Annotated in this window: 123 protein-coding genes and 2 pseudogenes; 65 read left to right on the forward strand and 60 right to left on the reverse strand. The window is 66.5% G+C overall.

The features are described 5' to 3' along the window. Positions 1-169 precede the first annotated feature (169 nt). Positions 170-361 (reverse strand): annotated as a pseudogene (locus tag MF270_RS15115) (TIGR02466 family protein); the annotation flags it as partial. Positions 362-555: 194 nt separating this feature from the next. Between MF270_RS15115 and MF270_RS15120 the strand changes: the two are divergent. After that, complete coding sequence (locus MF270_RS15120; RefSeq protein WP_272490774.1) at positions 556-711, forward strand: integrase core domain-containing protein; 156 nt, start codon at positions 556-558, stop codon at positions 709-711. 142 nt (positions 712-853) lie between these two features. On the opposite strand, the gene MF270_RS15125 is transcribed toward MF270_RS15120, so the two are convergent. The 6 genes from MF270_RS15125 to MF270_RS15150 form a co-directional block, all read right to left on the reverse strand. Next, positions 854-1,579, reverse strand: coding sequence for a FadR/GntR family transcriptional regulator (locus tag MF270_RS15125; protein WP_238366741.1), 726 nt, complete (start codon positions 1,577-1,579; stop codon positions 854-856). Beyond that, positions 1,576-2,568 carry a galactofuranose ABC transporter, permease protein YjfF gene (gene yjfF, locus MF270_RS15130; protein WP_238366742.1) on the reverse strand — a complete coding sequence of 331 codons (993 nt, stop codon included), beginning with the start codon at positions 2,566-2,568 and terminating at the stop codon, positions 1,576-1,578. The genes MF270_RS15125 and yjfF overlap by 4 nt, the downstream gene beginning before the upstream one ends. After that, positions 2,565-3,614: an ABC transporter permease gene (locus tag MF270_RS15135; protein WP_238366743.1), complete on the reverse strand. Its 1,050-nt coding sequence runs from the start codon at positions 3,612-3,614 to the stop codon at positions 2,565-2,567. The genes yjfF and MF270_RS15135 overlap by 4 nt, the downstream gene beginning before the upstream one ends. Beyond that, positions 3,614-5,128, reverse strand: coding sequence for a sugar ABC transporter ATP-binding protein (locus MF270_RS15140; protein WP_238366744.1), 1,515 nt, complete (start codon positions 5,126-5,128; stop codon positions 3,614-3,616). Before MF270_RS15140 ends, MF270_RS15135 begins: the two co-directional genes overlap by 1 nt. Before the next feature lie 133 nt (positions 5,129-5,261). After that, a complete protein-coding gene (ytfQ, locus tag MF270_RS15145; protein WP_238366745.1) occupies positions 5,262-6,215 on the reverse strand; it encodes a galactofuranose ABC transporter, galactofuranose-binding protein YtfQ in 954 nt (317 codons plus the stop codon). Positions 6,216-6,376: 161 nt separating this feature from the next. Further along, complete coding sequence (locus MF270_RS15150; RefSeq protein WP_238366746.1) at positions 6,377-8,422, reverse strand: NADH:flavin oxidoreductase; 2,046 nt, start codon at positions 8,420-8,422, stop codon at positions 6,377-6,379. 116 nt (positions 8,423-8,538) lie between these two features. On the opposite strand from MF270_RS15150, the gene MF270_RS15155 reads away from it, so the two are divergent. After that, positions 8,539-9,174 carry a TetR/AcrR family transcriptional regulator gene (locus MF270_RS15155; RefSeq protein WP_238366747.1) on the forward strand — a complete coding sequence of 212 codons (636 nt, stop codon included), beginning with the start codon at positions 8,539-8,541 and terminating at the stop codon, positions 9,172-9,174. 359 nt (positions 9,175-9,533) lie between these two features. Here the strand turns inward: MF270_RS15155 and MF270_RS15160 are convergent, their stop codons facing one another. The 8 genes from MF270_RS15160 to MF270_RS15195 all read right to left on the reverse strand — a co-directional run bounded on the left by MF270_RS15160 (position 9,534) and on the right by MF270_RS15195 (position 20,030). Then, complete coding sequence (locus tag MF270_RS15160) at positions 9,534-11,192, reverse strand: ABC transporter ATP-binding protein (protein ID WP_238366748.1); 1,659 nt, start codon at positions 11,190-11,192, stop codon at positions 9,534-9,536. 5 nt (positions 11,193-11,197) lie between these two features. Then, positions 11,198-12,259: an ABC transporter permease gene (locus MF270_RS15165; RefSeq protein WP_238366749.1), complete on the reverse strand. Its 1,062-nt coding sequence runs from the start codon at positions 12,257-12,259 to the stop codon at positions 11,198-11,200. Positions 12,260-12,271: 12 nt separating this feature from the next. Then, complete coding sequence (locus tag MF270_RS15170) at positions 12,272-13,228, reverse strand: ABC transporter permease (RefSeq protein ID WP_238366750.1); 957 nt, start codon at positions 13,226-13,228, stop codon at positions 12,272-12,274. A gap of 122 nt (positions 13,229-13,350) precedes the next feature. Further along, a complete protein-coding gene (locus tag MF270_RS15175; RefSeq protein WP_238366751.1) occupies positions 13,351-14,958 on the reverse strand; it encodes an ABC transporter substrate-binding protein in 1,608 nt (535 codons plus the stop codon). 325 nt (positions 14,959-15,283) lie between these two features. Beyond that, positions 15,284-16,369, reverse strand: coding sequence for an FAD-binding oxidoreductase (locus MF270_RS15180; RefSeq protein WP_238366752.1), 1,086 nt, complete (start codon positions 16,367-16,369; stop codon positions 15,284-15,286). Between the two features lie 22 nt (positions 16,370-16,391). After that, positions 16,392-17,633 (reverse strand): aromatic ring-hydroxylating oxygenase subunit alpha, encoded by a 1,242-nt coding sequence (locus tag MF270_RS15185; RefSeq protein WP_238366753.1) that lies wholly within the window; start codon positions 17,631-17,633, stop codon positions 16,392-16,394. A 269-nt stretch (positions 17,634-17,902) separates the two neighbouring features. Further along, positions 17,903-19,483: a GMC family oxidoreductase gene (locus tag MF270_RS15190; protein ID WP_238366754.1), complete on the reverse strand. Its 1,581-nt coding sequence runs from the start codon at positions 19,481-19,483 to the stop codon at positions 17,903-17,905. An 88-nt stretch (positions 19,484-19,571) separates the two neighbouring features. Beyond that, on the reverse strand, positions 19,572-20,030 hold the full coding sequence (locus MF270_RS15195; protein ID WP_238366755.1) for an Lrp/AsnC family transcriptional regulator: 459 nt from the start codon (positions 20,028-20,030) through the stop codon (positions 19,572-19,574). 137 nt (positions 20,031-20,167) lie between these two features. On the opposite strand from MF270_RS15195, the gene ald reads away from it, so the two are divergent. After that, positions 20,168-21,286: an alanine dehydrogenase gene (gene ald / locus MF270_RS15200; protein ID WP_238366756.1), complete on the forward strand. Its 1,119-nt coding sequence runs from the start codon at positions 20,168-20,170 to the stop codon at positions 21,284-21,286. A gap of 31 nt (positions 21,287-21,317) precedes the next feature. Here the strand turns inward: ald and MF270_RS15205 are convergent, their stop codons facing one another. From MF270_RS15205 to MF270_RS15235, 7 genes are all read right to left on the reverse strand, one after another. Next, the gene (locus MF270_RS15205; protein ID WP_238366757.1) at positions 21,318-22,160 is read right to left on the reverse strand and encodes an N-acetylmuramidase domain-containing protein; all 843 of its coding nucleotides are present in this window, start codon (positions 22,158-22,160) and stop codon (positions 21,318-21,320) included. Between the two features lie 210 nt (positions 22,161-22,370). After that, on the reverse strand, positions 22,371-22,931 hold the full coding sequence (locus MF270_RS15210) for a F0F1 ATP synthase subunit B (RefSeq protein ID WP_238366758.1): 561 nt from the start codon (positions 22,929-22,931) through the stop codon (positions 22,371-22,373). Between the two features lie 4 nt (positions 22,932-22,935). After that, complete coding sequence (locus MF270_RS15215) at positions 22,936-23,517, reverse strand: F0F1 ATP synthase subunit B' (protein ID WP_238366759.1); 582 nt, start codon at positions 23,515-23,517, stop codon at positions 22,936-22,938. Between the two features lie 87 nt (positions 23,518-23,604). Beyond that, positions 23,605-23,841, reverse strand: coding sequence for a F0F1 ATP synthase subunit C (locus MF270_RS15220; RefSeq protein ID WP_238366760.1), 237 nt, complete (start codon positions 23,839-23,841; stop codon positions 23,605-23,607). A gap of 56 nt (positions 23,842-23,897) precedes the next feature. Beyond that, the gene (locus MF270_RS15225; protein WP_238366933.1) at positions 23,898-24,623 is read right to left on the reverse strand and encodes a F0F1 ATP synthase subunit A; all 726 of its coding nucleotides are present in this window, start codon (positions 24,621-24,623) and stop codon (positions 23,898-23,900) included. Between the two features lie 54 nt (positions 24,624-24,677). Next, positions 24,678-25,016: an AtpZ/AtpI family protein gene (locus MF270_RS15230; RefSeq protein WP_238366761.1), complete on the reverse strand. Its 339-nt coding sequence runs from the start codon at positions 25,014-25,016 to the stop codon at positions 24,678-24,680. A 223-nt stretch (positions 25,017-25,239) separates the two neighbouring features. Next, the gene (locus MF270_RS15235) at positions 25,240-25,752 is read right to left on the reverse strand and encodes an OmpA family protein (RefSeq protein ID WP_238366762.1); all 513 of its coding nucleotides are present in this window, start codon (positions 25,750-25,752) and stop codon (positions 25,240-25,242) included. 209 nt (positions 25,753-25,961) lie between these two features. Here MF270_RS15235 and MF270_RS15240 point away from each other — a divergent pair, with 209 nt between their 5' ends. After that, a complete protein-coding gene (locus MF270_RS15240) occupies positions 25,962-26,294 on the forward strand; it encodes an ArsR/SmtB family transcription factor (RefSeq protein WP_238366763.1) in 333 nt (110 codons plus the stop codon). A gap of 195 nt (positions 26,295-26,489) precedes the next feature. Here MF270_RS15240 and MF270_RS15245 read toward each other — a convergent pair whose 3' ends face one another. Next, positions 26,490-27,884, reverse strand: a complete 1,395-nt coding sequence (locus tag MF270_RS15245; protein WP_238366764.1) for an aspartate aminotransferase family protein — start codon at positions 27,882-27,884, stop codon at positions 26,490-26,492. A 67-nt stretch (positions 27,885-27,951) separates the two neighbouring features. Further along, positions 27,952-28,620 (reverse strand): GntR family transcriptional regulator, encoded by a 669-nt coding sequence (locus MF270_RS15250; protein WP_238366765.1) that lies wholly within the window; start codon positions 28,618-28,620, stop codon positions 27,952-27,954. Positions 28,621-28,768: 148 nt separating this feature from the next. On the opposite strand from MF270_RS15250, the gene MF270_RS15255 reads away from it, so the two are divergent. From MF270_RS15255 to MF270_RS15275, 5 genes are all read left to right on the forward strand, one after another. Further along, the gene (locus MF270_RS15255) at positions 28,769-29,854 is read left to right on the forward strand and encodes a polyamine ABC transporter substrate-binding protein (protein WP_238366766.1); all 1,086 of its coding nucleotides are present in this window, start codon (positions 28,769-28,771) and stop codon (positions 29,852-29,854) included. A gap of 68 nt (positions 29,855-29,922) precedes the next feature. Then, entirely contained in the window at positions 29,923-31,056 is a 1,134-nt protein-coding gene (locus tag MF270_RS15260) for an ABC transporter ATP-binding protein (RefSeq protein WP_238366767.1), read from the forward strand. A 3-nt stretch (positions 31,057-31,059) separates the two neighbouring features. Next, the gene (locus MF270_RS15265; RefSeq protein WP_238366768.1) at positions 31,060-31,950 is read left to right on the forward strand and encodes an ABC transporter permease subunit; all 891 of its coding nucleotides are present in this window, start codon (positions 31,060-31,062) and stop codon (positions 31,948-31,950) included. 244 nt (positions 31,951-32,194) lie between these two features. Then, positions 32,195-33,013, forward strand: coding sequence for an ABC transporter permease (locus MF270_RS15270; RefSeq protein ID WP_238366769.1), 819 nt, complete (start codon positions 32,195-32,197; stop codon positions 33,011-33,013). Next, positions 33,010-34,335 (forward strand): NAD(P)/FAD-dependent oxidoreductase, encoded by a 1,326-nt coding sequence (locus tag MF270_RS15275; protein ID WP_238366770.1) that lies wholly within the window; start codon positions 33,010-33,012, stop codon positions 34,333-34,335. The genes MF270_RS15270 and MF270_RS15275 overlap by 4 nt, the downstream gene beginning before the upstream one ends. Here the strand turns inward: MF270_RS15275 and MF270_RS15280 are convergent. After that, the gene (locus MF270_RS15280; RefSeq protein ID WP_238366771.1) at positions 34,332-35,501 is read right to left on the reverse strand and encodes a lytic murein transglycosylase; all 1,170 of its coding nucleotides are present in this window, start codon (positions 35,499-35,501) and stop codon (positions 34,332-34,334) included. The two genes, MF270_RS15275 and MF270_RS15280, sit on opposite strands and share 4 nt — an antisense overlap. Before the next feature lie 192 nt (positions 35,502-35,693). Here MF270_RS15280 and MF270_RS15285 point away from each other — a divergent pair, with 192 nt between their 5' ends. Further along, positions 35,694-36,077: a response regulator gene (locus tag MF270_RS15285; RefSeq protein ID WP_238366772.1), complete on the forward strand. Its 384-nt coding sequence runs from the start codon at positions 35,694-35,696 to the stop codon at positions 36,075-36,077. Here the strand turns inward: MF270_RS15285 and MF270_RS15290 are convergent, their stop codons facing one another. Beyond that, positions 36,078-37,052, reverse strand: coding sequence for a glutathione S-transferase family protein (locus MF270_RS15290; RefSeq protein ID WP_238366773.1), 975 nt, complete (start codon positions 37,050-37,052; stop codon positions 36,078-36,080). A 198-nt stretch (positions 37,053-37,250) separates the two neighbouring features. Here MF270_RS15290 and MF270_RS15295 point away from each other — a divergent pair, with 198 nt between their 5' ends. After that, positions 37,251-37,622, forward strand: coding sequence for a hypothetical protein (locus tag MF270_RS15295; RefSeq protein ID WP_238366774.1), 372 nt, complete (start codon positions 37,251-37,253; stop codon positions 37,620-37,622). On the opposite strand, the gene MF270_RS15300 is transcribed toward MF270_RS15295, so the two are convergent. The 18 genes from MF270_RS15300 to trpS all read right to left on the reverse strand — a co-directional run bounded on the left by MF270_RS15300 (position 37,605) and on the right by trpS (position 53,027). Then, complete coding sequence (locus MF270_RS15300) at positions 37,605-38,042, reverse strand: acyl-CoA thioesterase (protein WP_238366775.1); 438 nt, start codon at positions 38,040-38,042, stop codon at positions 37,605-37,607. The genes MF270_RS15295 and MF270_RS15300 overlap by 18 nt on opposite strands. 3 nt (positions 38,043-38,045) lie before the next feature. Continuing rightward, on the reverse strand, positions 38,046-38,813 hold the full coding sequence (locus MF270_RS15305; RefSeq protein WP_238366776.1) for a TIGR02186 family protein: 768 nt from the start codon (positions 38,811-38,813) through the stop codon (positions 38,046-38,048). Then, a complete protein-coding gene (locus MF270_RS15310; protein WP_238366777.1) occupies positions 38,810-39,727 on the reverse strand; it encodes a sulfite exporter TauE/SafE family protein in 918 nt (305 codons plus the stop codon). Before MF270_RS15310 ends, MF270_RS15305 begins: the two co-directional genes overlap by 4 nt. A gap of 450 nt (positions 39,728-40,177) precedes the next feature. Next, positions 40,178-40,978 (reverse strand): purine-nucleoside phosphorylase, encoded by an 801-nt coding sequence (locus tag MF270_RS15315; RefSeq protein WP_238366778.1) that lies wholly within the window; start codon positions 40,976-40,978, stop codon positions 40,178-40,180. Further along, positions 40,962-41,927, reverse strand: a complete 966-nt coding sequence (locus tag MF270_RS15320; RefSeq protein ID WP_238366779.1) for an ABC transporter permease — start codon at positions 41,925-41,927, stop codon at positions 40,962-40,964. Before MF270_RS15320 ends, MF270_RS15315 begins: the two co-directional genes overlap by 17 nt. Position 41,928: 1 nt before the next feature. Next, positions 41,929-43,023: an ABC transporter permease gene (locus MF270_RS15325; protein WP_238366780.1), complete on the reverse strand. Its 1,095-nt coding sequence runs from the start codon at positions 43,021-43,023 to the stop codon at positions 41,929-41,931. 42 nt (positions 43,024-43,065) lie between these two features. Continuing rightward, positions 43,066-43,353, reverse strand: a complete 288-nt coding sequence (locus MF270_RS15330) for a type VI secretion system-associated protein TagO (protein WP_238366934.1) — start codon at positions 43,351-43,353, stop codon at positions 43,066-43,068. After that, positions 43,260-43,895 (reverse strand): hypothetical protein, encoded by a 636-nt coding sequence (locus MF270_RS28365; RefSeq protein ID WP_238366781.1) that lies wholly within the window; start codon positions 43,893-43,895, stop codon positions 43,260-43,262. Before MF270_RS28365 ends, MF270_RS15330 begins: the two co-directional genes overlap by 94 nt. Then, positions 43,888-45,489 carry an ABC transporter ATP-binding protein gene (locus MF270_RS15340; RefSeq protein WP_238366782.1) on the reverse strand — a complete coding sequence of 534 codons (1,602 nt, stop codon included), beginning with the start codon at positions 45,487-45,489 and terminating at the stop codon, positions 43,888-43,890. Before MF270_RS15340 ends, MF270_RS28365 begins: the two co-directional genes overlap by 8 nt. A gap of 84 nt (positions 45,490-45,573) precedes the next feature. Further along, entirely contained in the window at positions 45,574-46,569 is a 996-nt protein-coding gene (locus MF270_RS15345; protein WP_238366783.1) for a BMP family lipoprotein, read from the reverse strand. A 224-nt stretch (positions 46,570-46,793) separates the two neighbouring features. Continuing rightward, the gene (locus MF270_RS15350; RefSeq protein ID WP_238366784.1) at positions 46,794-47,207 is read right to left on the reverse strand and encodes a GNAT family N-acetyltransferase; all 414 of its coding nucleotides are present in this window, start codon (positions 47,205-47,207) and stop codon (positions 46,794-46,796) included. Further along, the gene (tsaB, locus tag MF270_RS15355) at positions 47,200-47,790 is read right to left on the reverse strand and encodes a tRNA (adenosine(37)-N6)-threonylcarbamoyltransferase complex dimerization subunit type 1 TsaB (RefSeq protein ID WP_238366785.1); all 591 of its coding nucleotides are present in this window, start codon (positions 47,788-47,790) and stop codon (positions 47,200-47,202) included. The genes MF270_RS15350 and tsaB overlap by 8 nt, the downstream gene beginning before the upstream one ends. A 98-nt stretch (positions 47,791-47,888) precedes the next feature. Further along, entirely contained in the window at positions 47,889-48,446 is a 558-nt protein-coding gene (locus tag MF270_RS15360) for a NifU family protein (protein WP_238366786.1), read from the reverse strand. A 98-nt stretch (positions 48,447-48,544) separates the two neighbouring features. Then, a complete protein-coding gene (locus MF270_RS15365) occupies positions 48,545-49,000 on the reverse strand; it encodes a DUF2267 domain-containing protein (RefSeq protein WP_238366787.1) in 456 nt (151 codons plus the stop codon). A 12-nt stretch (positions 49,001-49,012) separates the two neighbouring features. Then, the gene (locus tag MF270_RS15370) at positions 49,013-49,468 is read right to left on the reverse strand and encodes a universal stress protein (RefSeq protein ID WP_238366788.1); all 456 of its coding nucleotides are present in this window, start codon (positions 49,466-49,468) and stop codon (positions 49,013-49,015) included. A gap of 67 nt (positions 49,469-49,535) precedes the next feature. Further along, a complete protein-coding gene (locus tag MF270_RS15375; protein ID WP_238366789.1) occupies positions 49,536-50,726 on the reverse strand; it encodes a hypothetical protein in 1,191 nt (396 codons plus the stop codon). 4 nt (positions 50,727-50,730) lie between these two features. Continuing rightward, positions 50,731-51,594, reverse strand: coding sequence for a branched-chain amino acid aminotransferase (locus tag MF270_RS15380; protein WP_238366790.1), 864 nt, complete (start codon positions 51,592-51,594; stop codon positions 50,731-50,733). Between the two features lie 389 nt (positions 51,595-51,983). After that, entirely contained in the window at positions 51,984-53,027 is a 1,044-nt protein-coding gene (gene trpS / locus MF270_RS15385; RefSeq protein WP_238366791.1) for a tryptophan--tRNA ligase, read from the reverse strand. A gap of 71 nt (positions 53,028-53,098) precedes the next feature. Here trpS and MF270_RS15390 point away from each other — a divergent pair, with 71 nt between their 5' ends. Then, positions 53,099-53,785: a rhomboid family intramembrane serine protease gene (locus MF270_RS15390; RefSeq protein WP_238366792.1), complete on the forward strand. Its 687-nt coding sequence runs from the start codon at positions 53,099-53,101 to the stop codon at positions 53,783-53,785. A 148-nt stretch (positions 53,786-53,933) separates the two neighbouring features. Here MF270_RS15390 and MF270_RS15395 read toward each other — a convergent pair whose 3' ends face one another. Then, positions 53,934-55,106: a MalY/PatB family protein gene (locus tag MF270_RS15395; protein WP_238366793.1), complete on the reverse strand. Its 1,173-nt coding sequence runs from the start codon at positions 55,104-55,106 to the stop codon at positions 53,934-53,936. Positions 55,107-55,206: 100 nt separating this feature from the next. Between MF270_RS15395 and def (MF270_RS15400) the strand changes: the two genes are divergently transcribed. From def (MF270_RS15400) to MF270_RS15430, 7 genes are all read left to right on the forward strand, one after another. After that, positions 55,207-55,725 (forward strand): peptide deformylase, encoded by a 519-nt coding sequence (gene def / locus MF270_RS15400; protein WP_238366794.1) that lies wholly within the window; start codon positions 55,207-55,209, stop codon positions 55,723-55,725. After that, positions 55,725-56,225: a peptide deformylase gene (gene def / locus MF270_RS15405; protein ID WP_238366795.1), complete on the forward strand. Its 501-nt coding sequence runs from the start codon at positions 55,725-55,727 to the stop codon at positions 56,223-56,225. Before def (MF270_RS15400) ends, def (MF270_RS15405) begins: the two co-directional genes overlap by 1 nt. Beyond that, a complete protein-coding gene (gene def, locus MF270_RS15410) occupies positions 56,222-56,722 on the forward strand; it encodes a peptide deformylase (protein ID WP_238366796.1) in 501 nt (166 codons plus the stop codon). Before def (MF270_RS15405) ends, def (MF270_RS15410) begins: the two co-directional genes overlap by 4 nt. 78 nt (positions 56,723-56,800) lie before the next feature. After that, positions 56,801-57,715: a methionyl-tRNA formyltransferase gene (gene fmt / locus MF270_RS15415; protein WP_238366797.1), complete on the forward strand. Its 915-nt coding sequence runs from the start codon at positions 56,801-56,803 to the stop codon at positions 57,713-57,715. Next, a complete protein-coding gene (locus MF270_RS15420) occupies positions 57,715-57,951 on the forward strand; it encodes a hypothetical protein (protein WP_238366798.1) in 237 nt (78 codons plus the stop codon). Before fmt ends, MF270_RS15420 begins: the two co-directional genes overlap by 1 nt. Positions 57,952-57,954: 3 nt before the next feature. After that, the gene (locus tag MF270_RS15425) at positions 57,955-58,191 is read left to right on the forward strand and encodes a GlsB/YeaQ/YmgE family stress response membrane protein (RefSeq protein ID WP_238366799.1); all 237 of its coding nucleotides are present in this window, start codon (positions 57,955-57,957) and stop codon (positions 58,189-58,191) included. A 127-nt stretch (positions 58,192-58,318) separates the two neighbouring features. Next, a complete protein-coding gene (locus tag MF270_RS15430) occupies positions 58,319-58,540 on the forward strand; it encodes a hypothetical protein (protein WP_238366800.1) in 222 nt (73 codons plus the stop codon). A 76-nt stretch (positions 58,541-58,616) separates the two neighbouring features. Here MF270_RS15430 and rnhA read toward each other — a convergent pair whose 3' ends face one another. The 5 genes from rnhA to MF270_RS15455 are packed head-to-tail and all read right to left on the reverse strand — an operon-like array spanning position 58,617 to position 61,693. Next, entirely contained in the window at positions 58,617-59,072 is a 456-nt protein-coding gene (rnhA, locus tag MF270_RS15435) for a ribonuclease HI (protein WP_238366801.1), read from the reverse strand. After that, positions 59,065-59,655: a methyltransferase domain-containing protein gene (locus MF270_RS15440; protein ID WP_238366802.1), complete on the reverse strand. Its 591-nt coding sequence runs from the start codon at positions 59,653-59,655 to the stop codon at positions 59,065-59,067. The genes rnhA and MF270_RS15440 overlap by 8 nt, the downstream gene beginning before the upstream one ends. Further along, positions 59,652-60,098, reverse strand: coding sequence for a DUF3429 domain-containing protein (locus MF270_RS15445; RefSeq protein WP_238366803.1), 447 nt, complete (start codon positions 60,096-60,098; stop codon positions 59,652-59,654). Before MF270_RS15445 ends, MF270_RS15440 begins: the two co-directional genes overlap by 4 nt. Then, positions 60,095-61,045: a 4-hydroxy-3-methylbut-2-enyl diphosphate reductase gene (gene ispH / locus MF270_RS15450; protein WP_238366804.1), complete on the reverse strand. Its 951-nt coding sequence runs from the start codon at positions 61,043-61,045 to the stop codon at positions 60,095-60,097. The genes MF270_RS15445 and ispH overlap by 4 nt, the downstream gene beginning before the upstream one ends. Before the next feature lie 24 nt (positions 61,046-61,069). Further along, positions 61,070-61,693: a TetR/AcrR family transcriptional regulator gene (locus tag MF270_RS15455; protein WP_238366805.1), complete on the reverse strand. Its 624-nt coding sequence runs from the start codon at positions 61,691-61,693 to the stop codon at positions 61,070-61,072. Positions 61,694-61,803: 110 nt separating this feature from the next. Between MF270_RS15455 and MF270_RS15460 the strand changes: the two genes are divergently transcribed. Further along, entirely contained in the window at positions 61,804-62,325 is a 522-nt protein-coding gene (locus MF270_RS15460) for an anthrone oxygenase family protein (RefSeq protein WP_238366806.1), read from the forward strand. 96 nt (positions 62,326-62,421) lie between these two features. On the opposite strand, the gene MF270_RS15465 is transcribed toward MF270_RS15460, so the two are convergent. After that, positions 62,422-63,003, reverse strand: a complete 582-nt coding sequence (locus tag MF270_RS15465; protein WP_238366807.1) for a LabA-like NYN domain-containing protein — start codon at positions 63,001-63,003, stop codon at positions 62,422-62,424. A 131-nt stretch (positions 63,004-63,134) separates the two neighbouring features. Between MF270_RS15465 and folK the strand changes: the two genes are divergently transcribed. The 15 genes from folK to MF270_RS15540 all read left to right on the forward strand — a co-directional run bounded on the left by folK (position 63,135) and on the right by MF270_RS15540 (position 74,339). Then, positions 63,135-63,704, forward strand: a complete 570-nt coding sequence (folK, locus tag MF270_RS15470; RefSeq protein WP_336246023.1) for a 2-amino-4-hydroxy-6-hydroxymethyldihydropteridine diphosphokinase — start codon at positions 63,135-63,137, stop codon at positions 63,702-63,704. A gap of 89 nt (positions 63,705-63,793) precedes the next feature. Further along, positions 63,794-64,147, forward strand: a complete 354-nt coding sequence (rpoZ, locus tag MF270_RS15475) for a DNA-directed RNA polymerase subunit omega (protein ID WP_238366808.1) — start codon at positions 63,794-63,796, stop codon at positions 64,145-64,147. 36 nt (positions 64,148-64,183) lie between these two features. Further along, positions 64,184-66,316 carry a RelA/SpoT family protein gene (locus MF270_RS15480; protein ID WP_238366809.1) on the forward strand — a complete coding sequence of 711 codons (2,133 nt, stop codon included), beginning with the start codon at positions 64,184-64,186 and terminating at the stop codon, positions 66,314-66,316. Between the two features lie 51 nt (positions 66,317-66,367). Beyond that, positions 66,368-67,027: a DUF2062 domain-containing protein gene (locus tag MF270_RS15485; RefSeq protein ID WP_238366810.1), complete on the forward strand. Its 660-nt coding sequence runs from the start codon at positions 66,368-66,370 to the stop codon at positions 67,025-67,027. A 64-nt stretch (positions 67,028-67,091) separates the two neighbouring features. Next, positions 67,092-67,844, forward strand: a complete 753-nt coding sequence (locus tag MF270_RS15490; protein ID WP_238366811.1) for a pyridoxine 5'-phosphate synthase — start codon at positions 67,092-67,094, stop codon at positions 67,842-67,844. Positions 67,845-67,869: 25 nt separating this feature from the next. Then, entirely contained in the window at positions 67,870-68,301 is a 432-nt protein-coding gene (locus tag MF270_RS15495; protein ID WP_238366812.1) for an ABZJ_00895 family protein, read from the forward strand. Beyond that, positions 68,298-68,735, forward strand: coding sequence for a hypothetical protein (locus tag MF270_RS15500; RefSeq protein WP_238366813.1), 438 nt, complete (start codon positions 68,298-68,300; stop codon positions 68,733-68,735). The genes MF270_RS15495 and MF270_RS15500 overlap by 4 nt, the downstream gene beginning before the upstream one ends. Continuing rightward, entirely contained in the window at positions 68,732-69,136 is a 405-nt protein-coding gene (acpS, locus tag MF270_RS15505; protein ID WP_238366814.1) for a holo-ACP synthase, read from the forward strand. The genes MF270_RS15500 and acpS overlap by 4 nt, the downstream gene beginning before the upstream one ends. Before the next feature lie 81 nt (positions 69,137-69,217). Further along, entirely contained in the window at positions 69,218-70,078 is an 861-nt protein-coding gene (gene lepB / locus MF270_RS15510) for a signal peptidase I (RefSeq protein ID WP_238366815.1), read from the forward strand. A 1-nt stretch (position 70,079) separates the two neighbouring features. Further along, entirely contained in the window at positions 70,080-70,757 is a 678-nt protein-coding gene (gene rnc / locus MF270_RS15515; protein ID WP_238366816.1) for a ribonuclease III, read from the forward strand. Further along, the gene (locus tag MF270_RS15520; RefSeq protein ID WP_238366817.1) at positions 70,754-71,026 is read left to right on the forward strand and encodes a hypothetical protein; all 273 of its coding nucleotides are present in this window, start codon (positions 70,754-70,756) and stop codon (positions 71,024-71,026) included. The genes rnc and MF270_RS15520 overlap by 4 nt, the downstream gene beginning before the upstream one ends. Then, complete coding sequence (locus MF270_RS15525; RefSeq protein ID WP_238366818.1) at positions 71,023-71,949, forward strand: DMT family transporter; 927 nt, start codon at positions 71,023-71,025, stop codon at positions 71,947-71,949. The genes MF270_RS15520 and MF270_RS15525 overlap by 4 nt, the downstream gene beginning before the upstream one ends. Positions 71,950-71,952: 3 nt before the next feature. After that, entirely contained in the window at positions 71,953-72,861 is a 909-nt protein-coding gene (locus MF270_RS15530; protein ID WP_238366819.1) for a DMT family transporter, read from the forward strand. 28 nt (positions 72,862-72,889) lie between these two features. Continuing rightward, complete coding sequence (era, locus tag MF270_RS15535; RefSeq protein WP_238366820.1) at positions 72,890-73,801, forward strand: GTPase Era; 912 nt, start codon at positions 72,890-72,892, stop codon at positions 73,799-73,801. Between the two features lie 208 nt (positions 73,802-74,009). Then, positions 74,010-74,339: a DUF1491 family protein gene (locus MF270_RS15540; protein WP_238366821.1), complete on the forward strand. Its 330-nt coding sequence runs from the start codon at positions 74,010-74,012 to the stop codon at positions 74,337-74,339. On the opposite strand, the gene MF270_RS15545 is transcribed toward MF270_RS15540, so the two are convergent. Then, the gene (locus MF270_RS15545) at positions 74,336-74,932 is read right to left on the reverse strand and encodes a Pr6Pr family membrane protein (protein WP_238366822.1); all 597 of its coding nucleotides are present in this window, start codon (positions 74,930-74,932) and stop codon (positions 74,336-74,338) included. The genes MF270_RS15540 and MF270_RS15545 overlap by 4 nt on opposite strands. A gap of 75 nt (positions 74,933-75,007) precedes the next feature. On the opposite strand from MF270_RS15545, the gene recO reads away from it, so the two are divergent. Next, positions 75,008-75,739: a DNA repair protein RecO gene (gene recO, locus MF270_RS15550; protein ID WP_238366823.1), complete on the forward strand. Its 732-nt coding sequence runs from the start codon at positions 75,008-75,010 to the stop codon at positions 75,737-75,739. On the opposite strand, the gene MF270_RS15555 is transcribed toward recO, so the two are convergent. Next, entirely contained in the window at positions 75,736-76,272 is a 537-nt protein-coding gene (locus MF270_RS15555; protein ID WP_238366824.1) for a TetR/AcrR family transcriptional regulator, read from the reverse strand. The two genes, recO and MF270_RS15555, sit on opposite strands and share 4 nt — an antisense overlap. Before the next feature lie 242 nt (positions 76,273-76,514). On the opposite strand from MF270_RS15555, the gene MF270_RS15560 reads away from it, so the two are divergent. Continuing rightward, positions 76,515-77,252 (forward strand): hypothetical protein, encoded by a 738-nt coding sequence (locus MF270_RS15560; RefSeq protein ID WP_238366825.1) that lies wholly within the window; start codon positions 76,515-76,517, stop codon positions 77,250-77,252. A 4-nt stretch (positions 77,253-77,256) separates the two neighbouring features. Here MF270_RS15560 and MF270_RS15565 read toward each other — a convergent pair whose 3' ends face one another. Beyond that, a complete protein-coding gene (locus tag MF270_RS15565) occupies positions 77,257-78,945 on the reverse strand; it encodes an acyl-CoA dehydrogenase family protein (protein WP_238366826.1) in 1,689 nt (562 codons plus the stop codon). A 133-nt stretch (positions 78,946-79,078) separates the two neighbouring features. Between MF270_RS15565 and MF270_RS15570 the strand changes: the two genes are divergently transcribed. Beyond that, positions 79,079-79,849, forward strand: a complete 771-nt coding sequence (locus tag MF270_RS15570) for a sulfite exporter TauE/SafE family protein (RefSeq protein WP_238366827.1) — start codon at positions 79,079-79,081, stop codon at positions 79,847-79,849. Positions 79,850-80,050: 201 nt separating this feature from the next. On the opposite strand, the gene MF270_RS15575 is transcribed toward MF270_RS15570, so the two are convergent. After that, on the reverse strand, positions 80,051-80,395 hold the full coding sequence (locus MF270_RS15575; RefSeq protein ID WP_238366828.1) for a helix-turn-helix domain-containing protein: 345 nt from the start codon (positions 80,393-80,395) through the stop codon (positions 80,051-80,053). 225 nt (positions 80,396-80,620) lie between these two features. Here MF270_RS15575 and MF270_RS15580 point away from each other — a divergent pair, with 225 nt between their 5' ends. Together MF270_RS15580 and MF270_RS15585 are read left to right on the forward strand one after the other, a co-directional pair. Further along, entirely contained in the window at positions 80,621-81,493 is an 873-nt protein-coding gene (locus tag MF270_RS15580; RefSeq protein ID WP_238366829.1) for a LysR family transcriptional regulator, read from the forward strand. A gap of 180 nt (positions 81,494-81,673) precedes the next feature. Continuing rightward, positions 81,674-82,306, forward strand: a complete 633-nt coding sequence (locus MF270_RS15585) for a hypothetical protein (RefSeq protein ID WP_238366830.1) — start codon at positions 81,674-81,676, stop codon at positions 82,304-82,306. A 65-nt stretch (positions 82,307-82,371) separates the two neighbouring features. Here the strand turns inward: MF270_RS15585 and MF270_RS15590 are convergent, their stop codons facing one another. Then, complete coding sequence (locus MF270_RS15590; protein WP_238366831.1) at positions 82,372-82,911, reverse strand: DUF3859 domain-containing protein; 540 nt, start codon at positions 82,909-82,911, stop codon at positions 82,372-82,374. Next, positions 82,911-84,509, reverse strand: coding sequence for a phosphoenolpyruvate carboxykinase (locus MF270_RS15595; protein WP_238366832.1), 1,599 nt, complete (start codon positions 84,507-84,509; stop codon positions 82,911-82,913). Before MF270_RS15595 ends, MF270_RS15590 begins: the two co-directional genes overlap by 1 nt. A 362-nt stretch (positions 84,510-84,871) precedes the next feature. On the opposite strand from MF270_RS15595, the gene MF270_RS15600 reads away from it, so the two are divergent. The 12 genes from MF270_RS15600 (at position 84,872) to MF270_RS15655 (ending at position 95,236) form a co-directional block, all read left to right on the forward strand. Further along, the gene (locus tag MF270_RS15600; RefSeq protein WP_238366833.1) at positions 84,872-85,573 is read left to right on the forward strand and encodes a response regulator transcription factor; all 702 of its coding nucleotides are present in this window, start codon (positions 84,872-84,874) and stop codon (positions 85,571-85,573) included. A gap of 1 nt (position 85,574) precedes the next feature. Then, complete coding sequence (locus tag MF270_RS15605; protein WP_238366834.1) at positions 85,575-87,302, forward strand: sensor histidine kinase; 1,728 nt, start codon at positions 85,575-85,577, stop codon at positions 87,300-87,302. 4 nt (positions 87,303-87,306) lie between these two features. After that, the gene (locus tag MF270_RS15610; RefSeq protein ID WP_336246024.1) at positions 87,307-87,741 is read left to right on the forward strand and encodes an HPr kinase/phosphorylase; all 435 of its coding nucleotides are present in this window, start codon (positions 87,307-87,309) and stop codon (positions 87,739-87,741) included. Between the two features lie 16 nt (positions 87,742-87,757). Beyond that, the gene (rapZ, locus tag MF270_RS15615; protein WP_238366835.1) at positions 87,758-88,705 is read left to right on the forward strand and encodes an RNase adapter RapZ; all 948 of its coding nucleotides are present in this window, start codon (positions 87,758-87,760) and stop codon (positions 88,703-88,705) included. Continuing rightward, a complete protein-coding gene (locus tag MF270_RS15620) occupies positions 88,702-89,094 on the forward strand; it encodes a PTS sugar transporter subunit IIA (RefSeq protein ID WP_238366836.1) in 393 nt (130 codons plus the stop codon). The genes rapZ and MF270_RS15620 overlap by 4 nt, the downstream gene beginning before the upstream one ends. A 7-nt stretch (positions 89,095-89,101) precedes the next feature. Then, the gene (locus MF270_RS15625) at positions 89,102-89,380 is read left to right on the forward strand and encodes an HPr family phosphocarrier protein (RefSeq protein WP_238366837.1); all 279 of its coding nucleotides are present in this window, start codon (positions 89,102-89,104) and stop codon (positions 89,378-89,380) included. A gap of 45 nt (positions 89,381-89,425) precedes the next feature. Then, complete coding sequence (locus MF270_RS15630; protein WP_238366838.1) at positions 89,426-90,364, forward strand: lysophospholipid acyltransferase family protein; 939 nt, start codon at positions 89,426-89,428, stop codon at positions 90,362-90,364. A gap of 10 nt (positions 90,365-90,374) precedes the next feature. Beyond that, positions 90,375-91,340 carry an N-acetyl-D-Glu racemase DgcA gene (gene dgcA / locus MF270_RS15635; protein ID WP_238366839.1) on the forward strand — a complete coding sequence of 322 codons (966 nt, stop codon included), beginning with the start codon at positions 90,375-90,377 and terminating at the stop codon, positions 91,338-91,340. After that, entirely contained in the window at positions 91,337-92,074 is a 738-nt protein-coding gene (locus MF270_RS15640; protein ID WP_238366840.1) for a metallophosphoesterase family protein, read from the forward strand. Before dgcA ends, MF270_RS15640 begins: the two co-directional genes overlap by 4 nt. 54 nt (positions 92,075-92,128) lie before the next feature. Further along, positions 92,129-92,950, forward strand: coding sequence for a hypothetical protein (locus MF270_RS15645; RefSeq protein ID WP_238366841.1), 822 nt, complete (start codon positions 92,129-92,131; stop codon positions 92,948-92,950). A 67-nt stretch (positions 92,951-93,017) separates the two neighbouring features. Then, positions 93,018-93,875, forward strand: coding sequence for a D-amino-acid transaminase (locus MF270_RS15650; RefSeq protein ID WP_238366842.1), 858 nt, complete (start codon positions 93,018-93,020; stop codon positions 93,873-93,875). A gap of 167 nt (positions 93,876-94,042) precedes the next feature. Then, positions 94,043-95,236, forward strand: coding sequence for an AI-2E family transporter (locus MF270_RS15655; RefSeq protein ID WP_238366843.1), 1,194 nt, complete (start codon positions 94,043-94,045; stop codon positions 95,234-95,236). 18 nt (positions 95,237-95,254) lie between these two features. Here the strand turns inward: MF270_RS15655 and MF270_RS15660 are convergent, their stop codons facing one another. Both MF270_RS15660 and MF270_RS15665 read right to left on the reverse strand, forming a co-directional pair. Next, positions 95,255-95,569: a DUF1244 domain-containing protein gene (locus tag MF270_RS15660; protein WP_238366844.1), complete on the reverse strand. Its 315-nt coding sequence runs from the start codon at positions 95,567-95,569 to the stop codon at positions 95,255-95,257. Positions 95,570-95,639: 70 nt separating this feature from the next. Continuing rightward, positions 95,640-96,380 carry an N-formylglutamate amidohydrolase gene (locus tag MF270_RS15665; RefSeq protein WP_238366845.1) on the reverse strand — a complete coding sequence of 247 codons (741 nt, stop codon included), beginning with the start codon at positions 96,378-96,380 and terminating at the stop codon, positions 95,640-95,642. 140 nt (positions 96,381-96,520) lie between these two features. Between MF270_RS15665 and pyk the strand changes: the two genes are divergently transcribed. The 8 genes from pyk (at position 96,521) to MF270_RS15705 (ending at position 102,536) form a co-directional block, all read left to right on the forward strand. Continuing rightward, positions 96,521-97,966 carry a pyruvate kinase gene (gene pyk / locus MF270_RS15670; RefSeq protein WP_238366846.1) on the forward strand — a complete coding sequence of 482 codons (1,446 nt, stop codon included), beginning with the start codon at positions 96,521-96,523 and terminating at the stop codon, positions 97,964-97,966. Between the two features lie 37 nt (positions 97,967-98,003). Continuing rightward, positions 98,004-98,228: a hypothetical protein gene (locus MF270_RS15675; RefSeq protein ID WP_238366847.1), complete on the forward strand. Its 225-nt coding sequence runs from the start codon at positions 98,004-98,006 to the stop codon at positions 98,226-98,228. A 121-nt stretch (positions 98,229-98,349) separates the two neighbouring features. Continuing rightward, positions 98,350-98,550, forward strand: a complete 201-nt coding sequence (gene rpmI, locus MF270_RS15680; protein WP_085877532.1) for a 50S ribosomal protein L35 — start codon at positions 98,350-98,352, stop codon at positions 98,548-98,550. Positions 98,551-98,562: 12 nt separating this feature from the next. Then, on the forward strand, positions 98,563-98,928 hold the full coding sequence (gene rplT, locus MF270_RS15685; protein ID WP_238366848.1) for a 50S ribosomal protein L20: 366 nt from the start codon (positions 98,563-98,565) through the stop codon (positions 98,926-98,928). An 82-nt stretch (positions 98,929-99,010) separates the two neighbouring features. Next, positions 99,011-100,426, forward strand: coding sequence for a TrkH family potassium uptake protein (locus MF270_RS15690; protein ID WP_238366849.1), 1,416 nt, complete (start codon positions 99,011-99,013; stop codon positions 100,424-100,426). Between the two features lie 91 nt (positions 100,427-100,517). Beyond that, positions 100,518-101,588, forward strand: a complete 1,071-nt coding sequence (gene pheS / locus MF270_RS15695; protein ID WP_238366850.1) for a phenylalanine--tRNA ligase subunit alpha — start codon at positions 100,518-100,520, stop codon at positions 101,586-101,588. Further along, the gene (locus MF270_RS15700) at positions 101,585-101,938 is read left to right on the forward strand and encodes a DUF2513 domain-containing protein (protein WP_238366851.1); all 354 of its coding nucleotides are present in this window, start codon (positions 101,585-101,587) and stop codon (positions 101,936-101,938) included. The genes pheS and MF270_RS15700 overlap by 4 nt, the downstream gene beginning before the upstream one ends. A 316-nt stretch (positions 101,939-102,254) precedes the next feature. Beyond that, positions 102,255-102,536: a YrhK family protein gene (locus MF270_RS15705; RefSeq protein WP_238366852.1), complete on the forward strand. Its 282-nt coding sequence runs from the start codon at positions 102,255-102,257 to the stop codon at positions 102,534-102,536. Between the two features lie 87 nt (positions 102,537-102,623). Here MF270_RS15705 and MF270_RS28425 read toward each other — a convergent pair. Then, positions 102,624-102,926: pseudogene (locus MF270_RS28425) on the reverse strand (IS66 family transposase); the annotation flags it as partial. 564 nt (positions 102,927-103,490) lie between these two features. On the opposite strand from MF270_RS28425, the gene MF270_RS15715 reads away from it, so the two are divergent. The 5 genes from MF270_RS15715 to MF270_RS15735 all read left to right on the forward strand — a co-directional run bounded on the left by MF270_RS15715 (position 103,491) and on the right by MF270_RS15735 (position 108,981). Next, positions 103,491-104,804 carry a Rieske 2Fe-2S domain-containing protein gene (locus MF270_RS15715; protein WP_238366854.1) on the forward strand — a complete coding sequence of 438 codons (1,314 nt, stop codon included), beginning with the start codon at positions 103,491-103,493 and terminating at the stop codon, positions 104,802-104,804. Positions 104,805-104,835: 31 nt separating this feature from the next. After that, on the forward strand, positions 104,836-105,768 hold the full coding sequence (locus tag MF270_RS15720; protein ID WP_238366855.1) for a PDR/VanB family oxidoreductase: 933 nt from the start codon (positions 104,836-104,838) through the stop codon (positions 105,766-105,768). Further along, positions 105,768-106,553 (forward strand): SDR family NAD(P)-dependent oxidoreductase, encoded by a 786-nt coding sequence (locus MF270_RS15725; RefSeq protein ID WP_238366856.1) that lies wholly within the window; start codon positions 105,768-105,770, stop codon positions 106,551-106,553. Before MF270_RS15720 ends, MF270_RS15725 begins: the two co-directional genes overlap by 1 nt. Before the next feature lie 33 nt (positions 106,554-106,586). Beyond that, the gene (locus MF270_RS15730) at positions 106,587-107,810 is read left to right on the forward strand and encodes a LysR family transcriptional regulator (RefSeq protein WP_238366857.1); all 1,224 of its coding nucleotides are present in this window, start codon (positions 106,587-106,589) and stop codon (positions 107,808-107,810) included. Positions 107,811-107,937: 127 nt separating this feature from the next. Then, positions 107,938-108,981 (forward strand): aromatic ring-hydroxylating dioxygenase subunit alpha, encoded by a 1,044-nt coding sequence (locus MF270_RS15735; RefSeq protein WP_238366858.1) that lies wholly within the window; start codon positions 107,938-107,940, stop codon positions 108,979-108,981. Positions 108,982-109,028 lie beyond the last annotated feature (47 nt).

The following is a 109,028-nucleotide window of genomic DNA, read 5'->3' on the forward strand; positions in this document are numbered from 1 at the left end:
TGCTGTCGCCCGTTGACTTCGAAATCAGGCAGCAGAAACTGAACGAGGCAGGTGTCTAGGAAACTAGGGGCACCTCAGATCGACTGGCCCGCGCCCGAGGTCCCGATCACCATGATGCGCCGCGCGCGGCAGCGGCCCGCGCACCGCGGCCACACACAGAGCCGGCGCCTCACTCCCACTTGTAGTTGAAGCTGACCGAGATCCGCTCGTCCTCGGCCATGTTCATCGGCACCTCGTGCCGCAGCCAGCTCTCCCACAGCAGCACATCGCCAACCTCCGGCTTGGCGTAGACGAACGTCTTCAGCTCTGCACGCGCATCCTTGCGGCGCGCAGGAGCGGCCATCATCCGGGAACTTCGGGGGTGTCGGCGGGGTCTGAAACCGCCAGTGTCGCAGGGATCATTCCGCTCTCGGCATCGACAACACAGATGCTGGTCATCCCGAGTAAGACGTTGAGGCCCGCATACAATACTCTGGTCACAGCCGTACTCCCGATCATGGACTTACCGGGCAGAGACGACCGGCGAAACCGGGGACTGAGCCCCGATGACGCCATCTGAACGGAACCCTGTTCCAATCGCTGACGGAGGCCCGCGACAGGATCGAAGCATGGAAGACCGACCACAGTCGACACAGACCATACTCATCCCTCGGCCATCTCACGCCGCTGGAATTTGCATTGAAATCGAGGCTGGATGCCAAGGCCGCATGAGGCCGGAAATCAACCGACGGATTCTCCCGAAGGCCCGAGGGAAGTCGGGTCTCAGGTCTCCCCTCTTGCCGCAGGGGCGCCAGGTGCCAAGCCCTGCGCGCGGCTCGATATCCCGGGCCGGGACCCATCCGTACCGGCGAGATCAGGACACGGCAGGCGCGGCCACGGTATTCCGGTATCCGTCGTCGATCACCCGGCACATGGCCGCCCGCGCCTCGGTCGCGGTGCCCGAGGCGATGGCCTGGGCCACCAGCCGGTGGCGATGGGCAACAGTCTCGCGCCGTTCGGGGAAGGTCTCGGCGCTTTCGGACATGAAGAGGGAATAGAGCGCGGTCTGCACAAGGTCCCCCAGGGATTGCAGGAACCGATTGCCCGACAGCCGCAGCACATGCTTGTGGAACTCGTAATCGGCCAGCGCGAAATCGGCCCGGCTTTCGGCCGTGGCCAGCGCATCACAGAGCGTGAAGAGATGCTCGCAATCCACCTGGTTCACCCGCGTTGCCGCCTGCGCCGCAGCCGCCGGTTCAAAGATCATGCGGATCTCGAACAGCTCTTCGTAATAGCGCTTGGGGTTCTTGACCGAGGCATGCCAGCGCATCACGTCCTGGTCGAACATGTTCCAGTTGTCGGCGGCGCGCACATGGGTGCCGACCTTGGCCTTGGACTGGATCAGCCCCTTGGCGATCAGCGTCTTCTTGGCCTCGCGCACGACGGTGCGCGACACGCCGAACATCTCGCAGAGGTCTGGGTCGAGGGGGATCATCGTCTCGGCGGGGTATTCCCCCGCGACGATGGCAAGGCCCAGCTGATCCACGACAAAGCTCGTGTGATTGCTCGCGCGGTCGGCCCCGCCATGGACCAGCGTCATGAGGCTGCGGCGGAGCCAGTCGCTGTTCGTCGTCTTGCCTGTGTCGCCCACGTCAGCCCTTTCTGAAGCACGATGAAGGCAAACAGCAGACCGCCGATCACGATCTTGGTCCACCAGCTCGACAATGTGCCGTCAAAGACGATGTATGTCTGGATCAGCCCCATGATCAATATGCCGAAAAAGGTGCCGGCGACAAAGCCATAGCCGCCGGTCAGCAGCGTTCCTCCGATCACCACGGCGGCGATGGCATCGAGCTCCACCCCCACGGTGGCCAGCGAATACCCGGCCGAGGTGTAAAGCGAGAAGACGATGCCCGACAGGCCGGCAAGCCCGCCCGAGATGGCGTAGATCCGGATCGTGGTCGAGGCAAGCGGCAGGCCCATCAGCTTGGCGGTCTGCCCGCCGCCGCCCAGGGCATAGACGTTCTGGCCGAACCGGGTGCGGTGCGCGACCAGGATGCCGACGAGGAAGGTCAGCACCATGATCCCGCCGATCAGCCGGAACCGCCCGCCCGAAGGGTCCTTCCAGTAGAGGCCCTGCAGCACGTCGTAGAATTCATGCGTGATCGGCACGGATTCCGTCGACAGCACATAGGCCGCCCCGCGCGCCAGGAACATGCCGGCGAGGGTGACGATGAAGGGCGGCATCTCGAGGTAATGGATCAGCGCCCCCATGGCCGCGCCGAAGGCGGTGGTCAGGATCAGCACCAGCATGAAGGCGGCCAGCGGGTGGATCGAGGTATCGCGCAGGATCACGGCCAGGAAGACGCCGGTGAAGGCGATGACCGAGCCGATGGACAGGTCGATCCCGCCCGACAGGATGACAAAGGTCATGCCGACCGCCGCGATGCCTAGGAATGCGTTGTCCGTCAGCAGGTTGGCCACCACGCGGGTCGACAGCATCGACGGGTAGTCGTAGGCGCAAAGCGCATAGGCCAGCACGAAGGTGCCCAGCGTGACCAGCAGGGGCAGGTGGGTGGAACGGATCATCGCGCCTCTTCCTTTCGGGCCTTGGGCATCGGGGGCCGGTCGGGCTGCGGCTGCGGGCCCGAGGCGCGCAGCATGTACATCAGGTAGGTGATCCGCGGCGACTGGATCACGAGGATGGCGAGGATCAGCAGCGCCTTGATCACCAGGTTGAACTCGGGCGGCATGCCCGACAGCAGGATGACCGAGTTGACCGACTGGATGATCAGCGCGCCGATCAGCGAGGCGAGGATCGAGAAGCGCCCGCCCAGCAGCGAATTGCCCCCGATCACCACGGCGAGGATCGCGTCAAGTTCCAGCCAGAGCCCCGCGTTGTTCGCATCCGCGCCCTTGATGTCGGCCGCCACGATGACCCCGGCCAACGCGGCACAGAGCCCCGAGACGAGGTAGACGCAGACCAGCAGCACGCGGCTGTTGATGCCCGCGAGGCGGGAGGAGCGTTCGTTGATCCCGATCGCCTCGATCAACATGCCAAGCGCGGTGCGGCGCACGACCCAGATCACGGCGGCACCCAGTGCCATCCAGATCAGGATCGGCGTCGGCACGCCTAGGATGGTGCCGGCGCCAAGGTGGATCAGCCCTTCGTTGGAAAAGGTCAGGATCTTGCCCTCGGTGATCAGCTGCGCGATGCCGCGCCCGGCGACCATCAGCACCAGCGTGGCGACGATGGGCTGGATCTTGAGCAGCGCGACCAGCACGCCGTTCCAGAGCCCGCAGAGCGCCCCGGCGGCCAGCGCGGCCAGCAGCGCGGTGCCCCAGCCATAGCCATCCGTGACGACCGAGGCGGCGGTCGCCCCGGCGATGGCCATGACCGCCCCGACCGACAGGTCAATGCCGCGCGTGGCGATGACCAACGTCATGCCGATGCAGAGCAGCGCCACCGGCGCGCCCCGGTTCAGCACGTCGATCACGTTGCCGAAGAGCCGCCCGTTGCGGAAATCGACATGGAAGAAATCCGGGAAGACCAGCACGTTGAGCAGCAGCGCCGCGCCGAGGATCACCAGCTGCGGCATGATCCGCCTGAGCACGGAAGACTTGGGTCCGGCCATCACGCTACCTCTCGTCCGTCGTCATCCGCGATGGCGCGGACGATGTTGTCGGGGGTGATCTCGGCGCCGGTCAGCTCGCGCACCTGGCGGCGGTCACGCAGGACGATGACGCGGGTGGAATAGGCCACCAGCTCTTCGAGTTCCGACGAGGCGACCAGCAGCGCCATGCCATCGGCGCGCAACTGCTCGATCAGGGCGATGATCTCGGCATGGGCGCCGACGTCGATGCCGCGCGTGGGCTCGTCTAGGATCAGGAAATCGGGGTTGGTCGCCAGCCAGCGCGCCAGCAGCGCCTTTTGCTGGTTGCCGCCCGACAGCAGGCGGATCGGCATGTCGAGGCTGGCCAGCCGGATGTCGAGCGCGCGGACGTAGCGTTCGGCGATCTCGTTCACCTCGGCGCGCGGAATGGGCCGCACCCAGCCCTGCGCCGCCTGCCGGGCGAGGATGATGTTGTCGCGCACCGACAGGTCTCCGACGATGCCCTCGGTCTTGCGGTCTTCGGGGCACAGGGCAAAGCGATGACGCACCGCCTCGCGCGGATTTCCGACCGTGATCTCGCGGCCGCGCAGCAACATGCGGCCCTGGTCGGCCTGCACCGCGCCGAAAATGAGGTTCGCCGTCTCGGTCCGGCCCGACCCCAACAGGCCCGCAAGGCCCACGACCTCGCCCTCGCGCAGGGCCAGCGACAGCGGTTCGAGCATGCCGCGTTTGCCAAGGCCGTCGATCTCGATCAGCTTGGCACCGGCGGAGGCCGCCTTGCGCTCATGCACCTGCGCCTCGAGCTGCCGGCCCAGCATCAGCGTGACCACGTCCTTCTGGCTGACCTCGGACAACAGCCGCGTGCCGACCACGCGGCCGTTGCGCAGCACCGTGGCGCGGTCGGAAATCTCGAACACCTGGTCGAGGAAATGGGTGATGAAGACGACGGCCAGCCCGCGCGCCTTCAGCTGGCGGATGACGCCGAACAGCAGCTGCACCTCGTCGCGGTCGAGGCTCGCCGTCGGCTCGTCGAGGATCAGCACCTTGCCCGACATCTCGACCGCGCGGGCGATGGCGACGACCTGCTGGATCGCGACGGAATAGGCGGTCAGCGGCTCGGCCGGGTCGATGTCGAGCCCGTAGCCGGCGAGCGCGTCGCGCGCCATCGCGTTCATGCGGCGCCGGTCGACAAGGCCCCAGCGCATCGGCTGGCGGCCCAGGTAGAGGTTTTCGGCCACCGTCAGGTTGGGCAGCAGGTTCACCTCCTGGTAGACGGTGCCGATGCCCAGTTTCTGGCTTTCGGCCGTGGATTGCGGAGCGACCTCATGGCCACTCAGCCGGATCGTGCCGCCGTCGCGCTGGTAGGCGCCGGTCAGGCACTTGATCAGCGTCGACTTGCCCGCGCCGTTCTCGCCGAGCAGGGCATGGACCTCGCCGGCCTCCAGCCGCAGCTCGACATCGTCCAGCGCGATGGTGCCGGGGAAGAACTTGGAGATGCCCGTGGCGTGCAGCACGGGTGGAATGTCATGTGCCATGTGCAACCATTCTTGACGGACGCCCGAAAGGAAACCCCGTTTCGGGCGTCCGCCATCGGGACCAGGGCGGGGAAGAGACCGACCGGGCAGGGGAGAGGAGATCGGCCCCCGCCCGGGCAGGCCCCGGTCCGGATCAGTATCCGAGGTCTTTCTTCTGCTCGTAGATCGCCTGGTTGTCGTCGGCCGAGGTGAAGAGCCGCGATTCCGTCTGGATCCACTTCGGCGGCACGGTGCCGTTGGCTAGGTACGCCTCAAGCGCGTCAAGCGCGGGGCCGGCCATGTTCGGCGTCAGCTCGATCGTGGCGTTCATCTCGCCGTTGGCGATGGCCAGGTGCGCGTCGGGCACGGCGTCGATGGCGACGATCTTGATGTCCTCGCCCGGCTTCAGCCCGGCTTCCTTGATCGCCTGGATCGCGCCGACGGCCATGTCGTCGTTATGGGCGTAAAGCGCGCAGATGTTCTCTCCGCCCTCAGCCTTGAGGAAGCTTTCCATCACGACCTTGCCCTGGCTGCGGGTAAAGTCGCCGGTCTGGCTGCGCACGATCTCGAGGTTGTCGTTGCCCGCAATGCCCTGCTCGAAGCCGGTCTTGCGGTCGATGGCGGGGGAGGAGCCGGTGGTGCCCTGAAGCTCCACGATGCGGCATTTGTCGTCGCCCACGGCGCCGGCCAGCCATTCGCCGGCCACCTTGCCCTCGTGCACGAGGTCCGAGGTGACGGCGGTCAGGTAGAGGTCATCCGGCGCGTCCACGGTGCGGTCCAGCAGGACCACGGGGATCTCGGCGTCCTGTGCCTCTTCCAGCACCTCGTCCCAGCCGGTCGCGACGACGGGGGCCAGCAGGATCGCGTCGACGCCCTGCGCGATGAAGCTGCGGATCGCCTTGATCTGGTTTTCCTGTTTCTGCTGCGCATCGGCGAACTTGAGGTCGATGCCGCGGCGTTCGGCCTCTTGCTTGGTCACGGTCGTCTCTGCCGCGCGCCAGCCGGATTCGGATCCGATCTGGGAAAAGCCGATGGTCAGGTCGGCGGCAAAGGCGGTCAGCGGCGCAAAGGCGATCGCACCCGCAAGCAGGGTTGTCTTGAGTTTCATGATGTCCTCCCTTCATGGCGCCTTGTGGCGCGCATGAGGGGATTAAGTATTACTTTAACATTTTTGTAAACCCGTTTTGCGCGAGGTCCGTAAACGATTACAGCCTGCCTCCGCAGCGCGGGGCAGGCAAGGTGTTGAAATCGTGGGATGGGCGCAGGCGGTCAGACCGCCCGCAGCAAGCGCAGCGCGTCGTAGATCGCGGCATGGGTGTCCCGCGAACTGACCGCATCCCCGATTCGGAACAGCTGGAAGCGGCCGTCCGCGTTGCGGGTCAGGTCCTGCGGCCGGCCGTCGATCAGCGCGCCCTGGTCCACCGCGCCGCCGTTGCGCGACAGGGGACGCAGGTCGAAATAAAGGTCATCCAGCGGGCGGGTGCCGTAGTTGACCACCACCTGGTCGTAGGTCTTTTCGATCACGTGGTCGCTGTAATCGGTGCCGATCACGGCTTTCAGCCGGTTGCCGTCACGGGTGACGTCCTTGAGGCGCCGGGCGACGGTGAAGGTGACGTCCTGTTTCTGCAATGCCTCGAGGTAGGGCGACAGGGTCATGCCCATGATCTCGGGCGCGAAGGTGCGGTCGGGGGTCATGACCTCGACCGCCGCGCCCGCATTGGCCGCGACCTCGGCCGCCATCAGGCCCGGATGATCGCCGCTTTCGTCGTAGACCAGCACGGATGCGCCCGGTTTCACATCGCCGGCGATCAGGTCCCAGGTGGTGGTCACCAGCTCCTGCTCGCCCCGCGTCTCGAACAGCTCGGTGTTGGGCAGCCCGCCGGTGGCGATGATGACCACGTCGGGGTTCAGGGCGGTGACATCCTCGGCCTCGGCCCAGGTGTTGAAGAGGAATTCGACGTCGCGGGCGGCGCATTGGGACATGCGCCAGTCGATGATGCCGATCATCTCGCGCCGCCTTGGGGCCTGCGCGGTCAGGCGGATCTGGCCGCCGGGATGCGGCTGCGCCTCGAACACGGTCACGTCATGGCCACGTTCGGCGGCAACGCGGGCGGCCTCGAGCCCGCCGGGGCCGGCGCCGACGATCACCACCTTTTTGCGCGTCTCGGCCGGGGCGATTTCGTGCGGCTGCGTCAGCTCGCGCCCGGTGGAGGGGTTGTGGATGCACAAAGCCTCGCCCGCGCCGTAGATCCGGTCGAGGCAATAGGTGGCGCCGACGCAGGGGCGGATATCGTCCTCGCGCCCCGCCTGGATCTTGCGGACGATATGCGGGTCGGCCATGTGGGCGCGGGTCATGCCGACCATGTCCAGAAGGCCCGCCGAGACCGCGTGCCGCGCCGTCGCCACGTCGGGGATGCGCGCGGCGTGGAAGGTGGGCACGCCGGTCGCGCGGCGGACTTCTCCAGCGAAATCGATATGCGGGGCGCTTTTCATCCCCTGCACAGGGATGACCTTGGTCAGCGCCGGATCGGTGTGGATGCGGCCGCGGATCACGTTCAGGAAATCGACATGGCCGCTGCCCGCCAGCCGCTTCGAGATCTCGATCCCCTCATCGGGCGGAATCCCGCCCGCCTCGGTCTCGTCCGCCGTGTAGCGCACGCCGATGACGAAGTCATCGCCCACGCGGGTGCGGACGGCGCTGATGACGTCCAGCATCAGCCGCGCGCGTGTGTCGAGCGAGGCATTGCCGTAGGGGCCATCGAGGTCGTTGGTCAGCGGAGACAGGAACTGATCGAGGAAATGGCCATAGACCGCGATCTCGACCCCGTCCATGCCGCCCACCTTCATCCGCTCGGCCGCGTCGGCGAAATCGCCGATCACGCGCTCGATGTCCCAATCTTCGGCCAGTTTCGGAAAGGCCCGGTGCGCGGGTTCCCGGTGCCGCGAGGCCGAGATCGAGGGCAGCCAGTCGCCGCCGTTCCAACCGGTCCGGCGGCCCATGTGGGTCAGCTGGATCATCACCGCCGCGCCGTGTTCGTGGACGCCATCGGTGAGGTGGCGGATCCAGGGCACGACCTCGTCCTTGTAGGCGAGGATGTTGTTGAACGCCGGCGGGCTGTCACGTGACACCACTGCCGAGCCCGCCGTCATCGCCAGCGCGACCCCACCCTTGGCGCGTTCGGCGTGGTAGGCTGCGTAGCGCTCGGTCGGCATCCCGTTCTCGGGGTAGGCCGGCTCGTGGCTGGTGGTCATGATGCGATTGCGCAGCGTCAGGTGCTTGAGCTGAAACGGCTGCAGGAGCGGGTCGTTCGACATGGGGGCGCCTCCGGGGTTCCGGGGCGAGGATTCCGGGAATGTTCAGGACTGTCAAGTTTCCCGTCACTCCTGTCGATTTTCTTGCCCGGGCGGTGGTCAGCGGCTAGGATGCGCGCATGGATGACACGGCAGTGATCACGGAAAAGACCACTGGCTGGCGCGGGTCGCGGGCTGTCTGGCTGGCGGCTGCGCGCGAGGCTCTGATCGCGTCAGGGGTCGAGGCGGTGAAGATCCAGCCGTTGGCCAGCACGCTGGGCCTGTCGCGCACCAGCTTCTACTGGTTCTTCGACGGGCGGGATGCGCTGCTGGACGCCCTGCTGGAGGACTGGGAGCAAAGCAACACCGCCAGCCTGATCGCCGCGACAGAGGCCTATGCCGAAACCATCACCGAGGCGCTGCTGACCCTCACAGGCGTCTTCCTGAACGAGGCGCCGTTTTCCTCGGGTCTCGACCTGGCGGTGCGCGGCTGGGCGCATCGCTCGGACGCGGTGGCGCAGCGGGTGGCGGCGGCGGATGCCGCGCGGTTGGCGGCGATACGGGGCATGTTCGAACGCTTCGGCTATGACGCGGGCGAGGCCGAGGTGCGCGCCCACACCGTCTACCTGGTGCAGGTCGGCTACATCGCCGCGCAACTGCACGAGGACATGGAGACGCGGCTGGCCCGCGTGCCCGATTACATGCGCACTTTCACCGGCCGCGCCGCGACGGAGGCCGAGCTGGCGCGGTTTCGCGCCGGGCGGGGGCTGGGGTGACACGGTCCGTTTGCGACAGATCCTTGTCTGGGGGCGACCTGTGTTAACCCGTTGTTACACATGCAGAACGCGGGCCGGGAAATTGCGCGGGTCCAAGGTTGCACGACTCGATCAGATCACATAGGTGCGTTTTGTGACCAACCGCCAGCGCAAGGAGCCGCGCCATGACCCGTGACGAAATCATCCGCGACGCCCGCAGCCGCGCCGGCACCTTTCCAGCCGTCCTGGTGGTTTACGGCCTGATCGTGGCGACCCTGATCGCCACCGGCATGGCGATGACCTGAGCTTCGACGCCCGAAACGACAGCGCCGCAAACGACGACCGCCCGGCCATGTGCCGGGCGGTGTCCGTTTCGGGCCTCAGACGTCCGCCGCCTCGCCCACGTTGTCGACTCCGCGCTCTTCAAGCAGCGTGGTCAGCCAATTGGGGTCCATCTCGGGCACCGAGCTGAGCAGCAGGTCCGTGTAGGGATGGTGCGGCGGGGTGAACATCACGTCCTTGGGGCCTGCCTCGACCACGCGCCCGTGCTGCATCACCACCACCTCGTCCGCGATGGATCGCACGGTGGCGAGGTCATGGGTGATGAACATGTAGGCCAGGTTCAGCTCGCGTTGCAGCCGGTCGAGCAGCTTGAGGATCCCCTCGGCCACCAGCTGGTCGAGCGCCGATGTTACCTCGTCGCAGATGATGAACGACGGCTCGGCCGCCAGCGCCCGGGCGATGCCGATGCGCTGCTTCTGACCGCCCGACAGCTCGGGCGGATAGCGGTTGTAATACTTGGACGGCTCGAGCTCGATCAGGTCCAGCAGCTCGTCCACGCGGGCCTTGAGCTTGGTGCCGGAAAGGCCCGAGTAGAACTGTGCGGGCCGGCCGATGATCTCGGAGATCCGTACCTTGGGGTTCAGCGCGGTGTCGGCCATCTGGTAGATCATCTGCGCCTGCCGCAGCTGGTCCTTGGTGCGGTCCTTGTAGCTGGGCGGCAGCGCCTCGCCCTTGAACATGACCCCGCCCTGCGTCGGCGGCAGCAGCCCGGTGATGACCCGCGCCGTGGTCGATTTGCCGGACCCGGATTCGCCCACCACGGCCACGGTCATGCCTTCGTGGATGTCGAAGGACACGTCGTCCAGCACCTTGTCGCCACCGGTATAGGAGGCATCGACATGCTGGACCGAGACCAGCGGCGTCGCCCCCTGCGGCCGCGCCTTCTGCGGCCGTTGGAAGGACCGCACGGCCCAGAGCGACTTGGTATATTCCTCCTGCGGGTTGTCCAGCATCTCGGCGGTCGGGGCCTGTTCGACCTCTTCACCCTTGAGCAGCACCTTGATCGTGTCGGCCATCTGGGCGACCACGGCGAGGTCGTGCGTGATGTAGATCGCCGCCGTGTTGAACTGGTCGACGATGTCGCGGATCGCGGCCAGCACTTCGATCTGCGTGGTCACATCCAGCGCCGTCGTCGGTTCGTCAAAGATGATGAGGTCGGGCCGGCAGGCCATCGCCATGGCTGTCATCGCCCGTTGCAACTGCCCACCCGAGACCTGGTGCGGATAGCGAAAGCCGATCTCCTTGGGGTTCGGCAGGCGCAGGCGCTCGTAGAGCTCCATCGCGTCTTCCTGCGCCGCCAGCCGCTTCTGGATGCGGTAGTGCAGCGGCGCCTCGGTGTGCTGGTCGATGATCTTGTGCGCCGGGTTGAAACTGGCCGCCGCCGACTGCGCCACATAGGCGATGCGGGCGCCGCGCAGCGCGCGTTTCTCGCCCTCCGACGCGGTGGTCAGCTCCATCCCGTCGAACTCGATCGACCCGCTGGAAATCCGCGTGCCGTCGCGCGCGAAGCCCATCGCGGCGGCGCCGATGGTCGACTTGCCGGCGCCGCTTTCGCCGATCAGGCCCATCACCTCGCCGCGGTGCAGGGTCAGATCGACGCCCTTGATGATCGGCACCCAGGTCTCTTCGGAATAGCCCTCGATGCGCAGGTCCTTGATCTTGAGCAGCACGGGGGCGTTCTTGAACTTGTCTGACATGAGGGTCACTCCTTGAGGCCCGAGGACCGGAACAGCATCCAGTCGACGACGAAATTGACGGCCACGGTCAGCAGCGCGATGGCGGCGGCGGGGATCAGCGGGGTGATCTCGCCGAACGAGATCAGGGTGGCGTTCTCACGCACCATCGATCCCCAGTCGGCCGTGGGCGGCTGGATGCCGAGGCCAAGGAACGACAGGCCGGCGACCAGCAGGAAGACGAAACAGAACTCCAGCCCGAACTCGGCCACCAACGGGGCGGTGGCGTTGGGCAGGATCTCCTTGCGGATCAGGTAGCCGGTCTTTTCACCGCGCAGTTTTGCGGCCTCGATGTAATCCATGACGACCACGTTGCCCGCGACCGCCCGGGTCAGGCGGAAGACACGCGGGGCGTAGATGATCGCGACGGCGACGATGATGACGAACACCTGCGGGCCGAAGATCGACAGCATCAGCAGGGCAAAGATCAGCGACGGGATCGCCATGATCACGTCCGCCGCGCGCCCCAGCACCTGGTCGAGCCAGCCGCCCCGCGTCGCCGCCAGCAGCCCCGCGAAGGCGCCCATGAAGAACGCCGCCAGCGTTGCCGAGAGCGCGAGGCCCACGGTGTTGCGCGCGCCGTAGATGATGCGGCTGAACATGTCGCGGCCCAGCTGATCGGCGCCCAGCAGCATCGTGTCATCCGCCGGGGCGAAGGCCGAGGCGATGACCTCGGATTCGCCGAAAGGGGCGATCCAGGGCGCGAAGATCCCTGCGATGGCATAGGTGAAGATGATGAACATGCCGAAGGCGGCGGTCAGCGGCGCGGTCTTCAGCTCCTTTCCCAGTGCCGTGGGGGCGATGACCACCAGGAATTCGCGGAAGCAGTAGGAGACGCCGGCGGCAAAGGCCAGAAGCCCCGCCGAGATGGCGACGAAGCGCAGCGCGCCCGCCCCGCCGACGATGCCCAGCACGAAGCTGATCAGCGTCAGCGAGAACAGCAGCACGAAGGCGCTGCGCTGCTTGTAATAGGCGGCAAGGCACGAGGCCGCGACGAGGGCGATGAAGTAGATGATGACGAAAAGGCTCATGATCCTGCCCCCTTATTTCGGATGCCGCAGGCGCGGGTTGGTCAGGATGGCGCCCACGTCGGCGGCCAGGTTGAGCAGGATGAAGGTCGCCGCGAAGATCAGGCAGCAGGCCTGCACCACGGGGAAATCACGCTTGCTGACCGCGTCCACCAGCGCCTGGCCGATGCCGGGGTAGACGAACACCACCTCGACCAGCACCACGCCGGTGATGAGATAGGCGAGGTTCAGCGCGATCACGTTGATGATCGGCGCCCAGGCGTTGGGCAGGGCGTGGCGCACGATCACCCGCCAGGGCGGGGTGCCCTTGAGCCGCGCCATCTCGATATAGGGCGAGGCGAGCAGGTTGATGATCGCCGCCCGCGTCATGCGCATCATATGCGCCGTGACCACCAGAACCAGCGTCAGCGCGGGCAGGAAGGTGCGGTGCAGAAGCTCGGGGAAGGACATGTCGCTGCTGAGGCTGGCAATGGCCGGGAACATGCTGGTCTTGACCGAGAGGTACAGGATCAGGATGTAACCGAGGAAGAACTCGGGGCTCGAGATCGAGGTCAGCGTCAGCACGTTGGCAACCCGGTCGAACAGCGTGTTGCGCAGGAGCGCGACGATGATCCCCAGTACCACGGCAAAGGGCACCGCGATCACGGCTGCATAGGCGGCCAGGAACAGCGTGTTGATGAACCGTTCGCCGATCACCTCGGTCACGCGGGCGCCGGTGACGATGGAATTGCCGAAATCGCCCACCACGGCCCCGCCGAGCCAGCTGAAATAGCGCACCAGCGCCGGGTCGTTCAGCCCCATCTGTTCGCGCAGGGCGGCCACGGTTTCAGGCGTCGCGCCCTGGCCCAGGACCGCCTCGGCAATGTCGCCGGGCAGAAGTTCGACCATGAAGAATATGATGATCGAGATCACCAGGAGCGTCAGCAGGCCGAAGCCAAGCCGCCTGGCGATCAATTTGGTAATGTCCCCCATGGACCTCTCCTGTTCGTGGGTCCGGTCTTTTTTGTCGTGCCGGACTTGGCCGGAACCGCCCGGGTCAGGGGCGGCAAGGGTCCGGACCCCGGATCATGCCGGGGCCCGGAAAGGCGCAGGACTCAGGCCTCGAACCACCAGCGGCTGGCGGCGCGGCAGCCGTCCATTTCCCAGCTCGCGGCAAGCTCGCCGGTGGTCTGGACGTTGGACCGGCGGCCGTAGACGAAGTTGCGGAAGAACGGGATGATCGTGCCGCCGTCGTCACGCGCGAGGGTCGCCATCTCGCGGTAGATTTCGGACCGGCGGTCATCGTTCAGCTCGGACTTGCCTTCCAGCAGCAGCTCGTTGAACCGCGCGTTCTGCCAATGGCTTTCGTTCCAGGCGGCGTCCGACTTGTAGGCCAGCGAATACATCACGTCCGGCGTCGGGCGCGCGCCCCAGGCCACGGCGCAGAACGGCTTTTTCAGCCAGACGTCCGAGTAGTAGCCATCGTTCGGCTCGCGCACGACGTTGATGGTGATGCCCGCCGCCTTGGCCTGTTCGGCATAAAGCACGCACATGTCCACCGCGCCCGAAAAGATCGATTCCGCCGCCGACAGGTTGACCGTCAGCCCCTCGGCACCCGCCTTGGCCAGCAGCGCCTTGGCCTTGTCGGGGTCATAGGACAGCTGGTCCAGCCCTTCGGGGTAATAGGGCTGCGCCGGGGAATGGTGGAAATCGTTGCCGGGGATGGCCGCGCCGAATGCGATCTTTTCCACGATCTCCTCGCGGTTCATCGCCAGTTTCAGCGCCATGCGAACGTCGACATTGTCGAAGGGCGCGGTGTCGCAGAACATGGGCATGGTGATCGCCGAGGCCGAGGGCACGTTCTCGACCACCAGCTGCGGGTTGCGGGCCATCAGCGCCATGGTCTTGAGGTCGATGGCCGACACCGCGTCCACGTCGCCGGTGACCAGCGCGGTCTGGCGGGCGTTGGGGTCGTTGATCGCCAGCATCTCGACCGCGTCGAAATAGGCGCCTTCGAGGTGCCAGTCGTCGTGCCGCACCAGCGAGAAGCCGATGCCGAACTCGCCGTCGGTGATCTTGTAGGGGCCCGACCCGATGCCGCTTTCCCACTCGATGGAGCCGTCGTCATTGGCGGGCAGGATGCACAGGTGATAGTCGGTCATCAGCCAGGGCAGGTCGGCGTTCGGCCCCGTCAGGTGGAAGGTCACCGCGTAATCGCCGTCCTTGGTGATGTCCTCCACGTCGGCCAGCAGCGCCTTGGCGGCCGAGGTCGTGGCATCGCCCCGGTGGAAGTTCATCGAGGCGATCACGTCGTCGGCGGTCATCTTGCGGCCGTCGTGGAACACCACGTTCTCGCGCAGCTTGAAGGTCCAGGCCGAGGCGTCCTCGGACCCCGTCCACTCTTCGGCCACGTCACCGCCCAGCGTCTGGTCGGTGTTGATCAGCGTCAGGTAGCTGCGGTGGGTATGGGCCAGGAAAATCTGCTGGATCGACAGGTAGGTGCCGGGGTTGTGCGTGTCCGACGAGTTGTTGTCGTGGATGCCGACCCGGAAGGTGCCGCCGGTCTTGGGCTGCGCCGCAGCGGTCCCGGTCCAGAGCCCGGTCGCGGTGCTGGCGGTGATCCCGGCCACCGCCGCCTGCTGCATGAAGCTGCGCCGCGAGATGCCGCCCGTGCGGGCCGCCTGCGACAGGCGATGGATGAGTTCGTGGTTCTTCTTGGTCATGATTCCTCCCTGACCTGGGTTCTGTCCTGGGCCGTCGCGCCAGTCGGGATCTTCGCCGTCCCGTGGTTGTGATCTAGTGCGCGGCGTAAAAACGACATGGGTATCGAAACATAAAACATCCCGGGCAGCTACAGGAAACCTGTGCCCTTGGCCGGGATTGTTGCCTATGCAAAGGAAAAATCAGGGATTTTGCGGGTCCGGGCAGGGGGCTATGACCCCGCGCGCCGGATATGGACTTGTCTGTTTGCGACATGTCGCGGGCGGAACGCGCCTTGCGCCGCCCAAAGGGGCGCACGCCGCGAGGGGGCCCGCGGCGCGCAGATGGTCAGACGTCCAGCTCGACCGTGCCGATCGGGTTGGAGCAGCAGGCCAGGATGTAGCCCGCCTCGATGTCGTCCTCCGAGATGCCGCCGTTGTGCACCATGTGCACCTGGCCGCTGGTCTTCTTGATCTTGCAGGTGCCGCAGACGCCAAAGGTGCAGCCCGACGGGATCACGATGCCCGCCCCGCGCGCCACCGACAGCAGGGTGTCGGTTTCGGTACAGGTCGCCGTCACCTCCGAGGCGGCAAAGACCACCTCGGCCTCGGCGGTCTCGTCAAGGATGAGGTCGTCCAGCTCCTCGACCTGTTCCTCGGTCTTGACCGGGGCCTGGAAGCTTTCCTGGTGGTAGTTGTCCATGTCGTAGCCAAGCGCGATCAGCATCTCGCGCACGGCGGCCATGAAGGGTTCGGGGCCGCAGCAATAGACCTCCCGCTCGAGGTAATCCTTGGCAATGAGGCCGATCATCAGCTGGTTCAGCTGCCCGCGCAGGCCGGTCCAGACCTGGTAGGGGTCGTCTTCCTCGACGATGAAGCACAGCTTGATCCCCGGCACGCGCGAGGCCATGTGCTCGAGCCGCTGGCGGCAGATGATGTCGCGCGGGCGGCGGGCGCAGTTCAGCAGGATCACGTCGGTGCCCGTGCCCCGGTCGAACAGGTAGGTGGTCATCGACAGCGACGGGGTCACGCCCGACCCGGCCGAGATGAAGAGGTACTTTTTCTTCTCGCGCGTCGGCAGGGTAAAGATCCCGGCCGGACCGGTGGCCTTGATCTTCATTCCCGGCTGCAGGTGGTCCAGCATCCAGCGCGTGCCGATGCTGTCCGCCTGCGCCTTGACCGTGACCGAGATCGACAGCGGCCGCGACGGCGAGGAGGAGATCGTGTAGGTCCGCCAGACCGTTCCGCCGGGCACCGGCAACTCGAGCGTCAGGAACTGGCCGGGCTCATAGCGGAAGAGGGCCCCCGAGGGCGCGACAAAGCTGAAGGTCGCCGTGTTCGGCGCCTCGGGCACGACCGAGCAGCATTCGAGCGTCTCGTCGTCGCGCCAGATCCCGGCATCGGCGGTGGCGGTCAGGGCGGTGGTCTGGCTCATGGCCTCTCTCCTTGGCTCGGGCTCATTCCGCCGCGACGGCCACACCGCGGCCGGTGATGGCGCGGATCAATGTGTCGGCATACCAGTCGGTGAACTGGATCAGCCCGCCTTCGTGGATCTCCGAATAGGGCCCGACATCGTAAGCCGGCGATAGGATGCCGCGCTGGTTGTTCTCGACCACCTCGCGGTCCTCGGCATTGGTGGCGATCCAGACCTCGGTCAGGCGCTTGAGGTCGTAATCCGTGCCTTCCTCGGCGTCCTTGTGGACCAGCCACTTGGTGCAGACCTCGGTCTGGGTCGCGCTGATCGGCGTGACGCGGAAGACGAGCGCGTGATCCGACAGGAAGTGGTTCCAGGTCGTCGGGTAGTTGAACAGGTGCAGCGAGCCCGCGTCCTTGAACGGCAGGGTCGAGTTCGGCTTGGTCACCGCGACCTTGCCATCCATGGTGTAGCTTTCCGACGTGCCCAGCAGCGGCACACGGACGAACCGCCAGACGCCATCCGCCGACAGCTTGAAGGCCGAGGGCGCGCCCACCGCCTCGCAGCGGGTCACATGCCTGGCCAGCGCGGACGATACGTCGGCCAGCGAATCGTTGCCCGCCGCGCGCGGGTCCTCGGGGTATGTGCGGCACAGCGACGGGTGGTTGCCCGCGCAATGGTAGCACTCGCGGTTGTTCTCCCAGACCAGTTTCCAGTTGCCGTTCTCGATGATCGTCGACTCAAAGGCGACCTTGGAGTTCTCGAGGTCATGCGGCGCGAGGTAGCGCGCGGCATCGGCAAAGAACTCGGTGGCATCCGGCGCCTCGTCCGCGAGGCAGATGTAGACCAGGCCCGACACGTTGCGGCAACGGACTTTCTTCAGCCCGTGCTTGGCGGGGTCGAAATTCGGCCCCATGTCGCGGGCCCACAGCAGCCGGCCGTCCAACTCGTAGGTCCATTGATGGTAGGGGCAGACCAGCTTGGGGTTCGACCCCTTCTTGGACTTGCACAGCACCGACCCGCGGTGACGGCAGGAATTGTGGAAGGCGCGGATTTCGCCATCCGTGCCGCGTACGATCACCACCGAATAGGCACCGACCTCGTGCACCACGTAATTGCCGGCCTTGGGGATCTCGCAGGCCGGGATCGCGAACAGCCAGTTGCGGTACCAGATCCGGTCAAGATCGACCTGGTACACGCCCGGGTCACAATAGAAGTCCTGCACGAGCGAATGGGCCGGCTTGCGGCGCATCAGCATGGAAAGCACGTCGGGTTCCCGCAACATGGCGGCATCTCCTTGGGGTGGCCGCACGCGGAGGGGAGGGCGCGGCCATTGGGTGGGGGATTCGCAGTCTGGCGGATGGGCAAGCCGTTCCCGCCGTGGTTCTCACCGCACACAGCACGAAACGAATTGTCGCAACTAGGCGATTTGCGACACCCTGAAAACGGGGCGCGACCTCGGGTCATTTCGCTGCCCGGAGCGGCCGGAAAACCGCCGGTTTCCGCGACGCCTTGCGCTCGCGGATTGCGTTTTTTCTGGGCGGTTGGGGGTGTTCAGCCAGCCAGCATCATGGCGGCGGCCTTTTCGGCGATCATGATGGTCGGCGAATTGGTGTTGCCGCTGGTGATGCTGGGCATGACCGAGGCATCGACCACCCGCAGGTTGCCCACCCCGCGCATCCGCAGCTGCGCATCCAGCGGGGCGGCGTCGTCCGCACCCATGCGCACCGTACCGACCGGGTGAAAGATCGTCGTGCCGATGTCGCCCGCCGCTTGCGCCAGGTCTGCGTCGCTGTCCGATGCAAGGCCGGGCTTCATCTCTTCGGGGGCATATTTCGCCATGGCGGGCTGGCCCATGATCCGCCGCGCCTGCCGGATCGCGTCGGCGGCGACGCGGCGGTCACTTTCGGTCGACAGGTAATTGGGCGCGATGACCGGCGCGTCATGCGGATCGGCCGAGGCCAGCCGTACCTCGCCCCGGCTCTCGGGGCGCAGGTTGCAGACGCTGGCGGTTATGGCCGGAAAGCTGTGCAGCGGCTCGCCGAAGGCGTCCAGCGACAGCGGCTGCACGTGGTATTCAAGGTCGGGCGTGGCAAGGTCGGGCCGCGATTTCGAGAAGGCTCCCATCTGGCTGGGGCTCATCGACATCGGCCCGGTGCGGCGGGCCAGGTATTCCAGCCCGATCGCCGCCTTGCCCCAAAGGGTCGCGGCCAGGGTGTTCAGCGTTTTCGCGTTCTCGAGCTTCCAGGCGCAGCGCAGTTGCAGGTGGTCCTGCAGGTTGGCGCCGATGCCGGGGATGTCATTTTGCACCTCAATCCCGTGCGATTGCAGCGCCTCGGCGGGGCCAAGGCCCGACAGTTGCAGCACCTGCACCGAGTTGATCGCGCCCGCGGACAGCAGCAGCTCTCCGCCGCAGCGCGCGGTGTGGCGCTGCCCCTCGCGGTCATATTCGACGCCGACCACGCGGCCGTCCTCGATCAGCAGGCGCTGGACATGGGCCTTGGTCTCGACCTTCAGGTTCTCGCCCGAGGTCGTCCGCAGGAACGCCTTGGCCGTGTTCATCCGCCAGCCGTTCCGCTGGTTGACGCGGAAATAGCCGACGCCCTCGTTGTCGCCGGTGTTGAAATCGGTGGACTTGGGCAGGCCCTCCTGCGCGGCGGCCTCCATCCAGTCGTCCAACAGGTCCCAGTGCAGGCGCTGGTTCTCGACCCGCCATTCGCCGCCCGCGCCGTGCATCTCGGACGGGCCGTCCACGTAATCCTCGGACTTCTTGAAATAGGGCAGCACGTCGTCCCAGCCCCAGCCGGGCAGGCCCGTCTGCCGCCAGCCGTCGTAATCCGCCGCCTGGCCGCGCAGGTAGAGCATGCCGTTGATGGACGAGCAGCCCCCCAGCACCTTGCCGCGCGGATAGAGCAGTGAGCGGCCGTTCAGCCCCGGTTCCTCGGCGGTGCGGTAACACCAATCTGTGCGCGGGTTGCCGATGCAGTAAAGGTAGCCGATGGGGATGTGGACCCAGTGGTAATTGTCCTTACCGCCCGCTTCCAGCAGCAGCACCTTGCGGCCCGCCTCGGACAGGCGCTTGGCCAGGACGCAGCCCGCGCTGCCGGCGCCGACGATGATGTGATCCCAGTCCATGCGGCCCTCTCCCCCTATTGCCGGGGCAGAGTGCGTCAGGCGCCCGCGAATGGCAACGCCAAGCGGTCTTGCGAATATGCCGGGACGGTCAGACCGGCAGGGCGGTCGTGTGGAAGACTGTGCGGAGCGCGAAACTCGACTGCATCTGTGCCACGCCGGGCAGGCGGGCGAGGTGCTGGCGGTGGATGCGGGCGAAATCCTCGGTGCTTTCGGCCATGACCTTGAGGATGTAATCCGCCGTGCCCGCCATCAGGTGGCATTCCAGCACGTCGGGGATGCGCGTCACGGCCTTCTCGAAGGCGTCCAGGGTTTCCTCGGCCTGGCCGTTCAGCGTGATCTCGACAAAGACCGTCGCCGTCTTGCCGATCTTGCGCGGGGCCAGCAGGGCGACGTAATCGCGGATGTAGCCGTCTTTCTCGAGCCGCTGCACCCGGCGGTGGCAGGCCGAGGGCGACAGGTTCACCGCCTCGCTCAGGTCGGCGTTGGATATCCGGCCCTGGCGTTGCAGCACGGTCAGGATGCGGCGGTCGGTGGAATCGAGGCTCATCGGCTGGCGGGTTCTTCGAAGTTTTGACGGCTTTGGCGAAGGATATTCGCAAGTTGGCCGGAAAGGCGAGGGGAATCACGAAGAATTTGCGCGGCATCTGCGTCAGCATGAGGGCAAGCCAAGAGGAGGTTACGCCCATGAAGATCGGATGTCCCACCGAAGTGAAGCCGCAGGAATTCCGCGTCGGCATCACCCCGAACGCAGCCGGAGAGGCCGTGCGCCACGGTCACGAGGTGCTGATCCAGGCCGGGGCCGGGCATGGCGCGGGCTTTGACGATGCCGACTACACGGCCGTGGGCGCCCGGATCGTTGCCACGGCCGAAGTGGTCTGGGCCGAGGCCGAGATGATCGTCAAGGTGAAGGAGCCGCAGCCGGGCGAACGCAAGCAGCTTTCCGAGGGCCAGCTGCTGTTCACCTACCTGCACCTCGCGCCCGACCCCGAACAGACCCGCGACCTGCTTGCCTCGGGCGCGACCTGCATCGCCTACGAGACGGTGACCGACCGCGCGGGCGGGCTGCCGCTGCTGGCACCCATGTCCGAGGTCGCGGGCAGGCTGGCGCCGCAGGTCGGCGCCTGGACGCTGCAAAAGGCGAACGGCGGGCGTGGCGTGCTGATGGGCGGCGTGCCCGGTGTGGGCCCCGCGCGGGTCGTGGTGATCGGCGGCGGCGTGGTCGGCACACATGCAGCGCGGATCGCGGCGGGGATGGGGGCGGATGTCACCGTGCTCGACCGGTCGCTGCCGCGTCTGCGCTACCTCGACGATGTCTTCGGGGGCACGTTCAAGACCTCCTACGCCAGCGCCGGCAACACGGCCGAGCTGGTGGCCGAGGCCGACATGGTGATCGGCGCCGTGCTGATCCCCGGCGCCGCCGCGCCCAAGCTGGTGACGCGGGCGCAGCTGTCCACGATGAAACCCGGCGCGGCCATCGTCGACGTGGCCATCGACCAGGGCGGCTGTTTCGAAACCTCGAAGGCGACGACCCACCAGGACCCGATCTACGAGGTCGACGGGATCATGCATTACTGCGTGGCGAACATGCCGGGGGCGGTGGCGCGCACCTCGACCATCGCGCTGGGCAATGCGACCATGCCCTTCATGCTGGCGCTCGCGGACAAGGGTTGGCGCGCCGCCTGCGCCGAGGATCCTCACCTGCTCGAGGGGCTGAACGTCCACGCGGGAAAACTGACGAATTACGCGGTCGGCCGCGCACTCGAGATCGACGTGCTGTCGCCGCAGCTGGCGGTCAAGGGCTAGGCCGGGCAGGGCGCTGACCGGCCCGCCGCCGTCACAGGTACTCGGCGCGGTCGCGGCCCATCAGCGCCTCGATGCGGCCCAGCGTGGCCGGGCCCGCGATGCCGTCGGCGGTCAAGCCCTGCTGCTGCTGGAACTGGATCACGGCGGCCTTGGTCGCCGGGCCGAAATCCCCATCGACGAAAAGATGGAACCCGAGCCCGCGCAGGTTCTGCTGCAACTCGCTGACCGACAGGCCCCGGCTGCCGATGCGCAGGATCACGTCGTCGCCCAGGTCGCTGGCTTCCGGCATCTTGCCGCCCAACCGCTTGTAGGCGGCGGCCATGCGGCTGGAATAGAAATCGACCTGCCCGCCGCCGTTGTAAAGCCGGGCAAAGCCGCGCCAGTCGCGCGCCTTGAGCTCGTCCACCAGCCCGCGCTTCTGGATGAACTTCACCATCAGCTCGAGCTGGCCCTCGATGCTCTCCATCGCGCGCTCGGCCAGCGCCTGCGCCGAGGGGTAGCCCAGCCATTCGGCGTTCTCGCCAAGCACCTGGCCGACGCCCCAGGAACAGGCCTTGAAGGCGGCCTCGGAGTCGATGGTCCGGGCTCGGTCAAGCTGGCCGTAGCGGGCCGATTGCGACTTGGGGTAGGGGATCTCGCCCCACTTGCGGCAGGCGAGGTTGCGGCGCCGGCCCTCGGGGCGCAGCGATTGCGGCAGGCAGCGGTGGAACACATGTGGCTCGAACAGGATCAGCGGCATGGGCTTGCCGGTCACCGTCTCGAACGCCTTGCCGCCACTTTCGACCTCGACCACGGCCGCGAAGGCCTGGGCGGGCCAGCCAAGCTCCTCCGCCTTCTTCGTGATCGCCTGCTTTACCTTGTCGTCGAACGCCATGGCCGTACTCCCTCTGCGATGCGTCACGTGCTGCGCCTGCGCCACAGATTGCCGCAGCGTCAGCGCAGCCTAAACTTGCGCCGATTCGCGCAATTCGGGAATGCGGGTATTCCGGACCCTCGCCGGGGGAGACGGCAGAACGAAAAAGGGCGGACACGAAAAAGGGCGGACCTTGCGGCCCGCCCCTGATCTGCTGTCCGGCGTTGCTGCTCAGTGCAGCTTGGCCTTGACCTCTTCGATCGAGCTGTCGATCAGCTTGGTGTTCTGCGCGGCGGTCATCTGCTTGGCGATGACTTCCGCGGCGGCGGCGACGGCGACCTGGATCGCGGTGTCGCGCACGTCCTTGACGGCGGATGCCTGGGCCGAGGCGATCTGCTCTTCGGCGGCGGCCAGGCGACGGGCGATCGATGCTTTCAGCGCCTCGCGCGCAGCGACCGAGGCTTCCTCGGTCTCGCGCTTGGCATGGGCGACGATGCGCTGCGCCTGCTCGGCCACTTCGGCCTGCTTGCGCTCGTAACTGGCCAGGATGGTCTGCGCTTCTTCACGCAGCTTCCGGGCCTCGTCGAGCTCGTTCGCGATATCCGCGGCGCGCTTGTCCAGCATGTTGCCCAGCATGCCGGGCACCTTGAAGAACACGAGCACGCCAAGGAACAGGATGAACGCGATCAGGACGACGAAGTCGGTGTTCGTCAGCGAAAAGAAGGGACCCGAGGCCGCGAGGGCCGGGCTTGCCGCGGTCGAGGCGGCGAGGATGAGGGCGATACGCTTCATGTCCTTACCCCTTCACACGGCTGTCGACGGCGGCCTTGACCGTGGCCGCATCGGCAGAGCCACCAAGGGCGCTGACCAGGGCTTCGGCGGTATCGGTCGCCACGACCTTGACGCTGTCCATCGCACCGGCGCGGATCTCGCCGATGGCCTTTTCCGATTCTGCGGTCTTGGCCGCGATCTCGGCATCGGCTTCCTTCATTGCCGCGTCCAGTTCGGCCTGCATTTCGGCCTTGTTCTGGGCCACGATGGCCTGGGCTTCGGTCCGGGCATCGGCGAGGGCCTTGTTATAGGCGTCCTCGGCGGCGACGGCCTTGGCTTTCAGGTCTTCGGCGGCGGCCAGGTCGCTGGTGATCGCCCCCTTGCGCGCGGCCAGAACCGTCGCGATGCGGGGCAGGGCCACGCGCGACAGGATCAGGAACAGCACGATCAGCGTGACGACCAGCCAGAAGATCTGGTTGGGCATCCATTCGCCGCAAAGCTGCGGCAGGCCAACGGCACCGCCGCTCGGGCCAACGCAGGCGCTGGCGGACTCGGCGGCGTGGCCCGCGGCCTCTGCCCCGTGTGCGGCTGCTGTTTCAGTTGCCATGTCTGGTGTCTCCTCGAACCGGAATTGAACCGGGGCGCGTCACATGTGTTGCGCCGCGCCCCTGCTCGCAAGAAAGGTTCGGTCGGATCAGACGGCGAACATCAGCAGCAGAGCGACGAGGAACGAGAAGATCCCCAGGGCTTCTGCGAATGCGATGCCGATGAAGAGCGTTGCGGTCTGCGACGCGGCGGCCGAGGGGTTGCGCAGGGCGCCGGCCAGGAAGTTGCCGGCCACGTGGCCCACACCGATGGCTGCTGCACCCGAACCGATGGCTGCGAGGCCTGCGCCGATGAACTGTCCCAGCTCTGCGATATTGCCTTCCATGATCTTGTCTCCTTGCGATGGAATTGGCGGATAGGATTTCTGGACCGTGTGACCCGTCAGTGCGACGGATGCAGTGCGTCACGAAGGTAGACGCAGGTCAGAATGGTGAACACGTAGGCCTGGATGAAGGCCACGAGGATTTCGAGCGCGTAGATCGCGGTGATGGCCAGGATCGACAGCGGGGTGACCAGGATGCCGATGCCCGAGAACAGGATCAGCGGGGCAAAGGCCGCGAAGACCTTGATCACGGCGTGACCGGCCATCAGGTTGCCCGCAAGACGAATGGAGTGGCTCACGGGGCGCACGAAGTACGAGATGATCTCGATCACGGCGAGGATCGGGCGCAGCGCGAGCGGCGCGCTCGAGACCCAGAAGAGGCCCAGGAAGCCCGCGCCGTTCTTGACGAAACCGACCACGGTCACGGTGACGAACACGGCCACGGCCAGCACGGCGGTGACGGCGATGTGCGACGTGGTGGTAAAGGCCATCGGGATCAGCCCGAGGAAGTTCGACACCACGATGAACATGAACAGCGTGAAGATGTAGGGGAAGAACTTGACGGCGTCCTTGCCGGCCACGTCCTCGACCATCTTGTAGATGAAGCCATAGGCCAGTTCGGCCACCGACTGGCTGCGCGACGGGACAAGCGCGCGACGCGAGGTGCCGACGACCAGCAGGCCGGTGATCGTGAGGACTGCGATCAGCATCCAGAGCGTCACGTTGGTGGGGGTGTACCAGGACACGTCTGCGCCAAACAGCGGCTCGACCATGAACTGGTCCATCGGGTGGAACACCAGGCCGCCGGCCTCTTCGCCATGTGCTTCGGTCGCCACGTCTTACGTCCTCTCGTCGTGGGCGGCATCGCTTTGGCCGCCGGTCTGTTCCTGCGCCGCCTGGGCGGTGCGCATCATCACGCGCACGCCGGCGGCAAATCCGAGCAGGGTGAACACGACAAGGAACAGGGGCAGCGTTCCGACCAGCAGGTCCAGCCCGTATCCCATGCCGAAGCCGATCATCAGACCCGCCACCAGCTCGGTCACCATTTGCCAGGCCTTGTTGGCCTGGCGATAGTGGTCGTCCTCGGCGGGCGTGTCGCGGCTCTGTACGCCTTTCAGCGCCTCGATCCGTGCCTCGAGATCCGCAAGTCTTTGCTTGTCCTCGGGCTCGGTGACCACGTCTGACCCCCACCTGAACGGTTGCCGTCTTGCTAGGGTCTGGGGGGGCACGAGTCAAGAAGGGTTAAGCGGGGCTTTCGCCTATGGAAAAATCAATGAAAACAATCGACTGAAATGGACAGCGGGTGCGGCGGATATTCCGCCGCACCCGCCCATGGCCCTGTTTTCGCGCCTGCAGCATATTCAACGTTTCGGTTGAGTATGCGGCGGGCGGGCGGAAAGGTCAGTCGGTATCGGTGCCCGAAGAGATCAGCACGCCCAGCGCGACGATCCCGCCGACCACCGCGCCGGCCACCGCCGGGGTCTGGTTCGCAAGCGGGTCGTTGCGGCGCACGATGGTGCAATTGGTGGTGCCGACCTCGACCCGGCGGTTGGCCGGATCGGTCGGGCCGGTGGTGCCGGGCAGGGTGGTCTCGCCGCGCCCCGCCGCGGTCGAGACCGCCATGCCACGCGCCATCAGCCGGGCCGCGACGGCATTGGCGCGCGCCTGGCTGAGGGCGAGGTTTGCGGCCGCGCCGCCCGTGGCATCGGCATAACCGTAGATGGTCACCGGGCCGGGGGCGTAGGAGTTGGCATAGGCGTCGAGCACGGCGATATCCTGCGGACCAAGACCCGCCCCCCCGTTCGGGAAGAAGATCGAGACGGCACAGGTGTTCTGGGCCTGCGCGGCGGCCGCCGACAGCGACAGCGTGGCGGCAAGAAGAATGGACTTGGGGAACATTGACTTGAGCGACATGGCAAATTCCTTCGATTGGCCGAGGGGCTTGCCCAAGGCGTTGCCGAAATCGGCCCCGCGATCAAGAGGCCATATCAAGAACAATACAGGCGCCGCCCCCCGGGTTCCGTCTCTTCGGTCCGGCGGCGGCGAATGGGCGGGTTCCCGCCCACCACACCCTTGCCGCTTTCCCGTTGACGCGCGCCCGGCTGCGGCCTTTAACCGTCGGCATGAGCGCAACCCTCGACCAGGTCTTCGCGGCCCTTGCCGATCCGACGCGGCGGCAGATCCTGTCGATGCTGCTCGAGGATGACATGGCCGTGACCGACGTGGCCGAGCCGTTCGAGATGTCGCTGGCCGCGATCTCGAAACACCTCGGCATCCTCGCCGCCGCCGGGCTCATCAGCCAGGAAAAACGCGGCCGGGTGAAATGGTGCAAGCTGGAGCCCGACGCGCTGAAAGAGGCCTCGGTCTGGATGCAGGGCTTCGGGCAGTTCGAGCCGGTGAACCTCGAGGCCTTCGAACGCTTCCTCGCCCAGGAACTGCCCGAGCGCGAACCCTGATCCAGTTGCGCGCGCCAGGGCGCGCCCATGGTCACGCAAAGCCGGCCGGGGCCGTCTTCGCGCAGTTTGCCTCCGGCGGGAGTTTATCTGGCAAGATGAACAAGGGATCAGATCCTTCTTCATCTTGCCAATAAACTCCGGGGGACTCGCCGCAGGCGAGGGGGGCTGGCCCCCTCTGCCCTTCCGGCCGGGCGATCAGGCGGCTTTCAGCATCCCCTCGGCCTTGAGCTTGTCATAGGTCTGGTCCAGCGCGTGACGGGCGCGGGCGATCAGCAGGTCGATCTCCTCGTCGGAGATCACCAGCGGCGGAGAGATGATCATCCGGTCACCCACGTGGCGCATGACCAGGTTCGTCCCGAAACAGAACTCGCGGCAGATGTAGCCCACGGTGCCCGGGTCCGAGGCAAAGGCGGCGCGGCTGGCCTTGTCGGGCGTCAGCGCGATGGAGCCCATCATGCCGACGATCTTCGCCTCGCCCACCAGCGGGTGGTCGGCCAGGCTTTCCCACTTGGCCTTCAGCAGCGGCGCGGTGTGTTCGCGCACCCGCGTGACGATCTGCTCTTCCTCGAGGATGCGCAGGTTTTCCAGCGCCACGGCCGCGGCCACCGGGTGGGCGTGGTAGGTGTAGCCGTGGTTGAACTCGATGCTGCCGATCACCTCGGCGATCTCATCCGACACGATCGACCCGCCGATCGGCTGGTAGCCCGAGCTGAGGCCCTTGGCGACGGTCATGATGTCGGGCGTGATGCCCAAGGTCTGCGACCCGAACCAGTTGCCGGTGCGGCCAAAGCCGCAGATGACCTCGTCCGCGATCAGCAGGATGTTCCGTTCCCGGCAGATGCGGCTGACTTCGGGCCAGTACGTGTTGGGCGCGACGATCACGCCGCCGGCGCCCTGCACCGGCTCGGCGATGAAGGCGGCGACGTTGTCCTCACCGATCTCGTCGATCGCCTGCTCCAGCTCGCGCGCGCGCATCAGGCCGAAGTCTTCCGGCGACATGTCGCCGCCTTCGGACCACCAGTCGGGCTGGCCGATGTGGTGGATGCCGGGGATCGGCAGGCCGCCCTGCGAGTGGATCCCGGCCATGCCGCCCAGGCTGCCGCCGCCCATGGTCGAGCCGTGGTAGCCGTTCTTGCGCGAGATGATCGTGAATTTCGACGGCTGGCCCTTGGTGGCCCAGTAGGTGCGCACGAGGCGGATGTTGGTGTCATTCGCCTCGGAGCCCGAGCAGGAATAGAACACGTGGTTCAGGTCGCCCGGCGCCAGTTCCGCCAGCTTGGCCGAGAGCGCGATGGCCGGCACATGGGTCGTCATGAAGAAGGTGTTGTAATAGGGCAGCTCGCGCATTTGCGCGGCCGCGACCTGCACCAGCTCCTCACGGCCGTAGCCGACGTTGACGCACCACAGGCCCGCCATGGCGTCGAGGATCTCTTCGCCTTCGCTGTCGGTCAGAAAGCAGCCCTTGGCCCGGGTGATGACCCGCGCGCCGCGCTTGGCAAGGTCGGCCTGGGTCGAGAACGGGTGCATGTGGTGGGCCGCGTCGAGGCGCTGCAACTCGGCGGTCGGCAGGTGATTGGTGATGCGCGTCATGGCGGACTCCATCGGTGAGGGGAGGGTTGGTGTCAGAATATGATCAAATTATCCGAAGTCAATCGAATCAGCCCTCCGCAGGCAGGGCGGCGCGCACCTGTTCCATGCCCTGCACCACGTCGGCGCGGATCGCTGCCGCCGCCGCCTCGGCATCGCCGTTTCGCAGCGCCGTGAGGGCCGCGGCGTGCTGGTCGGGAAGGGACGAGGTGCCCATCCGGCCGCAGATCACGCGCAGGGAGGGGCCGAAGCGCAGCCAGAGCCCCATGGCCAGATCGCGCAGGATCGGCGCCCGGGCCAGGTCGTAGAGTTCGGCGTGGAACAGGTAGTTGTGGCGCAGGTAGCCACTGACGTCCCCGCGCAGGATCGCGGCGTCCAGCCGCGCGTCCTCGGCCGCCAGCACGGCGATGTCCCCGGGCGTCGCGTTCAGGCAGGCCCGCCTTGCCAGCTCGGGGTCCAGCGCGCTGCGGGCATGGATCATCTCGTCGAGGTTGCCGGCGCTCAGAACCGGCACCGACACCCGCCGGTTGCCCGCCATGTCCAGCGCGCCCTCGGCCGTCAACCGGCGCAGCGCCTCGCGCACCGGGGTCATGCCGGCGCCCGTCGCCTCGACCAGCCCCTGGATGGTCACGGCCTGGCCGGGGGCGAGATCGCCGAACAGGATCATGTCGCGCAGTTGGCGATAGACCTGTTCATGCGCCGGCAACCCGGCCCCGTCTGCTGCTTTTCGCGCCACCATGCACCCCTCTGCCCAAAGTCGCGGCATCTGCCCCTTGCAAGCGGCTTGGCCGCATGAAAGCATTATCGATGTTGCCTTGAATGGCTTCATTTGATCAAATCCAGGTATGCGTGGCAACAAAAGACCGCGCGGCCACAGGGAGACCGACATGAACACCAAGCTCATCACAGCGACCGCCGCCCTGGCTCTCGCCGCCGCATCCGCCGGCGCCGAGGAGGTGCGGGTCTACAACTGGTCCGACTACATCGACGAAGAGCTTCTGGCCAAGTTCGAGGCCGAAACCGGCTATGAGCTGGTTTACGACGTTTTCGATTCGAACGAGCTGCTGGAAACCAAGATGCTGGCCGGCGGGTCGGGCTACGACGTGGTGGTGCCGACCGGCACCTTCCTGCAGCGCCAGATCGCGGCCGGGTCCTTCCAGCCGCTCGACAAGTCCAAGCTGCCGAACATCGCCAACATGTGGGCCGTGATCTCGGACCGGACGGCCAAGTATGACCCCGGCAACGAGTATTCGATCAACTACATGTGGGGCACCACCGGCATCGGCGTGAACGAGCCGCGCGTCAAGGAACTGCTGGGCGAGGATGCGCCCGTGGACAGCTGGGACCTCGTCTTCAAGCCCGAGAACATGGAAAAGCTGGCCGAATGCGGCGTCATGTTCCTCGACGCCCCGGCCGAGATGATCCCGGCCGCGCTGAACTACATCGGCGAGGACCCGGACAGCCACGACCCCGACGTGATCGCCAAGGCCGAGGAGGTCTTCATGGCCATCCGCCCGTCGATCCAGAAGTTCCACAGCTCGGAGTACATCAACGGCCTCGCCAATGGCGACATCTGCGTGGCCGTCGGCTGGTCGGGTGACATCCTGCAGGCCCGCGACCGCGCGGCCGAAGCTGAGAACGGCGTCGAAATCAGCTACTACGCGCCGAACGAGGGCGCGCAGATGTGGTTCGACCAGATGGCGATCCCGGTCGATGCGCCGAACCCCGAGGGCGCCCATGCCTTCCTGAACTTCATCATGGACGCCGAGAACATGGCGGCGGCGTCGAACTACGTCTATTACGCCAACGGCAACGAGGCCTCGCAGGAGTTCCTGGTCGAGGACGTGATCGGCGATCCGGCGATCTACCCCTCGGCCGAAGCGCTGGACAACACCTTCACCACCACGCCCTACCCGCCGCAGGTGCAGCGCGTGGTGACGCGCCTCTGGACCAAGATCAAGTCGGGCACCTGATACCCGCCTTCCGCGCGGCCCGGATCGTTCGGGCCGCGCCCCCCAAGACACTTCCCAGGATCCGCTGAATGTCCCAGACCGGAGCGCCCGCCGTCTTTTCCCCCTGGACCGACCCCGAGGCCAAGCCGCTGATCCGGTTTCGCGGAGTCACCAAGCGGTTCGGCGATTTCACCGCCATCGACAACCTGACGCTCGATATCTACGAGCGGGAATTCTACGCGCTTCTGGGCCCCTCGGGCTGCGGCAAGACCACGATGATGCGGATGCTGGCAGGGTTCGAAAGCCCGACCGAGGGCGTGATCGAGCTGTCGGGCCAGGACATCGCCCCGGTGCCGCCGAACAAGCGCGCGGTGAACATGATGTTCCAAAGCTACGCGCTGTTCCCGCACCTGTCGGTCTATGACAACATCGCCTTTGGCCTGCGCCGCGAGGGGCGCGGCAAGGACCAGGTCCATGGCCGCGTGCAAGAGATGCTGCGGCTGACGCGGCTCGAACGTTTTGCCGCGCGCAAGCCGCACCAGATCTCGGGCGGGCAGCGCCAGCGGGTCGCGCTGGCCCGCAGCCTGGCCAAGGCGCCCAAGCTCCTGCTGCTGGACGAACCGCTCGGCGCGCTGGACCGCAAGCTGCGCGAAGAGACGCAGTTCGAACTGATGGACATCCAGGAAAAGACCGGCACGACCTTCGTCATCGTGACCCACGACCAGGAAGAGGCGATGACCGTGGCCTCCCGCATCGCGGTGATGGATGAGGGCCGCGTGATCCAGGTCGCCACCCCGGCCGAGATCTACGAGGCGCCGAATTCCGTCTACGTGGCCGATTTCATCGGCGACGTGAACATCATCGAGGGCCGCGTGACCCCCGGTGAGGGCGCGGTCAGCATCGACTGGGCCGAAGGCGAGCCGCCGATCCGCGCCGTGACCGATGCGCAACTGGCGCCCGGCCAGTCCTGCCATTTCGCCATCCGCCCCGAAAAGGTGACCATCGACCGCGAGCGGCCCGACCGGCCCAATGCCTTCCAGGGCAAGGTCATCGACATCGCCTATCTCGGCAACATCTCGACCTACCACGTGCGGCTTTCGGGCGGGCAGATGGTCAAGGCGCAGATGGTCAACGCCCGCCGTCTCGCCAACCGCCCGATCACCTGGGAGGACGAGGTCTGGGTCGGATTCTCGGAGACCGCCGGCGTCGTGCTGGAGCGCTGAGGGATGCGGCGGTTCCTCCTGATCTTCATCCCCTACGCCTGGCTGCTGGCGCTGTTCCTGATCCCCTTCGCCATCGTGCTGAAGATCTCGCTCAGCGACGTGGCGCTGGCCCGGCCGCCCTATGCACCGCAACTGGACCTCAGCCAGGGATGGGAGGGGCTGCGCGCCTTCTTCGCCGGGCTCGATTTCGACAATTTCACCTTCCTGACGACGGATGACCTCTACTGGAAGGCGTACCTGTCGTCGGTGAAGATCGCGGTGATCTCGACCGTGCTGACGCTGCTGGTCGGCTACCCAATCGCCTACGGCATGGTGCAGGCGCCCGACCGCTGGCGCCCGACGCTGATGATGCTGGTGATCCTGCCGTTCTGGACGTCCTTCCTGATCCGCGTCTACGCATGGAAAGGGATCCTGGCGAACGAGGGCCTGCTGAACCAGGCGCTGATGTGGCTGGGCATCATCTCCGAGCCGCTGACGATCCTCAACACCAACACGGCGGTCTACATCGGCATCGTCTACACCTACCTGCCGTTCATGATCCTGCCGATCTACGCGGCGCTGGAAAAGCTCGACGGCTCGCTGCTCGAGGCGGCCGAGGATCTCGGCTGCTCGCGCCTCTCGGCCTTCTGGCTGGTGACTATCCCGCTGTCGCGCCAGGGCATCGTGGCCGGCAGCTTCCTGGTCTTCATCCCCGCGCTGGGCGAATTCGTGATCCCTGAACTTTTGGGCGGCTCGCGCACGCTGATGATCGGCAAGGTGCTTTACGAGGAGTTCTTTTCGAACCGCGACTGGCCGGTCGCCTCGGCCGTGGCGATCATCCTGCTGGCGATTCTGGTGATCCCGATCATCCTCTTCCAGCGCAACGAGCAGAAGCAGCGGGAGGCCGAGGGATGATGCATCAAGCGACACCGCGCTTTACAGATGTCGGAGTGGAGGTTTTGCACCCCGTCGCCATTGTCTCTCGGACCAATGGCGCGACAAAGGCGACCCCCGCAAGGTATTTGAGAAACAATGAAGAGCAGGGCCGTCCCCACTCCTTCATTGTTTTCCAAATACCTCGGGGGGAGCCGAAGGCGGGGGGCAGCGCCCCCCAAACAGCGACGCCCGGGCTGGGCGCCTCGCCGGATCGGAGCGCGGCATGAGACGGTTTTCCTGGTTCAACGCCACCTCCCTGACGTTGGGCTTTGCCTTCCTCTACCTGCCCATGCTGATCCTCGTGATCTACAGCTTCAACGAATCCCAGCTAGTTACGGTCTGGGCGGGCTTTTCGACCAAGTGGTACGGAGAGCTGATGCGGAACGAGGCCTTCCTCGACGCCGCCTGGGTGACGCTGCGCGTCGCGGTGATCTCGTCCACCATTGCGACCATCCTCGGCACGCTGGCGGCCTATGTGCTGATCCGCGCCGGGCGCTTTGCCGGGCGGACGCTGTTTTCCGGCATGATCTATGCCCCGCTCGTCATGCCCGAGGTCATCACCGGCCTGTCGCTGCTGCTCCTGTTCATCGGCATCGGGCTGGACCGGGGGATCGTGACGATCATCCTGGCGCATACGACCTTTGCCATGTGCTACGTCTCGGTCGTCGTTTCCTCGCGCCTCGTGTCCTTCGACCGGTCGCTCGAAGAGGCGGCGCTGGACCTTGGCTGCACCCCGTTCGAGGCCTTCCGCCTGGTCACCCTGCCGATCATCGCGCCCGCCGTGATCTCGGGCTGGCTGCTGGCCTTCACCCTGTCGCTCGACGACCTGGTGATCGCCAGCTTCACCGCGGGCCCCTCGGCCACCACCCTGCCGATCAAGATCTTCTCGGCCGTGCGCCTCGGCGTCAGCCCCGAGATCAACGCGCTCTCGACCATCATGATCGGCATCGTGACCGTGGGGGTCATCACCTTTTCGCTGATCTCGAAAAGCCAGGCCGTGCGCCGCGAGGCCGAGGAACGCGCGGCCGAGCGCCCTGCATGAAGCGAATCTGGGAGGCCGCGGCCTATAGCGCAGACCCGATCCGGCGCGGCTGGTGGCAGCGCACGGTGGTCCGGCCCCGCTTTGGCGCGCTTGACGGGAACCGCGCGGCCGAGGTGGTGGTTATCGGCGCGGGGGTCACCGGCCTCACTGCCGCGCGGCTGCTGGCCGAGGCGGGCGTCGATGTCATCGTGCTGGATGCCGAGCATCCGGGCTTCGGCGCCTCGGGGCGCAGCGGCGGGTTCGTCTGTCTCGGCGGGGCCAGGATCTCGAACCGGGGGCTCGAATCGCGCCATGGCGACGTGGCCCGCCGCGACTGGCGGCAGGCCGAGAAGGCCGCGGTGGACTTCACGGCCGAGCAGATCGACACGCTTGGCCTCAAGGTCGACCGGCACAGCGAGGGCGAGACGCTGCTGGCCCATCGCCCCCGCGACTGGGAGTCGCTGAAGGCCCAGGCGCAGACCATCCGCCGCGATTACGAGGTGCAGCCGGTGCTGATCGGGCGCGAGGACCTGGCCAAGCACGGGCTGAACGGGCCGTTCCACGGCGCGCTGACCACACCCATCGGCTTTGCGGTGAACCCGCTGAAATACAGCACCGGGCTTGCGAAAGCGGCGGAAGAGGCCGGCGCGCGCATCTTTGCCCATTCCCCGGCCACCGCGATCACGCGCGGCAACGGCTGGCAGGTCAGCACGCCCAAGGGGCAGGTGCGCTGCCGCAAGGTGATCATCGCCACCAACGGCTATTCCTCCGAAGACCTGCCGGACTGGATGGCGGGGCGCTACCTGCCGCTGCAAAGCTCGGTCCTGGTGACCGAGCCGATCCCGAAGGCGCTGCAGGCGGCGCAGGGCTGGACCTCGGGGCAGATGGCCTATGACACGCGGCGGATGCTGCATTACTTCCGCCTGATGCCGGACGGGCGGTTCCTGTTCGGCATGCGGGGCGGGCTGGCGCAGACGGCGGGCGCGGTGGCGCGCAACCGGCACGCCATCCTGCGCGATTTCCGCAAGATGTTCCCGGCCTGGGCCGAGGTCGAGACGCCGTGGTACTGGTCGGGTCTTGTCTGCATGACCATGCCCCGCACCCCCTTCGTCGGGCCGGTGCCGGGGGCAGAAGGGCTGTTTGCCGGCTTTGGCTACCACGGCAACGGCATGGCCATGGGCGGCTATGCCGGGGCGATCCTGGCGGACCTCGTGCAGGGCCGCGCGCCCGACCGGATCTACCCGCTGGCCATGCGCCACCGGCCCGTGTCCTTCCCGCTGGGCCGGTTCCGCCGGGCACTCATGTACCCGGCCTATGCGCTTTACGGGGTGATGGACCTTTAAAGCCGGTTCAGCAGCGCTGGGGTCGGCCAGCCGTCGGCGGGCATCCCCAGTTCCTGCTGCATCGCGCGCACCGCCGCCCGGGTGCCGGCGCCGAGGATGCCGTCGATCAGGCCGACGTCATGGCCATGGGCGGCCAGCTTGGCCTGCAACTGTTTCATCTGTTCCCCGTCGAGGCCGGGCTCGGGGTTGCCGGCGTCATAGATTGGCGCGCCTTCGAGGCGGGTCGCGAAATAGGCGGCGGTCATCACGTAGACAAAGCTCTGGTTCCATTCGAAATACACGTCGAAATTCGGATAGGCGAGGAAGGCCGGCCCGCGACGCCCCTGCGGCAGGATCAGCGAGGCGGGCAGGTTGGCCAGCTGGCCCGAGCGGGGCGTGACACCCATCGCGGCCCATTCGGACGCGGGCCGCTTGTCCTGCAGACCCGTCAGCGACCAGTCCATGTCATCGGGGACCGACACCTCCTGGATCCAGGGCTCGCCCGCGCGCCAGCCCAGCGATTGCAGCATCTTGCCGCCCGACATCAGCGCATCGGGCGCAGAGGTTTTGAGCAGAACATGCCCGTCGCCATCCCCGTCCACGCCGTTTTCCAGGATATCCCGGGGCAGCATCTGCACCATGCCGATTTCGCCCGCCCAGGCGCCGGTTGTGCGGGCGGGGTCGAAATCGCCGTGCTCGAAGAGCTCGAGCGCGGCAAAGATCTGCGGGCGGAAGAGCTCGGGCCGGCGGCAATCGTGGCTCAGCGTCACCAGGGCGTTCAACGTGTTGAAATCGCCCTGGAAGCTGCCGTAATCGGTCTCGAAGGCCCAGAAGGCCAGCAGGACACCCCGGCTGACGCCGTACTGCGCCTCGATCCGGTCGAAGACGGCGGCATAGTCGCGCCCGTTCGCTAGACCGCGGTTCAGCCGGTCCTGGCTGATCAGCCGACGCGAGAAATCGACGAAGGGCATCTGGAACACCCCCTGCCTGCGGTCCGCGGCCAGCACCTTGGGGTCCTGCTGCGCGCCCGACAGGAACCGGTCGACGGATGCGGGATCGTGACCGAGGGCTACGGCCTCGTCCCTCAGCCCGGCCTTGAAGTCGGCGAAACTGCCGCCGCAGGGCACCTGCTGGGCCGTCGCGGCGGACCCGGCCGACAGGGCGATGGCAAGGGAAAGGGCGGTCATTCGGGGCATTTCGTGGTCCTGCTTGTCCGGGTTCGATCCGGTTAACAGGTGCAGCGCCGGCGCCAATGTCAAGGCGATCGGCGGTTTGTCGTCATCACGACGCCGAAATCAGAAATGAGTTCGGCAAGGCGCCGCGCGTTGCTATCGTAGGCGGGTCTTGCTTCTCGTTTGCCGGGTCACAAGGGTCGAACAATGTCATTGGAGATACTCATCGTCGCCGGCGCGGCCGAACTGGGCCAGCTTTGGCAAGGGCATCTTAAGCGTCGCGGGGCGGCGGTCGACGTGACCGGCCATGTCGCTGCAGCTGCGGCGCTGATCGAGCACAAGGGCTACCACGTGGTCATCATCGACATCCAGACGGATGACGGCGAGGTGCTGCCGCTGACAGACCTCATCGGCTTTCGCTGGCCCGAGACGCGGGTGATCCTGGTCACCCGCGACGGGTTCTTTTCGGACGGGTCGGTCTTTGGCCTTGGCGCCAATGTCCATGCCATGCTGTCGCCGCACGTGCCGCCGGACGACCTGGTGGCGCTGGTCGAATACCACGGCGGCCAGCCGCCGCCCCGCCCGATCTGATCAGCCGCGCCCGTGCGGGCCGGTCAGGTCCAGCACGGGGCCAATGGGCACGATGCGGTGCGGATTGATGCTTTCGTGGCTGTAGTGGTAGTGCCGCGCGACATGGGCCAGGTTCACCGTGTCGGCGATCCCCGGCCATTGATACAGCTCGCGCAGGTAGCCCCAGAGGTTCGGGTAATCCACGATCCGCCGCCGGTTGCACTTGAAGTGGCCGTGGTAAGCCGTATCGAACCGGATCAGCGTCGGGAACAGGCGCCAGTCGGCTTCGGTCAGCTGGTTGCCGGTCAGGTAGCGCGAGGCCGACAGGATCTCTTCGAGCCAGTCGAGCGACTCGAACAGCGCCGTGACCGCCTCGTCATAAGCCTCCTGCGAGGTGGCGAAGCCGGACTTGTAGACGCCGTTGTTGACCGTGTCGTAGATCCGGTCGTTCAGCGTGTCGATCTCGCCCCGCAGTTCTTCGGGGTAGTAATCGTCGGTGTTGCCGGTGATCCCGTCGAAGGCCGAGTTGAACATGCGGATGATCTCGGAGCTCTCGTTCGACACGATGGTGCCCTGCGTCTTGTCCCACAGGATCGGCACCGTCGCCCGGCCCGAGATTTCGGGATCGGCCGCCGTGTAGATGTCGCGCAGGAAATCCTTGCCCATCAGCCGGTCGCCCGTCGCGCCGGGGAAATCGGTGGCAAAGCTCCAGCCGTCCTCGAGCATGTCCGGGTGCACCACGTCCACGCTGATGTGGTCCTGAAGCCCCTTGAGCGCGCGGAAGATCAGCGCGCGATGGGCCCAGGGACAGGCATAGCTGACATAGAGATGGTAGCGCCCGCTCTCGGCCTTGAACCCGCCCGTGCCGCTGGGCCCGGCGCTGCCATCGGCCGTGATCCAGTTTCGGAAGGTCGTCTCGTTGCGGACGAACTTGCCGCCCTTGCTCATCTTTTCGAGGCTGGCGGTGACCCATTGGCCCTTGTCCAGATGTCCCATGCGTCCTCCTGTCGTTTGCGTCGAACCAGAGGTAACCTGTGCGCCGATCCGGGCAACCCGCGCGGGTGTCAGGGTCGCTGTGCAGCAGCGCGCAGGCATCATGCTGCGCGGCAGCATCCCGGTGTCATCGCAGATTTACTTGCTTTTGAGAAAAACCGCCTCAAACTCAAACACCTGGACGGGCCGGGGGGAATCACGATGTCGACATATGTTTCGAAAGAGGTGCAGGCAGGCATCGACGCCGCGCGTCGGACCGCCAAGCGGGCGGCCGCCCGGCTGCGCGTGAAGACGGGAACAGACAAGGTCTACCCGATCCTGCGGATCTGGGACACCGGCTTTGCCCTCGACGCAGAGGACGCGCCCGAGCTGCGCGGCCTGGTCGATATCTACGACGGCGCGCGCCACCTGCGGCAATGCCTGATCATCGCCTCGGCCGAGGCGGGCGGAGAGGTCATCTGCGACTTCAAGCGCGCGACCGAAAGCCACGACCAGCCGCCGCGCGACTTTGCCGTCGACCCGGCCGCGCCGGTGGCGCTGATCGGGCGGGAAAGCTCAGCCCGGCAGCTGTAGGCTGGCCAGTCTGGCACGGAACGCATCGGCAAGGGCACAGGGCCGGCCGTCGGGGTCCGTCTGGACCTGCGCAAAGAACCCTTCGGCAAAGGCCGTGTCTTCGTCGTTGCGATAGAGCCCCAGCTCGTAGCGCCAGGAGCTGCGACCGATGTGACCGACGCGCAGCCCGACATGGATGGTGTCGGGATAGCGCGCCTCGGCATGGTAGATGCAGCCGCTTTCCACCACCACGTCCTTGGCCGTCGCCCCGGCATCGTCGAAGACGCCCCAGCCGACATGCAGCCGCGCCACCGCCGTGTCGAAGAGGCCATAATGCACGGTGTTGTTGAGGTGCCCGTACTGGTCGTTGTCGGCCCAGCGGGTTTCGAGCGTGGTGAACCACGCGTAGCTTGTGCGCGGCGACGGGGCGGGACGGGCCATGGGTCAGTTCCTTTGCAGCAGACGGAACGCGGCTGAAGCAGCCCAGCCCGCGATCACCGCGATGGCCAGCGACATCAGCCCGTAGATCAGCGGTTGCTGACGCGACAGGTTGAAGAGGAACCGCTCCAGCCCGACCTTCCGGACGGTGATGCTTTTCTGGAAATACGAGATCACCTTGCCCTCGCGCACGAGGAAGATGCGCGTGCGGTAGCGGCCTTCGGTCAGGTTGGCGGGCAGGGCGATCTCGGTCTGGAACAGGGTGTCCTGATCGACGGTCACGGCCCCCTCGAGGTGCTGGTAGAGGTCTTCTTCGGTGCGGATGCGGATCAGCGCCTCGACAAAGGCGGCGGTGTCGGCGGTCTCCGTCTCTCCGTCTGCCGCGCGGATCGCGCGCGGGACCGAGATGTCGTAGCGCCGGTCCTGGAAAGGCAGCAGCACCTCGTCCAGCGGTCCGGTGGTGGCGACGGCGTAGAAGCTGGGCGCGCTGCGGATGTTCAGCGCCGCATCGTTGACCCAGATGCCGAACTTGCGGTCCTTGCGGCGGACGGTCAGCGGGGTCGAGGGCCCCTCGATCGCGACGATCACGTCGATCGGCACCTCGGGGATCGGCGTCTCGCGCCGGATCGCGCCGAAGATCAGGATGTTCGAGCCGTCGAAGGCGGTCGTGATCGCGACCTCGTCCTGGCTGAGGCCCATCACGACCTCTTCCTGTGCCGTGGCGGGCCCGGCCAGCAGCAGGAGCGCCGCGAATATGCGCGCGGCCCGGATCATGGCAGACGCATCTCGGTGATCGAGTAGGGCTCGGACGGGGTCAGCGTCAGGTCGAGCGCGATCTTGAAACAGACGGCGAGCACCAGCAGCGCCAGCAGCACGCGCAGCTGCTCGGCCCGCAGGTACATGCCAAGCCGCGTGCCCAGCTGCGCGCCGATCACGCCGCCCAGGATCAGCAGCACCGCCAGCACCGTATCGACGGTCTGGCTGCTGACCGCGTGCATGACCGTGGTCATGCCGGCCACCAGCGTGATCTGGAACAGCGAAGTGCCGACCACCACCTTGGTGGGCATGTGCAGGATGTAGATCATCGCCGGCACCATGATGAAGCCGCCGCCGACCCCCATCACCGCCGACAGGATCCCGACGAAAAAGCCGACCAGCAGCGGCGGGATGACCGAGATGTAAAGGCCCGAGACCCGGAAGCGCACGCGCAGTGGCATGGTGTGCACCCATCCGTGCCGCTTGCGCGGCTTGCGGCGGGTGCCGGCCTTGGCATGGCGGATGGCGTTGACGCTTTCGATGAACATCAGCGCGCCGATTACGCCAAGGAACAGCACGTAGCACAGCTGCACCAGCAGGTCGACCTGGCCCAGCTGCTTGAGCATGTTGAAGATGTAGACCCCCAGCGCCGCCCCGGCGAGGCCACCGGCCTGCAGCGTGACGCCCATGCGCAGGTCCACGTTGCGGCGTTTCAGGTGCGCAAAAAGCGCCGAGACCGAAGAGGCGACGATCTGGTTGGCCGAGGTCGCCACCGCCACCGCCGGCGGGATGCCGACGAAGAACAGCAGCGGGGTGATCAGAAACCCTCCGCCCACGCCGAACATGCCCGACAGCACCCCGACCATGCCCCCGAGGCCCAGCAGCAGGAACAGGTTGACCGACACTTCGGCGACGGGGAGGTAGATGTGCATGTCCGATTGGTGCATCCGGGCAGGGGAAATGTCCAGACGGTTGGAGCGGGGGAGGGGCGGGAAATCCTTGCGATTGAAGGCTGGTGTGCCGCATTCGCGTCGGCGTCGGTTTGTCCTTGTACGGACTCAAGGCCGCAAGGCCGCCGCACATCGCCGGGCCGCCCCCCGGGCAGGGCGATTTGGTGGGGCTTGGCGCACCCTTCAAACGTCCTACGGACTTGGCCGGGATAAAGTGCCCCCCACGACCGTCGGATCGCCATACCGCGGCCCGACGATGCGCGGCTTGGAGCTTACGGCAGATGCTCGGCCAATTCGGATCGCGAGGCCGGATGCATTATTCTTGTTGAGTAGATACCAAAACAACAAAGGCTGCGAGCCTCAAGGCGCGCAGCCTCTTCGATCACGCGAGTCCCGGTCGCGGGCACTCTCACCAGATGAGGCGATCCCGCCTTACCCCTTGAGCCAGCTCCGCAGGATCTTCTCCAGCTTGGCGGCACCCAGCGGCGCCATCGCCTTGGTGTGCTCGTGGCTGATCGCCTCGTCGCTGAGTCCGGCCGCCATGTTGGTGATGGTCGACACCGCCGCCACCTTCAGCCCCAGGAACCGCGCCAGGATGACCTCGGGCACGGTCGACATGCCCACCGCGTCGGACCCGAGAATGCGGATCGCGCGGATCTCGGCCGGGGTCTCGAACGACGGGCCGGAGTACCAGGCATAGACGCCCTCGTGCAGCGCGATGCCCAAGGCTTCGGCGGCGGCCTTGAGACCGGCCCGCATCTCGGGGTCATGCGCGTCGCCCATGGGGACAAAGCGGGCATCGGTCGGCTCTCCGATCAGGGGGTTGAGACCGGAGAAGTTGATGTGGTCCGACAGCAGCATCAGCTCGCCCGGCGGCATGTCGGCGCGCAAGCTGCCGGCTGCGTTGGTCAGCAGCAGCTGGCGGCCTCCCAGCGCCTTCAGCACCTCGAGCGGCAGGCGCATGGCATCGCCGCGCCCCGACTCGTAGTAATGCGCCCGGCCGCCGAAGACCGCCACGCGGCGTCCCTCGAGATCGCCGATCACCAGCTTGGGATTGTGCCCCGAGACGCCCGCATGGGGAAAGCCCGGCAGGTCGTCATAGGGGATCGCCACGCCGTCCACTGCCTCGGCCAGGTGGCCGAGGCCGGAGCCCAGCACCAGCCCGATCTCGACCGGGGCATCGCCCGCACGGGTGCGGATCAGGGCGGCAAGGTCCTCAGCGTTCCTTGACATAGGGTTCTCCTCCGGCACGGGGCGGGATGGCCTTGCCGACGAAACCGGCCAGGATCACGACGGTCAGGATGTAGGGCAGGGCCTGCACGAACTGGACGGGCAGGGTAAAGCCCAGCAGCTCGATGTTCTGGAACCGCGTCTCGATGGCAAAGAGGAAGCCGAAGAGCAGGCAGGCATAAAGCGCGTACCACGGCCGCCACTTGGCAAAGATCAGCGCGGCCAGCGCGATGAAGCCCCGGTTGGCGGTCATGTCCTTGGTGAAGTTCGCCTGCAACCCGGTCGCGAGATACGCGCCGGCGATGCCGCAGAGCACGCCGCAGATGATGACGGCGGCATAGCGCAGGCGGATCACCGAGACGCCGGCGGTATCCACCGATTCCGGGTTCTCGCCCACCGCCCGCAGGCGCAGGCCAAAGCGGGTGCGGAAGAGGTCCCACCAGGTCAGCGGTACCATGGCAAAAGCGATGTAGACCAGGATCGAATGGCCCGAGATCAGCTCGGCATAGATCGGGCCCAGGAAGGGCACGCCCGCCAGCGCATCGGCAAAGGGCAGGGTGATCGGCTCGAACCGGCCGCCGGACATCAGGCTGGGGGTCCGGCCACCCTGGGCGAACCAGTCCTGCGCGATCAGCACCGTCATGCCAGCAGCCAGGAAGTTGATCGCCACGCCGGAAATCAGCTGGTTGCCGCGGAAGTTGATCGAGGCGACGCCGTGGATCAGTGACAGCACCATCGAGGCGGCGATCCCGGCGCCAAGGCCCATCCAGGCCGACCCGGTCATGTAGGCGACGGCGGCGGAAAAGAAGGCGGCGGCGAGCATCTTGCCCTCGAGCCCGATGTCGAAGATGCCCGAGCGTTCGGAATAAAGCCCGGCCAGGCAGGCCAGCAGCAGCGGCGTGGCCGAGCGGATGGTGCTGTCGAGCAGCTGGATGATCGTCAGGAAATCCATCTCAGGCGTCCCCTTTCCGCATCGCCAGGAACAGCTTTTCCAGCGGCATCCGCACCATGTTGTCGAGCGCCCCGGTGAAGAGGATCACCAGCGCCTGGATCACCACGATCAGCTCGCGCGGGATGCCCGACCAGAAGGCCAGCTCGGCCCCGCCCTGGTAGAGAAAGCCGAAAAGCAGCGCGGCCAGGAAGATCCCGAACGGGTGGTTGCGCCCCATCAGCGCCACGGCGATGCCGATGAAGCCGGCCCCTTCGGAGGCGTTCAGCACCAGCCGCTCCGCCTCGCCCTGGGTGGAGTTGATCGCCATCATCCCCGCCAGCGCGCCCGAGATGAGCATGGCGATGATGGTGATGCGCACCGGGTTGATCCCGGCGTACTTGGCCGCGCTTTCCGAATGGCCGAAGGCGCGGATCTCGTAGCCCAGCCGAGTGCGCCAAAGCAGCGCCCAGACCGCGCAACAGGCGGCCACGGCGATGAAGAACGAGATATTGGCGGGCGAGCCGCGGAACATCACGGTCTCGGCGGTCGAGAACATCTCCTGGAAGCTCGGCAGATGCGTGGCTTCGGGGAATTTCGCCGTTGCCGGGTCCATCGCGCCCGTGGGGCGGAGCACGTTGACGAGCACGTAGTTCAGCAGCGAGGCGGCGATGAAGTTGAACATGATCGTGGTGATCACGATGTGGCTGCCGCGCTTGGCCGTCAGGTAGGCGGGCACGAAGGCCCAGGCCGCACCGAAGAGGGCCGCCGCAAGTCCGGACCCCAGCAGCGCCAGCGACCAGTGCGGCCAGGGGATATACAGGCAGGCCAGCGCGACGCCCAGGCCCCCCAGGGCCACCTGCCCCTCGCCACCGATGTTGAACAGGCGCGCATGGAAGGCGACGGCGACACAAAGCCCGGTGAACATGAAGTTCGTGGCGTAATAAAGCGTGTAGCCCCAGCCCGAGGACTGCATGAGCGCGCCCTGCACCATCTGCTGGAAGGCGTCGATCGGGTTTTCCCCGATCCCGAGGATGACCAGCGACGACAAGAGCGCCGCGAGGATCAGTGAAATCAGCGGAACGAGGATCGCATCCGCCCAGGCCGGCATCTTATCCATGCTTCCGTCCTCCTGCTTGGTGTGCAGAAAATGCGCTGACGCTTACCAGTGACATGCTTGCCTCAAGGGTTTGATCGCTTCTTCCAGCCCACTAATATTGAAAGCAAATTCTTGCGGGCTCTCGCTGTGAGGAGTCAGGCGCACGGCAAGTGTCTCGCTGTCGAACATTGACTTAATCACCGGTATGGAGCGTCCGCCGTTCCATAGACCAAGAGCTTGGTTGTCTGTCGACACGTTCATGCTTTGTGTCCGGGTCTGGTGCTGATCAACCCTGAGGTCCACGCGTCCATGTCCCTGAATGTCCGAAAGAAAAAAGCCGCCAGCAACGATAAAAAGTACGGTTGTATTCTCTTTGCATCGAATGTGCAGGGAGGCCCGTTTAGCATTGCCGAACCGGTCAAAGTTCGGCTCGATGCCTCAAGATTCAAGTACACGGATGTCGTGTCGTCGAACGCTGACGTGTCCGTGGATACTCTCCATTCACCTGTATCGAGCACCTGCGGCGCGTCATCTTGAGGCTCTTCGAAGACAAGTGGTGTCTCCACTTCCAGCTGCAAGGTTGAGACGCATCGACCGATTTCGGAAGCCAGTAGATTCTCTTCCTTGGCGATATCAAGGACGGAATTGGACGGCGTGAAGCGAACATCGTAGCCGTCCACCTCAGCGGAGATGATCCGGCCGGATCCGGACCCTTCGAGAAACCCGACCGGTGGGCGCGAGCCGAGCCGAAGCGTGGGGTCACTTTGTTCCGGGTAATGCAGGACGAGACTGGGTAACGCTTCAAAGCTACAAACGTAGTAGTTCTCGGATGCAAAGGCGGGTCCGCCGAAGGCGATCCCGGCGAGCATCGCCATGATCGGCATCTTATCCATGCTGCTCTGCCTCTCGCTCTTCTTTCTTGCGCATCTGTTCCGCGACCGCCTCGGCGACCGATCCCTCGGGTTCGCCCGAAATGCCGGCCATCAACAGGCCCAGCTCGCGCTCGTCGGTCTCGGACGGCAGGCGCTCGCCCATGATCTTGCCGTCGAACATCACCGCGATGCGGTCCGAAAGCGACATGATCTCGTCAAGCTCGACCGAAACCAGCAGGATCGCCTTGCCGCTGTCGCGCAGCGCGATGATCTGCTCGTGGATGAACTCGATCGCGCCGATGTCCACGCCGCGCGTCGGCTGGCCGATCAGCAGGATGTCGGGGTCCCGCTCGATCTCGCGCGCGACGACGATCTTCTGCTGGTTCCCGCCCGAGAAATTGCGGGCCTTGAGCCGCGGGTTCGGGGGGCGGACGTCGAATTTCTCCATCTTGGCGGCGGTGTCGGCGCGGATGGCGGCGTTGTCCATGAAGAGCGCGTTCTTTTGGTACTTGGGGTCGTGGTGGTAGCCGAAGGCCACGTTCTCCCACGCCATGTATTCCATGATGAGGCCCTCTTCCTGCCGGTCCTCGGGGACATGGGCGATGCCGCGCTTGCGGCGGCTCTGTCCGTCCGAGTGCTTGCCAGTCAGGTCGATTTCTTCGCCGTTGACGCGGATGCGGCCCTCGCCGCTGCGCATCCCGCCCAGCACCTCGAGCAGTTCCGACTGCCCGTTGCCGGCCACCCCGGCGATGCCGAGGATTTCGCCCTGGCGCACATGCAGCGACACGCCGCGCAGCCGCTCGACGCCGAAGCTGTCGACCACGCGCAGGTTCTCGACCTCGAGCACGGCGGCGCCGGGGTTGCTGGGGGCCTTTTCGACCCGCAGCAGGACCTTGCGGCCGACCATCAGCTCGGCCAGTTCCTCGGGGTTGGTTTCAGAGGTCTTGACGGTGGCGGTCATCTGGCCGCGCCGCATGACGCTGACCGTGTCCGTGATCTCCATGATCTCGCGCAGCTTGTGCGTGATCAGGATGATGGTCTTCCCCTCTTCCTTCAGCCGCGCAAGGATACGGAAGAGCTGGTCGGCCTCGGCCGGGGTCAGCACGCCCGTGGGCTCGTCGAGGATGAGAATGTCGGCCTGGCGATACAGCGCCTTGAGGATCTCGACCCGCTGCTGGTGGCCGACGCTGAGCGTTTCGATCACCGCGTCGGGGTCGACATGCAGGTCGTATTCCGCGGCGATCTGGGTCAGGGCCTTGCGCGCCTTGGCAAGGCTGGGCCGCAGCATCGCGCCGTCCTCGACCCCGAGGATCACGTTTTCCAGCACGGTGAAGTTCTGCACCAGCTTGAAATGCTGGAACACCATGCCGATCCCGGCGGCGATGGCGGCCTGGCTGTCGGGGATCTGGGTCGGCTGGCCCTTGATGAAGATCTCGCCCGCATCGGCCTTGTAAAAGCCGTAGAGGATCGACATCAGCGTGGACTTGCCCGCGCCGTTCTCGCCGATGATCCCGTGGATCGTGCCGGGCTGCACGGCGATGGAAATGTCCTTGTTCGCCTGCACGGGCCCGAAGGCCTTGGATATGCCCCTAAGTTCGATGGCCGGAGCGCTCATCGCCAGATACCCCCTGTCCCTGTACGGAAAGAGGCCGCGTCATCGCTGCGCGGCCCCTCCGGTGTCATGTCGCGTGCGACCCGATCAGAACGACAGGGCCGGGCAGCTGTCGTCGCTGGTGTAGTCGTGCACCGAGATCTCGCCTGCGATGATCTTGGCCTTCGCGTCCTCGGCGGCGGCGGACATCTCTGCGCTCACCAACTCGGCGTTGTTGTCGTCCATGGCATAGCCGACGCCGTCGGCGCCCAGGTCCATGACGCGCACGCCCGGCGCGATGCCGTCGCCCTGGGTCATGGCGTCATAGACGGCCACGTCCACGCGCTTGAGCATCGAGGTCAGGACCTTGCCCGGGAACAGGTGGTTCTGGTTGCTGTCCACGCCGATCGACAGGATGTCCTCGTCCGCGGCGGTCTGCAGAACGCCAAGGCCGGTGCCGCCGGCGGCGGCATAGATCACGTCCGCGCCCTGGGAGATCTGGGCATTGGCCAGTTCCGAGCCCTTCACCGGGTCGTTCCAGGCGGCCGGGGTGGTGCCGGTCATGTTCGAGATCACGGTGATGTCGGGGTTCACGGCCTTGGCGCCCTGGGCATAGCCGCAGGCGAACTTGCGGATCAGCGGGATGTCCATGCCGCCGACGAAGCCGACGGTGCCGGATTCGGACGCCATCGCGGCGATCATGCCGACGAGGTAGGATCCCTCATGCTCCGAGAAGGCGACCGATTGGACGTTCTCGGCGCCCGAGTAGCCGTCGATGGTCACGAACTTGGTGTCGGGGTAGTCGGGGGCGACTTCGTCGAAGACCGACGACCAGGCAAAGCCGGTGGTGATGATCGGGTTGAAGCCGTTCTCGGCAAAGCGGCGCAGGGCCTGCTCGCGCTGGGCTTCGGACTGGATCTCGATGTCGCGGTACGACCCGCCGGTTTCGGCCGCCCAACGCTCGGCGCCGTTGTAGGCGGCTTCGTTGAACGACTTGTCGAACTTGCCGCCGAGGTCGTAGATCAGTGCCGGGTCGGCCAGCGCGGCGCCTGCGGTCAGGGCCACGGCAGCAGCAGCGCCGAGGAATTTGGTCATCAGGGTCATGGAAGTCTCCCAGTCGGTTGACGGCCCTTGTCGCGGATTATGTCCGCCGGGCCTGTTGTCAGGCAGATCCTGGATCAGATCACGACGATTAAGGCCGCAGCAAGCGGGACGGGTCAACAGGAAACTTGGTGGCTCGGCAAGCAGATGCCGCCTGATTGGGCAGGACGTCGGGTCAATTTTTGACCGTTCGGTCAATTGCGAGGCAGTCCGCCCTGCGGCGGGTTTCAGAGCGCGATCTCCATGAGAATCGCGTCCTCGGTCCGGCCGTCCGCAAGGCGATAATAGCCGCGTCGGCGGCCGCAAACGCTCCAGCCGGTTGCCGTGTAAAGCGCAAGGGCGGGGGCATTGCCGGCGGCCACCTCGAGAAAGCCGCGAGTCGCGCCGCGGGCGCGGGCAAGGCCGGCGAATTCGGCCAGCCGCGCGCGGGCGAGGCCCCGGCGTTGGGCGTCCGGGTGGGTGGCGATCAGCAGCAGTTCGGCCTCGTCCAGCACGGCCCGGCCCAGGGCAAAGCTGTGCGGGTCGGCGCTGAGGAAACTGGACGGGTCCTCGAGCGAGCCCGTGAATTGCGCCGCGCTCCAGGGCTGGGTGTGGCGTTCGGCGGCGGCGTGGAGGGCGGCGAGGGTGTCGGCGTCAGTCATCCAGCAGCGCCGGGGGCTGGTCGGACGAGGGCGCGGCATCGGCGGGACGGACGTAGAGCGGGGCCGGGCGGGGCTGCGGCTGGCCCGTTGCCAGACGTGCGGCGGCCACCCGGGCGATCTGATGCGGCAGGGCGGTGGGATCGGGCGTCGCCAGGGCCACGTCCTGCATGAGGTCCAGCATCTCTTCGACAGGGGCGAGCCGGATGTCGCCGGTCTTGGCGTCGCGCAGGTAGGCGCCCTTGCGTGGGCCGGGGACGGCGGGGCAGACCGCACGCGCAAGATCGGGCTGCATCGCGTCGAAGGCGTTCACACCGATGGCCGGGATGCCCAGCGACAGGGCAAGCCCGCGCGCCGCTGCCACCGAGATGCGGATGCCGGTGAAATTGCCCGGCCCGATGCCGACGCCGATGGCATCGAGGTCGGGCCAGCCGATCCCGGCCTCGGCCAGCAGCTCTTCGAGCAGGGGCAGCAGGCGTTCGGCCTGTCCGCGGGCCATGTATTCGTGCCGAGTGGCGACGATGGACCGACCGTCGCAAAGCGCGGCGGCGACGTAAGCGGCTGAGGTGTCGAAGGCGAGGATCATGGGGGGCTTATGCCGCGAGGGGCGGGGCGGGGCAATTGGTTTGCAGGAACGAAAAAGGCCGCCCAGAAGAGCGGCCCTTGATGCAGATGCGCGGTGCCTTACACGGCGACCGGGCGCACCTCGGTCACTTCGGGAATGTAGTGGCGCAGCAGGTTCTCGATGCCCATCTTCAGCGTCAGCGTGGACGAGGGGCAGCCGGCGCAGGCGCCCTGCATGTGCAGGTAGACGACGCCCTTGTCGAAGCCGTGGAAGGTGATGTCGCCACCGTCCTGCGCCACCGCGGGCCGGACGCGGGTGTCGAGCAGTTCCTTGATCTGGCCGACGATCTCGCCATCCTCGCCGTCATGCATGGCATGGCCGCTGGAGGCTTCGCCTTCCATCACCGGGGCGCCGGACTGGAAATGCTCCATGATCGCGCCAAGGATCGCGGGCTTGACGTGGTCCCATTCGACCGCCTCGCCCTTGGTCACGGTGACGAAGTCCGAGCCGAGGAAGACGCCGGTCACGCCCTCGACCGAAAAGATGCGGCGGGCCAGTGGCGACTTGTCCGCGGTGTCGGCGGTGGGGAAGTCGGCGGTTCCGACGCCCAGGACCGACTGGCCGGGCAGGAACTTGAGCGTGGCCGGGTTCGGGGTGGATTCGGTCTGAATGAACATCTGTCGGGCACCTTTCGCTGCGTCCTCGGGATATGCGCGTCGCAGCCCCCGGAGTCAAGGTTTAGAACAGTTCTAAGCGGTGTGTCGCTGCGACGCGCTTACCGGAATCGCGGCCCCAATTCGCCCGGATCGATGCCGTCCAGCTGCCAGAAGGCCCGCGCCTCCGGGCCGATCCGGTCCAGCGCGCGGTGCAGATCGACTGGCTGGATGGCGCGGTGCAGGGCGTAGAAGGCGGCGCGAAGCACCTCGGGCCCGGCAAAGTTGTGATCGCCGCGAAAGGCGCGCGCCTCGGCCACGTAGGTCGAGGGATCGGCCCAGGGGCGGGGCGGCGCGGGGTCCCACCGCTGCACGAAAAGCGCGCGGGGAAGGGCGGGCAGGACCTGGGCAAAGGCGATCGCCTGCGCGACCGGCAGCCGGTCGCGGAAGGCGCGAAAGACCCCTTCGAGCCCGGTATAGGCGACGTTGTCCGAGGGCGTGTTCAGCACCTCGCGCATGTCGTCGAGGATGCCGCGCCATTCTTTTTGCGCGTGCCGGAAGGTCCAGGGCATCGGCATGGGCGCCGCCGATCAGGTGATCGCCTCGAGCCGCTCTTTCGACAGGTCGCCCGGCACGATGGTGATCGGGATCGGCAGCGTCCCGGCAGAGCGGGTCAGCTGCGCCACCAGCGGCCCCGGTCCCTTGCTGTCGGTGCCCGCGCCCAGCACCAGCACGCCGATCTCGGGATCTTCCTTGATCTGCGCCATGATCTCCTTGACCGGCTCGCCCTCGCGGATGACGAGGTCCGGATCGACGTTCTGCCGGTCGCGCATCCACTTGGCGAAAACCTCGAAATGCGCCTCGATCCGCTCGCGGGCCTCTTCGCGCATGATGTCGCCGACACCGATCCAGTGGTTGAATTCGTCGGGCGGGATCACCGACAGGATCTCGACCCCGCCGCCGGTCTTGCTGGCGCGCATGGCGGCGAAACGCATGGCGTTCAGGCATTCGCGGCTGTCGTCGAGGATGACGAGGAACTTGCGCATCTTGGGGTCTCCCTGGTTGGCCGTCAGGATGTCGCACCTGCCGGGCCGTTGCAAGCGTCCGGGCGGGTCAGGGCGCGAGGGCGCCGGCGAGGGCGCGGGTAAACGGCCGGGTGAGGCGGGCACCGAGCCATCCGGCGACGGCCATCAGCGCCTGGGTCGCGCTGAGCCAGATCAGCGCGGCGGCGGCCAGCGCCTCGTCGCTGATCCGGGCGAGGGTGCGGAAGGCGCGGGACTTGCCCAGCACCTCGAGCACGCCGCGCGTTTCCGGCCCCGCCGCGTCCGACAGGCGGGCAAGGCGGGCGGCATCTTCGGCCCCTTCCACGTGGCGCAGCAACAAGGCGGTATCGGTGATCGAAGTGTTGCCCGCCACGCGGCCCACATCGGCCGCCAGCGCCTGCGCGCGGGCAAGGCGGGCGGTGTCGGCGGCATCGGTGCTGCGGGTGACGATCCGGCCCACCAGCGCGGGATCAAGCACGCGCATCACCTCGTCGCCAAGGCCGGTGGTCAGCGTCTTCATCCGCCGCGCGACGCGCATCCCCGTGGCGCCCGCCTTGACGCTGGCCGAGGTGCCGCCCGTGACAAGGATCGCGCCCGTGGCCAACAGCCCGACCGAGGCGAGCGTGACGTCGAGGCGGTCGATCTCTTCCTCGTTCCACCAGTCCACCCCGGCGCGGCGCAGGGCGTTGAGGTCCCCGACCGGCGTCAGCTCCACCGGGATGCCGCAGGCGGCCAGCAGGCGGATCGAGGGGCAGTCGGCCACATCCGCCACGCAGATCGCGCAGTCGCGGGCGGTGGCCATCAGCCCGGTTTCGCTGGCGCGCAGGGCGTCGATCTCTGCGGCCTGTTCGGGGCCGGGCGTGACCCCCACGCGGGCGGCGACGGGCAGCAGGGTCTCGATCCGGTCGAGGTCGTCTGTGTCCAGCGCCGCCGCGATCTCGGCCTCCAGCCGGTCCGGGCTGAGACGGCGTGCGATCGCAGCGTCCAGCATCCGCGTCGTTTCCGCCAGCGTGGCGTCGCGCATCGGGGCGGCGAAGGGGTTGGTCGACAGCGCCCAGAGCATGAGCCCGAGGCTCAGCATCAGCGGCGACAGGCGCAGGAGCCGTGCCAGCCAGCGCCGCTTGCGCGAGACGCGCCTGCGACGGGGCGGCGCGGGCTGCGGCCGTTCGGCCCGCAGCACGGCCGAGGCCGGCGGCCGTGGAGGGCGCTTGAGCGGCGGCTCCTGCCGGGGTCCTTTGCCGTTGCGCGGGCCGGAGGGCATGGGGTCAGGCGCTGCTCGCCGCCCAGTCCCAGTACATCTCGCGCACCCGGCGGGTCACGGGACCCACCTGGTAGGAGGTGTCCTCGAAGGCGGTCACGGGGGTCACCTTGTTCATGTTGCCCGACAGGAACACCTCGTCCGCGGCGCGGAAATCGTCAAAGCCCAACACGGTTTCATGCACCGTCACGCCATCGGCGCGCAGGTTCTCAAGGTGCCGGGCGCGGGTGATCCCGGCCAGGAAGGTGCCGTTGGCGATGGGGGTAAAGACCTCTCCGTCCCGCACCATGAAGACATTGGCGGTCGCCGCCTCGGCCACGTTGCCCATGGCATCGGCCACCAGCGCATTGCCGAAACCGCGGGCCCGCACCTCGCGCAGCATCCGCGCGTTGTTGGGGTAAAGGCAGCCGGCCTTGGCATCGACGACCGAGCTATCCAGCACCGGGCGGCGGAACTGCGTCAGGCCCAGCGTGGTGGTCGCGCTCTCGGGCGCCATCGGGATTTCCTCGAGGCAGAGCGCAAAGCCGGTCACGTCCTCGTCGGGCACGATGGCGGTCGGATCGCCGTTGATGCCCCAGTACATCGGCCGGATGTAGACCGCCGCGCCGGGGGCATAGGCCGACAGCCCCTCCAGCGCGATCTGCACCATGTCCTCGGTCGTGACGGTCGGCGTCAGCCCCATGACATGGGCCGAGCGGTTGGCCCGCGCGCAATGCTTGTGAAGGTCGGGGGTCAGCCCGTTCACCATCCGCGCCCCGTCGAAGATGCCCGAGCCCAGCCAGGCGCCATGGTCGGCGGCGCGCATGATCATGACGTCGCCGTCATGCCAGGCGCCTTCGAAATAGGTGCGGATATTGGTGCCTGTGGCCATGGCTCTCTCCTCGGGTCTTCTTTGGCGTCCGGCCGGGGCGCCGTTCGCGCGCCACACTAGCACCGGGGCCGGCATGGGCAAGGCGGTACGGAAATGACCCCCGGTCGCGGGGCGACCGGGGGCCGGATCAAGAAGGCTTTGGTTCTCAAATATCGCAGCCCGGTTTCGGGGTGACCGGGCCATCTGGCGCCCCGCAGGTCACGGTCGGGACAGGGGCAGGAGGCGGGCACGACGGCCGGCCTGCGTTGCCCGGGGTGACCGGGGCCGGAAAGGCTTGGGGCGATGTGTGCCCGATTCCTGCAACAGGCGCGTGACAGCGGGGGCAGACATGCAAACCGCCCGCCCGGGGCGGTCCCGGGCGGGCGGCGCATGCGTCGACGCGGGCTGGATCAGCCGCGCACGAAGCCGACGATGTCGTAGGTCCGCTCGAGGATCGGCGCGGCGATCTCGCGGGCGCGGGCGGCACCCTGGGCGAGGATCGCGTCGATCTCCTCGGGGGCGGCCATCAGCTCGGACATTTTCGTCGAGATCGGCGACAGCTTGTCGACGGCGAGGTCGGCCAGCATCGGCTTGAACTCGGAAAACGCCCTGCCGCCCACGTCGCGCAGCACCTCGTCCACGCTTTGCCCGGCCAGCGCCGCATAGATGTTGACGAGGTTGCGGGCATCGGGCCGCTCGTCCAGCCCCTTGGCCTCGGAGGGCAGTGGCTCGGGGTCGGTCTTGGCCTTGCGGATCTTCTTGGCGATGGCGTCCGCGTCATCGGTCAGGTTGATCCGGCTGGCATCCGAGGGGTCGGACTTGGACATCTTCTTGGTGCCGTCGCGCAGCGACATGACGCGGGTCGCCGCGCCCTCGATCACCGGCTCGGGCAGCGGGAAGAACTCCACGCCATAATCGTGGTTGAACTTGGCCGCAATGTCGCGCGTCAGCTCGACATGCTGCTTCTGGTCCTCGCCCACGGGCACATGCGTCGCGTGGTAGATCAGGATGTCGGCGGCCATCAGCGACGGGTAGGCAAAGAGGCCCAGAGAGGATTTCTCGGCATTCTTGCCGGCCTTGTCCTTCCACTGGGTCATGCGGTTCATCCAGCCCATGCGGGCCACGCAGTTGAAGATCCAGGCCAGCTGCGCATGCTCGGGCACCTGGGACTGGTTGAACAGCATCGACTGCGCCGGGTCGAGCCCGGCGGCGATGAAACCGGCGGCCAGCTCGCGCGTCTGGTGGCGCAGCGCGGCGGGGTCCTGCCAGACGGTGATCGCGTGCAGGTCGACCATGCAGTAGAGCGTCTCCATGCCCTGGCCCTGCGCATCGACAAAGCGCTTGAGCGCCCCGAGGTAATTCCCGAGGTGCAGGTTGCCCGAAGGCTGGATGCCCGAAAAGATGCGCGGCGTGAACTGCGCGGACGAGGAGTGCGTTTGGACCGCATCCGTCATGGGGGATCTCCGTCTGGATTGTATCGCCCGGGTGGCTTACTTGGGGGGCTGAGAGCCGTCAAGGAGCGCCCATGTCAGACCCGCACTACGAACCGCCCGTGAATCCGATCCCGCCGGTGGTGCTGGCGCTGTTCCTGGTGATGGCGGCGGTCGAAGGGTACTTCGGTCTTGGCCGCGCCGGGCTGATCGGCGGACCCGAGGCGATCGGCTGGCGCAACCTCGCGATCCAGGACTACGCCGTCAACGGAGAGCTCTTTGACCTGATGCTCGAGACCGGCCGCTGGCCGCCCGAACATGTCATGCGGCTGGTCACCTACCTTTTCGTGTCGGGCTCATTCACGCAGGCCGCCTTTGCCGGCGCCATGCTGCTGGCACTTGGCAAGCTGGTGGGAGAGGTCTTCTCCCCCCTCGCCACGGCCGCGGTATTCCTCGTCTCGGGCATCTCGGGCGCGCTGGCCTACGGGCTGGTGCTGGACAACACCGGCTGGCTCTTCGGCGCCTTCCCGGGGGTCTACGGGCTGATCGGCGCCTTTACCTACCTGCTCTGGCTCAAACTGGGCGAGCTCGGCACCAACCAGCTGCGCGCCTTCACGATGATCGGTTTCCTGATGGGCATCCAGCTGCTGTTCGGCCTGCTGTTCGGCGGAACCCGCGACTGGGTCGCAGATGTGGGCGGCTTCGGCGCGGGCTTCCTGATGAGCTTTGTCATCAGCCCCGGCGGCTGGTCCCGCCTGCGCGATCGCATGCGGCAGCGGTGAGGCGCGGTCCTTTGCGGCCCGCCTGGCGGATCCGTGGTATGCCTCCGGCGGGAGTTTATTGGCAAGATGAAGAACGGATCCCCTGCTTCATCTTGCCTCTAAACTCCGGGGGGTGTGGGGGGCTGGCCCCCCACGTTCCACGTCTCCCCTATTGCAGGTCGGCAAAGGCCTTGTGCAGCCGCTCCACCGCGTCCTCGACCAGCGCGCGGCGGGTGGCGATGTTGAAGCGCAGGAAGCTGTCGCCGCCCTTGCCGAAGGCCGGGCCCTTGTTGATCCCGATCTTCGCGTCCTCGGAGACACGGCGGGTGAACTCGGCCTGCTCCATCCCCGTGCCCGAGAAATCCACCCAGGACAGGTAGGTCGATTCGAGCGGCATGGAGCGGACCCCGGGCAGTGCCGCGATCCCGGCATCGAAGATCTTCCGGTTGCCGTCGAGATAGGCGATGCATTCCTCCAGCCACTCGGCCCCCTCGGGGCTATAGGCGCCGGGGTAGACGAATTGCGCCACCGCGTTGGGCGAGATGCCCAGCGCGCCCATCTTGGACGCGAAAGCGGCGCGCAGGTCGGGATCGGGGACGATCACGTTGCCGGTGTGGATGCCGGCGAGGTTGAAGGTCTTGGTCGGTGCAGTCAGCATCAGCAGCCGGTCGGTGATCGACGGGTCGGCCACCGCCAACGGCAGGTGTTTGTGGCCCGGAAACACGAGGTCGTGGTGGATCTCGTCCGAGACGATCATCAGGTTGTGCCGCTTGGCAAAGCTGCCGAGCGCGGTCAACTCACCCTGCGTCCAGACCCGGCCGCCGGGGTTGTGCGGCGAGCAGAGGACGATCATCCGCTCGGACCCGGTCAGCATGGTCTCGTAGGTGTCGAAATCCATCTCGTAGCGGCCATCGCGATTAGCCAGCGGCAGCTCGCGGATCTCGCGGCCCGCTTCCTTCAGGATGCGGTGGAAGGCGTGGTAGACCGGGGTGAAGAGGATCACCGCGTCACCCGGCGCCGTGAACGCCTCGACGCACATGGCGGTGCCGTTGACGAGGCCATGGGTGGAAAAGATCCAGTCGGGCTCGATCTGCCAGCCATGGCGGTGGTCCATCCACCAGCAGATGCTGTTCCGATACAGGCCGTCGTCGCCGAAATAGCCGTAGACCCCCACATCGACATACTCCTGCAGCAGCTTGCGCACGCTGTGCGGCGGGCGGAAGTCCATGTCGGCCACCCACATCGGCAGCCCGCCGTCGTTCGAGACGCCCGTGTAGCTTTCCATCATGTCCCATTTGGTCGAATGGGTGCCGATCCGGTTGATCTCTTCGTCGAAATTCATGGGGCTTGCCTCGTCTTCCTGGATGCGCAGACGCTAGCGCCCCCAGCGCCGGGTGCAAGGGGCGTTGCGAAACGCGGAGTCATCGCCTAGATCAAGCCGCATGAAACGACCGATCCTGATCCATCCCGACCCGCGCCTCAAAAAGGTCTGCGCCCCCGTTTCCGATATCACGGACGAGGGGCGGGCCCTGGCCGACGACATGCTCGAGACCATGTATGCCGCGCCGGGTATCGGGCTGGCCGCGCCGCAGGTCGGCGTGATGGACCGGCTGATCGTGCTCGATTGCGAGAAGGACGACGAGGTGGCGCCGAAGCCGCTGGTCATGTTCAACCCCGAGATCCTGCAAGCCTCGGACGATCTCAGCGTCTACGAGGAAGGCTGCCTGTCGATCCCCGACCAATATGCCGAGGTGACACGCCCCGCCGAGGTGCGCGTGCGCTGGCTCGACCGCGACGGCAACGAGCAGGAGCGCGATTTCGACGGCCTCTGGGCGACCTGCGTGCAGCACGAGATCGACCACCTCGACGGCAGGCTCTTCATCGACTACCTCGGCGCGATGAAGCGGCAGATGATCACCCGCAAGATGGTCAAGCTCAAGCGCGACCGCGCCCGGGCCTGATGGCGGTCCTGCCGATCCTGCGCTGGCCGGACCCGCGCCTTTCGCAGGTTTGCGAGCCCGCACCGGTGGCCGAGGCGCTGCTGGACCTGATCGACGACATGTTCGACACGATGTATGCCGCCCAGGGCCGGGGCCTTGCCGCGCCGCAGGTCGGCGTGATGCAGCGGTTCTTCGTCATGGATGCCGGCTGGAAAGAGGGCGACAGCACGCCCGAGGTGATGATCGACCCCGCCGTGATCGCCTGGGAAAAACGTGACGTGGTGATGGAGGAGGCCTGCCTGTCGATCCCCGGCGTGGTCGTGCCCGTGGCGCGTCCGGTCGCCGTCACGCTGGGCTGGCGCGACCGCAACGACGATTACCACATGCGCGATTTCGACGGGGCCGAGGCACGGATCATCCAGCACGAGCTCGACCATCTCGACGGCCGCGTACATTTCACCCGGATCGACGACGCGACCCGCGGGGTGCTGGAAACCCCCTACCTGGAGGCGCTGTCATGACCACCCGTCGCTGCATCCCCTGGCCCGACAAGCGCCTGCGCACCCGCGCCGAGGACGTGGCGATCATCGACGACGCGGTGCGCGCCACCTGGGCCGACATGATCGACACGATGGAGGCGATGCCGGGCGTCGGCCTTGCCGCGGTGCAGATCGGCGTGATGCGGCGGCTGGCGGTGGTCGATGCGTCGGAGGGCCGCGGCCAGGCGGTCTGCATGGCCAATCCCGAGGTGCTGCATGCCAGCGTCCAGCTGCGCGAGCACGAGGAAGCCTCGCCCAACCTGCCGGGTGTCTCGGCGGTCATCAAGCGGCCGCGGGCGGTGACGGTGCGGTTTCTGAACGCGGATGGTCTGGAGGAGGAACGCGACTTCGTCGGGCTCTGGGCGACCTCCGTGCAGCACCAGATCGACCACCTGGCAGGGCGGATGTATTTCGACCGGCTGAGCAAGCTCAAGCGCGACGTGTTGCTGCGCAAGGCCCGCAAGCTGGGCGGGGGCTGAGATGGCGCGCCGGAGATTTCATGCCTTCGGCGAGAGTATTTGTGGAATAATGAAAGCAGGGATGCGGAGGGGCCGACCATGCGCGTGATCTTCATGGGAACGCCCGATTTCTCGGTGCCGGTGCTGGAGGCGCTGGTCGATGCCGGCCACGAGATCGCCGCCGTCTATTGCCAGCCGCCACGGCCGGCGGGGCGGGGCAAGAAGGATCGTCCGACCCCCGTCCATGCGCGGGCCGAGGCGCTGGGCCTCGAGGTGCGCCACCCGGTGTCGCTGAGGGGGGCCGAGGAACAAGCCGCCTTTGCCGCGCTGGGCGCCGATGTGGCCGTGGTCGTGGCCTATGGGCTCATCCTGCCGCAACCGGTGCTGGACGCGCCCAGACACGGTTGCCTCAACATCCATGCCTCGCTGTTGCCGCGCTGGCGCGGAGCGGCGCCGATCCACCGGGCGATCATGGCGGGCGATGCCGAGACCGGCGTCTGCATCATGCAGATGGAGGCGGGGCTGGACACCGGCCCCGTGCTGCTGCGCAAGGCCGTCCAGATCGGCGACGAGGAAACCACCGGCGCGCTGCACGACCGGCTCAGCGCGCTGGGCGCGGCGGCCATCATCGAAGCGTTGGCGCGGCTGGACGCGCTGACGCCTGAAGTCCAGCCCGAGGAGGGCGTCACCTACGCCGCCAAGATCGACAAGGCCGAGGCCGCCATCGACTGGACCCGCCCCGCGGCCGAGGTCAGCCGCCAGGTGCGCGGCCTCGCCCCGTTCCCCGGGGCCTGGACCCTGGTCGGCGGTGAGCGGATCAAGCTGCTCGGCGCGTGGGTCGAACCGGGCGGTGGCACGCCGGGAGAAGCGCTGGACGATGCGCTGCTGATCGCCTGCGGCGACGGCGCCGTGCGGATCACCAGGGCGCAGCGGGCGGGCAAGGGCGCACAGGAGGCCGAGGTCTTCCTGCGCGGCTTCCCGGTCCCGCGCGGCACGATGTTGGGAGAGGCCTGATGTTTCCCACCATGATCGGCACCGTCGTGATCGCGGGCATCGTCGGCTATGCCTCGGAAAAGACCGGCTGGACGCACAACGGCTATCTGCAAAGCATCATCATCTGCATCGGCGGGGCCTTCCTGGCCTATTTCCTGCGCCTGATGTTCGGCTTCGGCTTCGGCTCGCCCGGGCTCAACGCCATCGCGTCCTCGGTCGGCGCGCTCATCATCGTGCCCTTTCACTGGAGACGCTGACCCATGCCCGCCCTCTGGCTGCTCATCGTCGGCGCTGCCGCCGGCTTCATCGCCACCCGCCTCATGGGCCGCGAGACGGACATCCTCACCACAATCGCGATTGGCATGGCCGGCGCGCTGATCGGCGGGTTGGTCCTGCGCGCGCTCATCGCCATCGGCGGCGCGCTGGCGGGACTCGTCGGCGCCATCCTCGGCGCGCTGCTGCTGCTCTGGCTCTGGGACCGCTACGGCCGCAAGTGACCCCCGAAAGTTTCCAAAATGCCCGAATTGCAGGCATACTTTTGAAAATATGCGCAATGTGATATGATTACGTAGCGTCAACTTAGAATCGGTGGCGCTGCATCATCCACTAAGGGGGGCTTTCAAGATGCGCATTTTGACCATTCTTTCGATTGCACTGTTGGCGGCGGCACTGTTCGCGTCGCCCGGCTTTGCCGACAAGGGCGGCGTTCCGAACGAGAACGCCAGCGACAACGCCGAGGGCAGCGCCAACGACAATGGCAACAAGGGCGGAAACGGCGGCGGCAAGGGCGTCGGCCACGGTGACGCCGATGCCAACCACGACGGCAAGCACGACAAGTGGGGCTGATCGCCGATTGATCGGACGATCTCACTGACGAGAAAGGGCTTCGCACTGCGCGGGGCCCTTTTCTTTCGGGAGGGTGTCAGGCGCCCTTGAACGGCGCCATGCCGGCCCGCGCCAGTTCGTCGGCGCGTTCGTTTTCCGGGTGTCCGGCGTGGCCCTTGACCCATTTCCAGGTCACGTCGTGGCGCTTGGCCGCCTCGTCCAGCCGCTGCCACAGCTCGACGTTCTTGACCGGCTTCTTCGCCGCCGTCTTCCAGCCATTGCGCTTCCAGCCGTGGATCCAGCCGGTCACGCCGTTCTTCACGTAGGCGCTGTCGGTCACCACGGTGATCGACGAGGGCCGGGCCAGCGATTCCAGCGCCGAGATGGCGGCCATCAGCTCCATCCGGTTGTTGGTCGTCGCGGCTTCGCCGCCCTGCAATTCGCGTTCCTTGACGATGTCTTCACCGTCCATCGCGCGCAGCAGGACACCCCAGCCTCCGGGGCCGGGATTGCCGGAGCAGGCTCCGTCGGTATAGGCAAAAAGATCAGGCATGGGCGTGCAGCAATAGCCAGTCGTCGACGGTGCCCGCAAGCCCCTTTCCGCGCCCCGGCGTCGCCTGCGTCACCGTGAACCCGGCCAGCGCCAGTTCGGCGCGCAACTCGGCTTCGGAGAAGTAGGCGGTGAAGCGGCCCAAGTGGTCGACCCTTTCGCCCTCCCCCAGCTTCATCCCCAGGAACAGCGGCGCGCCGGGCTGGACCAGCCCGCGCAGCGCGGCCAGGTGCCGGGGCAGATCGGCGCGAGGGGCGTGCAGCAGCGAGAAGCTGGCCCAGATGCCGTCCACGGCGGGCAGCGTCGCGATGTCGTCAAAGAGCACCTGCCGCGCCTCGACCCCGGGATGCCGACCGGTCATCGCGACCATGGCGGCAGAACCGTCCACTGCCAGAACCCGCATGCCCGCCGCGGCCATGGCGGCGGCGTGGTGGCCCGGCCCGCAGCCGAGATCCAGCACACGCGACCCCGGCGCCAGCGCCGACAGGAAGATGTCCATGCCCTGCGCGTTTTCCTTGGCCACCATCCGCGCGTAGCGGTCGGCGTCGCGGTCGTAGACGGCCAGCGTGTCGCGATGGGAGCTCATGTGGCGATCCCGACAGCCAGGCAGGCCACCACGACAACCGTCAGCGTGATCCGCAGGCGCAGCCACCAGTCGGGGCCAAGCCCGCGGCGGACATAAAACCAGTCGAGCCCCAGCAGCGCGACGAAGCCGATGGTGAGCCGCGTCAGCTGCGTCTCAACCGGGCCGAAGTTGAAGGCCGCCCAGAGCGCGGGCAGGACCGACAGGCCATAGGCCCAGCGGCGCTCCTGCGGCTCGGCCCGGGTGGCGAACCCCCAGAGCACACCGGACATGAAGGCAAGGATGACCGTGCCGTACCAGGCCAGCAGGCGCGGCCCGTCCAGCACGTAGGCCAGCAGCCCCGTTCCTTCCGTGGAGGGCTCCAGCACCGCCAGCGCGGCGCCCCAGAGGAAGGGGATCAGGCCCGCCACCCCGAGCCAGAGCGCGCTGGGCGGCACTTGTCTCATGCCGGTTGCCGGAGCACGCGGGGCACCTTGAACTCGACGTTCTCCTTGGCGGTCTCGACTTCCTCGATGGTCACGTCGTAGCGCTCGGAAAAGGCGGCGATGACCTCGTCCACCAGCACCTCGGGCGCGCTGGCCCCGGCGGTGATGCCGAGCGAGGCGATGCCCTCGAGCGCGCGCCAGTCGATGTCGGTGGCGCGCTGCACCAGCTGGGCATAGCTGCAGCCGGCCTTGGCCGCGACCTCGACCAGCCGCTTGGAGTTTGACGAGTTCGGCGCGCCGACGACCAGCAGCGCATCGGCGCGCGGCGCGATGGCCTTGACGGCGGCCTGGCGGTTGGTGGTCGCGTAGCAGATGTCTTCCTTGTGCGGGCCGACGATGGCCGGAAAGCGCGCCTGCAGCGCCGCCACGATCCCGGCGGTGTCGTCGATCGACAGGGTGGTCTGGGTGACATAGGCCAGCCGCTCGGGGTCGCGGACCTGCACATGGGCCACGTCTTCGGCCGTCTCGACCAGCAGTACCTCGCCCTCGGGCAGCTGGCCCATGGTGCCGATGGTCTCGGGGTGGCCGGCATGGCCGATCATGATCATCTGCAGGCCGGCGGCGTGGTGGCGTTCGGCCTCCACATGCACCTTGCTGACCAGCGGGCAGGTGGCATCGACATAGACCATCTCGCGCGCCTCGGCCTTGGCGGGGACGGATTTCGGCACGCCGTGGGCCGAGAAGATCACCGGGCGGTCATCGGGCGCCTCGGCCAGCGTTTCGACGAAGACGGCGCCCTGGTCGCGCAGATTGTCGACCACGTACTTGTTGTGCACGATCTCGTGCCGGACATAGACCGGCGCGCCCCATTTCTGCAGCGCCATCTCGACGATCTTGATGGCGCGGTCGACACCGGCGCAAAAGCCGCGCGGGGCGGCAAGGTACAGGGTCAGCGGGGGCTTGGTCATGGCGCGGTCTCCTTGCCCTGTGACCTAGGCCATCGGGGCGCCGGAATCCAGCCGTGCGGGCGGGAAAAGCCGGGTGAGGCGGGCCAGCGCCTGCGTGCTGCGCGCCTCGATGAAGGCCGCGCCCGGTTGGGGCAGGGCGCCGGTGACGCGGCGCAGCTGAAGGTCTCCGATCAGCAGGGCGAACCAGGCCTCGGCCTGCTCGGCCTCTGGCGCGGGGCCAAGCACGCCCTGCGCCTGCGCGCGGCCCATCAGCGCGGCGATGCGTGGGGCGACCACCTCGCGCCCGCCTTCGGCCAACAGGCGGCCGAGGTCTCCGCTGGCGTCGGCTGCCGCCGCGCGGTTCAGCGCCACGGCGGCGGGGCCCAGCAGCATGGTCAGCAGCCGTGCGCCCGCCTGGTCCAGCGCGTCGCCCGCATCGGCGTCTTCGGCCACCTCCAGCGTATCCTCGAGCGAGGCGGTGTTGCCTGCGATCAGCGCGCGGATCAGCCCGGTCTTGTCGCCGTACCAGCGGTAGAGCGTCTCCATCGACGCCTTTGCGGCCTTGGCCACGCCGTTCATCGACAGGCCGGCATAACCCTTGTCGGCCAGCAGGGCATAGGCGGCGGCTTCGATCTGGGCGGCACGGGCATTGCGGGCATCGGTCTTCACGTGGGGGCTCCGGGTCGAAAGGCTTGACGACAACCGTAACTGTGGTTACGGATAAGTCGAGGCGTAATTATAGTTACGGTTTTGGGGCGCGGCCCCGGAGAGGAGACCACATGACCAACCTTCTGAAACCCATGGCGCTGGTGTCGCTGCTGCTGAGCGGCGCGATCTTTGGCTTTTTCTATGCCTGGATCTGTTCGACCATGTGGGGGCTGGATGCGGCCGACCCGCGTGTCGCGATCGAGGCGATGCAGGCGATGAACGCATCGGTCCGCAACCCGGTCTTTGCACCGGCCTTCTTCGGCACGCCCTTCGTGCTGATGGCGACCGGGCTGGTTGCCCGGGCGGCAGGGCAGGGGCGGGCGGCGCTGGCCTTTGGCGCGGCGGGGCTGCTGTATCTTGTGGGCGGGATGATCCTGACCATGGCGGTCAACGTGCCGATGAACGAGGCGCTGGGCGCGACGGCCGTGCCAGAAAGCCGCGAGGCGGCCGAGTCGATCTGGCTGGCCTATTCGCCGCGCTGGCAGGTCTACAACATCGCGCGGACAATCGTGTCGGGGCTGTCGCTGCTGCTGTGCGGGCTGGGCGTCCTGGCGCTGGGCGCGGACGTCAGGTCGCGGGTGGCGCCGGCCTGACGGACGGTCCGGTCCGCCAGGCGCCGGGATTGCAATTCACCCGCGTTAACCAAAAAAGGGCCCCGGCATCACCGGGGCCCTTCTATCATGTGCGGCTCAGGAGCCCGTCGCGGCGACCCGCTCACCGCGGTCCGGGCGGTCGCTGGTGTCGCGCGGGGGCCGGCCGATGACCTCCTTGAGGTCGTCGAGCTCGATGAAGTTGTCGGCCTGGCGGCGCAGTTCGTCGGCGATCATCGGCGGTTGGCTGCGGATGGTCGACACGACCGACACGCGCACGCCCTGGCGCTGCAGGCTCTCGACCAGCGGGCGGAAGTCGCCGTCGCCCGAGAACAGCACGATATGGTCGATCCGCGGAGCCAGCTCCATGGCGTCGACCGTCAGCTCGATGTCCATGTTGCCCTTGACCTTCCGGCGGCCCTGGCTGTCGGTGTATTCCTTCGCCGGCTTGGTCACCATGGTGAAGCCGTTGTAGTTCAGCCAGTCGACCAGCGGACGGATCGGGGAATATTCCTCGTTGTCCAGCAGGGCCGTGTAGTAGAAAGCGCGGAGGAGTTTTCCGCGGCGCATGAACTCTCCGCGCAGGAGCTTGTAATCGATGTCGAACCCGAGCGCCTTCGCGGCCGCGTAAAGGTTCGAACCATCGATGAACAGCGCCAGCCGTTCGTCCTTGTAAAACATCTTTTTCCTTCCGAAATACGCTTTACCAATGGGGATCCGTGAGTGAGTGGTGAGCGGCAAAGCGTGCCGTCAAACCTAGGAATATTTTCCCCGTGCGGCAAGTGTAGCAGGACGCGAATTGCCCGGCGAGTGTGGAGGGACGTATTTTGCAGAAGCTGTTGGCTTTCGGGGGAAATATTCCATCGGTTGCAGGTAACCCTACGGAAACTATTTCGCGCGCCTTGCGTGAACTGGCAAAATACGGCGTGGTGATTCGCGCCCTGAGCCGGTTCTTTGAAACGCCCTGCTTCCCCGCGGGGGCCGGTCCGGATTACGTCAATGCGGCAGTCGAAGTGACTTTTGACGGCACGCCCGAAGCGCTTTTGGCCTGCCTGCACGCGGTCGAGGAAACCTTTGGCCGCAAGCGCGAAACGCGCTGGGGGATGCGCAGCCTCGATATCGACCTGCTGGCCTGGGGGGATCGGGTCCGCCCCGATGCCGACGGCTTTGACGCCTGGCGGAGCCTGACCCCCGAGGCGCAGCGCCTGCGCGCGCCCGAAGAGCTGATCCTGCCGCATCCGCGGATCCAGGACCGGGCCTTCGTGCTGGTGCCGCTGGCCGACATCGCGCGGGACTGGGTCCACCCGGTGCTGGGGCGCAGCGTCGCGCAGATGCTCGACGCCCTTGATTCCGAAGAGGTCGCAAGCGTCAAGCCGTTGTGAAGGCCCGTGATTCTCCGGTTGCATCCGGGCCGGTTCCGCTATATGCAGGGTCGTTCATCAGGCCCCTGTTCCCAATCCCGGAGATCCCCATGGCACGCGTGACCGTAGAAGACTGCGTCGACAAGGTTCCGAACCGTTTCGAGCTGGTGATGCTGGCCGCCCACCGGGCGCGCGAGATCTCGTCGGGGGCGCCGCTGACCGTGGACCGCGACAACGACAAGAACCCGGTCGTGTCGCTGCGCGAGATCGCCGAGGAAACCCAGACCGCCGACGACCTGCGCGAGCGCCTGATCGAGTCGAACCAGACCCAGATCGAGGTCGACGAGCCGGAAGACGACTCCATGGCTCTGCTGATGGGCGCCGAGCAGGACAAGCCGGCCGATGACGACATGAGCGAGGAAAAGCTCCTGCGGGCGCTGATGGAGGCACAGGGGCAGGGCTGAGCCCGCCTTTGATCCCAGGGGGTTGAACGACAGATCATGCTCGCGGCCGACGACCTGATCGCACTGGTCGAGAATTACAATCCCCGAACCGACAAGGCCCTGATCCGGCGCGCCTACGACTATGGGCGCGCCATGCACGAGGGCCAGTTCCGCCAGTCGGGCGAACCCTATTTCAGCCATCCCGTCGCCGTCGCCGCCCTGCTGACCGAGCAGCGGCTTGACGACGCGACCCTCGTGACCGCGCTGCTGCACGACACGATCGAGGACACCCGCTCGACCTTTTCCGAGGTCGAGGCGCTGTTCGGCGCCGACATCGCCTCGCTGGTCGACGGGGTGACCAAGCTGACCAACCTGCAGCTCTCCTCGACCCAGACCAAGCAGGCCGAGAACTTCCGCAAGCTCTTCATGGCCATGTCCAAGGACCTGCGGGTGATCCTGGTCAAGCTGGCCGACCGGCTGCACAACATGCGCACGATCAAGTCGATGCGGCATGAAAAGCAGGTGCAGAAAAGCCGCGAGACGATGGACATCTACGCCCCGCTTGCCGGCCGGATGGGCATGCAGTGGATGCGCGAAGAACTCGAGGATCTCGCCTTCGCGGTGCTGAACCCCGAGGGGCGGCAGTCGATCATGCGCCGTTTCGTCACCCTTCAGCGCGAAACCGGCGACGTGGTGCAGCGCATCACCCGCGACATGCGCAAGGAACTGGACGACGCGCAGATCGACGCCGAGGTCTACGGGCGCGCCAAGAAGCCCTATTCGATCTGGCGCAAGATGCAGGAAAAGGAGCTGGCCTTTTCCCGCCTGTCGGACATCTACGGCTTTCGCGTCATCACCAAGACCGAACGCGATTGCTACGCCGCGCTGGGGGTGATCCACCAGCGATGGCGCGCCGTGCCGGGGCGGTTCAAGGATTACATCAGCCAGCCCAAGTCGAACGGCTACCGCTCGATCCACACCACCGTGTCGGGCCGCGACGGCAAGCGGGTCGAGGTGCAGATCCGCACCCGACAGATGCATGACGTGGCCGAGGCAGGCGTGGCCGCCCATTGGTCCTACCGCGACGGCGTGCTGTCCGAGAACCCCTTTGCCGTCGATCCCACGCGCTGGATCAACTCGCTGACCGAGCAATTCGTGGGCGAGGAGGATCACGAGGATTTCCTCGAGGCCGTGAAGCTCGAGATGTATTCCGACCAGGTGTTCTGCTTTACCCCCAAGGGCGACGTGATCAAGCTGCCCAAGGGCGCGACGCCGCTGGATTACGCCTATGCCATCCACACCCGGATCGGGTCGGGCTGCGTGGGCGCCAAGGTGGACGGGCTGCGGGTGCCGCTCTGGACGCGGCTGCGCAACGGCCAGTCGGTCGAGATCATAACGGCGCAGGGCCAGGTGCCGCAGGCGACCTGGCTCGACATCGCGGCGACGGGCAAGGCCAAGACCGCGATCCGCCGCGCGCTGCGCGAGGCCGACCGCGAACGCTACATCAAGCTGGGGCGCGAGCTGGCGCGCTCGGCCTTCGAGCACGTGGGCCAGAAGGCGACAGACAAGACGCTCGAGACCGCCGCGCGGCACCTGCGCCTCGGGTCAGCCAAGGAAGTGCTGGCGCGGCTCGGCTCGGCCGAGATCACCTCGACCGAGGTGGTGGAGGCGGTCTACCCGAACCTCGTCCACGACACCCGCGACACGGTGCCCAAACAGCGCGCTGTCATCGGCCTGGGCGAAGGGCAAAGCTTTGACCGCGCCCCCTGTTGCGAACCCCTGCCGGGTGAGCGTATCGTGGGCATCACGGAACGCGGCCGCGGAGTCGTGGTCCATGCCATCGATTGCGAGGCGCTGGCCGAATACGAGGACGAGCCCGACCGCTGGCTCGACCTGCACTGGCAGCCCGGCACCCATGCCGCCGTCTACGACATGACCATCGACCTGACCATCGGCAATGACGCGGGCGTCCTGGGACGGATTTGCACATTGATCGGCGAGCGCAAGGCCAATATCTCGAACCTCGAGTTCATAGACCGGAAACCGGACTTTTACCGCCTGCTGATACATGTCGAGCTGAGGGACATCGAGCAGTTGCACACGCTCATGACCGCGCTCGAGGCGGAAAGCGATGTCGCGGCGGTCGAACGCTTCCGCGATCCGCTGCGCATCAAGGGCGACCGGGTCTGACGGCACAATCGCACGCGCCCTCGGGCGCCGACAGGGAAAGGACCTAGACCGGTGGTTTTCAAGCGACGCGACAGACGCCCGCTGTGGAAGGCCGCCGCGCATCTGGTCTATCCCAAGGGCGGCTGGACCCGCGCCTTTTACTACGTCAAGCACCGGCTGAACCGGCTGCCCGGCAGCCCCGAACGCATCGGGCGCGGCATCTGGGCCGGGGTCTTTACCACCTTCACCCCGTTCTACGGGCTGCATTTCGTGGTCGCGGCGCTGCTGGCGCGGGTCATGCAGGGCAACATCTTTGCCGCGCTGCTGGGGACGTTCTTTGGCAACCCGCTGACCTATGTGCCGATCGGGGTGGTCTCGCTCAAGACCGGGCACTGGCTGCTGGGCATCCACGGCCACCCGGATGTGGAGCGCTCGCTTGGCGGCAAGTTCCTCGATGCGGGCGACGATCTTTGGCACAATTTCACCGCCATCTTCACCGATGCGACGATGGATTGGCACCAGCTGGGCATCTTCTACCAGGAGGTGTTCTATCCCTACATGATCGGCGGGCTGATCCCCGGCATTGTCACCGCCAGCATCGCCTATTACCTGTCGGTGCCGGTGATCCGGGCCTACCAGAACCGCCGCAAGGGCACGCTCAAGGCGCGGCTGGCCAAGCTGAACAAGCTCAAGAAAGGGCCGCTGGCCAAGGCCGACAAGCCCGGCGAATAGCGGTTGGACTCGGGGCCCGGTCCCCGTAGTGTTTGATCAAATTCGACCCGCGAGAGACAGATCCATGACCACCTTTGCTGGCCGCCTGCGCCTTGGCGTGAACATCGACCACGTGGCCACCGTGCGCAACGCCCGCGGCGGCGCCGTGCCGGACCCGATCCGCGCCGCCAAGCTGGCCGAAGAGGCCGGCGCCGACGGCATCACCGCCCACCTGCGCGAAGACCGCCGGCATATCTCGGATGCCGATATCGAGGGGCTGGTCGCCACGCTGAGCGTCCCGCTGAACTTCGAGATGGCCGCCACCCCCGAGATGCAGGCCATCGCCCTGCGTCACAAGCCGCACGCCGTCTGCATCGTCCCCGAAAAGCGCGAGGAGCGGACGACCGAGGGAGGGCTGGAGGTCGCGCGCGAGGAAAACCGCCTGGCACATTTCATCGCGCCCCTGCGCGAGGCCGGCAGCCGGGTGTCGATCTTCATCGCCGCCGACCGGCGCCAGATCGAGGCGGCGCATCGCATCGGCGCCCAGGTGATCGAGCTGCACACCGGTGCCTATTGCGACGCCCATGCCGAGGGCCGGTTCGACGACCGCGACCGCGAGCTTGACGCCCTGCGCGAGATGTCGGCCTTTGCCCATTCGCTCGGCCTCGAGGTCCATGCCGGCCACGGGCTGACCTACGACACCGTGCAGCCCGTCGCGGCCTTTCCGGAAGTGATGGAGCTGAACATCGGCCATTACCTGATCGGAGAGGCGATCTTTCGCGGGCTCGACGCGAGCATCCGCGAGATGCGCCGCCTGATGGACGAGGCCCGGGCCTGACGCGCCCCCGGAACCGGAGAGAGACATGCAGCTGAACTTCGTGCGCTACGGCCTCACCTACATCCTCGCGGTTGCGGGGCTGACATTGGTGTCGATCCTGATGATCCGGTATCTCGGCATCGACTTCCCCTCGGGCGCGGCCTCGGTCATCCCGCCGATGGCGGCGGCGCTGCTGGAAGGCCAGCGCATCGGCCGCAGCGTGACCGAGATGCCCGCCAACGGCGTGCTCTGGCAGGCGGCGGGCAAGGCGACGGCGCTGGTGGCGGTGCTGAACCTCGTGCTGCTTTACGCGGTCAGCTTCCTGCCCGGCATCGGCGCGGTGCTGGCGCAGATCCCGCCCGGGCTGCTGACGCTCATCGCGGCGGTGCTGCTGGTCGTCGTGCTCTGGATCAACTGGTGGTTCCTGCGCCTTGGCATCAAGAACGAGCTGAAGGCCGCGAAGGGGCGCAAGGGATGATCCGCTTCGCCGCCGCCCTGGCGCTGGCCCCCGTCCTTGCCCAGGCGCAGGAGGTGCAGCCCTGCGACTGGCAGGCCAGCGCCTGGAACCTCGCCGAGCCGTGGGAGGAGAACATCCGCACCTTCGCCAATGGCGCGGTGCGCCTGGCGCTGCTCGACACGATCGAACCGGCAGCGGCGGCCTTTCACCTGTTGATCCTGTCCCCGCCCTATGCCGAGCTTGGCGACCGCCAGTGCCGCACCATCGGCTACCAGGGCGCGGGCTTTTCCGGCGCGGATTTCGCAGCGCTGACGGCGGGGTACGACCCGGCCGTCGGGCTGATCTTTACCCTGCCGGTGCAGGTCTACGACGCGGACACCGCCGGTTTCGTCGGCCGCGCCTTGCGGGTCACCCTGAACCAGGCGACCGGCGCCATCGGGACCGCGCTGCAATGATCCTGGGCATCGGCACCGACCTTGCCAATATCGAGCGGATCGAAGGCACACTCGCCAAGTTCGGCGACCGCTTCCGCAACCGCGTCTTTACGGAAACCGAGCAGCGCAAGGCCGCCCGCCGGGCCGAAGAGGCCAGCACCTATGCCAAGCGCTGGGCGGCGAAAGAGGCCTGTTCCAAGGCGCTGGGCACCGGCCTTGCCATGGGCATCGCCTGGAAGGACATGGCCGTCACCAACCTGCGCACCGGCCAGCCCGTGATGACCGTCACCGGCTGGGCCGAAAAGCGACTGGCCGAGATGACCCCGCCGGGGTTTGAGGCGATCATCCACGTTACCCTGACCGACGATCACCCCTGGGCGCAGGCCTTCGTGGTGATCGAGGCCCGGCCGATACAGGCGTGACGGGGCGGCCTGCCTTGACTCCCCGCCGCCCGCCCCGCATGTAGCGATCCAAACCGCACAAGACCCGAAACGGAGACGAGAATGGCGGACGAGGCCAAGCAGGGCAACGCGATCCTGGAGACCATCAAGACCATCGTCTGGGCGCTGGTCATCGCGGGCGTGTTCCGCACCCTGTTCTTCCAGCCGTTCTGGATTCCGTCCGGGTCGATGAAGGACACGCTGCTGATCGGCGATTTCCTGTTCGTCAACAAGATGGCCTATGGCTATTCCTACGCCTCCTGCCCCTCGGTCATCATCCCGCGCTTCGGCGTGAACGTGGATGCCGAGGATCTCTGCGGCTTCCTGCGCTCGGACGACGAGACCGTGGCCGCGACCGGCGGCGGGCGCCTCTTCGGCGGTGAGCCCGAGCGGGGCGATGTCGTCGTCTTCCGCCACCCGGTGACGGGGCGCGATTTCATCAAGCGGCTGATCGGTCTGCCGGGCGACAAGGTGCAGATGCAGAACGGCGTGCTGTTCCTCAATGGCCAGGCGGTGCAGGTGCAGCCCGACGGCACCTTCGAGGAAGTGATGGAGCCGCAGGGCTCGCAGCGCTCCATGCCGCGCTGCATGAACGGCCCGGTGGGGCAGGGCGGCATCTGCATCAAGGAAAAGGCGGTCGAGACGCTGCCCGGCGGCACCTCGCATTCCATCCTGAACATCGGCCCGCAGGGTGCCGACAACACGCCCGTCTACACCGTGCCGGCGGGGCATTACTTCTTCATGGGCGACAACCGCGACAATTCCACCGACTCGCGGTTCCCGCAGAACGTCGGCGGTGTCGGTTTCGTGCCCTATGACAACCTGATCGGCCGCGCCGACCGGGTGATGTTCTCGTCCGCGGGCCGCTCGATGCTGTTCTTCTGGACCTGGCGCGGTGACAGGTTCTTCGAAAAGATCGAGTGACGTGAAGCTCGGGTCGGATCTCAGAGCCCTCGAAGGCCGGATCGGGCACCAGTTTGCCCGGCCGGACCTGCTTGTGCAGGCGGTCACCCACAATTCCGTCGCCTCGGCCACCCGCGAGGACTACCAGCGGCTCGAGTTCCTGGGCGACCGCGTGCTGGGCCTCGTCATGGCCGAGGCGCTGCTGGAACACGACCGCAGCGCGACCGAAGGTCAGCTGGCCCCGCGCTACAACGCCCTTGTCCGCAAGGAGGCCTGCGCCGAGGTCGCCCGCGACATCGGCCTGGGCGAGGTGCTGAAACTCGGCCGGTCCGAGATGATGACCGGCGGGCGGCGCAAGCTGGCCCTGCTGGGTGACGCGATGGAGGCGCTGATCGCCGCCGTCTACCTCGATGCCGGCTTCGCGCCGGCCAAGGCGATGGTGCTGCGGCTTTGGGGCAAGCGCATCGAGACCGCCGAGGACCGCGCGCTCGATCCCAAGACCGCGTTGCAGGAATGGGCCCAGGCCCGCAAGATGCCGCCGCCCGATTACATCGTCCTATCGCGCGAGGGGCCTGACCACGCGCCCGTCTTCCGCATCAAGGCCCGCCTGCAGAACGGCAAGGAGGCCGAGGCCACCGCCGCCAGCAAGCGCAAGGCCGAACAGGCCGCGGCCGAGGCTTTGTTGAAGGTGCTCATGTGAACATCGGCACATCCGACCCGCTGTGGACCGTGGTGGCCGAATACGAGGGGTGCACCTACGTCTCGCAATGCCATGCCGAAGCGGTCGAGGATGCCTGCGTGCTCTGGATCAGCTCGGAACACGACTGGCTGCCCAGCCAGCCGGATGGCGATTACCTGGACATGCCCGAACCGTTGGAGCATTCGGCCAACGTCTGGTGTGCCAGCATCCTGACACGGGACGAGGACATGATCCTGCTGCACCTTATCCGCACGGCGACCCCGTCATGACCACGCCCGCGGGGCGGCCCGCGCTGGGCATCCTCTTCATCCTCGGGGCGACCTTCCTTTTGGCCCTGTCGGACGTGGCGACCAAGACCCTGACGATGCGCTACCCGGTGCCGATCGTCGGGGCCGGGCGCTACGGCATCAGCCTTTTGCTGCTGCTGATCCTGCTCTACCCTCGACACCGCGCGCGGCTGTGGCACACCAACCGCAGCTGGCTGGTGCTGGTCCGGGCGCTGGCGCTGACCGCCGGATCGCTTTGCATGGGTCTCGCGCTGCGCCACATGCCGGTGGGCGAGACGGTGGCGATCTTCTTTCTCGCGCCCTTCGGGGTGCTGCTGCTCTCGGCCCCGCTGCTGGGCGAAAAGGTGTCGCTGCCCGGCTGGATCGCCGCCAGCCTCGGCTTTGCCGGCATACTGCTGATCGTGCGGCCGGGCAATGGCCTCGACCCCGTCGGCGTGGTCTTTGCCCTGCTGAACGCGCTGGCGATCACGGTGTACTTCCTGCTGACGCGCCTGCTGTCGCGGACCGAGACGACCGAGGCGATGTTGTTCCACGTCACCCTTGTCGGCGCCGTGGCCTTTGCGGTCATGGCCTTGGCCGGTGGCTCCGGGCCCATGCCGGGGCTGGCCGACTGGGGACTGATCGCGCTGCTGGGCGGGCTGGCGACGGGCGGTCACTTCCTGATGACGGCGGCCTACCGCGAGGCGCCGCCGTCGCTGCTGGCGCCGATCAACTACGTCCATATCGTCTGGGCGACCGCCTTTGGCTGGCTGTTCTTTGCCCATGTCCCCGATCGCTACAGTCTGGTCGGCATGGGCATGGTCTCGGTCGCCGGCGCCGGGCTGGCGCTTTGGACCCATCGGCAGGGCCGCCGGGCGCGCCGCGCCGCCGCGCTGGCCGCCGCCCGCACGCCCGAGGCACCCTGACCCATGGCCGTTTCGGACAACATCCGCGGTGCGGGCTTCATGGTTGGCGCCATGTGCCTGTTCGCGGTCGAGGATGCGCTGTTCAAATCCGTCGCCGGGACGGCAGCGGGCCTGAGCCCGGGCCTCGCCACGATCTGCTTCGGCCTGACGGCCCTGGTGCTGTCCTGCGCCTATGCCCGCGGGGTGGGCGACCCGCTCTGGACCCGCGCCTACCTTGGCCCCCGCCTGTTGCTGCGCACGGCATTCGAGATCATGGGGCGGCTCTTCTTTGCCCTCGCGCTCGCCTTCACGCCGCTCGGCACCACTTCGGCCATCCTGCAGGCGACACCGCTGGTGGTCACCGCCGCCGCTGCGCTGTTCCTGCGTGAAACCGTGGGCCCCCGCCGCTGGCTGGCGATGATCGTGGGTTTCCTCGGCGTGCTGATGATCCTGCGCCCCACGCCCGAGGCCTTCCGCGCCGATGCCCTGCTGGCGGTCGCCGGCATGATCGGCTTTGCGGGCCGCGACCTCATGACCCGCGCCGCCCCGCCCGAGGTGACGCCGCGCCAGCTGGCGATCCTCGGCTTTGCCGTGGTCACCGTGGCGGGCCTGCTGATCTGGTCGTTCGAGACCGCGCCCACCCGCCTGCCGCACCCGGGCGAGGCCGCGCGGCTGCTGGCCACCGGCGCCGTGGGCCTTCTGGCCTATACCGCGCTGACCCGCGCCATGCGCACGGGCGAGGTCGCCGTGGTCACGCCTTTCCGCTATTCGCGCCTGCTGGTCGCGCTGGTCTTTGCCGTGGTGCTGTTCGGCGAGCGGCCCGATGGCTGGACCCTTGCGGGCGCGGCGCTGATCGTCGCCAGCGGGCTTTACACGCTGATGCGCAGCGCCGCGCGTGACAAGTCTGGTCAGCGCGGGCAAACTGCCCTATGACCGCGGCTTGTCTTTCGCAGGTAGACCCATGACCACACGCGCCGGCTTTGTTGCCCTGATCGGAGAGCCCAATGCGGGCAAGTCCACCCTGACCAATGCCATGGTCGGGGCCAAGGTGTCGATCGTGACCCACAAGGTCCAGACCACCCGCGCCCGCATCCGCGGCGTCGCGATGGAGGGCGAGAGCCAGATTGTGTTCATCGACACGCCGGGCCTCTTCCGCCCGCGCCGCCGGCTCGACCGGGCCATGGTCGCCGCGGCCTGGGGCGGGGCGGCGGATGCCGACATCATCGTGCTGCTGGTCGAGGCACATCGCGGCTTGACCGATGGCGTCAAGGAGATCCTGACGCGTCTGGCCGAGATCGGCCAGGGCCGCACCGTGGCGCTGGCGATCAACAAGATCGACCGGGTCGAGGCGCCGGTGCTGCTGAAGCTGACCGAGGCGCTGAACGAGGCCTACCCGGATTTCGTGCGCACCTTCATGATCTCGGCCGAGAAGGGCTATGGCGTGAAGGACCTGCGGCAATGGCTGGCGGGCGAGCTGCCCGAAAGCCCCTGGCTTTATCCCGAGGACCAGATCGCCGACCTGCCCATGCGCATGATCGCCGCCGAGATGACCCGCGAAAAGCTGACCCTGCGCCTGCACCAGGAGCTGCCCTACCAGCTGACGGTCGAGACGGAAGCCTGGGAAGAACGCAAGGACGGGTCGGCCCGGATCGACCAGATCATCTATGTCAGCCGCGCCGGCCACAAGGGCATCGTGCTGGGCAACAAGGGCGAGACGATCAAGGCGGTCAGCAAGGCCGCGCGCGAAGAACTGGAAGAGTTCCTGGGCCGCAAGGTGCACCTGTTCTGCCAGGTCAAGGTGCGCGAGAAATGGCTGGACGAGGCCGAGCGCTACTCGGAGATGGGGCTCGATTTCCGCGACGGGAACGCGTGACGGTGCGTGTGGAGTGAGGGGCCAGCCCCTCACACTCCCCGGAGTTTATGGGCAAGATGAAGGGGATCGGTTGCGCCCCCTTTCATTATTCCGGAAATACTCTCGCCGAAGGCATTCGCGCCCTGGCGCGAAACGAGGGGCGCTGCCCCTCGAACGCCCCGGGATATGTCTGGAAAGATGAACAGGGGACCGGTTTGGAGGCGATGCGATGCGGGTGACGGCGCGGTTCTGGGTGGATGCCTACCTGGCGCGGCTGCGTTTTGCCGACATCCCGGCTTTTGTCGTGGCCCATGGCGATGACACGGCCGGGGCGGTGCTGGTCAAGCTGAACACGCTCGACGGGCGGGCAGCAGCCCATGTGCGCGGGTTCGACCTGGCGACCGGCGGGCGCATCTGGACGGTGCTGGCCGAGGGTGACGAGCGGGACGTGGATGCCGCCGTGGCGCGGCAGCGCAGCTTCGATCCGGATCTCTGGGTGATCGAGGTGGAGGACCGGCAGGGCCGGCATCTGCTGGGCGAAGAAGGGCTTTCGGACTAGGCGCGCCGGGCGAGGCGGGACAGGCCCCAGAGGATGTATCCCGCGACCAGGAAGGCCACCAACAGGCCAAGGAAATTGCGCGCGAGGTCCATGAGGCTCAGCTTGTCCAGGTCGATGAAGAAGTAGGCGTATTTGCCGTCGAGCGCCCCGCGCAAGGTGGCATAGAGGAAGTAGCAAAAGGGCCACCACAGCCAGACCACCGGCGCCAAGACGGGCAGGGGCGTGGTGCGGGAAAAGGCGATCCACCAGGCCGTGGTGACCAGCGGCACCGCCGTGTGCAGCCCGTGGTCGGCCCAGAAGGCCAGCCCCGTGTGCGGCTTGTAGAGCAGCAGGTGGTAGACGAGCCCCACGATCAGCACCCAGAGCACCAGCCCCGCCAGCCAGAAGGAGCGCGGCGCGCGCCCCGTCAGCGCGGCAAGGCCGAAGGTGCCCACCACCATGAGGTTGGTCAGGATGGTGAAGTAGCGCGCCATGCTCCAGGTCGTGGCCCATGGCCCGGGGTTGTCTGCCGAGGACACGATGAACTGGGCGCCCAACGACGCGAGGGCCAGGAGGGCGATCAGGGCGGCGGTGCTGCGGGCGGTTCCGGTCATGGCGCGCAGGTTAGGCGGCGGCCCGGGTGCTGCCAAGGGGCTTGTCGCCCCGCGCCCGCCGTGGAACATGGGCGGATGGAGTGGCGGGACCAGGGCATATTGCTGGCCGTGCGTCGGCACGGAGAGACCTCGGCGATCATCGAGGTCTTTACCCCGTCGCACGGGGTCCATGCGGGCGTGGTGCGCGGCGGGACCAGCCGCAAGATCGCGCCGATCCTGCAGCCGGGCGCGCAGCTGGACGTGGCCTGGCGGGCGCGGCTGGACGAACATATCGGCGCTTTCACGGTCGAGCCGGTGCGCTCGCGCGCCGCCGTGGTCATGGGGGACCGGCTGGCGCTGGCGGGGTTGAACGCGGTGGCGGGGCTCTTGACCTTTTGCCTGGCCGAGCGCGAGGCACATCCCGCGCTTTACCGGCGGACCGAGGCGCTGCTGGACCTGCTGGACGCCATGGACCTCTGGCCGCTGGCCTACCTGCGGTGGGAGCTGGCGCTGCTGGAGGAGATGGGCTTTGGCCTTGACCTTTCCGCCTGCGCGGTCACCGGTGCGCGCGTGGGGCTGGCCTATGTCTCGCCCCGCTCGGGCCGGGCGGTGACCGAAGCGGCGGCGGGCATCTGGGCCGACCGGTTGCTGCCTCTGCCATCGGTGCTGCTGGGCCAGGGCGACGGGGACGATGCAGAGGTGCTGACCGGGCTTGGCACGACCGGCTACTTCCTCGAACACCGGGTGGCGCCGGAGCTGGGGCATCACCCTTTGCCTGCCGCGCGGGCGCGCTTCGTCGAGCTGTTTGCGCGGCTGCGGGGGTCTTAGGCGGTTTCCAGCGCCAGGATCACGTCGATCAGCGTCTCGGGCGCGGTGTCGCGCCGGCCCTTGGCGCCGGGCAGTTGCGGCGCGCCGATGCGGGCGGCCATCAGCAGGCGGGCGAAATCCGGGTTGGCCAGCTTCATCGCGGCCAGCAACGCCTCGACCCCCTGCAAACGCATGGAATCGACCTGGCCCACCACCTTGGCGATCTTGCCATCCGAGGCCGCCCAGCCGCGCATCGCGCGCTCCAGCCTGTCCTCGGCCGCGGTCTGGCCCATCAGCCCACGCAAGAGCTGCACCGGGCTTTCCTGGCGGTCGAGTGCCCGCGACAGCGACGACAGCGCGCGCGATTCCCATTCGCCGCCCAGCGCGGCGTGAAATGCCGGTACATCGGCGAAATGCCAGTAGAACGATCCCTTGGTGGTCCCCATGCGCCGCGACATCGCCTCGGCGTTCAGGGCCATCGGCCCGTCGCTGGCGAGGGCGGCAAGCCCCCCTTCGATCCAGTCTGCCTTGCGCAGGCGGGGTTTCGTGACCATGGCGAACCTACCCAAATGAAGGTGCCCCCGACCCTGGAGCACGTAATGAGGGTAAACGATGCGGTCACGATTCGGGCAAGGCGAAACCCGAAAGGCTTTGCCCGAGCGTCACATTAATGCCCAGCCAGCGGGCAATGCTGAAAATCATGACTCGCACGCATGAAATACCGGGTTGTCGCGGGCTTACGTTGCCGCCGGAGCCGGGCCTTGTGGGCGTAGGTCGTCGGGCCTAGGTTCCGGGCATGAACAAGGGAAACCGTGCGGCCCGAGGCGGAGACCGAAAGACTTACGTGATCGTCGCCGCCCTGATGCTGGTATCGGGTGGGTTCGGCTTTGTCTTGGGAATGTCCGGCGATGCCATTGCCCCGGACGCAACGGTCTCGGCAGAGCCCAGTCTCGCCGCACCGCCCCCGGAGCCGATTGAACCGGCCGACGCCGCCCAAGACACCGCACAATCCGCAAAGGCCCCGACGCCCGCGCCCGCCGTTGTCGAAGCGGACCCCGCGAAGACGGCCGCGCCGCAGGCTGACGGTTCAGTGAACCTGGCACGTCTGCCGCGGCACGCCAGGTCCCTGTTGCGCGCCTTTTTGGACAGCGGCGAATATGCCGGAGCTTTCGCAGTGGGGCGCGACGGCGATTTTGGCTGGGTCTCTTTCTATGGCGATCGGGACTTGGCCGGTGCCGATGCCCTGGCCCGCTGCGGGGGCAGGGAAAACGGCTGCATCATTGTCGCGGAACTCTCGCAGCCGCCGGGGGTGGCGCCCAAGCCGGCGCGGGAGGAACTTATCAGCCTCTGGAGCAAGGACGGGTTCCGCGCTTTTTACCTTGGCGGGCGCGGCGGCACGGGATGGTCGCAGATGAAGGTTGGGCCGGACATCGCGCTGGCGCGGGCCCATTCCAATTGCCTTCGCGCCGAGGCAGAGCGTCGACGAGCCGGCGAGCAGCGAAGCACCTGCCGGCTCGTCTGGAAAAGCTGGTAGGCCATCAGCCCAGCAGGCGGCGGGCGATGACCTGGGCCTGGATCTCTCCGGCGCCTTCGAAGATGTTCAGGATCCGCGCGTCGCAAAGGATGCGGCTGATCTTGTATTCCAACGCAAAGCCGTTGCCGCCGTGGATCTGCAAGCCGTTGTCGGCCGCCGCCCAGGCCACGCGGGCGCCCAGCAGCTTGGCCATGCCGGCCTCGAGGTCGCAGCGGCGGTCGTTGTCCTTTTCCCAGGCCGAGAAGTAGGTGAGCTGGCGCGCCACCATGATCTCGACCGCCATCATGGCCAGCTTGCTTGCCACGCGGGGAAACTCGATCAGCGACTTGCCAAACTGCTTGCGATCCTGGGCGTATTGCATCGCCACGTCCAGCGCGCTTTGCGCCACACCCACGGCGCGGGCGGCGGTCTGGATGCGGGCCGATTCAAAGGTCTGCATCAGCTGCTTGAAGCCGCGGCCTTCCTCGCCGCCCAGAAGGTTCTCGCCCTTGACCTTGAAGCCGTCGAAGCCAAGTTCGTATTCCTTCATGCCGCGATAGCCCAGCACCTCGATCTCGCCACCGGTCATACCCTCGGTCGGGAAGGGGTCTTCGTCCGTGCCCGGGGTCTTTTCGGCCAGGAACATCGACAAGCCCTTGTAATCGCTCGTCGCCGGATCGGTCCGCGCCAGCAGGGTCATCACATGGGTGCGCGCGGCATGGGTGATCCAGGTCTTGTTGCCGGTGATCGTGTAATCGCCGTCCGCGCCCTTGACCGCGCGGGTGCGCAGGGACCCGAGGTCCGAGCCGGTGTTCGGCTCGGTGAAGACAGCGGTGGGCAGGATTTCCCCGCTGGAAATCTTTGGCAGCCAGTGCGCCTTCTGTTCATCCGTGCCGCCGGCAATGATCAGCTCGGCCGCGATCTCGGACCGGGTGCCAAGTGAGCCGACACCGATATAGCCGCGTGACAGCTCTTCGGACACCACGACCATCGAGGCCTTGGACAGGCCGAACCCGCCCAGCTCTTCGGGGATGGTCAGGCCGAAGACGCCCATCTCGGCCAGCTCCTCGATGATCTCCATCGGGATCAGCTCGTCCTTGAGGTGCCAGTCGTGGGCAAAGGGCTCGACCTTTTCCAGCGCAAAACGGCGGAACTGCTCGCGGATCATCTCGAGCTCTTCGTCGAGCCCGGTGGCGCCGACGGTGGTGTTGGCGACCTGCTCCTGCATCAGCGTCACGAGGCGCAGGCGGGCGGCCTGGGTGTTGCCCGTCTGGGTCAGGATCTGCACCGCGTCGGTCATCAGGCCGCGCATGTCATTCTGCGAAAGCCCGAGGTCCTGCAGGCGCACGATCTCGCCCTGGTTCATCGGGATGCCGCCGTAGATCTGCCAGAGGTATTCGCCAAAGGCGATCTGGTGGATCAGCTGCTCGGTCTCGCCGAACTTGCCTTCGGACTGCAGCTTTTCGGCCCATTTCTGCATCTGCCGCAGGCTTTCGACGTAGGTCGCGAGCCAGGCCAGCCCGTGGGTCGCGGTCTGCTCGGCCTCGACCGCGCGGGATGACACGCGGCCGTCCACGGTAACCATCTCGCGCAGGCGCGCGGTGGCAAGGTCCAGCAACTCTTGCGCCGGGGCAACGGCCGCACCGGTCAGCGTCAGAAGATCGGGAAGAAGAACCGAAGTGCCGCCCAGGTCGGCCTGTCCGTCATGTGCCATGAAAGTATCCTTTCTCTCGAGTCCGGCCCAGATAACCACTTTGCAGGTGCAGCGCAACTTTATAATGCAAATGCGGCATCAGGAGTTCGAAAATTGCGCTTGGCCTGTGCGTCCTGCATGGTAAGCAGCGTTCATGAGTACGTTTATTCCCTATCTCACCCCGACGGAATTGGCCCTTAGCCTATGGGTTGCCCTGGTGGCCGGCGTGGTCAAGGGCACGGTGGGATTCGCCATGCCGATGATCTTCGTGTCGCTGCTGGGCATGATCATCGCGCCCGAGCTGGCGCTGGCCGGGCTGCTGCTGCCGACGCTGCTGTCGAACGGGATGCTGGCCTTTCGCCAGGGCAGGGCCGCGGCCTGGCAGACCCTGCGCGACCAGAGGCGGTTCCTGGCCGCGATGCTGATCTGCCTGCTGCTCAGTTCGCAACTGGTGCTGGTGGTGCCGCAGGGCACGCTGCTGGTGATGATCGGATTGCCCGTCGCGCTGTTCTCGGCCGTGCAGATCGCAGGCTGGCGGCCGCGGGCCGAGGCGTTGCGCCATCGCGGCGCCGAGGCGGCGATCGGCGGGTTCGCCGGGTTCATCGGGGGCTTTTCCGGGATCTGGGGGCCGCCGACGGTCATGTACCTGACCGCGCTGGGGACGGAGAAACGCGCGCAGATGCGCATCCAGGGCGTGATCTACGGCTCGGGGGCCATCGCGCTGGTGCTCGCCCACACGGTGTCGGGCGTGCTGGATACCGAGACGCTGCCGTTCTCGGCGCTGCTTGTCGCGCCCGCCCTGGCCGGAACATGGCTGGGCGGGCGCCTGCAAGAGCGGGTCAACCAGCGGACGTTCCACCGGTTGACCCTCATCGTCCTGCTCGTGGCAGGGCTCAACCTCGTTCGCCGGGGCCTTCTGGCCTGAGGCGAACATCACTCGCAACGCGACACGTGGAACTCGTACCATGCCCTGGCTCACGCACACAAAACGGGCACTCGTTACACAGGACCGATGTCCTTTCGGGCCACACGCGGCCCGGGGGATCCGGTTCCCGCCTGAACACCAGGCGGGCTGTCACGCACCGGCGGCGGGGCGTTCTGCCACCGTCCGGCACGATGTGCTGGCCTAGCTGGCCAGCTCGGTGATGAAGTTGCGGATCTGGGACCGCAGACGATCGTCCTTGATCCGGCTCACCATGGAGGCAATCTTCGTCGCTTCCTCGTCGATGGCGCTGTTCTTGTTGTCCGCGTCCTCGTCGAAGCCTTCGAAGAAGTAGGACGGCGGCACGTCGAGGATATGCGCCAGTTCGAACAGTCGGCTGGCAGAGATTCGATTTCGGCCCAGCTCGTACTTCTGGACCTGCTGGAACGAGATGTTGAGCCCGTTCGCGACGTCGGTTTGCGTCATGCTGCGCAGGACGCGCAACTGCTTGAGTTTTTTCCCCACGTGAATGTCAACCGGATGAGACATGCCACCTCCTGAATTAGTGCTACCCTTGCGAGTGTCACCAAAACGAGAATCCATTCAATTGATGAGAGATTCACTTTTCGGTTGCATCTACTGGACAGGTATGGATGATTTATTTACCATCAGGCTGGGTTGTGGCAGAATGCAAGAAGTTACCAAGGGTAACGCTATGCGACACGCGTGTAACTTGTTAAAAAAACTATCATAAAAATCGTTCGATCGGATGGCATGACCAAACAGGCAGGACAGCAGGGGCTCTCGATCCTCTTCGAAATGCTCCGCTCGTTTACTACGTTAGCGGATACTTTGAACCTGTCTCAGGCGGTCGATCGGCTCAATTCGACCCGCCAGACCGTGCGGCGACACATCGCCTTGCTGGAAGAATCACGCGGCGAAGAGCTGTTCGTCCTCGTCAACCGCCAGTACCAGCTGACCGACGCCGGGCGCCGCGCCTTGCCCGAGGCCGAAGAGCTGCTGACCCGCGGCCAGGCCTGGATGGAGTCGCGCCTGGGTCATGTCGGCCAGCTGCAGCAATTCTCGGTCACCCCGTCCGAGACCGAGCAGGGCTATTTCTATTACCTGCAACAGCAGCCCCTGACCCGCATCTGGGATGCCGAGGGCAGCCTGCTGCGCGAGGGCCTGAAGCTCTGGACGGCCTGCGAAGGCAATATCGAGGATCCAGCCTTTGCCGAATTCCGCGAGAACGCGATGGTGTTTCGCCTCAATGACGGGGTCTGGCTTTGTACCGAGGTTGGTCAACAATCTGCCTTTGCCAAGTGGTTTGGATGGACCTGGGCAAAAAGCACGATCGGGCGCACGGTCGAGGCCCTGCCGGGTGGCGGGCGTTACAATGTCATCGCCCTGCAGGCATATCAGGAGTTGTTGTCGGGCCGCGGCGTGCGCCTTGATCACGTGGTCACGCAGATGCCCTACGGGTCGGACGGCACCTTCGAGGTCATTGGTTTCGAACGTCTTCTCATGGCCTTCCGCTACCCGGACAAAAGCTTTGCCCTGGTCTCTGTGGTGAATTTGTCACGCGACCTTGACGTGTATGGTGTCGGCGACACCCTGAAACGCCAGATATTCCTCGACGTCGGCTGAGCTACGCCAATTTGGGCAGAAATCTGACCAAATCATGACTTTGATGCGTGGCCAAAGCGTCAATTAAGATACAATTAACCCTGACACCATTGGGAATGGAGCCAGGGAATGACCGTACAAGATTTCTTTTTCCGAACGCCTCTCATCGAAGAGGCAACGGAGCTTGCCAACCGCATCGGAATGCAGATCGAAGTTGGCCATGATTTCCGGCAGTTCGACCGGATCCTGCAGGAGGCGAAGGGGCACGAGATCAGCATGCCCTTCGACCCGGACCTGCATAAACTGAATGAATACAATGCCTTCTGGCTTGTGGGTCGGACCGAGAAGGGCGAGGTCGCCCATACCCAGGCGGTGCGTCTCTACGACATGAGCCGCATCACGCTGGGCGAGTATCTGGAGGACAACTTTCGCGGATTCCCGCCCGCAGGCGTGCCGCTGAACCTCGAGGCTTCGCGCTATCGGGCGGGGCCGGGTGCGCGGCGAATCAGGGGGCGTGTGTGCTACCACGGCGAGATGTGGCTGGACGAAACCGCCGGCGAGTTTCGCGGAAAAGGTGCATCTGGCATCCTGACCCGGCTCGGCTTCCTGCTGACGATCGAAAAGCTGGCGCCGGACTACATTTTTGCGTTGATGTCGCGCATGGTGGCTTGCAAGGGCCTGCCGCAGCGCGCGGGATTCATGCACACCGAGCCGGGGGCGCTCAGCTGGAAGCTGGCCGACAGCGACCGCGCCATCGAGGGCTTCATGGCCTACATGTCGATGGAAGATCTGCGTTTCCTGCTGCGCCTTCCGATGGAGGAGCTCGTCGCCTGAAGCGACGCGATACGTATGGTTCCATGGTGTTCTGGCCGGGCTCTGCCCGGCCTTTTTTCTTGTCCTCAGGACAGCAGCTTCGGCCCCTCGCACCACCCGATCGAGACGGTTGCCAGCGCCGGCGGCACGACCTCGAACACCTGCTGCAGCACCACCGCCCCGTCCAGCTCGAGCCGCATCACCCAGGTGCCGTGCACGATCTCGTAAGCGTCGTCGAACTGGAAGCTGCTGAGCCCCAGCGCATCGGTCGTGAGCGTCACGGTATAGCTGTCCACCGTGCGCCCCGCAGGGCCGTAGGGCGGGTGGGTCAGGACGATCCGGCCCACCTGCGGCGAGGCCGAGCCCGGTGCCAGCCTGTAGCGGACGCCGAACCCCAGCCCCAGCTCGCCCGGCACCAGGGTCGTGGCGAAATCCGGCGGGCCGGGGTCGGTGACGAGGTCGATGAAGCCCTTCTCGGTCTCGGGCGCGGCGCGCTGCGCCTCGGCTTCGGTCGGGCAGAACACGCCCACGTTCTCGAGGATCAGCGGATCCGAGACGAAATTGGCCGGCTCCGCATGGGCGGGGCCGGCCAGGATCAGGGCACTCGTGAGGGCCGCGAGACGCATCAGCCGATTGCGGCCGCCTTCACGTCCTCGTCGATGAAGGGCACGTATTGCTCGAAGTTGTCGGCGAACATCTTCACCAGCTTCTGGGCCTGGGCGTCGTACTCTTCCGGCTTGTCCCAAGTGCGGCGCGGGTCCAGCAGGACCTCGGCCACGCCGGGCACCTGCACGGGCACTTCGAAACCGAAGTTCGGGTCCTTGCGGAACTCGGCCTCGGCGAGCGATCCGTCCAGTGCGGCGGTCAGCAGCGCGCGGGTCGCCTTGATCGGCATCCGCGAACCGGTGCCATAGGCGCCGCCGGTCCAGCCAGTGTTGACCAGCCAGCAGGTCGCGCCGTGCTTGGCGATCTTGTCGCGCAGCAGGTTGCCGTATGCCTCGGGGCGACGCGGCATGAAGGGCGCACCGAAGCAGGTCGAGAAGGTCGGCTCGGGCTCGGTCACGCCGCGCTCGGTGCCGGCCACCTTCGAGGTGAAGCCCGACAGGAAGTGGTACATGGCCTGCGCCGGGGTCAGCCGTGCGATCGGTGGCAGAACGCCGAAGGCGTCGCAGGTCAGCATGATGACGTTCTTGGGGTGGCCGCCCATCGCCGTCTCCGACGCGTTCGAGATGTACTCGAGCGGGTAGGCGCAGCGCATGTTGGCGGTCAGGCTGTCATCCTCGAAATCCAGCTCGAAGGTCTCGGGATCGAAGACCATGTTCTCGATCACGGTGCCGAATTTCTGCGTCGTGGCGTAGATCTCCGGCTCGGCCTCGGCCGAGAGGTTGATCGTCTTGGCATAGCAGCCGCCTTCGAAGTTGAAGGTGCCGCGATCCGACCAGCCGTGTTCGTCGTCGCCGATCAGCACGCGGCTGGGGTCGGCCGACAGGGTGGTCTTGCCGGTGCCCGACAGGCCGAAGAACACGGCCGCGTCGACCGGGTTGCCCGGCGCGTGGTTGGCCGAGCAGTGCATCGGCATGATGCCCTTTTCCGGCAGCAGGTAGTTCAGCAGGGTGAACACCGACTTCTTGTTCTCGCCCGCGTATTCGGTGCCGCCGATCAGGATCAGCTTGCGCTTGAAGTTCATGGCGATGACCGTCTCGGAGCGGCACGAATGCTTGTCCGGGGTCGCCTGGAAGCTGGGGCAGTTGATGACGGTGAAATCCGCGGTGAAGTCATCCAGCGCGTCGCGGTCGGGGCGGCGCAGCATGTGGCGGATGAAGAGGCCGTGCCAGGCCAGCTCGGTCACCATGCGGACGTCGATGGAATTGGCCGGGTCGGCGCCGCCCACGAGGTCCTGGACATAGTAGTCCTTGCCCTTCATGTGCGCGAGCATGTCTTCGTAGAGCGCGTCAAAGCCCTCTTCGGTCATCTTCGCGTTGTTGTCCCACCAGATCTTGTCGGTCACGTCGGGAGTATCGACGACATGCTTGTCCTTGGGGGACCGGCCGGTGAACTTGCCGGTCGAGACCAGGAAGGTCCCGCCCTGGCCCAGCTGGCCTTCGCCGCGCTTGAGCGCGTGCTCGATCAGAGCGGGCTCCACGAGGTTGTAATAGACATTGCCCAGCCCCGTGATGCCTTGATCCTCGAGGGTGAACTGCGGGTTGACCCGTCCAGATGCCATTGTCGAACTCCTGTAGCCGCGACTGATGCGGCGGATTTTCAGTATCTTTCCGCCCGGAAAATCGGGCGGCTGTCACACGGCTGACGCCGGGGACGAGGTCCACTTAACACGCGCAAAACGGGGGTGAACAGGACCGATGCGCACAGTTAGCGCAACCAAGGCGCCTTTTAGCGCAATCATATTTCGCGTCCGCCGGCGAGGGCGGCGATCGGGGCGTGTCATTTTAGCCATTCATTACCGATTTTCGCCCCAAATAAAGCGGTGCAACGGGCCTGATTCGCCGTAGGGGATTGATTGGACGCACGAAATCGCAGCATAGTGTTCAAAAAAGCAGGCTAACGAGCAGAACAAGGATAAGTAAAATGTCCAAGATCGCCCTTGTGGACGATGACAGGAATATTCTGACATCCGTCGCCATGACCCTCGAGGCAGAGGGTTTCGAGGTGGAAACATATAATGACGGCCAGGCCGCCCTGGACGCATTCAACAAGAAACTGCCCGACATGGCGGTGTTCGACATCAAGATGCCGCGCATGGACGGGATGGACCTGCTGCAGCGCGTCCGTCAGAAGACCTCGATGCCGGTGATCTTCCTCACCTCCAAGGATGATGAGATCGACGAGGTGCTCGGCCTGCGCATGGGCGCCGACGACTACGTGAAAAAGCCCTTCAGCCAGCGCCTGCTGGTCGAACGCATCCGGGCGTTGCTGCGCCGGCAGGAAGCGGTGGCCGGCGACGTGGTCGGCGATACCGAAGAAACCAAGGTCATGGTCCGCGGTGACCTGCGCATGGACCCGCTGCGCCATGCCGTCACCTGGAAGGAACAGGACGTGTCGCTCACCGTGACCGAGTTCCTGCTGCTTCAGGCCCTCGCACAGCGCCCCGGTTTCGTGAAATCGCGCGACCAGCTGATGGACGTGGCCTACGACGACCAGGTCTATGTCGACGACCGCACGATCGACAGCCACATCAAGCGCCTTCGCAAGAAAATGCGCTCGGTTGACCCGGATTTCTCGGCAATCGAGACGCTTTATGGTATCGGGTACCGGTACAACGAAGAGTGACATGGCCCTCGCCGAAAGGATCACGGTGCGTGACGAGGTAGCGGGACACGACGCAGATGTCGTCCTCGGGGAGGACTGGGTCAACCCCGAGACCGATGTCAGCAAGGAACTCCGGGCCCGGCGGGCACGGAGGGGGTGGTTTGCGCTCAACCAATCCCCGCTGACGCGCAAGATCATCATCTTCAATTTGATGGCCCTGCTGGTTCTCGTGCTGGGCATCCTCTACCTCAATTCGTCGCGCGACACGCTGGCCCTGCAACGCTCGGCCGGGCTTGTCAGCGAGGCAGAGCTTGTCGCCGACGTGCTCGAGGCGCAGCTGCCGCGGTCGGCGCCGGTCAACCTGGGCACTGGCGACGGCGTGGATATCGCCGCGACGCTGGCCGGGATCGACCTGCGGGCCGGCTCCATCGTCGAGGTCTTCGATGCCACCGGGGCCCATGTCGCCGGGGTCGTCGGCGCCCGCGACCTGACGCGCATCCGCGGGCTGAACCCCGAGGACGCGGCACGCACCCCGATCATCGACGCGCTGGGCCGCGCCTTTGACACCTTTTCGGTGGTGATCCCCGACTGGGGTGACGACCCGGCGCCCGCCGTCGACCAGATGATCGGCCACCTTGGCCCGACGCTGCAGGGCGCGACCGAAATCCACGACGGGATCGAGCTGGAAGAGGGCAGCGTGCTCTGGGTCACCACCCCGATCATGCAGGGCGACACCGTGGTCGGCGTCGTCGCGGTCACCGGCTCGGTCGGCGAGATCGACTCGCTTGTCGATGGCGAGCGTGAACGGGTCTACCAGATGTTCGTGGTCGCGGCGCTGGTGTCGATCGGCCTCAGCCTCGTTCTTGCTTCGACCATCGCCAACCCGATTTCCGACCTGGCCGCGGCGGCCGAGCTGGGGCGCGACCGCGGCCGGCGCGGCAACAACGTGACCGCCGCGCGCATCCGCATCCCCGACCTGACCGCCCGGCCCGACGAGATCGGGCGCCTGTCGGGCGCACTGCGGGGCATGGTCTCGGCGCTGTATGAACGGATCGACGCGAACGAGCAGTTCGCCGCCGACGTGGCGCATGAGATCAAGAACCCGCTCGCCTCGCTGCGCTCGGCCGTGGGCAGCCTGCGCTTCGTCAAAAAGGAAGAGCACCGCGAGAAACTGCTGGACGTGATCGACCACGACGTGCGGCGGCTCGATCGCCTGGTCAGCGATATCTCGAACGCCTCGCGGCTCGACAGCGAACTGGTGAAGGAAGAGGAAGAGAGCTTTGACCTGCTGAAGATGCTTGGCAACCTGGCCGAGTTCCTGGGCCAGGACGCGCAAAGCAAGGGCATCGATTTCATCACCGACATGCCCAGCGACCAGATCATCATCAACGGGCTCGAGGCGCGGCTGGCGCAGGTCTTTGTCAACCTCATCACCAACGCGATTTCCTTCTGCGAGGATGGCGATGCGATCCGCGTCTGGACCCGCAAGCGCGAGAACCGCGTGCTGGTGGTGGTCGAGGATACCGGCCCCGGCATCCCCGAAGAGGCGCTGACCAAGATCTTCAACCGGTTCTACACCAACCGTCCGACCGACGATTTCGGCAACAACTCGGGCCTTGGCCTGGCCATTTCCAAGCAGATCGTCGAGGCGCATGGCGGCGTGATCTGGGCCGAGAACATCCGCCCGACCGAGGCGGACGCCAGCTCGGAACCGCTGGGTGCACGGTTCGTCGTCGGCCTTCCGGTCTAGGCCAGTGACCCGACCGGCGACTCCCGACGAAACCCTCCATGCCACCTGCGTCGCCTGGGACGGGCGCGGAATGCTGATCCTCGGGCCGTCGGGCGCCGGCAAAAGCACCTTGGCGCTGGGGCTGATGGCCCACGGCGCCACGCTGGTCGCCGATGACCGGACCCATGTGGCAGAGCAGGGCGGGCAGGTGATGGCCTGGGTGCCCGAGACGATCCGCGGCCGGATCGAGGCGCGGGGCGTCGGCCTGCTGCATGCCGAGATCACCGGCCCGGTGCCGCTGGCGCTGGTGGTGGACCTTGGCCAGGACGAAACCGACCGCCTGCCGCCCTGGCGCGAGGCGGTGATCTGCGGCCGGCCGCTCGCTTGTGTTCACAATGCGGGGATCGACCGTTTGCCAGCGCTGCTGATTCAATACATGAGACAGGGACGCGCGGCATGATGGCCACGCCATCCAGATGCAGGAGCCGCCTTTGACCCCCTCCGACACGCGCCAGCGGATCGTCCTCGTGACCGGCCCCTCGGGCGCCGGCCGCTCGACCGCGATCAACGCGCTCGAGGACCTGGGGTTCGAGGCGATCGACAACCTGCCGCTGTCGCTGATGCCGCGCCTGCTGGAAGGCCCGCCGCTGCCGCGCCCCATGGCGCTGGGGGTGGATGCGCGCAACCGCGAATTCTCGGCCGCCGCGATGTCGGAGCTGTTGGACAGTCTCGCCGCGCGCAAGGATATCGCGGCCGAGCTTCTGTACCTCGATTGCTCCGACGCTGCGCTGCTGCGCCGTTTTTCCGAAACCCGCCGCCGCCACCCGCTGGCCCCGGCCGAGACCCCGGCCGAAGGGATCGCGCGGGAATTCGCGCTGCTCGCCCCGATCCGCGACCGGGCCGAGCTGCTGATCGACACGACCGAGATGACCCCGCACGACCTGCGCGCCGAGATGGAGCGCTGGTACGGCGCGGAGACCGGCCGGCGCCTTGCCGTCTCGGTCCAGAGCTTTTCCTACAAGAAGGGCGCGCCGCGCGACATCGACACGATGTTCGACGTGCGCTTTCTGCGAAACCCCTATTGGGAGCCGTCGCTGCGTGCGCTGAACGGCACCGACCCCGAGGTGGCCGAGTATGTCTCGGCCGATCCGCGCTTTGCCGAGTTCTTCGACCGGGTGCGCGCGTTGATGCTGTTCCTGCTGCCCTCCTACGCCGAAGAAGGCAAATCGCACGTGTCGGTCGGCTTCGGGTGTACCGGCGGGCAACACCGTTCGGTTACCGTTGCGGAATCTTTGGCCGAGGCCCTTGCGCAGGACGGCTGGCAGGTGTCAATTAGGCACCGCGAACTGGACCGCATGCCATCGTCGATGGGCAGCGCGAAGAAGGGGCAGCCGCCCAGGAGTGTCGAGGTGGACAAGGCGTGATCGGTATCGTCATCGTCGCGCATGGCAGTTTGGCCAAGGAGTACCTGGCCGCGGTGGAACACGTCGTGGGCCACCAGAACGGGATTCGTGCCATTTCGATCGAAAGCGGACATGACCGGCGGACCAAGCAGATCGAGATCTGCGATGCTGCCGACGAGGTGGACGAAGGCGGCGGCGTGGTCGTGGTGACCGACATGTTCGGTGCCTCGCCGTCGAACCTGTCGCTGCTGGCCTGTCAGCCCGAGGGCCGGCGCATTGTCTACGGCGCGAACCTGCCGATGCTGATCAAGCTGGCAAAGTCCCGGCAGTTGCCGGTGGGTGACGCCGTGCGGCAGGCGCTCGAGGCGGGGCGAAAGTATATTGACTCGCAGAACGTTTCCGCAGACTAGACCCGCCATGCCAGAGACGATCGAGCGCGAGCTGCACATCATCAACGAGAAGGGCCTGCACGCGCGGGCCTCGGCCAAATTCGTTGAAGTGGTCGAGGGGTTTGACGCGCGCGCCGAAGTGTCCAAGGATGGCAACAGCGCGTCCGGCGACTCCATCATGGGCCTTCTGATGCTGGCCGCCCCCAAGGGCACCTCGATCAAGGTGCAGATCCAGGGGCCGGATGCCGCTGCGCTGGCCGATGCGCTTCAGGCCCTGGTCGAGGACCGTTTCGGCGAGGAAATGTAAGGCAAAGCGCCGAAATGCGCGCCCGATCAGGAGAGGGCGAGACACATGGTTGACCGGTCACAGAACACGCCGATGATGCGCCCGCGCCGTCAGGCCACGGTGCCCGTGGTCGACCCGTCGCTGCGTGGCCAGGGCGATGGCGGCAACCTGGCCGACCAGCCCTATGACGGGCGCCGGCTATCCTATGCCAACACCTTCGACAATCCGTTCCAGGTCAAGACCATCCAGGCGATGGAATTTCTGACCGGCAAGCTGCATCTCTTGCGACGCATCCGCAAGTTCGAGGCGATGGGCGTGCCCCATGGGCAGGGCTTCTGGAAACAGGCGCTCGAGGTCATGGGCATCGACCTCTTGACCCCGCAGGAACAGCTGGACCGCATCCCCGAGAAGGGCCCGCTGATCATCACCGCGAACCACCCGCACGGGCTGGTCGACGGCATGGTCCTGGCCGAGCTGATCGGCAAGCGCCGCACCGATTACAAGATCCTCACCCGGTCGCTGCTGACCGGCGTGGGCGAGATCGACGAGTTCATGATCCCCGTCCCCTTTGCCCACGAAGAGGACGCGTTGCAGCAGAACCTCGTGATGCGCAAGCGGGCGATGGACCACCTCAAGGACGGCGGCTGCATCGTGCTGTTCCCCTCGGGCGTCGTCGCGTCTTCGGACACGATGTTCGGCCACCCGGTCGAGCGCGAGTGGAACCCCTTCACCGCCAAGATGATCCAGCGCTCGAATGCCGAGGTGCTGCCGATCTTCTTCCCCGGTTCGAATTCGCGCTGGTACCAGATGGCCAACCGGGTGTCGGCCACGGTGCGGCAGGGCCTGCTGCTGTACGAAGTCGTCCATGCGCTGGACAAGCCGCAGGCGCCGGTCGTCGGCCATACCATCGGCCGCGACAAGATTGCTGAATGGTCAAGCAATCCGCGCGGTTTCATGGCATGGCTGCGCGAGCAGACCCTTTCGCTCGGGGCGAACCCGGCCTAACAATCGGGCCATGCAAATCACCGTTTCCCGCGATGTCTTCCGGCTCGCCCAAGTCTTCACCATTTCCCGCGGCTCGCGCACCGAAGCGCAGGTTCTGACCGTGCGCGTCACGGACGGCGCCCACACCGGTTGGGGGGAATGCGTGCCCTATGCCCGCTACGACGAGACGCTCGACAGCGTCACGGCCGAGATCGAGGGGCTGCCCGCCGGCTTTTCCCATGACGACCTGCCGTGCCTGCTGCCCGCCGGCGCCGCCCGCAACGCGGTCGATTGCGCGCTGTGGGACCTGAAGGCCAAGCAGGCCGGCAAGCGGATCTGGGACCTGCTGGGCCTCGAGGTGCCGGGCCCGGAGATCACCGCCTATACCCTGTCGCTGGCCGAACCCGACCAGATGCGCGCCGATGCGGCCAAGAACGCGCATCGCCCGCTGCTCAAGATCAAGCTTGGCACGCCCGACGACATGGCGCGGCTCGAGGCCGTGCGCGCAGGCGCCCCGGATGCCCGCATCATCGTCGACGCCAACGAGGGCTGGAGCGCGGAGGTCTATGCCGACCTCGCCCCGCATCTTGTCCGGCTGGGCGTGGCGCTGGTCGAACAGCCGCTGCCGGCCGGAGAGGATGAGGCGCTGATCGGGATGGAGCGCCCGGTGCCCGTCTGCGCGGACGAAAGCTGCCACGACCGGGCCAGCCTGCCCGGGCTGAAGGGCAAGTACGACGTGGTCAACATCAAGCTCGACAAGACCGGCGGGCTGACCGAGGCGCTGGCCCTGCGCGACGCTGCAAGGGCCGAGGGCTATTCGGTCATGGTCGGCTGCATGGTCGGCTCGAGCCTGGCCATGGCGCCCGCGACGCTGGTGGCGCAGGGGGCGATGGTCACCGACCTCGACGGCCCGCTGCTGCTGGCCGAGGATCGCGAGACGCCGCTCAGGTTCGACGAGAACGGCGTGCACCCGCCCGAAGCGGGACTTTGGGGGTGAGGCTCGCCGCCTTCGCCGACACCCATGGCAACGTGGATGCGCTGCGGGCGGTGCTGGCGGATATCGACGCCCATGAACCGGACCTGATCGTCAACCTTGGCGATCACGTCTCCGGTCCCCTCGCCGCGGCCGAGACGCTGGACCTGCTGATGGCCCGGCCCGAGATCGTGACGGTGCGGGGCAACCACGACCGCTGGGTCTGTGAGCAATCGCCCGAGGAGATGGGCCCGTCCGACGCCCATGCGCGCGGGCAACTGAGCGACGCGCAGATGGGCTGGCTGCGGGCCTTGCCTGCGACGGTGGCCCGCGCGGACATGGTCCTGTGCCACGCGACACCCGGTGACGATCTGACCTATTGGCTCGACACGATCACCGAGGCCGGCGAGATGACACGTCGCGACCGCGATGGCGTTGCAAAGCTGGCCGAAGGCATCGCCGCCCCGCTGATCCTGTGCGCCCATACTCACATCCCCAACGCCGTCCGCCTGCCCGGCGGGCCGCTGATCGTTAACCCCGGCTCGGTCGGCTGTCCGGCCTATGACGACGATCATCCGGTGTTCCACGTCATGCAGACCGGCAGCCCCGACGCCTCATGGGCGCTGATCGACACGGAAACCGGCGCGGTCACCTTCCGCCGCGTGCCCTATGACACGGCCCGCATGGTGGCCCTTGCCAAGGCGGCCGGGCGCAAGGGATGGGCCGAGGCCATCGCCACCGGCTGGCTGACCCCTTGACGGCGGGCGGCCGCTCGCCTCTGACTCGAACCGGTTCCAACCCGGAGGCAGACCATGGCCTTTCTATCCTCCCTGCGGCGCACCCTCGTCGCACTGTCGCTGTTCCTGAGTCCTGCCTTGGCTGCGGCCGAGCCCTGGCAGGTCGCGTTGACGGCCCAGCAGGGCAAGTCCTTTGCCGAATGGCAGCGGATGAAGACGCCTTCGGCCTTTGCCATCTCGCCGGACGGGGCCTGGGGCTTTTCCGAGGGGTTCGCGACGGACAAGGCCGCGCAGACGGCGGCGATGGGCTGGTGCCAGGAACGCCTGCGCCCGGGGCGGCGGGACTGCATCCTGTTTGGCGTCAATGGCCGCCAGGTCGCCCCGGCGCAGGTCGAGACACGGAAGGTCACCCAAGTCTACAAGCCCGTGGACGGCAGGAAGGCTGCGGCCTTCTTCGGTCTTGCGGGGCTCGATTTCGCGGGCAACCGGGCGGCGGCGCTGGCGCAGCTGGCCCAGGTGCAGGCCGGCACGGACCCCAGCATCGCCTTCGGCCGTGATCGTGGCGTCGAGGCGATCGTGGCGAACCGCAGCCTGATGCTGGCGCAATCGGGGGGCTTTGCGCTCTGGCTCGACGGGGCCGGCTGGGCGGAACAGGCCAGCAAGGCGCAAAGCGGCGTGCTGACCCAGGTCTACCCGCAATGGATGGCGACCCGCGAAGGGCTGGTCTGCCTGTTCGGCGGGTATTTCAGGTCTACCGGCAAGAAGACCGGCACCAATTGCCTGATCCTCAATGGCATCAGCCGGGGCCAGGTGGATTTCAGCTGGGGCGGGTCGTCCAACGTGCGTCGCAAGGGGTATCTTGTCGCGGGCGATGGGCGGCGCGGCGCCGCGCGCTGACCATTGCCGACTTGACGCCGGGCGCGCGGCACGGAAAACAAGGCGCAACCAGATAGGAGCCCGCCCCATGAACACCGTCTACGTCAACGGCGAATACGTCCCGCAATCCGACGCCCGCGTCTCGGTCTACGACCGGGGCTTCCTCATGGCCGATGGCGTCTACGAGGTGACATCGGTGCTGGACGGCAAGCTGGTCGATTTCGACGGCCATGTGAAGCGCCTCTGGCGCTCGCTCTCCGAACTCGACATGGCCGCGCCGGTGACCGAGGACGAACTGCTCGAGATTCACCGCCGTCTGGTCGAGTTGAACAACATCGAGGAAGGGGGCGTCTACCTGCAGGTCACGCGCGGCGCCGCGCCCGAGCGCGATTTCGCCTTCCCGAACCCGGACGAGGTGCCCTCGACCCTCGTGCTGTTCACCTTTGCCAAGAACCTCGTGGGCAGCCCGGCGGCGGACAAGGGGATCAAGGTCATCTCGATCGAGGATATCCGCTGGGGCCGCCGCGACATCAAGACGGTGCAGCTGCTGTACCCGTCGATGGGCAAGATGCTGGCCAAGAAGGCGGGCGCGGACGATGCCTGGATGGTCGAGGACGGCTTCGTGACCGAGGGCACGTCGAACAACGCCTATATCGTCAAGGGCAACAAGATCATCACCCGGGGCCTGTCGAACGACATCCTGCACGGCATCACCCGTGCCGCGGTCCTGCGGTTCGCGCAGGAGGCGCAGATGGAGGTCGAGGAGCGCAATTTCACCATCGAAGAGGCGCAGCAGGCGGACGAGGCCTTCATCACCTCGGCCACGACCTTCGTGCAGCCGGTGGTCGCCATCGACGAGGCGCAGATCGGTGACGGCGTGCCGGGCAAGGTCGCCCGCCGCCTGCGCGAGATCTACATCGAGGAAAGCCGCAAGGCCGCGATCTGACTCCGGTCGATTGACCTCATGACAGGACGCGCGTGGCCCCGCCGCGCGCGTTTCGCAGTTCGGCCCCCGGAACAACCCGGGCGCGCCGGGCGTTGGCCTTGGTCAATCGACAAGAGGGATGGATCATGACAACGCGGTCTCCGCTGACAGGCGGACGAGACGGACAGATGGCCTGGGCCGTCCTTGGCATCTTCCTGATCCTCTTCGTGGCCAGCCTGATCCTTGCCCGCGATTTCCTCATGCCGATCGTGCTGGCGCTGCTGCTGTCGCTGGTCTTTGCCCCGCTGCGTCGCGCGCTGGAACGCACCGGCCTGCCCTCGGCCCTGGCGGCAACGCTGATCGTGCTCAGCCTTGTCCTGGCGGTGACGGCGGCGTTGATGACCATCGCCTCGCCCGCTTCGCGCTGGATTTCCGACGCGCCGCAGATCGTCGAAAAGGTCGAGGACCGGCTGCGCAGCATCCGCCCCTTTGCCGACCGGCTGCGCGAGGTCGGGCACAAGATCGACGACATCGTCGAGGGCGATGCCGAGGAGCAGGACGCTGGCCCGCGCGGCCCCGAGGTGCCCCGCGACGCCCGCCCCGAGCCCGAGCGCCCGGATGTGAACGGCGACGGGGAGGGCGACACCATCGTGGTCCGGGACGAGGGCAGTGCCAGTTCGACCACGTTGGGATCGGCGCTTTACATGGCGCCGCTGGTGATCGCGCAGATGGCCTTTACCACGATCCTGCTGTTCTTCCTGATGGCGTCCGGCGACATGTTCCTGGAAAAGATCGTGACGGTCGCGCGCACGCGGACCGACCGGGAACGCGCGGTCAACATCGTCTTTGACATCGAACGCAAGCTGTCGCGCTACCTGTTCACCATCACGGCGATCAACGCGGGACTGGGGGTCAGCATCGGCCTTGCCATGTGGGCCCTGGGCATGCCCAGCCCGATCCTGTTCGGCGTGATCGGGTTCCTGTTCAACTTCGCCCCCTACGTGGGCGCCATCGCCGGGACCTCGATTGCCATCGCGGTCGGCCTCGTGTCGCTCGAGACGATTGGCGGCGCCTTCGGCGTGGGCGCGGTCTACTTCACGCTCACCTCGATCGAAGGCCAGTTGGTCACGCCTTACTTTGTCGGTCGCAACCTGCGGCTCAACACCGTGATCGTCTTTGTCTGGGTGATGTTCTGGGCCTGGCTCTGGTCGGCCGTGGGCATCCTGGTGGCGACGCCGCTGCTGGTCTCGGTCCGCGTCTTCTGTGACCACATCCCGGCGCTCAGCGGGGTGGGCCGGTTCCTGTCGGATCGCGGGAAGGAAGAGGAAGCGGCCGAGGAATACCTCTCGGCCGGGTCCGAGCGCGAGGCCCCGGCGGAATAGGCGCCGGGGCGAGGGGACTCAGCCCTCCTTGCCGACGTTCTCGGCGAAGGCCTTCTTGAAGTCTTCCTGCTGCTCGGCGCTGGCGGCGGTTTGGTTCTGCGCCTTCCAGTCGTCGTAGGGCATGCCGTAGAAGATCTCGCGCGCCTCTTCCTTGCCGATCTCGATGCCACGCTCGGCCGCGGCCTCGCCATACCAGCGCGACAGGCAGTTGCGGCAAAAGCCGGCGAGGTTCATCAGGTCGATGTTCTGCACCTCGGCGCGGTCTTCCATCAGGTGCTTGCGCAGCCGGCGGAAGGCGGCGGCCTCGAGCTCGATGCGGGTCTGGTCGTCCATGTGATCTCTCCCTTTCGGTTACAGTGCCCTGCCTTGTCCCTGTCTCGGGTCAAAGGCAGGGCGCTTTGGGTCAAAGATTGGTATCCGCCAGCGCCGTTTCAAGCAGCGGGGCGAGCCGTTCGGCCCAGGCGCGCTGCTGGGCGGGCATGGCGATCAGGTCGTTGCGCAGCTCGATCAGCGTGTTGTGGCGGCCTTCGCCAAGCGCGTGGCGGGCGATGGAATCGCCCTCGAGATGCCCGCCGTAGGGTTCGTTCACGCCGACGCAAAGCTCGGGGTCGGCGCGCAGCCGGGCCACCAGCGGGTCCGACAGGCGGGTGTCGTGGCCATGCAGGATGCCGATGTGCCAGGGCCGGGGCGGACGACCGCGCAGCTGGCGGGTGTAGGAATGCACCGCCACGATCACCGTGTCCTCACGCCGCGCCGCCAGCCTGGCCAGCGCCGCGTGGTAGGGGCGGTGATAGGCGTTCAGGCGACGCTCGACTTCCGCCGCGTCAACATGCCTGTTGGCGGGGATGATCGTGCCGTCATAAAGTTTCATCACAAGCGTCGGATCGTCTTCGCCCCGGTTGGGGTCGATCACCAGCCGCGAGAAGTTCGACAGGATCGCAGGCGCGCCCAGCAGCTCGGCCAGCGCCTCGGTCACGCCCCGCGCACCGGGGTCGTAGGCGATGTGACGCGCCATGTCTTCGGCGGCAATGCCCAAGTCTCCGCCATTTACCGCCTCGGGAACGGTATTTGCGGCGTGATCGCAGGTAATCAGCCAGCGCGAGTCTCGCGCTTCGTTCAGGATGTGGTAGGGGTGATATGTCATTTGGGTGCCTGATCCTTGGGCCATTGCTTATGACACTTGCCCGACAAAGTGAAATGGGTAATGGAAACGGCATCCCGTTAGCGGTAACATGAGCCCGCGGCAGGACCGCGCGGACAGACGGAAAGAAAAGGGACGCCTGCATGAGACGGCATCGCAAAGTCAAGATCGTGGCCACGCTGGGGCCTGCCTCGAGCACCTATGACATGATCCGCAAGCTGCACGAGTCCGGCGCGGACGTGTTCCGCCTGAACATGAGCCACGGCACCCATGACGAGCTGCGCGAACGGCACCGGATCATCCGGCAGGTGGAAAAGGACCTCGACAGCCCGATCGGCATCCTCGCGGACCTCCAGGGCCCCAAGCTGCGCGTCGGCGTCTTCGCCAATGGCGAGGAAGAGCTGGTGGCGGGCGAGAGCTTCCGCCTCGACCTTGACGAGACGCCTGGCACCAAGGACCGGGTCTGCCTGCCGCACCCCGAGATCTTTGCCGCGCTCAAGCCGCAGACCACGCTGCTGGTCAACGACGGCAAGATCCGCCTCACGGTCGACAAGTACGGCAAGGACTTCGCCAATTGCACCGTGGTGACGGGTGGCACGATTTCCAATCGCAAGGGCGTGAACGTGCCCGACGTGGTGCTGCCGCTGGCCGCCTTGTCGGACAAGGACCGCGAAGACCTCGAATTCGCCTGCCAGCTCGGTGTCGACTGGCTGGCGCTCAGTTTCGTGCAGCGGCCGCAGGACGTGGAAGAGGCGCGCGCCTTTGCCGCCGGCCGCGCCGCGATCCTGTCCAAGATCGAAAAGCCCGCCGCCGTGAAGGCGTTCGAAGAGATCCTCGCGGTCTCCGACGGCATCATGGTCGCGCGCGGCGACCTGGGGGTCGAGTTGCCCGTGCAGAACGTGCCGCCGATCCAGAAGCGTCTGGTGCGCGAATGCCGCAAGGCCGCCAAGCCGGTGATCGTGGCCACCCAGATGCTGGAATCGATGATCGAAAGCCCGATGCCCACCCGGGCCGAGGTGTCGGACGTCGCCAACGCCATCTACGAGGGCGCCGATGCGGTGATGCTCTCGGCCGAAAGCGCGGCGGGGCAATACCCGATCGAGGCCGTGACCACGATGGACAAGGTCGCCATCGAGGTCGAGGACGACCCGAACTACTCCGTCATCATCTCGGCCTCGCGCAGCGTGGCGCGCAACACGGTCGCGGACAGTATCGTTTCGGCCGCGCGCGAGATCTCCGAGGCGACGGAAATCCGGGCGATCTGCTGCTTCAGCCAGTCAGGCACCACGGCGCTCCTGGTGGCGCGCGAACGACCGGGCGTGCCGATCATCGCGCTGTCGCCGCTGATCGGCACCGCGCGGCGGCTGGCCCTGTCGTGGGGCGTCAACTGCGTGCTGACCAGCCCGGTCGAGCGCTTCAAGATGGCCGTGGTCGGCGCCGTGCGCGCCGCGCTGACGCTGGGCTATGCCAAGGAGCATGACTTTGTCGCCGTGACTGCGGGCGTGCCCTTCAACGTCAAGGGCACCACGAACATCCTGCGCGTCGCCCCCTGCGATGAGAAATTGATTTTCAACACCGACCCGGAGTAACCTCGCGCGCACGAGGAACGTGCGAGCAGGGACATCCATGGAACCGGATCTGATGCTGGTGGCCGGCATCGTCGTGTGCGTTTTTTCCGTGCCGGCGATGGTCTCGGCCATCTCGGACGGGCGCACGCCGCGCGTGGCCGCCATCGCCGTGCTGGTGGGGGGCGGGCTGATCGTGTCGGCGTTGAACGCCAGCCCCGGCGGCTATACCCTGGCCGAGGTGCCGCAGGCCTTTGCCCGCGTGATTGCCCGCGTCCTGCACTGATCCGCGACTTTCCTGTTGCAATGCCTCCCGGTGCCGCCTATACGGCGCGCCTATCCTGCGCGGCCGGCGAATGTGGCATGCCGAGTCGCGCTTAACGGAACCGTTGGAACAGGAGACGGAAATGCCCAAGATGAAGACGAAATCGAGCTGCAAGAAGCGGTTCAAGGTGACGGCCTCCGGCCGGATCAAGGCCGGCCAGGCGGGCAAGCGCCACGGCATGATCAAGCGCACCACCAAGTTCATCCGTGACGCCCGTGGCACCACGACCCTGTCGAAGGCTGATGAGCAGATCATCAAGCCGATGATGCCCTACGCTCGCTGAGGAGACTGACAGATGCCCCGAGTTAAAGGTGGAACCGTCACCCACGCACGTCACAAGAAGATTCTGGACCAGGCCAAGGGTTACTACGGCCGTCGCAAGAATACCTTCAAGGTCGCGGCCCAGGCCGTCGACAAGGCGAACCAGTACGCAACCCGCGACCGCAAGAACCGCAAGCGCAACTTCCGCGCCCTGTGGATCCAGCGGATCAACGCGGCCGTCCGCGCCCATGACGCTGACCTGACCTATTCGCGCTTCATCAACGGCCTGAACCTGGCCGGGATCGAAGTCGACCGGAAGGTCCTGGCCGACCTGGCCGTGCACGAGCCCGAAGCCTTCGGTGCCATCGTGGACCAGGCAAAGGCCTCGCTGGCCGCGTAAGCGCGCCGCGCTAGAACAAATCGGGCCGTCACGTCGCAAGCGTGGCGGCCCTTTTCGTTGTCTGCCCCGAAAGGCGTCGCCCATGTCGGCGGTCATCTTTGTCAACGGCCTGACCATCGTGCTTTTCGGCGGGCTGATGGTCCTGTGCAACCTGCTTTATCACGACACCGGGGGCGCCTTTCTCGAGGCGGGGCTGTGCGCGCTGGCCATGGGCGGGGCGCTGCTGATCGTCAGCGCCGGGCGGCTGTCGCGGCTGAAGCGCCTGCACACCTTCCTGCTGACCGCCTCGGTCTGGATGACCGCCGGCACGGTCAGCGCGCTGCCGCTCTGGCTGTGGCGCATGTCCCCCGCCGATGCCTTCTTCGAGGCGATGTCGGGCCTCACGACCACCGGGGCAACTGTGCTGTCGGGCCTCGACACGCTACCGCGCTCGGTGTTGCTATGGCGGGCGATGATCCAGTCGCTGGGCGGCATCGGCTTTATCGTCACCGGCATCGCGCTGCTGCCCTTCCTCAAGGTCGGAGGCATGCAGCTTTTCCGCACCGAAAGCTCGGACAAGGGCGAGAACGAGCTGGGCTCGGCCGCGCGCTTTGCCTCGGCATCGGTCGGGGTCTATGTCGCGCTGATCCTGCTCTGCACGCTGCTTTATGGCCTTGGCGGCATGTCGGATTTCGACGCGCTGACCCATGCGCTGACCACCATGGCCAGCGGGGGATACGCCAATTACGACGCCTCCTTCGGGCATTTCGACAGCGCCTACCTGCAATGGGTCTGCACGCTGTTCATGCTGTGCGCCGGGCTGCCCTTTGCCTGGTACATCAAGGTCCTGCGCGGCAAGCGGCAGGCCAGCGAGCAGGTGCGCATGATGCTGCTGACGCTGGGCGCCGTGATCCTCGGCCTCACGCTGTGGCGGGTCGAGACGGCGCATACGCCGATCTTCGAGACCTTGCGCATCGTTGCCTTCAGCGTGGTCTCGGTCGTCACCACCACCGGCTTCGCGGTCGAGGATTACACCGCCTGGGGCCCCTTTGCCGTCACCGCCTTTCTCGTGCTGACCCTGGTGGGCGGCTGCACCGGCTCGACCGCCGGCGGGGTCAAGGCGATGCGCTGGATCGTCAGTTGGCGCGCGGTGCGGGTGCGGCTGGCCACCATGGTGCGGCCCCATGCCATCCACCCGCTGCGCTACGAGGGCCGCCGCATCGCGCCCGAGGTGCTGGACGGCGTCATCGGCTTCTTCACCCTCTTCGCGCTGACCTTCGGCGTGATCTCGGTCGTGCTGACCCTTCTCGGCGTCGACACGCTGACCGCGATGTCGGGCACGCTGACCGCACTGTGCAACGTCGGCCCCGGCGTGGGCGCGATCATCGGTCCCGCGGGCAGTTTCGCCCCGCTCGACGGGGTCAGCAAGGTGATCCTGGCGCTGGCGATGTATCTTGGCCGGCTCGAGATGCTGACCGTCTTCGTGGTCTGCCTGCCGCGCTTCTGGCAGGAGGTGTGACGCCTTGGCGCCGTCCGCCTGCGCAGGTGCTTGCCGGTGGGCGCGCCATGGGGTAGCAAGCGCCCGAGTTTGGGAACGAGGACCGCCCGCAATGGACCAGCTGCGCGACAAGTACATCGACCTGATCGCAGGCGCCGCCGACGAGGCCGCGCTGGAAGAGATCCGCGTCCAGGCGCTGGGCAAGAAGGGCGAGATCAGCCTGCAGATGCGCGAACTGGGCAGGATGACGCCCGAAGAACGCCAGACCGCCGGCCCCGCGCTGAACGCGCTGAAGGACGAGATCAACAGCGCCCTCCAGGCCCGGAAGGTCGGTCTGGCCGATGCCGCGCTCGACGAACGGCTCAAGGCCGAATGGCTGGACGTGACGCTGCCGGCACGGGGGCGCCGCGTGGGGTCCATCCACCCGGTCAGCCAGGTCTGGGAGGAATGCACCGCGATCTTCGCCGACATGGGCTTCGCCGTGGCCGAGGGCCCGCAGATCGAGACCGATTGGTACAATTTCGACGCGCTGAACATCCCCGGCCATCACCCCGCACGGGCCGAGATGGACACGTTCTACATGCACCGCGAACCGGGCGACAACCGCCCGCCGCACGTGCTGCGCACCCATACCAGCCCGGTGCAGATCCGCACGATGGAGGCGCAGGGCGCCCCGACGCGCATCATCTGCCCGGGCCGTGTGTATCGCGCGGACTATGACCAGACCCACACGCCGATGTTCCACCAGGTCGAGGGGCTGGCGATCGACCGCGACATCTCGATGGCGAACCTGAAATGGGTGCTCGAGGAGTTCTTCTCGGCCTATTTCGGCACCGCCGTTAAAACCCGCTTCCGCGCCTCGCACTTCCCGTTCACCGAGCCCTCGGCCGAGGTGGACATCCAGTGCTCCTTCGAAGGCGGCACCGTGAAGGTGGGCGAGGGCGACGACTGGCTCGAAGTGCTCGGCTCGGGCATGGTGCACCCCAAGGTGCTGAAGGCGGGCGGGATCGACCCCGACGAATGGCAGGGCTTTGCCTTCGGCATGGGGATTGACCGGATCGCGATGCTGAAATACGGGATCCCGGATTTGCGGGCGTTCTTTGATTCAGACCTGCGCTGGCTGCGGCACTACGGGTTTGCCGCGCTGGATGTGCCGACGTTGCATGGCGGGTTGTCGCGGTGAAGCGGGACGACGATCTCATTCGGACTTTGCTTCTTGAGTTTGAAGCAGAGGATGATTGGTTAATCATGCTGCCCGGAACAACTAAGGGAGCAAGCGAGGAAGATCGTCTAAAGCTAGGTCACATCTATTTATTGATGGATAGCGGCCTTATGGTTCGTGTCGGCAACAGTACTGCGCGTTTGACTGCTCAGGGGCATGATTTCCTAAAAGCCATCCACGATGACAACATCTGGAAGAAAACGCGCGATGGTGCCGCCGCAGTAGGCGGGTTGACACTTGGTTTGCTCAAGGACCTTGCCGTTGGGTATTTGAAGCAAGAACTCGCCGAGAAGACGGGCATACAGATCTGAAGATCAGCTTTTGCAATTGGGTGGTTCATAGATGATTGGAGATGTTTCGCCCGGCGGCACGCCGGGCGGCGCCCGACCCTCCCCCCGGGAGGGCGCATTTGCGATGTCCTTCGCCACATGTCCGACGCCGGTTGAGGCAACGCAGCGCCAGCCACGACCCGGCCACTGCGCCCACCCAGGGTCGGGCGCCGCCCTTATCGCGTAGTTCGATGCCGGGAGCTTGCCGCGACGTGCTCCGATGGCCGGGTGCCATCTTCCATAGCGTCTGGTAAGGCCGAGGCTTGACCCCCACGCTGAACATGCCACCCTGCGCCCTATGAACCTCTTCTCCCACCAGAACCGCGAGCGCAACGCCGACACCCGCCGCGTCTACGCGGCCTATGAACTCGCCCACACCGCCGTCGATTTCGCCGCCGGGCTGATGTTCACCCTGGGCTCCGTCCTTTTCTTCTGGCCGCAGACCGAAACCGCCGCCATCTGGCTCTTCACCCTCGGGTCGGTCTGCTTCATGGCCAAGCCCACGATCCGGCTCGCCCGAGAGGTGAAACTCTGGCGCATGGGCCAGATCGACAAGCTGGCCAAACGCGAAGAGGCGTGACCCTGTCCCCCGCCAAGGCTTTGCGGTCAGGCGGATGCGCCCGTCCCCGAGGAAGCGTGAGACGCCAGGCCAACGGCCGTTTCCAAGCTTGGATCCGATCGCCCAGGCGACGGGGGTGTGCCGCGACATGGTGCCGAGTTCGGTGCGCATCCAGTCGTGAGGGTCTTCGATGAGCGGGGCCGCCAGTCGTTGCCGGGCGTCGAGTCCTGTGCTGGCATCCATTCCATTGATCTGACGCTCGATGGCAAGGATGGCGCCGATCTTCTTCACGGCTCCCAGCGCGACGGGCGATATGTCCTGCGCGGGCTGCGTCTGGCGGGCTCGCTGCTTGATGTCCGCAAGCTCGAAGACCTTCCGTCGGGCATGGCTCCGGCACGGAGCGCTCAGCATGGGGCCTTGATCACGCCCTCCACGGGAGAGGTCGGTGTCGCCGCTCAAGCAACCGCTGGCGATGCGGCCGCCGGTCGGGACGATGACAATGCCGATACTGCCAGCGACGGCCTCACAGGCGCGAAGGCCCGGGTTGCCCGGTAACCGTAAGGTCGGGCAGAGTCCGGGCGCGTCGGGAGGTTCGGACCCTTCCAAGCCTTCTTCTGACGGGTCGGTCGCGGCGCTCGGGCAGGTGTCGCATGGCCGGTCTCTGGCAAGGGGCCGCGCGGCAATTCCGGTTCCCGTATCTTGGGGCCGCGGATGTAAAGCAGGAATATCTATGCTGCCCGACAAGGGTTCGACCAGGGTTTCGCCCACTTAAAGTGATTTAAAACAGAGAATTGAGCGCGGCCTTCCGGCAGAACGGACCCTGAGGCCCGTTGATTTCGAGAAGTCATTGTTCCGGAAAATTTATACCCTCGCTCGGGTTTCGATTTCTATATGCCAGTCAGGGATGTGAAAGGTAGGGCCAATACGCGGGCGATCTGCCCGCCGTTGCGCAAAGATCATCGATATGGAGCGGCCATGAAACCTGAAGATTCGATCGACCTGACCCGCGTGGGCCCCGGCACCGTCATGGGCGATTTCATGCGGCAATACTGGATGCCGGCGCTGCTGTCCAAGGAGCTCGAGGCGGACGGCGATCCGATGCGGATCATGCTTCTGTGCGAGAAACTCGTGGCGTTTCGCGACAGCGAGGGACGTGTCGGCATCCTCGACCAGCGGTGCCCGCATCGTTGCGCGTCGCTGTTCCTTGGCCGGAACGAGGAAAGCGGCATTCGCTGCGTCTACCACGGCTGGAAGTTCGACGTTCACGGCAATTGCCTCGAGATGCCGAACGTTCCGGTGGATTACCGGTTCGAGCCGCGGGTCAAGGCCAAGGCCTACAAGACCCATGAACAGAACGGAATCGTCTGGGTCTACATGGGCCCGGACCAGGACAACCCGCCGCCGCTGCCGATGATCGAGGCCGCGCTGGCCGAGGATGCCGAGACCTGGTGCCTGATGCGCGACTGCAACTGGCTCCAGGCGTTGGAAGGCGACATCGACACCAGCCATGTGGGCTTTCTGCACGTCGGCTCTCTGCAGCTCGACGACATCGACGACGATCACCCGATGCGGCCGACGATTCTGAACCGGGCGCCGGAATACAAGGTGCAGCCGACCGACTGGGGCGTCATGTATGGCGGTTTCCGCGAAAATGACGACGGCCAGATGTCCTGGCGTGTCGCGCATTACATGTTCCCGTTCTGGACGCAGACCCCGAACAACCGGTTCCACAGCCGGGCCATAGCGCGGGCCTGGGTTCCGATCGACGACGAACATTCGATGCTGTTCGACATCACCTGCGGCTCGGACGAGGGCAACCCGGCCTACAAGTCGCGCCGCAAGTCGGGCGAGCTTCTCTTTGACAAGTTCGAATACGCGCCGAACGGGACCGGGTTCTACGACCGCTGGCGCTGTGTGGACGACGCGACCAACGACTGGGGCATCGATCGCCAAAGCCAGCGGGACGGGACGCAATACACGGGCATCGCCAACATCACCATGCAGGACCAGGCCGTGACCGAAAGCATGGGCCCGATCACGGACCACATGCATGAACGGCTGGCCCCGTCTGACGCGATGGTGTCGCGGACCCGGCGCCAGGCGTTGACGGCGGCCCGCGCCTTCAAGAACGACGGCAAGGCGGCGCCGGGCGTGCGCAACCCCGAGATCTTCTACCAGGCCCGGGCAGGATCGTTCCTGCATGCCCCGGAAGATCCGCTCGACAAGGCCTACGAGGCCGCGCTTGGCAAGGCCGAGCGCTACGGCAAGGCACCGGAACCGGCCGAATAGGCCGGCCCGACAGGAAACGCGCGAGACACAGATGAAAGCCAGACTGATACAAATCCGGCTGGAGGCCGAAGGGGTGCATGCGTACCGCTTCGAGCCCCTGCCGGGCGAAACACTGCCGCCGTTCGAAGCGGGGGCCCATGTCAACGTGACTCTGGGCGACGGGATCACGCGCAGCTACTCGCTTCTCAACGATCCCGCCGACCCGTCGTTCTACGAGATCGCGGTGCACCTTTCTCCGACGTCCCGGGGCGGGTCACGGTACATCCACGAGCACTGGCATGTCGGGCTGGTGGTCGACATGACCGACCCGTCGAACAACTTTCCGCTGGACGAAACGGCGGCGCACAGCGTGATGATCGCGGGCGGGATCGGGATCACGCCGCTGCTGTCGATGATCGACCGCCTCGACGCGATCGGCCGGCCGTGGGAGCTGCATTACGTGGCCCAGTCGCCGGAACGTGCCGCCTTTGTCCGGCACCTGTCCGGGCGTGACAACGTGCATGTGCAATTCGACGGGATCGAGGGCGGCCAACCGCTTGACCTCAGGGGGGTCGTCGAGGCGGCGCCGGCTGACGCGCACCTGTATTGCTGCGGACCCCAGGGGATGCTGGATGCCTACAAGGGCTTTGCGGCGGGGCGACCCAAGGGGCATGTCCACCTCGAGTATTTCACCGCGGACACACAGATCGCCACCGAGGGCGGATTTGTCGTCGAGCTGGCCAAGTCAGGCAAGTCCTTCGAGATCAAGGAAGGCGACCGCATTCTCGACGTGCTGCTCGACAACGGGGTCGATGTGCCGTTCGCCTGCTCCGAAGGCACCTGCGGCACCTGCGAGACTCGGGTGATCGAGGGCACGCCGGATCACCGCGACTTCTTTCTGACCGACGACGAACGGGCATCGGGCGAGATGATGATGGTCTGCTGTTCGGGCTGCAAGTCCGACAAGCTTGTACTGGACCTGTGATGCCGCAACTCGATGACATCCGGATCCCCGAGGCGGGATCGTTCCGGTTCGACGGGCGCGTGGCGATCGTCACCGGCGCAGGCAAGAATGTCGGTGCGGCGATCGCGCGGGAATTGCACGCGGGCGGCGCACGGGTTGCCGTGACCGATGCGAATGCCGATTGGGCGCGCGAGACGGCCAGGGCACTGGACCCCAGCGGCGCGACGGCGCTGGCGTTTGAACTGGACGTGCGCGAGGTCGCGCATTTCGAGGCGGCCCGGGACGCGATCCTCGCGGAGTGGGGCGCCTTGGACATCGTGGTGAACAACGCCGGCTGGGCCAAGCGCACCCCGGTCGAAGAGATCACGCCCGAGGAATTCGATGCCGTGATGCAGGTGAACATGCGCAGCGTGTTCCTGTCCTGCCAATGCTTCGCCCCTGTCCTGACGGGGCGGGGCTACGGGCGCATCGTCAATGTCACCTCGCTGGCGGGGCAGAACGGCGGGACGGTGGCGGCGCCGCATTACGCGGCCTCCAAGGCGGGCGCGAACATGCTGACCAAGTACTTCGCCCGCTACCTTGCGGGAACCGGGGTCACCGTGAACGGGGTCTGTCCCGGCCCGATAGACAGCGCCAAGACGCGGCTGAGCGCCGAGCAGGTCGCGGCGGTCGAGGCGCAGGTCCCGATCGGCCGCTTCATGCGGCTGGACGAGATCGCGGCGGCGGTCGCCCTGTTGGCGTCGGACCGGGGCGGGTTCTTCATGGGCGCAACTCTGGATATGAACGGCGGTCTCTATATGCGATGAACACAGCCAGGCTGTGTACGGGACCAGAAGCTGATGACCACTCATCCGTTCGACCTCAACCTGCGCCATCTGCGCGCCCTGCTCGCGATCAGCGCGCAGGGCAGCATCAGCGGCGCCGCGGATGTCGTCAGCCTGTCCCAGCCCGCGCTGACCCAGGGGTTGGCCAAGCTCGAGGATCAGATCGGCTCGCCCCTGTTCGAACGCCGCACCGACGGCATGGTGTCGACACGCATGGGGCAGCTTGTCATCGACCGGACCAGGGCGGCGCTTGGCCATCTTGCGACCGGGGCCAAGGGGTTCACCAAGGTCTTTTCGCACCCCGAGAATGTCATGACGATGACCCAGCTGCGCGCCTTTCTCGCGCTTGCGGATGCGGGCAGCTTTGTCGGCGCGGCGGCCAATACCGGTCTCAGCCAGACCGCCGTGCATCGCGGTGTCCGGGAACTGGAAAGCGTCATGGGCGCGACCCTGGTCGAGCGACGCGGCCGGGGCGTCTGGGTCAACGCCGGGGGCAAGCGCTTTGCCCGCGGCGCGCGGCTTGCCATGTCGGAACTGTCGGCCGCCCTGGCCGATGCACAGGAGGAAAGCGAGGGCGAACATATCCTGATCGGGGCGCTGCCGCTGTCTCGGCCCTTCCTCGTGCCCGCCGCGATGGGGCGGCTCGCGGCAGAGCGTCCGCGCGCCAGGTTCGAGGTCTCGGAGGGCAGCTGGCGAGAGCTGGTCGAGCCACTGCGGGACGGGGCCATCGACATGATCGTCGGCACCTTGCGATCCTACGAGATCGCGGACCTCAGGCAAATTCCGATCTACGACGACGAGCTGGTGATTGCCGCCGGGGCGGAGCATCCGCTCGCCGGGTCGACGGAGCTGGACGTCAATGCGCTTCGTGAATACCCTTGGATCCTTCCGCCGCGCAATTCCCCGCTGCGCGGAGAATGGGAGAGGCTGTTCTCGGACGGGGCCAAGCCCTTTGCCCCGGTCGAGACCGGATCGGTAATGATCATCGGCCGGTTGCTGACCGAAGGGCGCTTTCTGACCCTGCTGTCACCATCGCAGATCGCCTTGCAAATCAGCGCCGGGCTACTTGCGCGGGTCGGCCCGCCCCTGCCGGATTCGACTCGCCGCCTGGGGTTGACCACGCGCCAGGACTGGCGTCCGACGCGGCTTCAGCGCCGCTTCATGGAAATCCTGACAGATCTCGGTGAGAACCCCGAGGCGCTGCATTCCCACGCCTTGGCCACGCGCGGGTGGGTTTGACACACTTTCGCTAATTCGATGGGCCGTGTGGGTTTGCGATTGGACCATGTCCAGATAGAAACCTAGCGTACTATTGCCGAAACATGCAGGAGAGGCGGTGCCCCAAGGCGCTGCTCGAGGAGGGACGATGTTTCTGAGAAACTACTGGTACGCGGCCGCCTTCAGCGGTGACATCCCGGAACTCAAGCCCGTCGCGCGCACGATCATGAACGAACCTGTGGTGTTCTTTCGCGGCTCGAGCGGCCGGATTTCCGCCGTCGAGGACCGGTGTTCGCATCGCGCGATGCCGCTGAGCGCAGGCCATATCGACGGCGACGTGATCCGCTGCGCCTATCACGGGGTCGAATTCGACGGGCAGGGGCGCTGTACCCGAATCCCGAACCAGGACCGCGTGCCGGCTTCGGCGCATATCCGGACCTACCCGGTCGTCGAAAAGGACAGCATGATCTGGATCTGGATGGGCGCGGCCGACGCGGCCGATCCATCCACGATCCGGGACAACGAAGAGCACCGGTCGGACGACTGGAGCTGGACGCATTTCTATTTCCATGTGAAGTGCAACTGGCAGCTGCTGGTCGACAACATCTTCGACCTCACGCACCTGGCCTATATCCATGCCAACACGATCGGCGGGAATCCGAACACGCATTTCACCGCCGACACCAAGGTGAATTTCGATGGCGAGCGGGTGCAGCTCAACCGGCGCATGCCCAACTCGGTCCCGCCCAAATCCTATGTCGACGGCAAAGGGTTCACAGGCAACGTGGATCGCTGGCAGGAGGTCGAATACCATCCGGCGAGCGGGATGATCCTGCGCGTGAATGCCGGGGCCTGCGATGTCGATACCGGTGCCTACGAGGGCAAGCGCGATCACGGGTTCAAGATCCTGAACGTTCATTGCGTGACGCCCGAGACCGAGACCTCGACCCATTACTCCTGGTCGATCTGCACCAACGCCGACAAGGGGTCGGGCGTGGACAAGGTGGTCTTTGACCAGTTCTACGACACGATCCGCGAGGACGAGGATGCGCTTGAGTTGCAGCAGATGCGCATCAACAGCGATCCGGACCGTCCTTTCGTGGGCATCGCCTCGGACGGGGCGGTGAACATGGCGCGCAAGCTGCTGGACAAGCTTGCGCGGGCCGAGAGTGACAAGATCGCCGCCGAGTGATCCGACCGGCGCCTGTCCGGCCGGGCCGAATTGGTCGGGCCAAAAAG

The organism is Mesobacterium pallidum, assembly GCF_019966535.1.
Classification (GTDB): Bacteria; Pseudomonadota; Alphaproteobacteria; order Rhodobacterales; family Rhodobacteraceae; genus Mesobacterium; species Mesobacterium pallidum.

Bases quoted from the DNA above. Each gene is read 5' to 3' on its own strand.
- MF270_RS15125 (WP_238366741.1), bottom strand. From the start codon at position 1,579: ATGACGCTGGTCCATGGCGGGGCCGACCGCGCGAGCAATCACACGAGC.
- yjfF (WP_238366742.1), bottom strand. From the start codon at position 2,568: ATGATCCGTTCCACCCACCTGCCCCTGCTGGTCACGCTGGGCACCTTC.
- MF270_RS15135 (WP_238366743.1), bottom strand. From the start codon at position 3,614: ATGGCCGGACCCAAGTCTTCCGTGCTCAGGCGGATCATGCCGCAGCTG.
- MF270_RS15140 (WP_238366744.1), bottom strand. From the start codon at position 5,128: ATGGCACATGACATTCCACCCGTGCTGCACGCCACGGGCATCTCCAAG.
- ytfQ (WP_238366745.1), bottom strand. From the start codon at position 6,215: ATGAAACTCAAGACAACCCTGCTTGCGGGTGCGATCGCCTTTGCGCCG.
- MF270_RS15150 (WP_238366746.1), bottom strand. From the start codon at position 8,422: ATGTCGAACGACCCGCTCCTGCAGCCGTTTCAGCTCAAGCACCTGACG.
- MF270_RS15155 (WP_238366747.1), top strand. From the start codon at position 8,539: ATGGATGACACGGCAGTGATCACGGAAAAGACCACTGGCTGGCGCGGG.
- MF270_RS15160 (WP_238366748.1), bottom strand. From the start codon at position 11,192: ATGTCAGACAAGTTCAAGAACGCCCCCGTGCTGCTCAAGATCAAGGAC.
- MF270_RS15165 (WP_238366749.1), bottom strand. From the start codon at position 12,259: ATGAGCCTTTTCGTCATCATCTACTTCATCGCCCTCGTCGCGGCCTCG.
- MF270_RS15170 (WP_238366750.1), bottom strand. From the start codon at position 13,228: ATGGGGGACATTACCAAATTGATCGCCAGGCGGCTTGGCTTCGGCCTG.
- MF270_RS15175 (WP_238366751.1), bottom strand. From the start codon at position 14,958: ATGACCAAGAAGAACCACGAACTCATCCATCGCCTGTCGCAGGCGGCC.
- MF270_RS15180 (WP_238366752.1), bottom strand. From the start codon at position 16,369: ATGAGCCAGACCACCGCCCTGACCGCCACCGCCGATGCCGGGATCTGG.
- MF270_RS15185 (WP_238366753.1), bottom strand. From the start codon at position 17,633: ATGTTGCGGGAACCCGACGTGCTTTCCATGCTGATGCGCCGCAAGCCG.
- MF270_RS15190 (WP_238366754.1), bottom strand. From the start codon at position 19,483: ATGGACTGGGATCACATCATCGTCGGCGCCGGCAGCGCGGGCTGCGTC.
- MF270_RS15195 (WP_238366755.1), bottom strand. From the start codon at position 20,030: ATGAGCCTCGATTCCACCGACCGCCGCATCCTGACCGTGCTGCAACGC.
- ald (WP_238366756.1), top strand. From the start codon at position 20,168: ATGAAGATCGGATGTCCCACCGAAGTGAAGCCGCAGGAATTCCGCGTC.
- MF270_RS15205 (WP_238366757.1), bottom strand. From the start codon at position 22,160: ATGGCGTTCGACGACAAGGTAAAGCAGGCGATCACGAAGAAGGCGGAG.
- MF270_RS15210 (WP_238366758.1), bottom strand. From the start codon at position 22,931: ATGAAGCGTATCGCCCTCATCCTCGCCGCCTCGACCGCGGCAAGCCCG.
- MF270_RS15215 (WP_238366759.1), bottom strand. From the start codon at position 23,517: ATGGCAACTGAAACAGCAGCCGCACACGGGGCAGAGGCCGCGGGCCAC.
- MF270_RS15220 (WP_238366760.1), bottom strand. From the start codon at position 23,841: ATGGAAGGCAATATCGCAGAGCTGGGACAGTTCATCGGCGCAGGCCTC.
- MF270_RS15225 (WP_238366933.1), bottom strand. From the start codon at position 24,623: ATGGACCAGTTCATGGTCGAGCCGCTGTTTGGCGCAGACGTGTCCTGG.
- MF270_RS15235 (WP_238366762.1), bottom strand. From the start codon at position 25,752: ATGTCGCTCAAGTCAATGTTCCCCAAGTCCATTCTTCTTGCCGCCACG.
- MF270_RS15240 (WP_238366763.1), top strand. From the start codon at position 25,962: ATGAGCGCAACCCTCGACCAGGTCTTCGCGGCCCTTGCCGATCCGACG.
- MF270_RS15245 (WP_238366764.1), bottom strand. From the start codon at position 27,884: ATGACGCGCATCACCAATCACCTGCCGACCGCCGAGTTGCAGCGCCTC.
- MF270_RS15250 (WP_238366765.1), bottom strand. From the start codon at position 28,620: ATGGTGGCGCGAAAAGCAGCAGACGGGGCCGGGTTGCCGGCGCATGAA.
- MF270_RS15255 (WP_238366766.1), top strand. From the start codon at position 28,769: ATGAACACCAAGCTCATCACAGCGACCGCCGCCCTGGCTCTCGCCGCC.
- MF270_RS15260 (WP_238366767.1), top strand. From the start codon at position 29,923: ATGTCCCAGACCGGAGCGCCCGCCGTCTTTTCCCCCTGGACCGACCCC.
- MF270_RS15265 (WP_238366768.1), top strand. From the start codon at position 31,060: ATGCGGCGGTTCCTCCTGATCTTCATCCCCTACGCCTGGCTGCTGGCG.
- MF270_RS15270 (WP_238366769.1), top strand. From the start codon at position 32,195: ATGAGACGGTTTTCCTGGTTCAACGCCACCTCCCTGACGTTGGGCTTT.
- MF270_RS15275 (WP_238366770.1), top strand. From the start codon at position 33,010: ATGAAGCGAATCTGGGAGGCCGCGGCCTATAGCGCAGACCCGATCCGG.
- MF270_RS15280 (WP_238366771.1), bottom strand. From the start codon at position 35,501: ATGACCGCCCTTTCCCTTGCCATCGCCCTGTCGGCCGGGTCCGCCGCG.
- MF270_RS15285 (WP_238366772.1), top strand. From the start codon at position 35,694: ATGTCATTGGAGATACTCATCGTCGCCGGCGCGGCCGAACTGGGCCAG.
- MF270_RS15290 (WP_238366773.1), bottom strand. From the start codon at position 37,052: ATGGGACATCTGGACAAGGGCCAATGGGTCACCGCCAGCCTCGAAAAG.
- MF270_RS15295 (WP_238366774.1), top strand. From the start codon at position 37,251: ATGTCGACATATGTTTCGAAAGAGGTGCAGGCAGGCATCGACGCCGCG.
- MF270_RS15300 (WP_238366775.1), bottom strand. From the start codon at position 38,042: ATGGCCCGTCCCGCCCCGTCGCCGCGCACAAGCTACGCGTGGTTCACC.
- MF270_RS15305 (WP_238366776.1), bottom strand. From the start codon at position 38,813: ATGATCCGGGCCGCGCGCATATTCGCGGCGCTCCTGCTGCTGGCCGGG.
- MF270_RS15310 (WP_238366777.1), bottom strand. From the start codon at position 39,727: ATGCACATCTACCTCCCCGTCGCCGAAGTGTCGGTCAACCTGTTCCTG.
- MF270_RS15315 (WP_238366778.1), bottom strand. From the start codon at position 40,978: ATGTCAAGGAACGCTGAGGACCTTGCCGCCCTGATCCGCACCCGTGCG.
- MF270_RS15320 (WP_238366779.1), bottom strand. From the start codon at position 41,927: ATGGATTTCCTGACGATCATCCAGCTGCTCGACAGCACCATCCGCTCG.
- MF270_RS15325 (WP_238366780.1), bottom strand. From the start codon at position 43,023: ATGGATAAGATGCCGGCCTGGGCGGATGCGATCCTCGTTCCGCTGATT.
- MF270_RS28365 (WP_238366781.1), bottom strand. From the start codon at position 43,895: ATGGATAAGATGCCGATCATGGCGATGCTCGCCGGGATCGCCTTCGGC.
- MF270_RS15340 (WP_238366782.1), bottom strand. From the start codon at position 45,489: ATGAGCGCTCCGGCCATCGAACTTAGGGGCATATCCAAGGCCTTCGGG.
- MF270_RS15345 (WP_238366783.1), bottom strand. From the start codon at position 46,569: ATGACCCTGATGACCAAATTCCTCGGCGCTGCTGCTGCCGTGGCCCTG.
- MF270_RS15350 (WP_238366784.1), bottom strand. From the start codon at position 47,207: ATGACTGACGCCGACACCCTCGCCGCCCTCCACGCCGCCGCCGAACGC.
- tsaB (WP_238366785.1), bottom strand. From the start codon at position 47,790: ATGATCCTCGCCTTCGACACCTCAGCCGCTTACGTCGCCGCCGCGCTT.
- MF270_RS15360 (WP_238366786.1), bottom strand. From the start codon at position 48,446: ATGTTCATTCAGACCGAATCCACCCCGAACCCGGCCACGCTCAAGTTC.
- MF270_RS15365 (WP_238366787.1), bottom strand. From the start codon at position 49,000: ATGCCGATGCCCTGGACCTTCCGGCACGCGCAAAAAGAATGGCGCGGC.
- MF270_RS15370 (WP_238366788.1), bottom strand. From the start codon at position 49,468: ATGCGCAAGTTCCTCGTCATCCTCGACGACAGCCGCGAATGCCTGAAC.
- MF270_RS15375 (WP_238366789.1), bottom strand. From the start codon at position 50,726: ATGCCCTCCGGCCCGCGCAACGGCAAAGGACCCCGGCAGGAGCCGCCG.
- MF270_RS15380 (WP_238366790.1), bottom strand. From the start codon at position 51,594: ATGGCCACAGGCACCAATATCCGCACCTATTTCGAAGGCGCCTGGCAT.
- trpS (WP_238366791.1), bottom strand. From the start codon at position 53,027: ATGACGGATGCGGTCCAAACGCACTCCTCGTCCGCGCAGTTCACGCCG.
- MF270_RS15390 (WP_238366792.1), top strand. From the start codon at position 53,099: ATGTCAGACCCGCACTACGAACCGCCCGTGAATCCGATCCCGCCGGTG.
- MF270_RS15395 (WP_238366793.1), bottom strand. From the start codon at position 55,106: ATGAATTTCGACGAAGAGATCAACCGGATCGGCACCCATTCGACCAAA.
- def (WP_238366794.1), top strand. From the start codon at position 55,207: ATGAAACGACCGATCCTGATCCATCCCGACCCGCGCCTCAAAAAGGTC.
- def (WP_238366795.1), top strand. From the start codon at position 55,725: ATGGCGGTCCTGCCGATCCTGCGCTGGCCGGACCCGCGCCTTTCGCAG.
- def (WP_238366796.1), top strand. From the start codon at position 56,222: ATGACCACCCGTCGCTGCATCCCCTGGCCCGACAAGCGCCTGCGCACC.
- fmt (WP_238366797.1), top strand. From the start codon at position 56,801: ATGCGCGTGATCTTCATGGGAACGCCCGATTTCTCGGTGCCGGTGCTG.
- MF270_RS15420 (WP_238366798.1), top strand. From the start codon at position 57,715: ATGTTTCCCACCATGATCGGCACCGTCGTGATCGCGGGCATCGTCGGC.
- MF270_RS15425 (WP_238366799.1), top strand. From the start codon at position 57,955: ATGCCCGCCCTCTGGCTGCTCATCGTCGGCGCTGCCGCCGGCTTCATC.
- MF270_RS15430 (WP_238366800.1), top strand. From the start codon at position 58,319: ATGCGCATTTTGACCATTCTTTCGATTGCACTGTTGGCGGCGGCACTG.
- rnhA (WP_238366801.1), bottom strand. From the start codon at position 59,072: ATGCCTGATCTTTTTGCCTATACCGACGGAGCCTGCTCCGGCAATCCC.
- MF270_RS15440 (WP_238366802.1), bottom strand. From the start codon at position 59,655: ATGAGCTCCCATCGCGACACGCTGGCCGTCTACGACCGCGACGCCGAC.
- MF270_RS15445 (WP_238366803.1), bottom strand. From the start codon at position 60,098: ATGAGACAAGTGCCGCCCAGCGCGCTCTGGCTCGGGGTGGCGGGCCTG.
- ispH (WP_238366804.1), bottom strand. From the start codon at position 61,045: ATGACCAAGCCCCCGCTGACCCTGTACCTTGCCGCCCCGCGCGGCTTT.
- MF270_RS15460 (WP_238366806.1), top strand. From the start codon at position 61,804: ATGACCAACCTTCTGAAACCCATGGCGCTGGTGTCGCTGCTGCTGAGC.
- MF270_RS15465 (WP_238366807.1), bottom strand. From the start codon at position 63,003: ATGTTTTACAAGGACGAACGGCTGGCGCTGTTCATCGATGGTTCGAAC.
- rpoZ (WP_238366808.1), top strand. From the start codon at position 63,794: ATGGCACGCGTGACCGTAGAAGACTGCGTCGACAAGGTTCCGAACCGT.
- MF270_RS15480 (WP_238366809.1), top strand. From the start codon at position 64,184: ATGCTCGCGGCCGACGACCTGATCGCACTGGTCGAGAATTACAATCCC.
- MF270_RS15490 (WP_238366811.1), top strand. From the start codon at position 67,092: ATGACCACCTTTGCTGGCCGCCTGCGCCTTGGCGTGAACATCGACCAC.
- MF270_RS15495 (WP_238366812.1), top strand. From the start codon at position 67,870: ATGCAGCTGAACTTCGTGCGCTACGGCCTCACCTACATCCTCGCGGTT.
- MF270_RS15500 (WP_238366813.1), top strand. From the start codon at position 68,298: ATGATCCGCTTCGCCGCCGCCCTGGCGCTGGCCCCCGTCCTTGCCCAG.
- acpS (WP_238366814.1), top strand. From the start codon at position 68,732: ATGATCCTGGGCATCGGCACCGACCTTGCCAATATCGAGCGGATCGAA.
- lepB (WP_238366815.1), top strand. From the start codon at position 69,218: ATGGCGGACGAGGCCAAGCAGGGCAACGCGATCCTGGAGACCATCAAG.
- MF270_RS15525 (WP_238366818.1), top strand. From the start codon at position 71,023: ATGACCACGCCCGCGGGGCGGCCCGCGCTGGGCATCCTCTTCATCCTC.
- MF270_RS15530 (WP_238366819.1), top strand. From the start codon at position 71,953: ATGGCCGTTTCGGACAACATCCGCGGTGCGGGCTTCATGGTTGGCGCC.
- era (WP_238366820.1), top strand. From the start codon at position 72,890: ATGACCACACGCGCCGGCTTTGTTGCCCTGATCGGAGAGCCCAATGCG.
- MF270_RS15540 (WP_238366821.1), top strand. From the start codon at position 74,010: ATGCGGGTGACGGCGCGGTTCTGGGTGGATGCCTACCTGGCGCGGCTG.
- MF270_RS15545 (WP_238366822.1), bottom strand. From the start codon at position 74,932: ATGACCGGAACCGCCCGCAGCACCGCCGCCCTGATCGCCCTCCTGGCC.
- recO (WP_238366823.1), top strand. From the start codon at position 75,008: ATGGAGTGGCGGGACCAGGGCATATTGCTGGCCGTGCGTCGGCACGGA.
- MF270_RS15555 (WP_238366824.1), bottom strand. From the start codon at position 76,272: ATGGTCACGAAACCCCGCCTGCGCAAGGCAGACTGGATCGAAGGGGGG.
- MF270_RS15560 (WP_238366825.1), top strand. From the start codon at position 76,515: ATGAACAAGGGAAACCGTGCGGCCCGAGGCGGAGACCGAAAGACTTAC.
- MF270_RS15565 (WP_238366826.1), bottom strand. From the start codon at position 78,945: ATGGCACATGACGGACAGGCCGACCTGGGCGGCACTTCGGTTCTTCTT.
- MF270_RS15570 (WP_238366827.1), top strand. From the start codon at position 79,079: ATGAGTACGTTTATTCCCTATCTCACCCCGACGGAATTGGCCCTTAGC.
- MF270_RS15575 (WP_238366828.1), bottom strand. From the start codon at position 80,395: ATGTCTCATCCGGTTGACATTCACGTGGGGAAAAAACTCAAGCAGTTG.
- MF270_RS15580 (WP_238366829.1), top strand. From the start codon at position 80,621: ATGACCAAACAGGCAGGACAGCAGGGGCTCTCGATCCTCTTCGAAATG.
- MF270_RS15585 (WP_238366830.1), top strand. From the start codon at position 81,674: ATGCAGATCGAAGTTGGCCATGATTTCCGGCAGTTCGACCGGATCCTG.
- MF270_RS15590 (WP_238366831.1), bottom strand. From the start codon at position 82,911: ATGCGTCTCGCGGCCCTCACGAGTGCCCTGATCCTGGCCGGCCCCGCC.
- MF270_RS15595 (WP_238366832.1), bottom strand. From the start codon at position 84,509: ATGGCATCTGGACGGGTCAACCCGCAGTTCACCCTCGAGGATCAAGGC.
- MF270_RS15600 (WP_238366833.1), top strand. From the start codon at position 84,872: ATGTCCAAGATCGCCCTTGTGGACGATGACAGGAATATTCTGACATCC.
- MF270_RS15605 (WP_238366834.1), top strand. From the start codon at position 85,575: ATGGCCCTCGCCGAAAGGATCACGGTGCGTGACGAGGTAGCGGGACAC.
- rapZ (WP_238366835.1), top strand. From the start codon at position 87,758: ATGCAGGAGCCGCCTTTGACCCCCTCCGACACGCGCCAGCGGATCGTC.
- MF270_RS15625 (WP_238366837.1), top strand. From the start codon at position 89,102: ATGCCAGAGACGATCGAGCGCGAGCTGCACATCATCAACGAGAAGGGC.
- MF270_RS15630 (WP_238366838.1), top strand. From the start codon at position 89,426: ATGGTTGACCGGTCACAGAACACGCCGATGATGCGCCCGCGCCGTCAG.
- dgcA (WP_238366839.1), top strand. From the start codon at position 90,375: ATGCAAATCACCGTTTCCCGCGATGTCTTCCGGCTCGCCCAAGTCTTC.
- MF270_RS15645 (WP_238366841.1), top strand. From the start codon at position 92,129: ATGGCCTTTCTATCCTCCCTGCGGCGCACCCTCGTCGCACTGTCGCTG.
- MF270_RS15650 (WP_238366842.1), top strand. From the start codon at position 93,018: ATGAACACCGTCTACGTCAACGGCGAATACGTCCCGCAATCCGACGCC.
- MF270_RS15655 (WP_238366843.1), top strand. From the start codon at position 94,043: ATGGCCTGGGCCGTCCTTGGCATCTTCCTGATCCTCTTCGTGGCCAGC.
- MF270_RS15660 (WP_238366844.1), bottom strand. From the start codon at position 95,569: ATGGACGACCAGACCCGCATCGAGCTCGAGGCCGCCGCCTTCCGCCGG.
- MF270_RS15665 (WP_238366845.1), bottom strand. From the start codon at position 96,380: ATGACATATCACCCCTACCACATCCTGAACGAAGCGCGAGACTCGCGC.
- pyk (WP_238366846.1), top strand. From the start codon at position 96,521: ATGAGACGGCATCGCAAAGTCAAGATCGTGGCCACGCTGGGGCCTGCC.
- MF270_RS15675 (WP_238366847.1), top strand. From the start codon at position 98,004: ATGGAACCGGATCTGATGCTGGTGGCCGGCATCGTCGTGTGCGTTTTT.
- rpmI (WP_085877532.1), top strand. From the start codon at position 98,350: ATGCCCAAGATGAAGACGAAATCGAGCTGCAAGAAGCGGTTCAAGGTG.
- rplT (WP_238366848.1), top strand. From the start codon at position 98,563: ATGCCCCGAGTTAAAGGTGGAACCGTCACCCACGCACGTCACAAGAAG.
- MF270_RS15690 (WP_238366849.1), top strand. From the start codon at position 99,011: ATGTCGGCGGTCATCTTTGTCAACGGCCTGACCATCGTGCTTTTCGGC.
- pheS (WP_238366850.1), top strand. From the start codon at position 100,518: ATGGACCAGCTGCGCGACAAGTACATCGACCTGATCGCAGGCGCCGCC.
- MF270_RS15705 (WP_238366852.1), top strand. From the start codon at position 102,255: ATGAACCTCTTCTCCCACCAGAACCGCGAGCGCAACGCCGACACCCGC.
- MF270_RS15715 (WP_238366854.1), top strand. From the start codon at position 103,491: ATGAAACCTGAAGATTCGATCGACCTGACCCGCGTGGGCCCCGGCACC.
- MF270_RS15720 (WP_238366855.1), top strand. From the start codon at position 104,836: ATGAAAGCCAGACTGATACAAATCCGGCTGGAGGCCGAAGGGGTGCAT.
- MF270_RS15725 (WP_238366856.1), top strand. From the start codon at position 105,768: ATGCCGCAACTCGATGACATCCGGATCCCCGAGGCGGGATCGTTCCGG.
- MF270_RS15730 (WP_238366857.1), top strand. From the start codon at position 106,587: ATGACCACTCATCCGTTCGACCTCAACCTGCGCCATCTGCGCGCCCTG.
- MF270_RS15735 (WP_238366858.1), top strand. From the start codon at position 107,938: ATGTTTCTGAGAAACTACTGGTACGCGGCCGCCTTCAGCGGTGACATC.